The organism is Hymenobacter sp. UYP22 (assembly GCF_040547285.1).
Lineage (GTDB): Bacteria > Bacteroidota > Bacteroidia > Cytophagales > Hymenobacteraceae > Hymenobacter.
Genome location: NZ_JBEPPK010000009.1, coordinates 1 through 115,343, shown reverse-complemented (window position 1 = coordinate 115,343; position 115,343 = coordinate 1). Strand labels below are relative to the sequence as shown.

Here is a 115,343-nt window from a genome sequence, read left to right as displayed (position 1 = left end):
ACTGAGTCTATCAGACAAACAGCTAACTGCTCTGCGAGAGCTTCGGCCTGTTTCTGTATGGTTTGCCCATGAATGGGGCGCGCGCCGTAATATCAGTTCATCTGAATCGTTGCGCAATTTACTAGACTACCCACGGCCATGGCGTAATCGTTTGGATAATTACTTATATGCCTCACTCTTTGCTATTAAAAGTGGCGGCAGAAAAAAGCTTTACTCAGGTTGGGACACATACCTACTCATGGCGAGAGGGAATATCAGATTCTTATTTCAGCTACTTGTGGCTGCCCTTAGCAGGCAATTACAAGAAGATGGGTTGAATGGACCCATTCACCACTATCATCAAACCGACGCCGCCAGCGCAGTGGGTAAAAATAATCTATCCGAACTAGAAGGCGTCGACGTTAAAGGCCGCACAATAATGCGTTTGGTTACAGGCTTGGGAAGAGTATTCCAGATATTTGCTGAAGAACCCTTCAATAGTGGCCCGGAAGTAAATCAGTTCTTCGTGCCAGAGTTAAATGGCGACACTGTTGAGTCCGATGAAGAAGTACTCGAAGCAAAAGCTATATTGGAGATGTCATATAGCCATTTAGGCTTAATGCGTGAGGAGGGAAATAAGCTTGGGCGGGAAGAGGTTAGAGGCGACATATATTTTGTACATCCCATTTTTAGCGCCCATTTTAATTGCAGTTTCCGCAAGAAACGCAAAACAACCATCCATGCTACCGAAATTTTAGGGCTGCTTCATAGCCAAGAGAAAACAACAAGAGAAATTGTTGCCAGAAAAAACAAGAACAAAGACAGAGCGCTGAAGCATGATGGGTTATTTACTTCTAATCTTCCTTCCACCCATAGAAGACGGCGAGGTGGGCTTGATGATAAACCAAATATTACAGGGCAATTGCCTTTGTTATTCAATCCTGAGGAATAATTTTGATGGAACGTTTCGATCAATTTAGTCAACGAATTATTCCAACAGAATCCTTTTCTACATTGCAGGAATTCACCCCTGAGAGCGGAGGGCTATACCTATATGGAAGTAGCGACGAAAACAGGTCTGTTATTTTGCAATTGCATATGGAAAAAAGCAATTTATCCAATGCACTTTTGGAAGATGATGAAGCTGACATTGACAATTTTATTCTTACTTACAAAGGAAATCGTCGGACTTTAGGACTATATAATCAGTCCGAACAGGATGCGATATGGCAAGAATTTAACTCACCCGTAGTTTACATTGACATCACAGGTCTGTCTCATCATATCTGGGCTGTGCTATTGGCAAGTGCGCTACGCGTTTCTCAGCCCATAAGGATGCTGTATGTTGAGCCGGAGGAATACTCACGCTCGCAAACCACTGCTAATCTCTATGATTTAAGTAATGAGTACGAGCAGATGAGAGCGCTTCCAGGATTTGATATGTTTCAGCAGCCTGGTGAGCAATACTGTTACGTTCCTATTCTAGGTTTCGAAGGAATTCGTTTTAAGATTGCAACCATTGCAATGGGTCCACCAAGAAATAAGGTGTATCCAATAGTTGGCTTACCAGGTTTCAGGCCAGAATATCCCTTTGAGGCTTATGTTGCAAACCAGCAAACTCTTGATGATGCTAGTGATTTTGTTTATAACAAAATAAAGTTTGTAGATGCAGGCTGTCCTTTTAGTCTTTACTACATAATGCAGGACTTAGCCGAGGCTCATAACAACGACACACTCAAAATCGCTTTATTCGGCACCAAACCACATGCACTTGGTGCTGTGCTTTATGCAATTTTCAATGAAGACAGAGTCCAATTACTTTACGATTTCCCTAAAAGGAAACAGGGACGTACAGTTGGTATAGGCCGCATTTACGTGTATCATGTTACCTTTTTCGTTTCTTTGCTAACAGCATCTGTCGAATGACTTCCAAGGCCAAGACCTTTGATCAGTACTATACTCCAGACAAACTGGCTGAGAGAGTCATTGAGGCGTTTACTATCGTAAATCCCAAGCACATTGCTGATTTTGCAGTTGGGGATGGTCGATTACTGTGGACCGCGCAAAAGAAATGGCCGTCAATTCGATGCACAGCTATAGATATTGACGAGGATGCCATCATCACCCTGCAGGGCTGCTACCCAAAGTGGAAGGCCTTCATCTGTGATTTTACAAATACTGAGGCACGGAAACCAATCCTGACAATTCGCAACCGCACGCTACGCTTAGCAGCAATTGCTCTCAACCCCCCTTTTTCGATCCAGAGGGGTAAGGTGCGCTATCGTAAAGTGAACATTGCTGGCACCACCGTTCGGTGTAGCCCTTCGTTGGCATTCGTTGTGGACGCCTTGGCTTATTTGAGCCCAGGAGGTCAGTTAGTTGCCATCATTCCTCAAGGCCCTCTCTATAATGATTTAGACGTTGAAGCGCGCCAATTGTTGAAGCGCCATTACGGGTTTGAAATAGTCGAACTTATTCCGCAAGCTGGCTTCAAAGACTGTGAACCTCGGACTGCCATCGTGCGCTTTACCGAAGGAGTTAGTATCAAACCCGAGTTCATCGCTCTCGAAGCTCCTGTAAATGACATACTTGCACCTTGCAACTTGCAGGCCCGAGTGGTACGGGGGAGCATATCAAATTCACGCGTCGAATCATCTGATCATCCTCTGAGTTTTCCATTCATTCACACCACCGATCTTGCAACTGGCAAGCTGGATGTGACAAAAAAGCGCATCTTTAAATCAGATGTTGAATTTGCTACTGGTCCTGCGGTACTGATTCCGAGAGTGTGCAAACCAGATGTGAATAAAGTAGTGATTTTGCCTGTGGGTATCACGGCTGTTCTATCTGACTGCGTCATAGCCGTTGAGTGCCTTACATTGAGTGATGCAGAAAAACTGCGAAATTATCTAGTAAGTAATTGGTCATTAACGGAGCAGATTTATGTAGGCACCTGCGCACGGTATGTTTCTGTTAGTGGTTTTTCCACCTTTCTTGTGAGCATAGGCTGTGAGTTACTTGCTTGTCTTAAAGGATTGCGCAGAAGCATTAAAACTCAAGAGGTATTAGTCGAAGTGGAGGCAATTGGTTAAACCATTTTTGTAGCATTGGGTGCAATCTATAAACCCTTACCCATGAAAATTATCTGCTAGCTCCGCCTCGACTTCCTATCCGCTAACTGTACCTAGGAAATGCCCGAGATTATAACGCACACTGGATTTGTGCCAGTTGGCTGCCGTTTGATAGTCTAACGCACTTTGGCCTAGCTCAACATTATCTGCTACTTGGTGATGGACTGCGAGTATGCGCGCAAGACCCCAGCCTAGATTAATTAAGCCGAGGTAAAGCTTTGCTTAGATTAGCTACCTTAATTCTTCGACAGTTCCTTGATTCATAAACTTAGTACTGATAATTAAGGGTTATCGGTACTAACCAGAACTCTAGAAATATAACATGGAGAGTCTGAACGGCGAAAAAATTGTCGGCTCGCCTGCCTCGTTGAGCACCGTGCTGCTTTTCTTACCGAAGGGTGGGGTGGGCAGAATTACGTCGAAGCGCGTGCCTGGTCCAAGATCAATGGGGCGGATGACTCGAAGGTGATAAACCAGGCTAAGCATAAAACAAGCACGATGATTCGGCTCTATACTCGCCTAGACGATATGCGGTATCCAGCTGGCATTGACTACTAGTTTCTGCCTGCGTTTCACATCTAGTGGGTAAGTTGCTTCTTGGTACGGATGTGTACTCTGTCACTACTATGAATCACTATACAAATCGGCCCGAGGGATTCGGTGAAATCCGGCGTCAGTTGTTATTACGCGGCCTACCCCTGGGACTGCTTGCTTTGGGTGTGGGCTACGGGATGTCCTACGCCAATTCGGAAAGTACGCCCCAGCAGGAAGCTGAAGTGCTGCTCTTGCTGATTCCGCTGATGCTCGGCGCACTGGGCGTCGGTATCTACCGGAGCATTCAGCAGCAGAAACGGCTTTACCACAGCTATACTCTGACCATCTCCGACACAAGCATCACCCGCGAGATTAGTGACACCCCCTCCATTACCATCCCTCTTGCGCGTATCACCCGAATTACCCGACATCACAACGGCAGCTTAACCATTACAGGAGCGACGGCCCACGAGGTGATAGGAATTCATAAGCAGATTGAGGACTACGACGCACTGGAAGCGCAGTTGCGGGCGCTTCACCCAGTCACACCTCAGCTTCGTATGCCCATGCTCGAGCGACTGCGTATTCCTCTAGTAGTAGCGACATTGGGGCTAATGGTCATGGTTTACGTGGCCACTAACAAGATTCTGGTAGCCACTAGCGGAGCTGCCTTAAGCGGTCTGCTGTTGTGGTCATTTTTCTATATCCAACGCTCCCCCCAGCTGGATTATGCGACTAAAAGACGTAGCTGGTGGGTTCTGCTAGTAGTCTTCTCCATCCTGGCAACTACTGTTGTCAAGCTGTTGACGGAGTAGAGTTGCGCAGTGAGGTGGGCCAGCCAAGAATGAGGCGCGGTAAGGTGCCAAATTGCTTAGAGATTGAAAGTGACTTTAAATAGAGTATGTGAATTTGCAATTTTGTGCTCAGGTAACGATTAAGTTATACTCAGTACAACTCCTACAGCCATGATAAATGATACTTCAGCTTCGCCTGGAGTCATCAATCTAGGTGTTACACAATCCGATTGAAGAGATTCTGGCGACTATAGTGGTCGAAAGCCAGATGCATTTTCAATTCCACACAGTCCAATTGAAGGGTGCCGTTTTCCAGGCAACCAGGCTGAGCGCGCTATGGACTACTCACTCGGTTACCTGATCAGCCTGTTGATCACGCTGGTACCCATTGGGATTGTCTGTTGGGCGGTGTGGCGGGGCGCTTACTGGGTAAAACGCCTCGTTATTGTGTTGAGTCTATGTGAGTTCGCCAGACCTCTTTTTCACTTCTCAAAACTATCGGTGCCGGGGCTTACGCCGCAGTTTATAGTACTGACCGTAGCGCTTATTCCCTGGATTGCGGCCGTTGTACTCGACAGGTCCGCGCCGTGCTCTACCCCACAGCCTGGCGCTGGAAACCAGCGCCAGGCTGCCCCGGACGTGAGTGGTACGGCTCACGCCCGCTCGTCCACCAGCCGGTGTAATTCTTGGGCATTGGCAAACGCAGCACCCATCGTATTGTTGAAGTAGGCGTACACGTCTTTCCCCTCCTGCAGGTAGTCATATATCTGCTCGGCCTGGTCGTGCAGAAAGTCGTGCTCATAGGACTCGCGGTAGTTGCCCTGCGGGCCGTGGAAGCGCATATACACAAAGTCCGCCTCCTCGTTGAGCTGGGCGTTCCGGCCGGGACCTTTGTCGTGCAGCACCAGGCTGGCCCCGTGGTGATCCAGCATCTCAAACGCATCATCGGCATACCAGCTAGGGTGACGGAACTCCACTGCTTGGCGCCACTCGCGGGCGGTGTCGGCCGCCGCCAGCGCATATAAGAGGGTCCTGACCGCGGGTAGTTGACGAATAGTGGTGCTGGGCGGGAACTGCAGCAGCAGGCAGCCTTTCTTGGGACCCAGCTCCCGCGCCGCCTCCAGAAAACGGCTAAGGCCGGCGAGGTCCTGCGCCAGCGCCTGGCTGTGCGTAATCTCGCGCCACAGCTTGAGGGTAAAGTCGAACTGAGGGCCGGTTTCTGCGGCCCAAGCCGCAAACGTTTTGGGCTGGGGTACGCGGTAGAAGGTGCTGTTAATTTCTACCGAGTTAAACAGGGTGGCATAATAGGTAAGGCGACTCGTGGCCTGGTAGGCCGGAGGAAAGGTGGCCTTGGGGCCCGGCACGACGATACCGCTGGTGCCAGTGCGTAGAATGCCAAGGGTGCCAGGCATAGGAAGGAGGTATACGATACGGGAGTTTCGGGGTATAACGGGGCCCGCTGCCTCGACGTTTTACCCAGGGCGCATCTGCCCGGGCCCCAACGTATCATCTCTTCTTATCGCACGAATCATGTAGGTAGCGAAAGTAGGGTAGTTACATGATGATTGAACGGTACCCAGTGGATGAATCCTACTAGCAGAACTTACTGTTGAAGAGATCACTACGAAGATCGTCATCCGTAAAATAGTGCGGTCGCGGCTACTCAGGATGCGACGTGTGGTCTATAACGGGCGCTCCACTAGCAAGCGGCCTGCCCAAGTGTGACTCCCACACTGTATCCGCACGAAGTAGAGTCCCGGAGTCAAGCCATGCAGCTCCACTGTGCAGGATAAACCACTGGCCTGTTTGCTGAGTACCAACCGGCCTTGGGTGTCGCGCAGCGTCAGAGTGGCAGCCGTGCCGGAAGCAGCGAGGGGCCACCGGACGGTAGTAGAGCCAGACGCGGGGTTCGGGAAAACAACCAGGCCCTCAGGGGTTTTCAGCTCCGGCTCACTACTGGTCACCGTGGACGTGCAGGTGCTCGTATTGCGCAGAATGCTCACCGTGGCGCTTTCGTAGTTGGCCGCTACAATGTCGAGTTTGCCATCCCGGTCTACGTCGCTTAAGGCAATAGTCGGGGAGCTGGCGTTCAGGAAGGGGGCCTCGGTCCGGTAGGAGAGCGTGGAGGTGAAGGTGGCGTTACCCAGGTTGTAGAGTACGCCGACCGTGTTGTTGCCCGTGCCCACGGCAATATCCGGGCGCCCATCCCCGCTCAGGTCACCCACGGCCACGCTTGCCGGGCCCGTCGCGGTCGCAAAACGAACAGGAGCCGCCAGCGTGCCGTCCCGGCGGTTGAGCAGCAGGCCCACCGAGTTCGAGCCGGCGTGCGCCGTCACCACGTCGGGGTGACCATCGGCATTCATGTCCGCAACGGTTAAGTCAACGGGCCAGCTGCTAAGGCCGGTGGAGAAGGTCACTGGAGCCGCAATGCCACCCGGCCCATTGTAGAACACGCTGAGATAATCGTAGTAGTTGTGCCCGACCAGGATATCGGCATAGCCATCTTGGTTGAGGTCGGCTACCCGTACTTTGACCGGAAAGCTGTTGGTGCCGGTGCTGTGCACTACGGGGGCCGAAAATTGGCCGTTGCCCTTGTTGAGCAGGATGCTCACGTCTTTACTCAGATTGTTGGCCGTCACGATGTCCAGCAAGCCGTCATTGTTCACGTCACCTAACCCTACTGATTCAGGGTCGCTTTTAGCGCTCACCTCGTACGAGGCCCCCGCGTTGAACGTACCGTCCCGGCGGTTGAGAAATACGGCGACCCGGTCCTCAGAGGCGTGGGCCAGCACGAGGTCAGGCGAGCCGTCGTTATTGACGTCTTCTATTACTACCTCACGGCTGAATTCCCGAGCATTCGAGGCGTACGAAATGCCGGGGCCAAAGCGGCCATTGCCCTGGTTGAGCAACACCCCGGCCGTGGGCGTAGGACGGTTGCTGGTGACGATATCGGGGTAGCGATCGCCATTCAGATCCTGCACGGCCACCCCCGTTACCATGCCCGCCTGACTCCCGGCATACGGCACGAACGGGGCAAACTGCGCGTGGGGAATGGTGGCACAGATGTTAAACGTAGCGCTAAGCCCCCGGTAGGAGCTTAAAATGTTTTCGCAGGTTTGGACGCGCACGTAGTAGGTTTGCCCCGCAGTAAGCGTGCTCAGGGCTAACGAAACTGCCTGTTGGCCGACAGAAGTATAGGTGGTGGCCCTGCGGCTGTAGACGGTAATAATCCCGACGCTGACCGTAGAAGCGGTACTCTGCACGTCTGAAACCGTGAGGGTGACCGTGGAACAGGGGGCGACGAAGGAATAAAACACATCCGTTCTAGCTCCGCCGGTTTGCTGCTGGCCGTCGGCAGCGGGCGCTACGCTGGGCGTTGCATCGACGGTCGTCCCTGCCAAGTTGGTGCAGACCGTAGTGAGTGGTAGGACCACCGCCTTGTCCGGTTCGTCGTTGACTGGGGGATTAGCTTGGACGCGCCCAGCCAAAGCCAACAGAAGGAGTAAGCTCAGCCCAGTTCGTAGCCGCCAGTTAGGGGCAGGGGAGCCTGTTATTCGAGGGTAGAATAGATCCATGTAGAATGGGTTACGAAAGCACTAGGTTCAAGGCGCTGAGCTAGAAGGCCCCTTTTGTCAGCAAATTAACCCTTCCTGCAATCCTAAGCCTAGTCCGTAGCATAAAGACTGATATACTACATATGCGTGTGCAACCCATCCATTACAGACAGCATGACAAAAGACCCAAGTAAGAGGGACTTGATTATTTGCAGATAACTACGTGATACACCAGTCGGGTAGCTGTAGTATCACTATCTAGATACTTCCGTGCCATACCAGCGCAAGCTGGATCATAACTGCCAGGCAGTATGGGCGGACGGGCGTGCCCTGTGTCAGATTCCGGGGCCGGCGCTACACCGAGCCGGGCGTCATTCTGGCTAGAGAGGAGCCGGCTGGGAAGGGGCAACTGTGCCTGTTTAAAACCATCCCAGTTTCCGCCAAGCGGGACCACTTTACAGGCTGCTGTGCGTTCACGCCCCCTTATACTATAGTATCGCACTCCCTGTCGGCGTATGCACCTCTTGTGGGAGTAGGTACCATGTGGGTGGCTGAAATCGCCGCTAACCAGACGGTTCTCTATTTCCTTACTTCGGCCTAGGACCATCAGCGGACAACCGGCTAGGGGGATGATAAAACGGGTACAGGCAGCGCTGGTGGGGCTAAATCCTGCCTGGCCGGAGGAAAAAACGGGGCAACATGCCTGCAAGCTCGTGCGTACTGGGGGTGATTTCCCCCTTATGGACCTATCCTTACTCCCGCGCCTACAGCAGCTGCACACCGAGTTGCAGCAGGTGACTGAAACCACCAGCCGCACCGTACTCTATGCCATTCGGCGGGAACTGCTGCGCTACTACCAGCAGGTGCCGATCCCCGAGCAGCAGACCTGGCCCGCGCAGGCCCAGCGCGAGTTCCTGCACGAGCTGGCGCGGCTGGCGGCCGCCGTGCCGTTTCCGGCCCCGAGCCTGGAGCAGCAGGCGGCGGCCGTGCAGCAGTCGCTGCGCGTGCTGCGAGAAACCCTGCAGTACCTGCCCAACCCCCTCTACGCTGCCGCGCGCCAGGCACGCGCCGGCCGCCAGCCCACCGATCACTGACATGTACCAGCTGCAGATCATTGCCCGGCAACGCGGACTGGTAGAGCAGATCGGGCAGGGCACGCACCTGGAGCTACTACTGCTGGGAGTCTACCAGCGGGAGTGGCTGGTGCAGCTGCGGGAGGCCCAGCACCTGCCCCTCTCCCGCCACTACCGGCCGAAGGTGCAGCAGGCACTGGCCCGGCTGGAAACCCTGGGCCGGCAAGCGCACGCCCTTGGCTGGGAGCAGCAGCGAGAACAGCTGCTGGAGGCCGCGGACCTGCTGCGCTAGGCGGGCCTGGCGCTGCCCATGGGGCAAGGTCCACAATTCGTAGTATATTGAGGTGTACCGACTTATCCGCCGCACCTGTATGCACCTGACGCACTTAATTGAGCAGCTGCCTCGCTGGCAAGCCGTGGCGCAGGCCCCGGCCGTCGAGCAGCACGAGCTGCGCCTGCTGGAAAGCGGGCTGCAGCAGACCTTGCAGCACATTGCCTCGCACCGGCTGGTTTCGGCCACTCCCCAGCAGCTGCAGACCTATTTTTCTTTGCTCGAAGCCTACGCCCAGGACGTAAACCAGCAGCCCATCGCCACGCGCCAGGACCTGGCCCGGCAGGCCCTGCGCCTGTGCCGGGCCCTGGCACACCGGCCCGACAGGTAGGTGGAGGCGGGCGCGCAGTAGCAGGCAGCCTGGGGCCAGAACAGGGGCAATTCGCGACGGTAGTCAAGGCAGTCGATTTCCCGGCTGCCGGTCGGCAGCTACTAGCAGGAGCAGCACTTGCGCATGGGTGCGGCCCTGTTGCTGGGCAGCCCGTAGCGCCGGGGGCAGCATGCCGCTAACGCACACGATTAGATGCCCCTGCTAGTAGCTGCAGCCCACATTACTTCTCAGCTAGGGGCGCGGGCTCCAGGCGCAGGTGGGCGGTCACGGCCAAGTCCGGCAGGCAGTACTTCACCAGGGCCAGCAGGGCCTAGTGTTTTTGCTTTTCCGCCCGGGCATTGGGGAAAAAGAGTAGTTTTGGAACGCGTACATATGTTGTTGCTCGATGGTAGCCCCTGCCCTGCTTCTTGAACTCCAGACCCTGGGCCAGCGCCTGGTCGAGGCCACGGAGGCGGAGGAGGCCGGCGGCCAGGGACCGCTGGACGCGGCGCAGCGGTTTCTCTTTACCTACCTGCCCCAGGAGCCCGCGGTGCCGTACCGGGCCGATGAGCTGCTGGAACTGCTGGCTCCCTCGCCCCACGTGCACCACTCCTGGGGGGGACGGCGGCAACTGGTCCTGGAGGGACTGACGCTGCTGCACCAGGTGTGGCGGCGCTAAGCTAGGTGGCGCGGTAAACGCGAGCTTCAGCCAACGGGCCCCAGCTTTTGAGCAAACAGGCGACATCCGGCGCATCCCGCACGAGCAGACGGCCCGTGTCGGCCCCGTAGGCCCTTTGCTGCCTCATCACGCCAGCATTCTGGGCCCGGGCGGGTCTGATGCTGGTAGCGGACCAGCAACACTTGCTTGTTTGGAATGGTCCACCCCCCTGCACGCCCACCGAGCCATCGGGGAGAACGGCTGAACCGGCTGGCTGAACTAGCGGATCGTAGCGGAGCAGTACGGGGCAAGGTCTTCCATCGGGTTTGGGTAATTTGGCTGCCGGTTGCCGAACTTGGGCAGCGAGTACGCGCAATCGCACGTGCAAATGCATTAATAACTACTGCAGTTACAGTACTAAATTCTAACGATTGCCTTCATGCAAACTGAAGCGTCCATCAAGCAGCGACTTAAGGTTTTGATTGATTCTCTAGGTATGAATGCTACGAGTTTCAGCAATATGGTTGGCGTTCATGATGGCACGACCAGAACCTACCTTGATAGAGCCTCAGAGCCAAGCGCTGCATATATAGCCTCCATTATTGGCGCAGTTGAACGAATCAATCCTACCTGGCTCCTACTGGGTTGGGGTGCAATGTTTCTTGATGGAGCGGCCGAGGTGCAGCTCGTGGACGCCAAGCGGCCGGAGGCTGGGGAGCCGGTTGTCTTCGAGAAGGAAGCCCTGCGCAAGGAGGTAGAGATGCTCTGGACCCTGATAGGCAGCCGGGACGCGCTGATAGAATCAAAAGATGTTGTTATAGCAGCGAAGGATGACCTGATTGCAGCCAAAGAGGAAGTGCTGACGCTGCTGCGTGGAGGACACAACCGGCCGAATTGATATCACTGACCAGTAGCTGTACCTTCCTAAAAGAAACTATGCCAACCCATTTCCGTCTCCTTCTCTTATGCCTCTCACTGTTCACGGTTGCCTGTAAGAAAGACGACCCGAAGGTACAGCCCGCCCTAACAGGCCGCTGGGATTCCCAGCAATCCATCGATTATGAGTATTCTGCAACCGGGCAACTCGTTTCTCAGAAATCGACTCCCGACATGACCTACTACATGGTCATCACCCAAGATTCGCTGAATTTTTATGAACGCGGCACCAAAAGCTCTTGGGGAAGACACAGTTACGTTCGTGAGGGCAATGAGCTTCGGTATAGTCGGGGGCAAGTCACCTGCACCATCGCGGAGTTGAGTGAGCATACGCTTACGCTACGCTACAAGAACATCAACAAAAGCGCGCCCAATACCCCATACTACGATGTGGAGGACAAATACACCCGTTAAGCCAACACCCGTTGCTCCGCGGGGATACCACCGGCCGAATTGATGATACTCCCATTGTTACAGTTGTGCCCCATATGGTATTATTCCAACGTTTCAGGCTGGTCTCGGCCTTCACCGGCAGCCTCTTATTCACCACCAGCCTGCTGGCAAGGGCCCAAGAAGCTGCCGTCTCGGTAGGGGAGGAACTGCTGGACGCGGAAAATGGTGTGGAAGCGTATCAGTTTGGCAAAAGCATTACTGAGTTTCCACACCTGAAGGTCTTTCTCGATGATGGCGAAACGGTAACCTACGTGGAGCCGCAGAAGAACCTCCAGTTTCAGGGAGTGCCCTTGACCGAGGTTCTCTATACCTTCACCAATACACGACTGGACGGCATCAGCCTCAGTACCAACGGTCCTCGTAACAGCGCTCGACTCTACCGGGCACTCGTAGCGCGCTACGGTCCAGCCAAAAAGATTTCTGTTCCCCTACTCTGCTTTCAGTGGCAGGGTAGCAAGGTGTTACTGAGTTTTAGTCAGGCTTCGAAATACAACCCCGCTGCACAAGTATTACTCATGCGTCTTCCCGAATAGTGCTCCATATCCACCTCCTACTCACTCTTCTGCACCCTATTCTTTAACCAGCAACTGGCGCTGGTCTAAGAAGCAGGGCGCTTCCTGGCCGGCCGATGTGCGGTTGGATGATTTACATACGCATCACCTCTACCTGGCTGAATATGAAGCACCTGCTCTTCGCCGCCCTCTTTCTGCCGGCCTTCGCGCGGGCGCAGAACCGGCTCCCCCCTCGGGTCGTCGCCCTACCACCGCCCGTGGACGTTGCCCAGGCATTGAGTGGTAGTCTGAATCCGCGCGGCTTGCAGCTGGACAAGAGCACGGTGCTCTACCGCCAGCTGCGCGATACCGTAGCCGGCCGCCCCGCGCTGCACCTGCAACCCGGCGACGCGGTCATTATCCGGCGAGGGGAATACCCTGGCTGGCTGCGCGTCGGGCGGGGCAACCGCAAGCTGACCAACTTCTCCGCCGACACGGCCACCTACTACCTGCCGAAATCCGGTGCTGTTGGGGCGAAAACCTTTATTCTCCTCTAGGGCCGCCCGCGCCCTGCGGCGCCGGCCGGGGGCGGAAATGTTCCAGTACACAGAACTCCCTCCCCCTATATGAAGCGACCACTACTCTCTCTGCTACTGAGCCTGGCCCTGCTAACGGCTGCTTGTAAAAAAGAAAGCGAAGCGCCCGCTCCTTCCGTTGAAGGGCGCTGGACGATCAAGAGCCTCGTTTCGTACGAGTACGCGCCTGACGGTACCCTGATCCGGCAAGTCACGGATACCAGCGCCGCCGCCCGCCACTTCTACACCGTCATCTCCAAAGAGGCCATTCTCCACTACGCCGTGAAGGATGATCACCCGTTGGGTGGTAGTCCGATTACCTACCTCGACCCCACAACAGTACAATACAACCAGGGCAAGATCATCTTCCAAGACCTCACGGCCCACCGGCTCGTGCTCCATTACGTGCCCGAACGTGCCTTCGTGAACCAACCCTACTACGAATACGACGACGTGTACGCCCGCTAATGGCCGTTACCATCCCCGCCAATGAGCGCAGGGCCGTCTGGTGTATCGTCCTCAGCTGTGGCATTTTCCTGCTGGCCAGTGCCCTCTACCCGACTCCAACAATAGGATGCCGTTTTCTCGTGGTACCTTACTCGGCCTAGTTCTGCGGGGCACACCGGTGGACTTGGTGCTCTGGGTGGTCATCTGTCTAGCCCTCCGTTTAGTACTTCCCTAACTACTGAGAGAATTACGCCCCTTACTCTACTAGCTCAGTGCCCTCACGCCTGCTACTGCTCACCCTGCCACTGGTCGCTACCGCATAGCCGATCAAACGGGGTACTTTCTCGCGGCCATTCCCGGGGGGCGGTGGCCTTGCAGGACGCCAGTCGGAGAGCAGGCCGACAACTAAGTAACAACCAAGTACCTATTCTTGCCCTGGTGCACACCGTCAAAGTGCCGGCCGAAGTACGACAGGCCATTTCTCCCGGTAGCTACGCTAGGCACTGGGCACCGACGGTCCAGGTGCGGCGCTACGCGCCGGGTGCCTTTCTGCCGGCTGGCACCGTTTTTTCTGGTGGCCGCCGGAATACGTACTTTTACGGGCAGAGAGGAGGGCGTTTGCTTCTCACTATCCCTAACCGTATCCGCTATGCAGGAATCTGCTGACTACCGCGTAGGCTCGCTGGTGCACCTGCGCATTGGAGGCCCGGAGCTGATTATTACCGAACTGGACGGCGGCTACGCGCTGTGCCAGTACACCACGGCTTCCATTAGGGGGGGCTGGGTGCTGGCGCAGGTAGATGAGCTGGAACTGCGGCCGGCTACTGACCGCCCCCATCCGGCGACGGGAATCACGTGGCACTAAGCCGCCCCAGAGCAGCGGCAGCGTTCAGCAGGGACTGCGCGCTACTGAGCCTCGTTTCGAAGCGAGGGCCCATCTTTTGCCCTACACGCTACGTAGTACGCCTGCTAAGTTTCTCTTTTGCTTCTCTTCTGCCCTTCGCTTTGGCACTCCACACGCAGGCAGCGGCTCCCTTGGTACGTAATGGTGCATCTTGCCTCGTTTCCCTTCGTTACTTTCTACCTGCACGATATCGGCTGCACGGCCCTGGAAGCCGTCTGGGGCGACTACGTGAGTAGCGCGTTTTTTCGCGAGGCTGTCGTGCAGGCCATGACCTTCGTGCGCCAGCACCACATCTCGGCTTGGATAGCGGATGATCGGCGGCTGGGCCCGATGGAGCGCGAGGACCTGGCCTGGGTAGGGGAAGTGCTACCGGCCCTGGCGGCCGCCGGCCTGCGCCGCCTAGCCATGATAGAGTCGGAAGACTGGCTGAACCGCCGCCTGATTCAGGAGGAGTACACCTACCCCACCCAGGTCCTCTCTATTGAAGTACGACATTTCACCGATCTGCGCGCGGCCCGGACCTGGGCCTGCGAACTGCTCGACCACGACTAGCCTCTATTCCCGCATACCCAGCAAATCCTGCCAGCACGTGGTAAAGGCCGGGCGCTGACCCCGGCTGGCTGCTAATCAACGGGCACCACCGGGGCTTCCTGCTCCCAGTAGATGGTGAAGGTAGTGCCCTCCCCCACGGTACTGGCCACTTCCAGCCGGCCGCCGCGCCCGGCCACTATGCGCTGTACTAGGTACAGGCCCACGCCCGCGCCCCCAACGTGGGCGTGCTGGCGGGTAAAGGGCTGGAACACCGGGGTGGGCTGCTCAGCCAGCACCATGCCCAGCCCATTATCCTGCACGACGAGCATTGGCTCTCCCGCTGCCGATTCCAGGCTCTGCACCCGGATGTGGGGCGCGCGTTCGGGGTGGGCGAACTTGAGCGCGTTGCTGAGCAAATTATGCAGTACCGAGCGCAGATTAGCCCGGCCGTAGTGCAGCGGCGGGGCGGTGTCCACGTCCACCTCAATCGTGGCGTGGCTTTCCAGCACCTGCGCGCGCAGGCCCAGCAGCACTTCCTCCAGCACCAGGGCCACGTCCAACTCCTCCGTCGGGGCGCTCAGGCCCCGCTGCTCGCGCACGGTGGCGGCTAGCTCCTGCAGGGTGGTATCCAGCTGCAACAGGGCCCCGTCCAGCATCTGCAGCATGTAGGCTTCTTCCGGGTCATCAAACGTGGCCGCCCGGCGCAGCTCCTCAAACAGGCCGCGCAGGTTGTGCACGGGCTGCTTTAAGTCGTGGGAGGCCGTGTAGACAAACGTATCCAGGTCGCGGTTGGCCTGCGCCAGCTCATCGTACTGCGTTTGCAGCACCTGGCGCAGCCGGTTCTGGTCGTCCACATCGGTGCAGGTTCCAAACCAGCGCAGGGCCTGCCCGTCATCCAGCCGCCGGGCCCGGATCAGGTGCCAGCGGTAGGCCCCGTCGTGGCGGCGCAGGCGCCCGACCCCTTCGAAGGCTTCACCGCAGCTTATGCTCAGCACCCAGCGCCGGGCCGTGTCGGCCTGCTCCCCGGGGTGCAGCAGATTAATCCAGCCGGTGGGGCCCAGCTCCTGCTTGGTCAAGCCGGAGTAGTCGCTCATGAACTGGTTGTAGTAGGTAACCAGCCCCGGCTGCGAGGCAATCCAGATCAGCTCGGGAATGCTGTCCGCCAAAAAGCGCAGTTCGGCCTCGGCCTTGCGCAGCACTTCGGCCATCTCCCGCTGGTCGTGCACCTCCACCATGGCCCCATGCCAGTAGGCGGGTTTGCCAAAGCAATGGCTTTCGGGTACGGCCCGGTTCAGCATCCAGCGAAACTGTCCGTCGTAGCGCCGCAGCCGGCACTCGTAGCTCCACCCCGCACCCGCAGCCCGGGCCACATCCATTTGGTGCAGCACCCGCAACCGGTCGTCAGGGTGCAGCAGCAGCGGCCAGACGGCCGTAATGTCACAGGTTGTGGGCTGGCCCGTAAACGTGTGCCACTGCGGACTCACGTACTCGTACTCCCATTAGGCTCCATGGTAAAGCTAATGAGCGGAGCCGTTTCCGTGAGCACGCGCAGGCGCGCGTCCAGCCGCCGCGTTTCCATGGCCAGTACGTGGCTGCGCTGGCGGGCCCGCTCCTGCTCCGTCACCTCCACGGCAAACAGCAGCAGGCCCCGCACGGAGCCATCCTCGGCCGGGTCGGGCTCCAGGGTGATGTCAAAGTAGGCCGCCGCCGTTGGCCCCTGCTCATCCTCGCCCGCCAGCAGCGGGCAGGCGCGCACCACGTAGGCTTTGCCCGTTCTCTGTACTGCCTGCATGAAGCTGATCAGCTCCAGCGGCCACACCTGTAGCGTTTCGCTGGCCAGCCGTCCGGGCAAATCATCACGTCCGAGCAGGGCCCGCAGCGAGTCATTGACAAAATCAATGCGCAGTTCCTCGCCCGTACAGGCGGCAATGGCAGCGGGCAGGCGCGGCAGTAAGTGGCGAAGCGAGGAATCCGACATACAGGGACTAGCCGGGCTTCTGATGAGCCGCAACCAGACTGGGGGCAAGATGGGGTGGAAAGCTCAACACTGGACAGTACCCTCTACCAGTTCGGCCGGTCATTTGTTTTCCGGGAATGTGCCAGCGGTCTGCGGGGCCGCGGGACCGAGTACCGCCTGCTGCACGAGTTCAACCAGCGTTGCGTCGGCAATACTCAAGCTGGTGGGCAGGGGGGGCAGCCGATCAGGCAGCAAAAAGCCTTCTAGCGCCTCGAAGCCGGCGGGCTCGAGGGGGTGGAAGGCCATGGCCCACGACGGAAAACTACGCGCCGTAATCGGGCGGTCGACCAGTTTGTGCACATCCGAGTGGCGGCCGTCCCGGGCAATACGCTCGAACAAGGAGTCGGCCACCTCCGGCTCGCCCTCAAAGAGCTGGGCAATGTGTCCGTGGCTGTAGAAGAGAATACCGGTGATGCCATGGCGCGCATTATCGCGCCGGGACTGCGTGAGTAGTTCTTGCAGATCCTGATCGGAAAGAGGATGAACAGCTCGACTCAGGTACACAATGTGTTTCATGCTACAACGCGGAAAAGACTGGACGGTGCGCTAAGGTAGCGCGCGCGTAGCGTACCCCCTACTCGGCCAGCAGCCGCTGGCGCATCGTCTCCAGCAGCAGCGCGTCGGCCGCCGCCAGCGTGGGCCGCTGCACAACCACCGATTCCAGGTCCAGCAGCCCCTGCTCGGCCCCGTCCCCTTCCAGGCAGCGGAAGGCCATGGACCACTCCGCAAACCCGCGGGCCCGAATCGGCTTATCGGCAATCTTGATCAGGTTCGTGTGGCGGGCATCTCGCTGCAGGCATTGGTAGAGCGCCTGCACCTGGTCCTGTTCTCCCTCAATGAGCTGCATGAAGTGCTGCTCACTGTAAAAGAGCACGCCCGTCAGCTCGCGCCGCTCATTGTTGATGCGGCACTCTCGCAGCAAGGCGTGCAACTGCTGGAGCGAGAAAGGCCGCGCGGGGGTACTTAAGTAGATAAGGTGGTGTAGAGACATAAAAAAGAGCCAATCCGGCCCAGGAAAAGTACAGCAAAAGAAAATACACCAACGCCTGCTGTTTAGTTTCCTCTCTGCGCCTAAGCCGGCAGCAGACCCTCCTCATATACTACTCCGAATACTCCAGTCAGTCCTCCCAGCAGGTGATAGAGGCCGGGCGCTGAAACTAAGCTCTGCCCTACCCAGGGCAGCCCTTGCGTACCCGTCTGGGGCAGGGCTAAGCCAAAGCGCCGGGACCCGAAGCGCTAGCTGATCTTGTCCAGATCGGCCATAAGCCGGGCGCGGCGCCTACTTGTTGGGCTCCCGTAAGGGCAGTTGCGGCGGGCCGTTTCCAGGCCGTGCAGCACTACTCCGGCTTGCGGGTAGACGCATAACACCCAGCGGCACCCCCCTGCCCTGTTAGCCCAGGCGCCCAGAATAGCCGCCAGGCCCACCAGTCCCAGGAAGAAAAACGGGTGTATTCTGTACGAAAGCAGGGAAATACCGGGGCCGCACCTAGTGTATTTCGGGCGTCGGATCAGCGGGCGCTTCTCCTGGGCTCAACCCGAGCTTTCTGACCAGTGGCCCGATAGTGAGCCCCTGCACGACGATGCTGAAAATAACGACTACGTAAGTGACGCCCACCAGCAGGTCGCGCGGCATGGTCTCGGGCAGCGACAACGCCAAGGCCACGGAAATACCACCCCGCAGACCGCCCCAGCTTAGCACCCGCAGCGTGTGCCGGTTAAAGGGATACACGCGTTTGAGCAGCACCAGCGGCAGGCCCACCGACGCCCACCGGGCCACGAGCACTATCCCGATGGCCACTGCCCCCACAAGCACGGTAGTACGACTGATATCAAGGATCAGCATTTCCAGGCCAATGAGCACGAAGAGCACCGCGTTCAGAATCTCATCGAGCAATTCCCAGAACTTGTCCAAGTATTCCCGCGTCTTGTCCGACATGCCCAGCTTACGGCCCCGGTCACCCACGATCAGGCCGGCAACCACCATGGCCAGCGGGCCCGAGGTGTGCAGGGCCGTAGCCAGGGCCGTACCGCCCATGACCAGGGCCAGGGTGATCAGTACTTCTACCTGGTAGTTGTCAATGCTGCGTAGGGCCCGGTACGTGGCATACCCCGCTGCCGCGCCCAGTCCGAGGCCCCCCACGGCTTCCCGTAGAAAGAGCTCGCCTATCACGGCCGGGGTGGCTTGCCCGGTCCCGAACTGGGCAATCTGCAGCAAGCTCACGAACACGACCACGGCAATGCCATCGTTAAAGAGGGACTCGCCCACAATGCGGATTTCCAGGCGCGGGTCGATGCGCGCCTGTTTGAGGATGCCCAGCACGGCAATTGGGTCGGTAGGGGAAATCAACGAGCCAAACAACAGGCAGTGTATAAAGGCGGTGGGCAGGCCAAACAGGGGTAGCAGGTAGTAGAATGCCGTACCCACCAGCGCCGTGGATAGCAGCGTGCCTACCGTCGCCATAGCGCCTACGGCCAGGCCCTCCTTCCCTAGGGTCCGCACGTCCACGTGCAGGGAGCCGGCAAAGAGCAGAAAGCTTAGCATCACCTGCATGAGCGCGGCGTGGAAGTCAATCCCGCGTACCAGCCGGCTGGCAGTTAACACCCATTCCACGCCGAGCTTGCCCAGGCCAAGGGCCAGCAGCGACGAAACCAGCGCCAGTACCATCAACCCAATCGTGCCCGGCAGCCGCAGGAAACGATGGTTGACGTAACCAAACAGGGCGGCAAGCACAAGCAGCAGGGCCAAGGTGTTGTATAGTTCCATTAGTCAGATAAAAGGGATGCGTGGAAAGCTGCGTGGAGGGCGGGCAGCACATCTCCAACGGCCTGTAGGGTCTTTGTAATGGCGCACAACGATGCCGGAGACTGGTACCCCTACGCGAGCCTGTAGGGCGGTTGAAACGGCCGCCAGCCGGCTAGCAGAGCTCGGTAACCGGTACATCCAGTAGGTAGCCCCCCGGCCCAAAGGGATTACGGCACTGTGCACCTTGGCAGTGAACGTAGTACGGGCTGTTCGCCGGAGAAGGTTTGCTTGGCAGAAGGGGGCACCGTCCGCAGCAGCAGCACGCTGCCTGCCAGGCCCCGCCCCGGAGTAGCTCGGCCCGCGGGTCACCAAACCGCTCATTCCCGGGCCCGAAGACCTGGCGGTGGCGTCCGCGCCTGGTGCAGCCGCTTCAGCACAGGCAGCGAGTAGGCTTGCGGGTTGACTTCACCCTTATCCGGAAAGACGCGCTGGACCTGGCTGCCGAAGGCCGTACTGCGCGCAGTCAACAAACGGGAGATTCCCCGGAATTTCCTGGTAAGACGAACTCTAAACGGTAGTCCACTGTGGAAGCCACCGGGCACCAGCCAAAGTTTATTTAGAATAATTTTAAATATTATTTAGATATAATCTAAACAGCGTATAGCTTTGCGGCCTCATCAGTAGTGCCCGCATGCGGATTTTTACTTTTTGCCTTCTTCTACTATTCTTGTGTAGCCCCGCCTGGGCGCAGACCGGCCCCGGCAGCTGGCAGATTACCGGCACGGTGCGGGCCGCCGAAACCCGCCAGCCTTTACCGGGCGCGGTGCTGGAGCTGGTGGAACTGGGCGTACGCACCACGGCCGCCGACGCGGGCCAGTACCGTTTCCGCCTGCCGGCCAGTGGGGCCCGCCAGTTCACGCTGCGCGTCACCTACGTGGGCCGCCAGGATGTAGAAGTGCTGGTGAAACTGACGGCTACCCCCGAAATCCGTCGCGACCTGCAACTGCCGCTTCGCTCCCTGGAGCTGGCCGACGTGCAGGTTAACGCCACCCGTTCAGGGCAGCAGACCTCCAACTCGGCCGTGGTCATCGGCCGGGAGGCCATCGAGCAAACTCAGGCCTACAGTCTCGACGACGTGCTGCAACTGCTGCCGGGCAAGGTGCTACTCAACACCAACCTACAGGGGGCGCAGGCTATTACGCTGCGGCAGGCCCCGGTAACTACGCCCGGTTCCGACCAGACGGCGTTTAACCTGAACAACGCCTTTGGCACGGCTATTATCGTGGATGGGGCCGCCTGGAGCAACAACGGCAACCTGCAAACCGACGACCCCGGGCGGCGGGGCGGCATCGGCGGGGTGGCCGTGACCCGCGACAACTCGGGCAACGAGTATAGTACGGGCACTTACGCCGGGAGCTCGGTGGACCTGAAGCAGATTCCGGCTAACAACATTGAAAGCGTGGAGGTAATTCAGGGCGTGCCCTCGGCCCGCTACGGCGACCTGACCAGCGGGGCCGTCATCGTGAACCGGCAGGCCGGGCGCACGCCCTACCGCCTGAGTCTGCGCACCCAGAACGGCACTACCGAGTTATCGGGCTCCAGGGGGTTCGGGCTGACCAGCGGCAACGCCGTGAACGTGTCGGCGACGCTGCTCAACTCCAACCCCGAGCCGCAGTTTGAAACCAAACGCTTCAACCGGGCCACGCTCAGCACCATTTTCACCAGCCACTTCGGACCGCAGCGGCGCCACCGCAACTCGCTGGCCCTGGACGCGCACACCACCCTTGATGCGGCCAAGGCCGATGCCGACGACCCGGCCGCCAACCGCACTTTCTCCCGCGACCAGCGCGTGGCACTCTCCAACCGCGGCACGCTGAATGTGCTGCAGCCCTGGTCGGAATACATCAGCTACCAGTTTGGGGGCTCCTACGCGTATCAGCAGACCTTTAGCCGCACGGCCCTGAACGTGGGGGTCAAGCCCGTGGCCGACGGCCTGAGTACCGGCATCTACGACGGTACGTTCGCGCCGCCCGTGTACGATTCGGAGCGCACCATCAGCGGCCGGCCCGTCAACCTGTATGCCCGCGCCGATAATACGGTGCTGTTCCAGACCGGCGCCTTCAGCCACACGCTCACGGCGGGCGCCTCCCTCAGCTACGACCGCAACTACGGGGCCGGCCGGTTGTTTGACGCCCTGCGCCCGCGTTTCGCCCCCCTGGAAGGTAAGGCCGAGCGGCCGTTTGATTTCCGCACGCTGCCGGGCATGCTGCAGGTGGGCGGGTTCGTGGAAAACCAGCTGGTGCGAGAGTGGGGGGCCCGCCGTCTGGTGGCCAATCTGGGGCTGCGCTACGACCAGCAGAACGGGTTTGCTTCCCTGGCCCCGCGCCTGAATGCCAAGCTCTTCGTGCGGGAAGGCCTGCAGGTGAACGCCGCCTATGGGCTAGCCACCAAAGCCCCCGGCCTGGTGCACCGCTACCCCGGCATTCTCTACTTCGACGTGCCGCTGCTGGTAAGCTACAACGGGCGGGTGGATGAAAGCATCTACCGCCTGCATACCGAGGCCCTTGACCCGGCCAACCCGAACCTGCGCCCGGCCCGCGCCACCACCCTGGAAACGGGCCTGAACTGGCACACCCGCCGCGGCTACGGCCTCGCGCTGACGGTGTACCACAAGCAGGAGCGGGACGGCTTCAGCGTCACCGACGAGCTGCTGCAGCTGCAGCTACCGCACTACCGCATCGTGAGCAGCCCGGCCGGCCGCCCGCCCGTGGTGGAGCAGACCGGCCAGACGCGCAACTACAATTACGACTACGGGGTGTTCCGCAACACGCTGCGCACCGACAACTACGGCCTGGAGCTGCTGGCTCGCACCCCCAAAATCCGCTCCATTCAAACCTCGTTCGACCTGAGCGCCGCCTACACCCGCAGCCGCTACGGCTACGCCGGGCAACTGGTGTACGACCGAGTGAACCCTACGGCGGCGGGCTTCGAAAACATCGAGTTCGTAGTAAAAAACCGGCCCGACCGCCGGGCGTCATCGGTGCTGAGCACGCTGGCCGCTACCACCCACCTGCCCCGGCTCGGACTGCTGCTCACCTGGCGCGGGCAGGTGTTTCTGCAAAGTGAATCGCAGACGCTGGACGAGTACGTGGCAGCGTCAGGCTTCGTGCGGCCCAGCGGTGAGTACGTGCCCGTGACGGCCGAAGACTACGCCGCCGGCCGCTACCTCCACCTGCGCAACGCCCAGAATACCAACGTCAGCAGCCAGCCTTTCATCTACGGCAACCTGCATCTGCGCCTGGGCAAGGAGCTGGGCAAGCTGGCCCGGCTGTCGTTTTTTGCCAACAACGTGCTCAACCTGCGCACTGAGCGGGTGGAAGTATTTGCGGCGGGCAGCACGGTTACCCGCGGGGGGGCTACCTACACTTCACCCCATGGACCGCTCATCATTTCCACTTCCCTGAACCGCCAGACGCCCACCTTCGGCTCGGAGCTGGTATTCACCCTGGGCCGACAAGCGCTGTCTCAGTGATTACGCTCCTGTTTTTTCCTTCCTCTTTCGCTTCTATACATGAAACACCTGCGTACTTGCTTGCTGGCGCTGCTGGCCCCTCTCTGGTTAGGGAGCTGTGAGAAAAACGACCCCGAGACGCCCGCTGCTTCGGCGGCCGTTACCATCACCTTCGATGCCGCCTACGCCAACACGCCCGCCGAGCGGGTGGCAGTGAAAATCGAAAACATCAACACCCGCGAAAGCCTCACGGCCACTACCGACGCCCAGGGTACGGCCACCTTCGGCAGCATTCCGGCCGGGGCGTATAACGTGACGGCTCGCCGTGAAATGACGCCCGCCGAGTTCCTGGCCTTTGCCGGCACGCAGGTAAGCGCCCCGGTGCTATTTCAGGCCTCGGAGCTAAACAAAACCTTTGCGCCCGGCCAGCCCAATCCGGTGACGCTGACGCTGAAAGCCGGCACGAGCGGTGAGTTGCTCATCAAACAGATTTATTACGCGGGGTCTGACCGCGTGAACGGAGCGGTGTTCCGCGACCAGTTTATTGAGCTCTACAACAACACCGACGCCGTGCTGTACGCCGACGGGCTGTATTTGGCGCAGATTGACGGCAACCGCTCGGTGCCCACCAGCGCACTGCCCGCCTTCCTGCTGCCCAGCGGCCAGTATGACTGGAGCAAGTCCCTCGGGATGCCGTTGACGGTGCGCGCCAACGAGGATTTCGTGTACACCCGCACCTTGTTTCAGATTCCGGGTACCGGCCAGCAGTACCCGGTGCAACCCGGCCAGAGTATCGTAATCGCCCAGTCGGCCCAGAATCATAAGTCCCCCTTCACCGGCAACGGCGGCACCAGCATTACCGTGCGCGACCCCAGCCTGACGGTGGACCTGAGCAACGCTTCCTTCGAAGCCTTCTTTGGCCGGGGCCTGGATTCGGACCTGGACAACCCGGCCGTACCCAACCTGCGTCTAGTGCAGACGGTGGGCACCGACATGATTCTTGATAACCTGGGCCGTGACGGCTACGCTATTTTCCGCTCGATGACGGACGCAGCCACTTTCAAGAAGTACCCTCGTCCCAACACCACTACCATTACCAGCAGCACGCTCTACTACTACCAAGTGCCGAAGAGCATGATCCTGGATGCCGTTGAGTGCCAGGAAAGCCCCACGCAACTGCTGCCCAAGCGGTTCACGGCTGAGCTGGATGCGGGCTACACCTTCGGCCCGGCCGGCTCCTACACCTCGCAGTCGGTGATTCGGAAGGTGGCCCGCACGTTTGGTACGCGCCGCATCCTGCAGGACACCAACAATTCCACCACCGACTTCCAGGTCCTAAACCGTCCGGTGCCATTCGGTTTCTAATTCTCACTTCAGTTGCCTGGTTGGGTTGCCTGCCACGGGCAGCCGGGGCAAGTAGTTGTATTCCCGCGATGTTCAACTTTTCACTAGTCCCCTACGGGCGAGGCGAACGGCTGGTCCTGCTGGCGCTGCTGCTGGGCGGGGCCCGGCCGGGCCCCGCCCAGCAGCAGCCGGTCGATTCAGTGGTCAGCGCCGCCCGCCCGTCCCCGGATAGTCTGGCGCGGGCCCGGCCGCCGGCCGCCGGCTTCCGCCCCGACACGCTGCTGCCGGCAGCGGCTACTCACTTGGGCCAGGTGCTACTGCTGGAGTTTGCCCGCCAGCCAGTGCTGCTGGCGGGCCTGCCGCTAGCCCGCTATGCCGTGTCGGAAGCGGGCTACGGCCGGGAGCAGGGCGAATTCCGCCGTGCCCAGGACCCCACTCGCGCCCAGGTGGCGCGTCTGCATACCGAAGGGCTGCGCGACTGGAAAGGCTGGCGGCTGCTGGGCCGGTTTCAGTTTGAGCGGCAGTGGCACGACAGTATTCGCTGGAGCCTGGCACCCGGTGTGGCCCCGGCGCGGCCTTACTACGTGGCCGCCCCCCGTCCCGGCAACTGGGACAACTCCGTTTACCGGCTTGGGGCTGCTGGCGTGCGCGGCTGGCTTAAGGGCCGCCTGCTCACGGGTCTGCACCTCGATTTCGACGCGGGCAACTACGCCCGCACCAATGACCCCCGCCCCGAAGTGGTGGGCTATCAGCTGCGCACGGGAGCCTCGGTAGGCTACCAGCTGCGAGCGGACTGGCTGCTGGCCCTGGGTTATACCTATGGCCGCCACACGGAAGATGGCCGCACCCGCTTCGGTTCCGATGCCAACCAGCAGGGAGCGGACACGCCTTTCACGCAGTTCGACGTACTGGGCTACGGGTTTCTGCTGGAAAGCCGAAACGGCTTTTTTGGCGTGCGGGGCCAGCAGCACACCGGCTTGCTAAGCGTGCGCTACGCCGCCGGTCCAGGCACTTACCTGCTCACGGCGACCGGGGGGCACCAGCAGGAAAACTTCGTAAAGAGCGTTGCCAATAGCCTTACCGTTACAAACGGAGAACTGGCCGAGCTGATTGGTTCCTACTCGCTGACCACCGCGCAGCTTCACGCCGCCCGCTTCCACCAGATTGCGCCCGGCCGCCAGCGCTACCAGCGCCTGCATCTGGACTGGGCCCAGGGCCAAGACCGGAACAACACCTTCGGCCTGGGCAATAACTACCTCTACGCCCGTCAGCAGGCCCGCCTGGAAGCCGGCGCCCTGCGCCACCACCCGGCCGGTCACCTGACGGAACTGGGCGGCAGCCTCACCTACCGGGCCGAGCGCCGCGCCGATGGCACCGCCGCCCACCGCCGCCAAACCCGCCGCGCCGGCCTGAGCCTGAGTGCCCGCCACTACCAGCCCCTGCCGGGTGGCACCTGGCGCGGCATCCTGGGCGGGCAAGTGGGGGCGGAAGCAGATGCCGGCAGCAGCCTGGCAGTGCCCGCGCCGCAGCAGAACCGCTTCAGCCGCAACGTCGTGTTCCCGGATTACGCCTACGACCGGCAGCACACTGCCTGGGGCGGCCTCGCGCTGGGTTTGGAACGGCCCGTAACCTCCACCGGGCGGGTGCGCCTGCTGGCCGAGGGCCGCTACCTGGCTCCGTTGACCCAGCGAGCTGATGCGGGGTACCCGACCGGATCTGCCCCGCACGGCTCCCGCTGGGAGGCGCGCCTGAGCCTGCAGGTATTTCATTAGGCGCCCCGCCCGGCCGGGCACAAGTTGAACGCCCTGGTTTTCCCAGGTATTTTTGTGGCTTCTCTTTCCTTTCTTCCCGTTGCTTACTCCGCGTCTGTCTTCCAGTTTGTTGCTGCTGAGTGGGGCCCTGTTTGGCTTCACCGTGCTCCGGCCCCTCGCTGCCGACGACCCCGCCGCCCTGCGCGCCGCCTACAGCCGCCCTCCCACCGAGTGGCCCGCGCCCACCGTCGATTCGGCGGCGCGGCCGCACTTTCGGGAGCTCGGGGAACTGCCCCGCTCGCCCGTAGCCCACACCGATTCGCTTAAACCGCTCATTGAACTGGGAAAAACGCTGTTTTTCGACCCGCGTCTGTCGGGCTCGGGGCAGATTTCCTGCTCAAGCTGCCACGACCCCGAACGCAGCTTCACCGACAATCGCTCCACCTCCGTGGGTCACGGCCACCGCCTGGGCCGACGCAACGCCCCGTCGCTGCTGAACGTGTGGGCCGTGGAGCCCGCCCCCCTGTTCTGGGACGGCCGCGCCGCCACCCTCGAAGAGCAGGCGCTGATGCCCGTGGACGACACCCTGGAGATGCACCAAGTGGTCAGGCGCCTGCCCCGTAAGATCAAGGGTATCAAGGGCTACCATCCGCTGTTCAAGCAGGCCTATGGCACCGCCACCATCGACGGCCGGCGCATTGCCCACGCCCTGGCCACTTTTCAGCGCAGCCTGCAGGGCCGCCGCTCCCGTTTCGATAGATTCCTCAGCGGACACCCCGACGTGTTCACTGACCAAGAGGTGCTGGGCCTGCACCTGTTCCGCACGAAGGCCCGCTGCATCAACTGCCACAACGGCCCGCTGTTCACCGACAATCAGTTCCACAACGATGGTTTGACGTACTACGGCCGTCAACTCCAGGACCTGGGCCGCTACACGGTTACGAAGCGCCCTGGGGATGTGGGCAAATTCCGGACGCCCAGCCTGCGCGAGGTGATGCGCACTCGTCCCTGGATGCACAACGGCCTCTTTGACGAGATGGACGGCGTCCTGAACATGTATAACGTTGGCATGCCCCGCGTGAAGCGCAAAGCCAGCCAGGAAAACGACCCACTGTTTCCTGTTACCTCACCGCTGCTCAAGCCTCTGGGCTTGAGTGAGTCGGAGAAAGAAGCGCTGATTGCTTTTTTGAACAGCATTACCACGACAGCCTACCGCATCGAACGACCAACGCTGCCCCGGTAGGCAACTACCGCCGCTACTTATCCCCTACCAACTGGTTGGGGGATGTTCAATATCTCATTCACCTATAGCGGCCAACGCAGAGTAGCCTGCGGGCTAAATGCGCAACTCCACTTCTGCACAGATTATTTCATTATTTACTGTTGCCCAGCAGCGGCCAGGAGCTTAGAGCTTGGAGAATAGGCCGGCAAACTCGGTTTTGAGGTGGTTGATCGTGGCCCCCCCAATATTGTCGAATACCTTGGACTTGGTCTCGTAGTTGACCAGCAGCTGGTGGGTGGACTTGAGCAGCTTCGTGTAGCTGGCCTCGTCATCGCCCAAGTGCTCCAGCACCGTCCTGATCTGCGAATCGGTAACCTGCAATTTTTGCAGGCGGGCAATGATGCGCTGGTGCAGGGTCGGCATTTCCGCCAGGATGCCCAAGGGCAGCTGAGCCGACTGCTTGTGCTTGGGCCGGCCCTTGGGCGTGATATCCAGGATAGGCGGCTCAGCGGTGCTGCCGGCAATTACGTGCTTGGGAATGGTAAACAGGATCTTGGTTACCTTCCGGCCCACTTTCAGGGGTTCCCAGCTGACCATCCAGCCGATGTCGTGGAGTTCCTTGATGGCCGGCTCCAGCACGTAGCGCTTGAAATCGTAGAAGATGACGTAAGCCGTATCCTCCGTGCCCACGATTTGCTCCCGCAGGTTGTCGATCTCAACCTCCCAGCTGCCCACATCATCCCAGCTGGTAAGCACCCAGTACAGGCGGTGGGCGTGGGCGCTCTTCAGGGTGAGAATGGTTTCGATCTCCACGGTGGTGTACTCACTGGCGAGCTCGAGCAGGAAGGGCTTGATCTCCGGGGCGAAGTTGCCCGTCACGTAGCCCGTACCCTCGTCTATTTCCATGAAGCTGATGATACCGTAGTTTTTGATATTCATCTTACCCCGGGAATTTGTGCGGGCAATACTGACGACCTTGCTCATCAGCGTCTTGCAGGCCGCGTCAATCTGCTCGTAGATGGGCCCTGACTTGGCCTTGGGGATGATCCGCTTCATGGGAATTCGGATCTGGGGCAGCTCCAGGGACTTGGAGTGAATGCACCCCAGGGCCAGAGCAATGATGCGCGCCTCAATATGATTGAGCTTCAGGGGGGACCTGACGAGGATATTTGCTTGCCGGGCCTGGGGATACAGGGACGCTTCCATTGGGGGGCGGATAAAGGCTCCGCCTAATCTACGGAAAAAAACCCTCTTCTTCCGTAGCACCCCTCCACCTTTTTCCCTGAGCATCCGGACGGGTGTAGTTTCTTCCGTAATAGCGGCTGGGTGTAGTTTCTTCCGTAAGTAGTGTAGTTTCTTCCGTAGATGGTGTAGTTTCTTCCGTGATAGGTGTAATCCCTTCCGTAGTTCGGTGTAGTTTCTTCCGTAATTGGGTGTAATCCCTTCCGTAGCAAAGTGTAATTCCTTCCGTAGCACGGTGTATTTTCTTCCGTAGATAAACCGCTTAAATAATTGATTTACAATCGATTATGAGCCCTAGAAGAAAGAAGATAGAAAAGTAGAAAAATGGAAAAGGATTTCTGATTTTTTTGAGAGTTAGAACTCGCCTTTTTCCGCCCTGTCCAGCAGGCCGGCAGCTCCCAGACCAGGGGATACAAGCCTGAAAATTCTCCGGGCAACTACGGAAGAAATTACACCCACCTCTGCTCACCCCCACGAGAGGCAGGAATGCAGTTTCGGACTTGGCCACTGTTCCAGATGCGGGGCGCGAGCGGTATCGCGTAGAATGGGTAACCCAAATTCGCCGTGCGGTAGAGCACTTGCTATAGAGTGCTTACTATGGAACGGCGCTCCCGTTGCTTAGCGCCCAGGAAGGGCAACGGGCCTGCGTGGTGCGCCCGCCCGCCGCGTATGCGGGTTTGAGCCTGTAGCTAGGACGTGAGCAATGCCGATCCAACACTGCTCTAAAGACTGCAACTAACAGCCGGGCGAGGGCGTAGTCAGGTGATAGATAATTCCTACCTTGTGCGGCGTACTACCTAGTATTCTGATGCGTACTTTCCTTGTCTTAGGCGCGCTGTTCTTCTTTCTGCATAGTTCCTGGGCCCCTGCCTGGGGGCAACACGCAGCGAACTGGGGACTGCTGCTCGCCGCGCTTGGCTGGCTGGGTGGCCTGAGTACAAGATCGACAATTCGCCACCAGCGCAACCGCTACTACGATAACGACTACTTCGACCAGCAGCACCGCTAGCAGCACCGCTCAGGTGCTCACCTGCCGGCAACAACCAGCCCCCGGCGCTTCGGCTCGGGGGCTGGTTGTTGCCGGCAGGTCGTGCGGGCCTTTTTCCCCGCTGGTTCTGCTACTGCTCCTACGACCAGAATCGCAAGACCAGAGCCCTCAGAGACGCGGGCCTCGGCGGCGCGGCGGCGCGGGGTCAGGGGTAGGCGTGAGCACAGGCGGCGGGGGCACTTTAGCAACCGGGCTATTCAGCGCTACCAGCTGTATGGCTTGATTGGCCTGGTATAAGCCGGCTATCTCGCGGCCGTGCTGCTGCTCGGCCGGGGTGCCGCGCAGCAGCTGATTTACCGTTTCCTGAAAGATGGGCTTGACGGCCGCTTCAATGCCCTTATTATCGACTTGGCTTTGCTCTAACTTCAGCAGCCAGGCCAGGCGGTGCGTGCGCTCAATGCAGGGCATCACATCGGCCACCTCCAAGGCCCGGCTGGGCCCTTTCAGAATCGAATCCTTGGGTTCAGTCAGGAAGAACTGCGCCCCTACCCCATCGCCGTACTGCAGGTTGTTGCGGGTCAGGCCGTGGCCGAACTCAGCCGGTTGCGCCACCTGAATGTCCTCCGCTTTGATGGGCCGAATTAACCGGTATATCGCTACGTTGGAGCTGTAGAGATGCTCGCCTACTTCAGCCTGGCGGTAAGGCTTTACCTGCAGGGCCTCGGCCAGACTGCGCGCGTTTACTTCCAGGTCCGGGGTCAGGTGCTTGAGCAGCGTGGCAGCATCGGTGAAATAGGGCGAAATGGTCTGTTCGCCTCTCCGAATGTCGGCCTCGGGCCGAAAGTCGAATTGCACTACCAGCGTACCAGCGGGCAGGTCCTGCTGGGGGTGGTGCCACTGATCGACGCCGGGATAGAGAGTGGTGCCCTGGTCAAGAAACGCCTTCCGGGCGGGGGTATCAACGGGGGGTAAGGACGTGGCCACACTTACAGGTTAAAGGTCAGCGGGGCACTTGGCGGCAGGGCCTGGGTAAGGGCCACAAAATTACGGGTGTCCTGCACCGCGTTCTTGGTCAGCAGAATAGTCGGGGGAAAGGTAAACCGCTGACGCAGGGCCTCAATATCAAGGGGCTGGTAAAACGCGTATTCCCCGAAGCCATCCCGGTTGAAGGTGAACTCGTCGCTGCTGGCCGGAGCGTTGCCCAGCGCTTGTAGAAAGTCAATAACTGGCTGCAAATGGGCCGTGCGGGAATCCGGTAGCTTCTCGGCAATCGTCACTTTTTCAAGGGTCTGATCCATAGCGATAGTAGGTTGATATGCCGGCAAGATAGCAGAGTTCGCTAACTGGCGTTGCAGCTGCTGGGCCAAGGCGGGTGAGTGAGCTAGACCGGGGATAAGAGCGGGGGAGGTAACTGGCAGTAACTTATACTACTATCCAACACATGAGCCATACTAAAGTTGTATAAAATACAACTTTAGTATGGCTCATAAACTGACCTGCTAGTTTGCCAATGCACTTAAAGGCCCCGCTGTCAGTGGGCGGAGCTTTGCTGGTAGGTAGACGTATTCCCGTGGTATTTACTACCTGTTGCCCGCACTCTCGGGCAATGAGTGCCTTCGGGCTCGCGTGTCCGAATAAGGGTAGCGCTAGAGCTGGAACAGAAAACAACGCTAAGAGTACTTGCCGTACTATTGGCTGCGTGGAGATCGTTTAACGCCTAACAAATCCTCAATCACTAGCCGAAGACGTTGCGCACCTGCATCCTGAGGATAGACTGAACATTTTATTGCGGCAAGCGTCGTAGGAAATGTGAACAGTGTTCACTTACTTTACATCGCAAAGTAACTAATTTACCACTCGTGGGCATCGCTGAACGGAAAGAGCGCGAAAAGACTGAACGCCGTCAGGCCATTCTGGCCGCGGCGCAACGGCTGTTCAACGAGCAGGGCTTCGACAAGGTGAGCATGCGCAACATCGCCGAGGCCATCGAGTACAGCCCGGCCACCATCTACCTGTACTTCAAAGACAAGAACGAGTTGCTGTTTGCTTTGCAAAACCAGGCGTTCGGGCAACTGCGGCGGGCATTCGAGTCTCTAGAGTCAATCGAGCACCCGGGTGAGCGTCTGCAGGCCCTGTGTCGGCAATACGTGGAATTTGCCATTGAGCACCCGGAGCTGTTTGAGCTTATGTTCATCATGACCGGCCCCATGGAAGCCGTGGAGGCGCAGGGTGAGCGGGCACCGTGGGCCAGCGGGCGGGCCGCATTTGATCGAGTGGTCCAAGCCATTCAACACGGCATGGACACGGGGGTATTTCGCTGCCCAGATGCCGAGGTGGCAGCTCTGATGGCGTGGAGCCAGGTACACGGCTTAGCGGCGCTGTACCTGCGCAAACGGCTGGTCTTTTTTCCCGAAGAAGAACGCATGGCGTACATGAATAAGTCGTTGGCATTATTCAACCACATGCTGGAATACGGTCTGTAACTTTTTTTTACCCCAATAATGAACACTGTTCACTTAATGCCCACTGATAACAAGATCCGTTGGTGGGCCCTGGCCGCGGGGGTACTGGTAGGTGGGCTACTGCCTGACGCCGCTACTGCCCAGCTGGCCAACCGCACCCTGCAGGGCTACGTCGAGCAAGGGCTGGCCCAGAACGTCGGGTTTCGGCGCGAGGCCATTGCCGTAGCCAGCGCCGCTCAGCAGGTGCGGCAGGCGCAGGGCCTCTACCAGCCGCAGGTGCAGCTGGGCGCCACCTACACGCTGGCCAACGGCGGGCGCACCATCAACCTGCCGGTGGGGGATTTGGTGAACCCGGTGTATAGCACCTTGAACACGCTCACCGGCACGAGTCAGTTTCCGCAGATTGCCAACGTGTCGGAGCAGTTATTGCCCAACAACTTCCACGAGACCAAACTCCGCATTATCCAGCCGCTGTTTAACACGGACATTTATTTCAATTACAAGGCCCAGAAGGAGCTGCTCTCGGCCACGCAGGCGCGGCAGGCGGCCTACCGCAACGCCATGCGCCACCAGATTGAGGTGGCCTACTACCAATACCTGCAGGCCGGCGCGGCCGTGAGCGTGTACCAGGCTACGGGCCGGACGCTGGCCGAGCTGCTGCGCGTAAATGAGGCGCGGCTGACGGCGGGCGTCACCACCAACGACGCGGTGTACAACACCAAGGCCCAACTGGCGGCCAACCAGCGGGAGCTGGCCACGGCGGCAAACCGCCGCCAACTGGCCCGCACCAACTTCAACTACCTGCTGGGTCGGCCCCTGGACGACAGCATCGTGGTGGAAGAGCCCACCGGTACCACCCTGGCCGCTACGGCTGCGAACCCGCTGCCGGCCCTGCGCGCCGCCGCCGTGCAGCAGCGCCCCGAGCTGGAGCAGCTGGCCCGGGCCGAAGCCGCCAGCGCCCTGGGCCTGCGCCAGCGCCGCGCCGCCCGCCTCTACCCCCAGCTCAACTGGGTGACGGACTTGGGCTACCAGGGCTTCGGCTACCACTTCGGCGTGGCCCAACAGCGGTTTCAGCTTATGCAGTTTGCCCTGAGCTGGGACCTGTTCCGCGGCGGCATCAAGCGCGGGGAGGAGCAGCTGGCCCGCCTGGCCCTGGACGACGTGCAAGCCCAGCGCGCCGATCTGGTGCAGCGCCTGCAGCTGCAAACCACCCAGGCCTACGACAACCTGGCCTCGGCGCAGGCCGCCAGCACGGCCGCCGCCGCCGCCCAGCTCAACGCCGAGAAAACCCTGCTCTTGGTGCGCCGCCGCTACGGGGAGGGCCAAGCCATCGTGCTGGAGCTGCTCGACGCCACCACCCGCCAGACGGCCGCCCAACTCGCCCGCGTCATCGCCGGCTACGACGTGTACATCCGCGAGGCCGAGCTGCGCCAGGCGCTGGCCACGGAATAACCCTTTTCTCTTCAGACTTCTCGCTCATGCTCTTTTCGATGAACCATCTCGTTACCCTGCTCACCCCGCTGCTGGGGCTGGTGCTGGCGGGTGCCAGCAGCTGCCAGAAAGCCAAATCGGAGGCCGCCGCGGTACCCCCGGCTACCGAATCGCTCGACTACGTAACGCTGGCGCCGGTGCAGCACGCCGCGCTGACCCGCCCCGTGGAAGCGGCTGGCCAGCTCAGCAGCGAATCCGAGGCCCAGCTCTCGTTCAAGACCGGTGGGCTGGTGCGGCGCGTGCTGGTGAAAGAAGGCGACCTGGTGCGCCCAGGCCAGCTGCTGGCCACCCTCGACCTGACCGAAATCAACGCCCAAGTGGCGCAGGCCGAGCAGGGCCAGCAGAAGGCCCGGCGCGACCTGGAGCGCTTCAGCCGCCTGCTGGCCGACAGCGCGGCCCCGCTCGAAGCCGTGCAAAACCTGCGCACGGCCTACGGCGTGGCCCGCGAGCAGGCCCGCATCGCGCGCTTCAACCAGCAGTTCTCCGAAATCCACGCGCCCGTGGCGGGCCGGGTGGTGCGCAAAACCATTAACGAGGGCGAGCTGGCCTCGCCGGGCACCCCGGTGCTGTTTGTAGCCGCCACGGCCGATGGCTGGACCCTGAAAACCGGCGTGGCCGATAAGGACTGGGCACGCGTGCAGGTGGGCGACCCGGCCACCGTGCGCCTCGATGCCTACCCCGGCCGCACCTTCCGGGGCCGTGTGCGCCGCCGCGCCGCCGGGGCCGACCCGGCCACGGGCACCTGGCAGCTGGACGTGCAGGTGCTACTCCAGCCAGACGCGCCATTAGCCACCGGCTTGTTTGCCCAGGCCACCCTGCAGCCCCAGCAACGGGCCTCCTACCAGGTGATTCCGGCTGGCGCGGTGGTGGAGGGCAACGGGGATGACGCCTTTGTATTTGCCCCCGCCGCAGGAGGCCGCGTGCGCAAGCTGCCGGTGCGCATCGCCTTTATGGATGGCGAGCGGGTGTACGTGCGCAGTGGCCTGGAAACCATCCCGCAGGTCGTGGCCGAGGGCTCGGGCTTCCTGACGGAGTACTCGACCATTCAGGTGCGCTAATCCTTTTACTACTCAGCCGCATGCGTCGCTTTATCAGCTTTTTTGTTCACAACCGCTCGTTCACCGCCATCCTGTTCGTGGCGCTGCTGGCGGCCGGGGTAAATGCCCTGCTCACCATGCCCCGGGGCGAAGACCCGGAGGTGGATTTTCCCAACTTCACGGTGGTGGTGGTATACCCGGGCGCCTCGCCGGCCGAGGTGGAGGACCAGGTGTTGCAGCCGCTCGAAAAGCGCTTCAACGCCCTCGACAACGTGAAGAAAATCAACTCCACGGCCGACGACGGGCTGGCCATCATCCGGGTGGAGTACGACTTCAGCCAGGACCCCGACGAGAAGTACCAGGAGATGGTGCGCGAGATGGGCGCCGCCGCCCCCGAGCTGCCGGCGGGCGTGCTATCCACCGAAATCAAGCGCTTTCAGTCCTCGGACGTGAACGTGTACCAGTACGTGCTGCTGAGCCCCAACGCCTCGTATGCCAAGCTGGAAAAGTGGGCCGAAAAGCTCCAGGATAAGCTGGAGCAGCAGGTGCCGGGCTTCAAGGACGTGGACACCTGGGGCTACCCCCAGCGCGAGGTGCGCGTAGCGCTGGACCTGGAAAAGCTGGCCACCCGGCGCATTCCGGCCGCCGCCGTGCTCGTGGCATTACAAAGCGAGAACCTCAACCTGCCGGGCGGCGCGGTCATTGCCGGCCGGCGGCGCTTCAACCTCAAGACCAGCGGCGAGCTGCGCAGCCTCGCGGACATCCAGAACATTGTGGTGTACGCCCAGAACGGCAACAACCTGCGGCTGCGCGACGTGGCCGACGTGCGCTTTGCCTACGAGGAAGCCCGCCACATCACCCGCCTCGACGGGGTGCGGGGCGTGCTGGTGACGGCCAGCCAGAAAACGGGGCAGAACATCTTCAACGTGGCCGAGCAGGCCGAGCCGGTGATGGATGCCTTCGCCAAAACCCTGCCCCGCGACCTGCGGCTGGTGAAGACCTTCGACCAGCCCGCCAGTGTGCGGGTGCGGCTGGCGCGGCTGGGCAAGGACTTCGGGCTGGCCATTCTGCTGGTGAGCCTGACGCTGCTGCCCCTGGGTTGGCGCGCGGCGCTCGTAGTCATGATTTCCATTCCGCTCTCGCTGAGCCTGGGCTTGTTTGCGCTGGACTCACTGGGCTTTACCATTAACCAGCTCAGCATCGTGGGCCTGATTGTGGCCTTGGGAATTCTGGTAGATGACGCCATCGTGGTGGTCGAAAATATTGAGCGGGTGCTGCGCGGCGGGGGCTCGCGCCGGGAGGCCGTCATCGAAGCCACCAGCCAGCTGGGTTTGGCCGTGATTGGGGTCACACTCACGCTCGTCATTGCCTTCGTGCCGCTGCTGCTGCTGCCGGCGGGACCGGGCGCCTTTTTGCGCAGCCTGCCGCTGGCCGTTGTCACGGCCGTCAGCGCGTCGCTGCTGGTGTCGCTCACTATCGTGCCGTTCTTGTCGGTGCTGCTGCTGCGCGCCCACCACAACCCAGAGGGGAATTTCCTGCTGCGGGCCATTCACCGGGGCGTGGACGTAAGCTACGGCCGCCTGATGCACGCGGCCCTGCGCTGGCCCAAGCTCGCGCTGCTGGTGGCCTTTGGGCTGGTGGTCCTGGGGCTGGGGCTGACCGTGCCCCGCATGGGCTTCAGCTTGTTTCCGCAGGCCGAAAAGCCACAGTTTCTGGTGAACGTGGAGATGCCCACCACGGCCGGCCTGGCCGAAACCGACCGCATCACGCGCGCCGTGGAGCGGGTGCTGGCCCGCCAGCCGGAAGTGACGCACTTCACCACGAACGTGGGCAAGGGCCAGCCCGTGGTGTATTACAACGTGCCCCAGCGCAGCGAGCAGCCCAACTTCGCCCAAATCTTCGTGCAGTGCCACGCCGACACCTGGGACGAGAAAAACGTGCTGGTGCAGCGCCTGCGCCGCCTGCTGGCCGCCGTGTCCGGGGCCCGCGTGGAGGTCAAGGACTTCGAGCAGGGCCCGCCGCTGGAAGCGCCCGTGGCCGTGCGCATTTTTGGCGAAAACCTGGACACGCTGCGCCGCCTCTCCTTTCTGGTGGAGCGCGAGATGCGCGCCGTGCCGGGCACTACCTACTTCTACAATCCGGTCTCGACCCGCAGCACCGACCTGCGCGTGGTGATTAACCGCGAGAAAGCCGGCCTGCTGGGCATTGCCACCGCCGACATCGACCGCACCGTGCGCCTGGCCGTGGCCGGCATTCCGGCCGCCGAGCTCACGCCCGGCAACGACGAGGACAAACTGCCGGTGAACGTGACCCTGGCGCGGCCCGCTTACCAGCAGCTGGCCGTGCTCGACCGCCTGTACGTGCCCACCGCCACGGGCCGCGTGGTGCCCCTGCGCGAGGTGGCCGACGTGCGCTTCGAAACCGCCGTGCCCGCCATCCGCCACCTCGACCAGGCCCGCTACACCACCGTCAACGCCTACGCCCAGGACGGCTACCTCTACGGCACGCTGCAAAAAGCCACTGAGGAGCGGCTGAATAAGCTGAAGTTTCCAGCGGGCTACTCCTTCAAAATGGCGGGCGAGCAGGAAAACAAGAACGACGCGCTCGACGGCTTCGGTACCACCATTCTGCTTTCGGCCTTCGCCTTCGTGCTGGTGCTGGTGCTGGAGTTCGGCAGCCTCAAGAGTACGCTCATTGTGCTGTCGGTGATTCCGCTGGGGGCCGTGGGTGGGGTGGTGGCGTTGCACCTGGCGGGCTATCCGTTCTCGCTCACGGCCATCATCGGCTTCGTGGCGCTGGTAGGCATTGAAATCAAGAACTCCATCCTGCTGGTCGACTACACCAACTACCTGCGCACCCAGGGCCGGGAGCTGAACGCGGCCATCGAGGAAGCCGGCGAAACCCGCTTCATTCCCATTCTGCTCACCACGCTCACGGCCATCGGCGGCTTGATTCCGCTGCTGCTGGAGCCGGCCCCGCTCTACACGCCGCTGGCCTGGGTGCTGGTGGGCGGCCTGACGTCCTCGCTGCTGCTCTCGCGCATCGTCACGCCGGTGCTCTACCAGCTCTTCCCGCCCCAGGTAGCGGTGCTGGCTGACGAGGCCGCGCCCGCGCTGGAAGCCGCCGCCTGACCCACGCCGGGCGCCCGCCCGGCACGTGGCTAGGCCCTATTCTTCACCCTTCGCTATGCTTAACATCCCCAAGTTCGGACCGTACGCCCAAACCGTCGCCCAGCGCCAGGCCATTGTGGAACGCATGCTGGACTACTTCGCCCAACTACACCTCAAGCTGCCGGCTCACGCGGATGATTTGCACCACCGCTACGTAGCGGGCGAGCTAAGCTGGCTGGAAGTATGTGAGCTACGCAGCAACCCCGTGCAGGTGACGGTCATGCCAGCGCAACCCGCGTAGCCGGTCCGCGGCCACTTCTCCCCCTTTTGCCAAGATAGATGCTACATGACTACGTCGCGGACCAGCGGGGCGAGGCCGCCGCGTAAGCGGTACCTTACTAGCTCATCCGTTTTCTTACCCCCTACCGCCTATGACTTCCCGCACCCGCACGTTTTCGTGGCACGACCCACTGGTCGGTGCCCAGGCCGCCCGCAACCTGAGCGGGAGCGACTACCTGGCCGCCATGAGCCGGGGCGAGTACCCGCTGCCGCCCTTGATGCACACGCTCGGCTTCGATCACCTGCCGCCCACTGTGGAGCCCGGCAAGGTGACGTTTTACCTGGAGCCGCAGGAATACCACTACAACCCCATCGGCTCGGTGCACGGCGGCGTATTTGCGGCCCTGCTCGACTCGGCCATGGGCTGCGCCGTACACACCACACTACCGGCCGGTGTCGGCTACACCACGCTGGAGTTGAAAGTTAACTTCGTACGGCCCCTCACGGCGACTACGGGGCTCGTGAGTTGTGAGGGACTGGTGCTGTCGAGCGGGCGGCAGGTGGCCACGGCCGAGGGCCGCATCACCGATGCCGCCGGCAAGCTCTACGCCCACGCCACCACCACCTGCCTTCTGCTGCGGCCGTAGGGCGCAGGGCCCCTTGCACATTGGCATAAGCGCGCCAGTTAAGGCGTTACCATTCCCTGATATTATGCCCGTAGCGGCCGCAGCACCTCCTATCGTCTTCATCACGGGAGCCTTCGTAACCACCGCCTGCTGGGACGAGTGGAAGCAGTTTTTCGAGGCGCAGGGCTATACCTGCTACGCTCCCGCCTGGCCCCACAAAGCTGCCCCGGCGGCGGAGTTGCGTCGCCAGCACCCGCACTCGCCCATTGCCCAAAGCGGCCTGGCCGATGTGCTGCGGGTATACGCGGAGTTCATCCGCCAGCTGCCGGTAAGGCCCATCGTCATCGGGCATTCCTACGGCGGCCTACTGGTGCAGCTGCTGCTGCAGCAAGACCTGGTCGCGGCGGCTGTGGCCATTGAGTCGGCCCCGCCGCTGGGCGTGGTGGCGTGGAGCTGGCCGATGGTGCGGGCCGTGCTGCCCATGCTGGGACTGTTTTCCTCGGTGAGGACCACTTTCCTGCCCACCTTCGCGCAGTGGCAGCGCTACATCGCCAACGGCCTACCGCTGGCCGCCCAGCAGCATACCTACGAGCACCTGCTGGCCCCGGAATCCAAGCAAGTAATCCGCGACGTGCTCAGCCTGCAGGCCCACATCGATTTTAACCGTCCGCACGCGCCGTTGCTGTTTCTGGCGGGCGGTAATGACCGCCTGATGCCCGCCGTGCTCAACCGGGCCAACTACCGGCGCTACCGGCACGCTGGCTCCATCCGGGCGTATCAGGAGCTGCCCGGCCGTAACCACGCCCTGCTAGGCCAGCCTACGTGGCGGGAGGACGCGGCCCTGGTACTGGACTGGGTGGCCAGCCTGGAGCCGCCGCCGCTCAGCCGGTGCGTATAATGAAGGTGTATGCCCCAACCGTCCAAGGGGGGCTCATCGTCAACCCACTTGCCTCTGGGATCGGCCCAGGGGCTTCTCGAAGGAAGCGCTGCTGACCGCCGCGCGAGGCGAACGGCGTACGGATCTCAGCCACCCGGTGCACGCCCCCACCCGCGCCTCCGCGCCAGCGTTGGTGGCTGCCGGCGCAGGCCCGCAACCTGGGCCTGAAAACCGTCGCTCGGGCTGATGTGCCGGCCCTGACGCCGGCGTGCTTGCTGTGGGTGCAGTAGCACTACCTGCGGGCGGAAACCCTGACGGCGGCCAACATCCGGGAGGTGGAAGCACAGGCGCAAGTCTGGGGCGGCGGGGAGGTGGCGGCGGCCGACGGCCTGCGCTTTGTGGTGCCCGGGCGCACGGTGCACGCGGGCCGCGCCGTCGCCCGGGTGGTGTTTCATGGTAAGAAAAGCGAACTACGCCAGCGCTACCGCGATGGCATGGAAGACCAGCTCGGCGCGCTCGGGTTAGTAGGCAACGCGCTAGTATTGTGGAACACGCGCTACTTGCAGCGGGCCCTGGAGTACTCTGCGCCTGATGACGTAGGGGCTTATCAAGCACAGCCTGGTGGATGAAGCAAGGTTGGACTACTTACTGAAATCCGGGGCGGAGGCCCTAGTGCCAACCGAACAGCTAGCTGGCCTCGTTGTCGGTCTGGGAATCGGTAATGCTCACGCTCATTTCGTAGCGGTCTGCCTCGGCGGGAGCTCCGCTGGGGGGCGTAATGATGACTTCGTAGCGGTCCGTACCATACTCAGCGTAGATGCGGTTTTGAGCTGCACGAAGTGCTTCATCCATACTGCTGGCACCCGTTACGGTAATGCTGGTGGCGTGCGAGCCGGGACCGGGACTGTCAAAGAATACTTCCATGTAGGCTAGGCTAAGGATCAAAAGGGAAAACAAGAACGGCTTACGGCTTAGGCCTCCACCAGCCCGGGTTGCTGTCGTCGTTCCGTATGATTTTCCTGGTTTTTCAGGCTCTCGACGATGATTAATTTCGTAGCGGATGGGCATTATATACCGATAACAGGAGTAAGTGGCAGCACCGGCCACGGCCACCCAGGGTGCAACCAGTGCACGAAAACGGCAGCCGCTCCACTTACCACCAGTAAGATTGCAGTAAACCACTCGCTCAGTTTGCGGCGCTCATCTGTCATTGTAAAGATTGGGATAAGTAGCTTGTCACGATGCCCGCCACCATCTAGCAGCTCCTGCATACGGTGGGTGATAGGCGGCGGGTAGCGCAGTACATACGTGGGCCAGTCGAAAAAGTGGGCTATCAAACAGCTGGCTAAGTAGTAGCATAAGAAGTGGCCCCGTAACGGCAACTCAGTTAGTTGACCGAGCATCAGCCGACTGCCGGTAGGAGCTGCACCTAGGGTAGGATGCTCCTGGTGGCTAGGGCTGACGAGTTGGCCGACCTAACGTCGGTGGGGGGGGCGTAATCGGGTTTTTTATCTGGCGCTCCGCTAGCCTTGTTACCGTGAGCAGGTCGGTGTGCCCGTACGCGGCTACGCGTAGCAGTTCGGCTACCGTGAAGGTGGCCGGGTTCCGTAACCGGGTAGTCAGGGTACGGGGGTTGATGTCAAGGGCCTTGGCCGTTTTACCGCGCTCCCCCAGGGAATGAATAAACTCGGCTATGGTGTCGAAGGGCAATTTCTTGGGCATTCTTCAGTAGCACTAGCTGTCACGGGGTAGAGTAATCCCTGCAATTTCAGCAGCATTACGGCCTGCTCCTGGTGGAAGATTTACTTATTTGCCCCGGTGGCTAGGGAGCCTCCTGGCTCAACGGTAAGCTGGCCAGCACTAGCCAGCACTAGCAAGCAGAACCAGTAATCAGGCGCCAGGGCTGGTCGGCGGGGCATAGCCGCTGCAGCGGTTGTCACGGACTGGGCCGTTCAGGCAGATGTGGGTCTGGCGGTGCGAAAGGATAGAAATGGTAAGCCAGCCGGCCAGCTGCTACCCCTACAGCTATAAGCCAGGCCCGCGGTAGCCTGCAGTAGCTACGAGGAAAGGAATTACTAGGGTGTAAGCCCAGTGTGCAGCCCAAGGAGCTTGTTTGTGGGTAGTTGGCCCGTTCACCACCAGGTAGCGAAAGGATAGAAATGGTAAGCCACTAGCCCGCTAGTTAACCCGTTCTGCCTGGATGTAGGGCCGAAAAGCCGCTCTGGTGGCTGTAAACGCTTACCATTTCTATCCTTTCGCGCTTGCGGCTCCATTTTGGCTTACCATTTCTATCCTTTCGCGGCCGTCGGCCAGGAAAGTGCCTGCGCACGGTAGTATCTGATTATTCTACTAGACGGCTGTGGGGTGGTCGATTAGTCGGGGAGGATAACGCGGTAAGGCGTAAAACCAAGATAAGCAAGGTCTTTAGACTATTTATATACCAATTCAGGGGAGGTGTGTACCGGGACCCTTCAACCTATAGCATTAAATAGTACAAATAAATATTATAAAAGTGCAATCCCGTTTTGTGCTAAAACGTGCTTTTGAGGATTGTTGTTTCTTGTCCCGTTCCCTCGTTTTGTACCTTTTACCAGCTTTTCGGAAAGTGAACATCAACAAATTTGTGTGCTTTTTTTATTTGTCAAGTATTTACTCTATTTGCAGGGCTCATAACTGGCTGATTATTTGGGTATTGCACCTCACAAAGGATAGAAATGGTAAGCAAAAGGATAGAAATGGTAAGTGGAAAGGATAGCTTTTGTAAGCGAAAGGATAGAAATGGTAAGTGAAAGGATAGAGATCGTAAGTGGAAGGGATAGAGATTGTAAGCGAAAGGATAGAAAATTAAGAAAGCCTTACCTTCAGTTTATAGTTATTCGTACCTTGGGTTACTTGACCTCCCTGCTATCCCTGTCCCGCTATGTCCTCCCCTGCCCCGGCTGCCGACGCTACCTACTTGGAAATTCGGCAGCATAACGCCATTACGACTGCCCGCTACGAGATGAGCGCCTGCGAGATGGACATTGTCTTCTCCCTGCTTTCAGTACTGCGCAAGGAAGACAAACCCGGTACCATCTACCGCATCCGGGTGAAGGAGCTCGAGCAGCTCACGGGGCGGGCCTGGAATTATCAGCGCCTGCTGGAGGCGACTTCCAACCTGCGCAGCCGGGAGTATCACATTGAGGACAACAAGCACGTGCTGCAGGTGGGTCTGCTCGCCTCGGCCCTGTACATCAAGGGGGAGGGCATTATTGAGTTGGAGATCTCCGAGCGGATGCGGCGCTACCTGATTGATTTAAAGAACAACTTCACCTCCTACCGCCTGCAGTCCGTGTTCAGTCTGTCGAGCAAGTACGCCAAGCGTATTTACCAGATTGCCTCGCAGTGGAAGGACATCGGCGAAACCAAGACTTTTACCCTGGATGAGTTTAAGATCATGCTCTCCCTCAAGGACCCGAAGGGCCAGGAGTCGGAGCAGTACGAGAAGATTTCTGCCCTGCAGAAGTACGTCCTGGATGTGGCCACCACCCAAATCAACGAGCATACTGACCTACGCATTACCTATGAGCTCCTCAAAAAAGGGCGCTCCTTCCACAGTATTCGCTTCTTTGTTAACGCCCAGGTGCCCCAGCAACTACCGATTCCCTTCGAGGACGGGGCTGAGGAGGAAAAGCAGCGGCGGGCCTTGCAGAACCTGGAGGAGCTGGAAATCCGCGACCCCAAGCTCATTAGCCAGATTCTCGGGGACGCCAAGAAGCTGAATGCCCTGTTCTCGTTTACCTACAAGCACAAAACCGGCAAAGTAAAAGCGGACAAGAACCCGGGGGGGTTATTTTTGAAGATGGTAGGTCTGCGCTAAGCCCTTGCGGGTAGCGCTAGGCTGCAGGTAGGCGGTATGGCGAGCTGGCTTGCACCCTTGCCGCACCAGCGCACGTGAACTAACGCCGGATAAGCAGCTCTGCAGCGCCCCCAGATGATTGGCTCTTGTACCTTGGCTCTTGTACCACGATGCACCACCAAGAAATTGAGCCGCCAGCCGCGTTAGGGGAGCTCATCCAGTACTTTTGATATGGCTGCTCCGACTTCGGCCAGCAACTCACGCGTGTTGAAGTGCCCCGGATGGTTATGCGGAAATTATTTTTCATTTTGGCCGGGCTTGCCACCTGGCCCCACCCGTGGGCTGGCCAGCCCGGTTCTCCCCCTTGCTGACGGGACTGCTCCAGCAGCCGGCGCAGTTAAGCACGCAAGACCGGTTCGAAATCAGTACGTTGACAACCGTCAGCCCGCCGACGGAGTAACCGATAAAGGTCCGGTAGGTGGTTGTTGGATATGTGGCATTGCTGTAGGGAATCAGCTGCTTTTCAACGGAGAACGTACACTTTTCCGCCCGTGCCGACTGAGCCAGGGTATTCCTTGTCGACCCTCATAAACGGCTCCGAGTTCCTGCAGGTCTTATATCCGGGCTGGCCAACCCTGTCCGGGGCCGGGCCGTTGATTCAGCTTTTGCGATCTGGGCCGTTCGGTGGCCCTTCACGTTTCAGCTTGGCGGCCCGTATGGTGGCCGGGCGGCTTGTTCTCTTCTACTATGGCACTTCACTTTATCCGACGGGGTTCCGGCTCCCCCCTACTCCTGGTTCACGGCATTGGCGGCAGCTGCCGCTCCTGGAGCACGATTCTCGATGCCCTGGCGGCCGAACATGAGGTTATTGCCGTGGACTTGCCCGGGCACGGGGCGTCGCCGCCGCTGGCGGGGCCCCACACCATCGGCACGCTGGCTGATGCGCTGACGGCCTTTCTGGCCGAGCAGGGCCTGCTGGGCATCGACGCGGTGGGTAGCTCCATGGGGGCCCGGCTGGTGCTGGAACTGGCCCGGCGCGGCGGGGTGCTGGGCGCCGTGGTGTCGCTGGACCCGGGCGGGTTCTGGCAAGGCTGGGAAGTGCCGTTCTTCTACCATTCCGTGGCCCTGTCGCAAAAGCTGGTGACGGCCCTGCAGCCGGTGATGCCCGCGCTCATGCACTCGGCGGCGGGGCGCACGGCGCTGCTGCCCCAGTTTTCGGCCCGGCCCTGGGCCGTGGATGCGCAGCTGGCGCAGGAAGAAATGCACACCCTGGCCCACACGCCCGTCTTTGCGGAACTACTGGATGCGCTGGCGCACGGCCAGGTACAGCAGGGCGCCGCAAAGGGCAGTCTGCCGGCCCCCCTGGTCATTGGCTGGGGGCGGCACGACCGGGTGTGCCTGCCCGGCCAGGCGCCGCGGGCCCTAGCCTTATTTCCCGATGCCCGCCTGCACTGGTTTGCCGGCAGTGGGCACTTTCCCCAGTGGGACCAGCCGGCCGAAACCGTGCGCCTGATTCTGGCAGCCGTGTCCCGGCAGCCGTTCCGCGACGAGGACATTGCCGGGGCCGACCAGCGGCCGGCGAAGACCCCCGCAATGCTGGGAGCGGCTGTTGCCGCGGGGCTACTGGCCGTCGCCGGCGCGCTCTGGCTGCTGCGCGGCCGTCGGCGCTGACCGACTGGAAAGGTCGAATACGCCCATTGGGAAGAGCTGCCGCCGCCTACGTAAACAGACTAGCTTATGCACTTTATCCTGTGCCTTTTTGATCTTCTTTCACTGTCGAAAGAGCCCGGCCCCACCGTTGCTTTCACCGAACCGCTCACTACCCCGCCCCGGATTCACCGCGCTCCTACGCTGGCCGGGCTGCTATGAGTGGCTGGCACTCGCAAGCGCATTGTGGCAGCCTGGGGCGGGTCGGCCCGCAGCTGTACACTTCCCCAAATCGAGCGTCAGTAATGAGTAGAGAAAGGCGTAACTTTCACTACCTGACGACTGAGAAAAGGGACGATTCAGCGAGGCTCAGATTGTAGCCATTCTCCAACAGCCAGCCAGCGGGCAGACGGTCGCTCAGATTGTGCGCGAAGATTGTGCGCGAACATGGCTTGAGCAAGGCCACATTTTACGCCTGGAAAAGCAAGTATGCCGGGGCCAGCGTGGCCGAGCTCATCCGGCTCAAACCCTTGGAAGAAGAGAATCGCAAGCTCAAGCAAATGTTTGCCGACCTGAGCGTAGAAAACCAGGCTATCAAGGAGATCCTGCAAAAAAAGTAGCCAGCCCTGCGGCGCGGCACCAGGCAGCGCCGCAGGGCTTAGTGAGTAAGGGCTGGAGTCAGCGCCGGGCGCGGGCCCTGGTGGGGCTGGCGCCCGGTAGCTATACATCCTGTGGCGCAGGGGCGAAACGATGAGCCCGTGCAGCAGGCCCTTCGGGCATTAAGTGGGCGGCACCCGGGCTGGGACTTTTGGAAGCTGCACCATCGGTTGCGCAAAAACGGGCGGCTCATCAATCACAAACGCACGCTGCCCATCTATCGAGCCCTGGGGCTAAACCGGCCTCAGCGCTTAAAAAAGCTCCTGCCTGCCCGCGTCAAACAGCCCTTAGCGGGGCCCGAGGCCGCCAACGGGTGCTGGTCGCTCGACTTTACGAGCGACGTATTGACCGCTGGCCGCCGGTTTCGCCCGCTCATCGTACTCGACGATTGCAACCGCGAACTGCTGGGCGTAGAAATTGACTTCTCCTTGCCAGCCAGTCGCGTCGGGCAAGTGCTCACGCGCTTAGCTGAGTGCCATGGCCGCCCCCTGCAGCTGCGCACCGACAACGGGCCTGAATATATCAGCGCCAAACTCAGTGAGTGGTGTGAGCAGCAGGGTATCGTCCTGCACTGGATTCAACCCGACAAGCCGACGCAGATTGCCCACATCGAGCGCTTCAACGCTCGTTTCGCCGCGAACTGCTCGACGCCCACCTGTTTCGCTCGCTGGCTCATGTGCGCCAGTTGGTGAACGAGTGGCGGCTGGACCTATCCTAAGAAGCAAGAGGCGCTGTGACGCAATACCCACGCCTTTCTCGGGCAGGTACTCTCCCCACCGATTTCACCTTTGAGGTACAACTGCTCGATGAGTTCAAAGGCCACGTGCCGCCTCCTCGCCTTCACGGGCGGATCTCGCAGAGCAATTGCCAGATCCGCCCGTGAAGGTGAGGAGGCGGCTGGATCTTCTCTACAACCATGAAGGCGGTAGCTACCATGCCCGAACTGGAGTATCGTTCGTTCTCCGGCAACCTAACTGAGCCCTATTTGCTGGTAATGCCACTGGAACTTGCCGTGATACGGGACTCACTGGCCCGCGAGCACTACCCTCAGGAAAAAAGACGGAATTACGGCCGTTGTTTCTGCACCAATGGCTTATCCAGTATCCACTGATGGTAGCCTATTGTCACCAGTATGCGCTGCCCCCCTTCCATAGCAGCCAGTACTTGGCTTTCTGTGCTGACGCTGGGAGTAGCGTTGCTAGCCCTAGTGACCGCTCGCTGGAAGAGAAGCAGAGAAGACTCCATTAGGAGAAACCTACTACAACGTTTGCCTATACAACCGTCTAACTGCACCCAACCGAAGCTGGCCCTGGTTACTAATTCAACTAAATAAAAAAAAGTTGGTAACCTTTCCCGTTGTGGTCAGTTTCCACGCTCGCATTCTATCCCTGTAGTTATTCAATCCTGCCCGATGGCCTGTTTCACCCGACCGTTTACCACCATGCTGCACCACCTGCTCGTGGTCTGCACGCTGCTTGTCAGCAGCACCGGCGCCAGCGCGCAGGCCCCGGCCCGCCAACCCAAGCGGCTACACAAAAGTGAGAAGATCGACAGCTTTATGACGGCGCTCTACAACCGGGGACAGTTTACCGGCGCTATCCTGGTGGCCGAACACGGCCGCGTCATTTACAAAAAGGCATTCGGGCAGGCCAACCGCGAGCTAGGTAAGCCCTTTACCCCCGGCACCCAGGGGCACATTGCCTCGATTACCAAGCCCTTCACGGCCATGGGAATTATGGTTCTCAAGGAGCAGGGCAAGCTCAGCTACGACCAGCCCATCCGGCAGTTTTTCCCCGGGCTGCCCGCCTGCATGCAGCCCGTTACGCTGCGGCACCTGCTGCAGCATACCTCCGGCGTCACGGGCTACGCGGACTTCCCGGACATGACCCAGCAGGACGTATTCAAACTGCTACAGCAGCAAGGAGCCCTGCACTTTCAGCCCGGACAGCGTTTTGAGTACAGCAACGGGGGCTATATGCTCCTGGGCATGGTCATCGAAAAAGTATCGGGCCAGTCGCTGAATGGCTTTCTGACCCAAACCATTTTCCGGCCCTTGGGCATGAAGCACACCCAGGTGGACGAGCTACCCAACCGCAACGTGGTACGGGCTATCGGCTACGATATGTACGGGAAGCGCAACAACTACGACGTGTTTACGGGCGGCGACGGCTCCATGATTTCCACCGTCGAAGACCTCTACAAGTGGGACCAAGCCCTGTACCATCCCCGCTTCATCAAAGCCGAGACGCTGGCGGAAGCGTTTACCCCTTCGGCGCTCAGCACCAAAGACGACCCCTTTGGCGAAAAGAGCTACGGCTTTGGGTGGTGGATAACCGAGCGTAACGGCGCCAAGCACATCGCGCACAACGGCGCTTTCGGGGGCTACCGCGCGGACATCGAGCGGTTCCTGGGCCCGCGCAACACCATCATTCACCTGAGCAATTTGCGCCACTCGATCATGTTCGAGCTGCGCGATGGTATCACCAACATCCTCGAAGGCAAGCCCTACGCGCTGCCGAAGGTATCCGTCAGCACGTGGCTCTACCAACGGGCCGAGCAGCAGGGAATGCCCGCGGCGCGCCAGGCATACTGGCGCCTGAAGCAGTCGGCCGACAGCACCAACTACAATTTCAGCGAGGGCGAATTGAACTCGCTCGGCTATTACCTTAAAGGCCAGAACCGACTCGCCGACGCCACCGAAGTCTTCCTGTTGAACACCGAAGCCTACCCCCACTCCGCCAATGCCTTCGACAGCCTGGGCGAAGCCTACCTGGCGGGGGGCGACAAAAAACGGGCTTTGTCCACCTACCAGAAGTCGCTGAATTTCAACCCGGCGAATACAAATGCACTAGCTGTAGTCCGGCAGCTGCAAGCGGAGAAGCAGTAAGCTCGGCCGCGGCCCGAGCAGGCCTACGCACGGGTGCGAACCCAACCCTAGGGCGTACGGACAATTATCATTACGTGCCTGGGTCTGACCGGAGATGAATTGAGTGATGGGGCGTGGGTGAAGCTGGCGCCGCACCTGGCCGGCTCGTGAGCAAACACCAGTTGAGCGCCAGAGCCGGAAGTAGAAGCGTGTTTCGACGAGGCACGAGGCATCACCAACAACAGGATGGTACGGAAGCATGAGCTGGTGAAGGCAACAGTCGGACTTAGTTTCTGGATAAGGACCGATAAATGTCGTGGGGGCTTATCAGGCCTTATAATTGGCTCATTAAGGTATTCCCTTTTAATACCCCCGATGCCTGTTATGCCGACTGCCCAGCCCAAGTGCGTGGCCCTCAACGCCCGCGTCTCCACCCTTGACAAAGGTCAGGGCCCGGAAACGCAACTGCGGCCGCTGCGCGAATACGCTCAGCACCGGGGCTTCGTCGTGGTCGAAGAATATGTCGACTAGGCCTCGGGCGGCATTCAGCGCCGGTATCAAGGGACGGGGTGACCATCCAGAAAGTACGCCGGTCGCCGTTCGATAGCTTCCCGGACATTGGCCGGGGAAATAAGGTCTACCGCTTTGATTCGACCCAGGGCTCCTTTGACACGGTCATCCGTCCTGCTAATTGGTTGTACTTACACCGGGGCACCGAGCCTTAGTTTCCCACTTCGGGCTGGGTGAAATGCTTGCGTAGCACCTAGTTGATTTTGTCGCCAGTGAGGGCCTTGGTTAGGTAGCCGGTTTGGGCAAGCCCAGCATCTGCGCTACGTCGTGGGGGTTGAGGAAAGTGGGAGCATGATGATGACTACCGGGAGGCATGGGCGGGCCGCCGGGCATAGACCTGCCGGAGCGCGAAGCCGTTCTTGAGGCGGAATTTTTATGTCAAGCAGCTTCAGGGATGAGCAGGTGGGCGTAGTGGGCGTGCACCAGCTCGAGGGCCTGCTGACCGTTGCCGGTCTTAAGCACCATGTCGCTGACGGCCATGCGCCAAAGCAGGGCTTGGTTAAGGTAGTTGGTCGTCGACGGGCAGGGTGCAGGCAATCGCGGCCATGAAAGTTAGGCGGGGATCACCTGCCCGGACGGGCTGGCGGTATGGGGCAGGAAGACGAAAAAGGTGGTACCGGCCCCAAGCTGGGAGTGCACCTCAATGCGCCCCCCGGCATTCTCCACCATGCGCTTGACCATGTAGAGCCCGATGCCGCTGCCCTCAACGTGGTCGTGGAAGCGCTGGAACATGGTGAAGAGGCGCGGCAGGTAGGCCGGGTCAAGCCCCAGGCCATTGTCGTGCACTTCCAGCACGGTATGGCCCGGGCGCACGTGCGCCCGCATATCCACGTGCGGGGTGCGGTCGGGGTGGCGGTATTTGACGGCGTTGCTGAGCAGGTTATAGACGATGCTGCGCAGATTCTTGGCGGAAAACTGCACCGGCGGCTGCGCCGATATGTCGACGAAGAGCTTGGCGCCGGCGGCCTGCAGCAGGTGCTGTAGGTCCTGGCGCACATCGTCCACCACGGCCGCCAGGTTGACCAGGGTAGTGGTGGGCGTGTGTTCCTTTTGCAGCTTTGCTACCTCCGTGAGGTGGTCGATGGTGCGCTTGAAGCGTTCCACCGCGTCGAGCATGCGGCTAAGCGTGGAGCCGACTTCCGCATCCTGGGCTACTTCAGCGGGCAGTTCTTCCTGCAGCAGGGAGAGCAGGCCCTCGATGTTGGAAATGGGCGCTTTGAGGTCGTGACTAGCGGTGTAGATAAAGTTGTCCAGGTCCACGTTCGTGCGCAGCAGCTGCTGGTTGGACTCCTCCAGCTTCTGGACCAGGGCCCGGGCCTGCTGTCCGCCCTCCTCCACCACGTGCCGCGCCTGGACCTGGTCGGTGACTTCGTGGCCAAACATGAGCACGCCATCGATGTGCCCCTGCGCGTTCCGGCGGGCCTGAATGGTAAAGGTGAAATACAGCTCTTGCAAGGGTTCGCCTTCGTGCCGGGCCATTTGCAGGGGCATTTCCCGGGCCACAAAGGCTTCGCCCGTGCTATATACAGTCCGCAGCGGCTCCTGCAGCGCAGTGCCGCGCAACTCGGGCAGGGCATCGAGCACGGGCTTGCCGAGCAGGGCGCGGCCGGGAAAGGCCCGCTGGTAGGCGGGGTTGACGAGCTGAAATACCAGGTCGGGCCCGGCCAGGATGACGATGGGAGCCGGGGCCTCCATGAAGAGGCGGTGCAATTGCTGACGCTCCGCCTCGCCCTGCGCGCGGGCCTGCACCTGCTCGGTGACGTCAAAGGCGAAGATGGAGATGCCAGCAATCTGGCCGTTTTCACGGTAGGCCTGGTAGGTGAAGGTGTAGTACACCTGCTGGGCGGGGCGGTCGTCTTCGGGCTGGACGCGCATGGGCAGCTCCACCCCAAAGAAAGTTTCACCGGTGCGGTACACGCGGTCAAGCTCGGCCAGAAAGCCCGCCTCCTCGGTTTCGGGCAGGGCTTCGGCCACCGGCTTGCCGGTGAGCTGGCGCTCGGGAAAGAGCTGCTGGTAGGCCGTGTTGACGTACTCAAACCGGTACTCGGGTCCGCGCAGCAAGGCCACCGCGGCGGGCGTGTCGGCCAGGATGTGGAACAGGGCTTCGCGCTGCTGCCCTTGCCGCTGGGCCGCGGCGAGCACCTGGGCCTGCAGGGCTTCGCGCTGCTGCCGGGCCCGCACCCGCTCGGTTACGTTCAGGGCAAAGCTCATCACGCCCTCGATGCGCCCACTCGCGTCGTAGGTGGGCTGAAGGGAGATGTCGAAAAACTCCTCGTGCCCTACCCCATCGCCGAGAAGGTCGAGGCGGTGGGGCTGTTCCAGGGCGTGCACACCCTGGCCCGTGCGGTACACGCGCTCAAACAGCGCGTGCTGGTCGTCCGGGAACTCGGCCAAGGCCTGGCGGCGGGGTAGGCCGAGAAGCTGGCGGTGGGGTAGCATACGCTGGGTGTCGGGGTGCACCAGGGTCCACACCAAGTCGGGACCGGTGAACAGGTTGATATGAGCCGGCGCTTGGCCGAAAAGCCGCAGCAGCCGGCCCTGCTGCTCTTCGGCTTCGGCGCGGGCAGCCTCCGCCTCGTGCGTGCGCTCCCGCACCCGGGCTTCCAGTTCCCGGTTCAACTGCTCAGCCTGCTGACGGGCGCGCACCTGCTCGGTCACGTCGGTGCCAATGGTAAAAATGCCGGTGACGCGGCCGTCGGGTCCGCGCTGGGGCTCAAATACCGTGTTCCAGTACACCTGCTCCGGCTGGCCCCGGCGGTGGATGGTGGTGGGCTGCTCGTAGGCCGTCTGGGCGATGCCGGTGGTGAACACGCGCTCGAACAAGGCCACCACGTCGGGCGTGGCGGCCTCGGGCAGGGCCTCGAACACCGGCCGGTGGAGCACGTCGGCAAGGGTGCGGTCCCAGATGGCCAGCGTGGTAGCGTTAGCCACTTCCACGCGGTGCTGGGGCCCGTGGTAGACGGCCACGGCCACCGGGGCCGCTTCCAGAAAGTGCCGGAGGTCGAGGCGGTGCTGCTGGGCCTCGGCGCGGGCGGCCAGCTCGCTGGCCTGACTTTCGCGCAGCAGGCGCGCCGCCACGCGGCTGGCAGTGATGTCCTGCACGGACTGGATGATGTAGCGCACCTGCCCGGCCGCATCGAGCACGGGCGTGTGACGCGGTAGCCAGTGGCGCTCCACGAAGTGGCCGGGCCGGGCGCGGTCAGGCACGTCGTAGTGCTGCGGGGCCATGTCGTGCGGCTGGCGAGTGACCATGACCTGGGTGAGCGAGGCGCGCACGTTGGTTACGGCGTTGGCCTGGGGGGTGAACGGGTTGTCGGGAAAGGCCTCAAAGATGTGCTGCCCGATAATGGCCTCCCGCTGGGTCATGGTCGCGGCCAGGTAGTCGTCGCTGGCGCCCACAATCACCCACTCCGGCGAGAGCAGCAGGGTGGCGCCGGGCTGGGCGTTAAACACGGGCAGAAGGTCGGGCGGGGGCAGGGTGGTGGGCATCAAGGAGAAGATAAATTCCAACCAGCCCTTCCGGAAATCTTAGTAGCGCCGTAGCAAAAGGGCAGCTGGTGGGCTAGTGAAATCAGAATAGGTCACAGTGGTTGCGGCGGCTCGCTCACAGTGTTTACGCACAAGGTAAGCAAATGACTAGCGTACGAATGTGCTTCGGCACGCGGAAGTGGTAATAGCTGCGCAACGGGCCGAATCAGCCCGATCATGCTTACTTCCCGGCGCCTGATCAGAAGTTATTGCCCTTGGTCGCCGAAACGGTAGAAGCTATTATATAAGCATGGATTAGCCCCAAGCCGGACACCCAGTGACAGTATACATGGGGGAAAATGCGCGTAAAATACGCGGAGACTGCCTTTCTGGAGTTCCGTTGTTTTCGGATATCCGTCAACTAAACAGCGGAATTATTTTGGTAGGGCAAACGAGTTTAAAAAATCTCAGTGCATCTTTGCGCAGATTTAACCAGCTAGTTAAACCATCCTGCCAGTGGACACGCAGAAACGCTCAACCGAGGAACTAATTTTGGAAGCGGCGCAAGCCGTGTTTTTGGAAAAGGGCTTGGCCGGGGCGCGCATGCAGGAAATTGCCGACCGCGCCGGCATCAACAAAGCCCTGCTGCACTACTACTTCCGCAGCAAGGAGAAGCTCTCAGCGCTCATTATTGAGCGGGCCATCAGCGTGATTCTGCCGCGCGTGATGGCGGTGCTGGACACCGACCTGGAGTTGTTTGACAAAATCAGGCTCGTGGTAGATACCTATCTCACCTTCGTGAGCCGCAACAGCTTCCTGCCCCTGTTTATCGTGAACGAAGTAAACCGCAACCCGCAGTTTTTCTTCCGGACGGTGGTGGACAATAAACGCACCCACCTCGACAAGTTCCGCCGCCAAGTGGAAGAAGCCGTGGCGCAAGGACGCATTCACCCCATCAGTCCCGCCCAGCTGTTCATGAACGTCATGTCACTGGTTATCTTTCCTTTCCTAGGCAAGCCCATCATCCAGGTTGGATTAGGGCTGAGCGAGGAGGAATTTAAGCGGGAGATGGAGCACCGCCACACCGAAGTAGCCGAATTTGTTATCCGGGCCATTCGAGCCTGATATTTTTTTGCTCGTCCATTAACCAAATAGTTAAATCGCATGGATAAGATACAAAAGGGGCCGTTTTGCTTCTTTGGATGGGCATTCGACGCTGGGCCAGCCCGTTACCCTTTTCCCGCCGCTGGCCAGGCACAACAAGCAGCCGCCCTGCATGTTACGGCAGATCCAATCCGCTTATTTCTTGACCCAGGTCACCCCAGTGGGGGACACTAACCACTCTTCATCCTATGGAATTTATCATTGTCCTGTTGACCCCCATCCTCTTCATGCCCATGGTGACAGGCTATATGGCGTACGAAAATGGCCGCTCCTTTTGGCGCTGGTTTGGCATCGGCTTCGCGCTGCCTTATTTCTCGCTTTTACTCATCACGTACCTTGTTCACCGCGACAAACGGAAGTCCCGGACTGCTTAATCCACTGCCTCTAATCCCCATTTGCCGGGAACGCCTTTCCGGCCTATACGTGAGCGTACAGGGGGGGGGACGAGCCATCGGCTTTCAAGTCAATTGTCAGGCCACTTTACCTTACCGTCAGAGGCGATGAATCGCGAGTGGAGGCAAATCGATTCTGCTACTGCCAGCCGGCGGGCACGGGTGGAGTCGTTGTAGCTGCTGAGCTACCCCCCCCCCCGATTCTACCACCCCGATTCTACCGCCCCGATTCTACCGCCCCGTCCAGCCGCCCCCACTTACTGCTAGAGGTTTCGGCACCCGCCCAGTGTAGCTGACCGTGCCAGTACGCCTGCCGCAACAGCTCGGGGCCACGAGCCGGCACCTGTTAGGAAGGGTATTTATCTCCGGCGGTGCTGGTGTAGGGTTCCCGAGCCCAGTCTACCCCGTGATAGGCTACAGGATCGGCGGCCCTGGGTCCAAACAGGCGCATAAGTTGGCCTAATACGGCCGCCTGTCGTTCGGCAGCTGTGGCGGCCCGCATTGCATGATGGGCAAACCAGAATCCAAATAGGGCACCAGGCAACCCGCATTCGCGTCAATGCGGTGTCCCCGGCGGTCGTGGTCACTCCTAATTATGGCTCCTTTGTTGAGCCCGACAAAAGTGAAGAATCCCTGCAGGGCTTTAACGGCTTTCACTCAAGCGGCCGGGTGGGCACGGCAAGCGACGTGGCGCAGACGATTGCTTTCCTGCTCTCAGATGCCGCCCGTTGGGTAACGGGTGCGGTGTGGGAGGTAGACGGAATGGGTGCAGGTACGGGCGGCTTACCCCACAGAAGCGGGGGGCGAATTCGACGTCAGTGGAGACGACCTTACGGCATGGAATGGTAAGGAGCCAGCGGCGGCAGTAGCGATAGACTGCACAGGTGCTTTTCAAAGGATGGGGAAGTACGATGTAAAGGCACCGGGTAGCCACCAGTCAGGGCACCACGGCGCAGGTTGTATACCCAAGTGGCGCCCAACCCGTAGCTTTAACCTTCGGCCAGCGGCAGGGCCAGATGGGCCGTGGTGCCCTGGCCGGGGATGCTGGTTAGCCAGAAACGGCCCTGTTGGCACTCGGCCAGCCGACGCACCAGCGGCAAACCCAGACCAGTGCCACGCTGGCCCGGCAGACGCGGGGCCAGCCCAGTGGCGGCGTCCTGCGTACCGAGGGTAGCCAGTTGGGCGGTGGTCAGGCCGGGGCCGGCATCGGCTACGCTCAGCTCCAGCCCGTGGTCAGCCGGGCGGGCGGCCAGCGTGATAATGGAGCCTGAAGGGGCCGCCTGAAGGGCGTTCCCGAGTAGATTGCGTAGTTGCGTGAGTACCATGTTGCGGTCGGCCCAGAGCGGAAGCAAGCCGGCGGAAACGCTCACCTGCAGCGTTACCTCACGGGCCCGGGTAGCGGGAGTGTAGAGGGCCGCCACCTCGGCCAGCAGCTCGGCGGCAGCCAGCGGTTCGGGCTGGTAGGTCAGCTCTCCGCTTTGCTGGGCGGCCCAGTGCAGCAGGTTGTTGAGCAGGCCGGTAAGTTGACGGGTGGTCTGACGCACCTCGGCCGTGACCTCCGTCCACTCGGCGGGGCCCGGCGGTCCGGTCCGGCCGTAGTAGTCGAGCAGGGTCGCCAGCCCCTCGAACGCGGCAAGCGGGGCGCGCAGATCATGGCCAATAATGGAGTAGAGACGATTCTGAGTGGTTTGGGCGGCGCGCAGGCGCGCCGCCAGCCGGCGGGTAGTGCGCAAAGCCAGGGCCACGCCCCCCAGCGCCAGGGCCAACCCGGCGGCTCCCACCCCGGCCCAGCGCGCGACTTGGCGCTGCTGCCCACCAGCGCGCGTCAGTTCGTGGATCCGGAGCTCTTGGAGGCTGGTACGGTAGCGGGCTTCGGCGTCCGCCACCGCCAAGCGCTGCTGGCGGCCACTGAGCGTATCGCCCAGGGCCATGGCTTGGCCTTGGACTTGATAGGCGCTATCGTAGCGGCCCTGACGGGCGTAAGCAGCCGCCAGCAGGTGCAGGACTTGGCTCAGGGCCTGAGGCTCCAGAACACGGGGCTGGCGCCGGCTGAGGGGATGCAGCAGGGCGGCAGCGGCCAGGTAGTCGCCCTGACGCATCCACTCGCGGGCCAGCACCATGCCCAGCCGGTCGCGCCGCCCAGGTTCGGGTACCGAGTCATGGGTGGCGTGAACGCGAGGGGCGTACCCGGCCGCGGGTACGCCATCAGCCCGGGCCCAGCCGGCTTGCAGCTGGGTAAACCGGGCAAGCAACTCGTAGTAGCCCAGCTCCACCCGGAATTCGGGGCCCGCGGCCGCCCGTAGCCGGGGCAATAAGGCAGCGGCGAGGGCCAGGGCGGGGCCAGTGGCGCGGTCACGGGTGACCAGACAGGCCTGTGCTTCCAGTACGGTCAGGGCGCTGGCGTGAGCCAGTAGGTCGCGGTCAGTGGGGCGGGCTCCCAGACGGCGGCGTAACTCGGGCTGCGGCTCGGTGGCCAGGTCGCGCAAGTAAGCGGGGCGGGTGGACAGCAGGTAGGGGGCGTAGCCTTGAAGGGTAGTGGCCCATTCTTGGGCCGCATCCTCCCAGTTGTAGCGGCGCTGCGTGCGCAGGACCGCTAGGGCCTGTTCATAGTGATTAATGACCAGGGCGAGCTCGCCCTGCTCGTGGAGGGTTTCGGCCAGCAGCGTATGTACCCAGGCGAGGCCACCCAGTTTCTGCGGGGCGCTGTCGGGGGGGCACTGGTAGGCGCGGCGCGCCAAGTCGTAGCAGCGCAGGGCGGCGGGCAACCGGCCCTCAGCCCGCCAGGCCTGGCCCGCGTTGGCGTAGTGACCGGCCAGGTAGATGCCCACGGCTCCGCGGTGACCATCCAGTACCCGGAACGTAGCCCGAGCGGCGCTGTCAGGAAAAGCCGTGGCTAGTACCTGCGCCGCGTGCAGAAACGTGAGACGAGCGCTGTCGTAGTGCTGTCGACGCCAGTGTAGCTCGGCTAGCCGACCCAACACGGAGGCCTGCTCAAGCGGTAGCTGCTGGGAGAGCGTCTCGCCTAGTTGGGCAGCAGCCCGCAGGGGGGCCACGCCGGAGTCCGGGGTAGCCGCGTAGCTCTGGTAGATGCCGAAGCGGCGCAACTGGCGGAAGCGTAGCTCAGTCGGGGCCGGGGCGGCCAGGGCGGCCAGGGCGGCCCGTAAGCGCCGTAGGTCAGCGTCGCGCCCAGCGCCAGGGTCAAGTAGGCGCGCGGTCAGCCAGGGCGCGGGTGGCGGGGTCGGCTGGCAGGCGAGGCCTACTACCGCCAGCAGCCCGGCCAGCACCCAGGATACCCAACCTCTCCACCGGCTGGTCCGGAATCGTCTCATGCTGCGTCGGCTGATCGTTCGGGTAATTTTCTGCACAGCTAACCTCTAGCTATAAGCTGAGTCTAAGAGGTTGGGGGCATGCGTATGTAAAAATAAATAGCCTACTGTACTGGGTCCGTACCTATACGAGCAATGATTTTGGCATGAAGCGCGAAGCGGCAGTGCCCACCCACAAGGGTAGAAGAATCTTGAATATAGTATATGAGTTGCGTAAAGATTCGAGTACTGTGCTAGAAGTAATGACAAACCCCGGGAAAGATAATCCGCTTGCTTCGTGCAGCAACACGACTGATGAGGCAACTACACAAGCATTGTCTAAGAATAGGTGGGTGCGTTTAAAAAAATGATACACAATCAGCTTTGGTCAAGATATCGCGTTGTGCTCCAAACTTCTGGTCGCGGGTCTAGATGCGGGCGTAGCCAATATTTCTAGCACAAGTACAGGGTACTCATCAAGAAGATACGCAGTCGTGTACTTGGCTCTCTGTACCAGTTTACTGAACTGATTAGGGGCCGTTTAAGCGCTTTCTTCCTTGTATCTGCGGGAGGTAAAGTTGTACGGAGAAAGGAGCTTCTTGTATAGATCCAACACTGGTAATCCTTACCCACTAGCAGCTTCAGCACAGATTACGCGTAGCAAGAAATCCAACATATACTGAGCGTCGGGGTGGTGTCTGAGCACCTAACCGAAGGTGGCGAACCACTTGTTCATTACGTCTTGCAGTTAGTGCAACTAATGCGAAAACCCGCTTTTGCGTTTGGGCGCTGGTCCCGGTTGTTCTGTATATAGGGCTAAGCCTGCGCTAGAGTAACTCCAAACGGACGGGCGGCCACCAGTGCCGCGGTCAACCCTTTCATCTTTGGTAAGTAAAGTCGCAGGTCTGGTTACTAGGCTCATGCCGGCTGACAGGCGGTATGGAAATGATTAATAAAGCAGTACGTTACCACGGTCTGTTCCCCGGTGGCCCACTGCAGCCTGGGTTTTATAGAATTTTTTTCCTCCCTCCTCCGCGAAGGCCTAATTGCAAAGCACTACGCCACGGTCCCGCCGCAGCTCGAGCCCGCACCGGCCGTGCAGCCGTAGCAGTGCTGGTTGAGCACGATGGGACGCTGGGCCAAGGCTGTAGCGTCGAAATTGCGGATGTGCTGGCTGGTGCTGGCCACGTGCAGGTCAAGCATCTGGTTGAAGTCGCAGTCGTAGAGGCCACCGTCCCAGCCCACCGAAATAGTGTCGCGGCACATCACGCCGGCGGCGGCAGAGGGATTAAAGGCTGTCACGAGCTTCTCCATGTAGCCCGCATAGTTGCCCGACTCAACCAGGTAGTCGAGAAAGCGGCTCACCGGCAGGTTGGTAATGGCAAACAGGCCGTTGAACACAATGCCGTGGTCTCTGAGCAGCGCTTGCTTGAACTGCCGCTCCAGCGCCGCCTGAGGGCCGGGCATAAACGCGCCAGCCGGATTGTAGACCAGGTTCAGAACCAGCCCAGAGTCAGGCTGACCGTAGCCCACGGCGTTCAGCATTTTCAGGGCCCGGATGGAATCGTCGAACACGCCGTCGCCGCGCTGGCGGTCGGTTTTGTCGGCCGAGTAAAAGGGCAGCGAACTGACGACTTCCACGCCGTGCTTTTTGAAAAACTCGGGCAGGTCGTAGTACTTCTTGTTGGCGACAATGATAGTGAGGTTGCAGCGCACCAATACCTTGCGGCCCAGCGCCGTAATCTGCTCCACAAACCACCGGAAGTCGGGGTTCATCTCGGGGGCGCCGCCGGTGAGGTCCACCGTCGGAATATCAGTGGCGGCCAGCGCGTTGAGGCAGAGCTGCATCGTTTCGCGGGTCATGATTTCCTTCCGGTCGGGGCCGGCATCCACGTGGCAGTGCTTGCACACCTGGTTGCACATCTTGCCCACGTTGATCTGCAGCACCGCCGGGGCCACCGGCCGCAACGGAAACAGGCCCACTTCCTGCATCTTGACGTGGAAGGGCGGCAGATGCAGCACGTCCACTACTTCCTGGCGCAGCACGGTGAGCTGAAAAGCCGGGTCGGCGAGCTGGTTGCCCGTGGCTTTGAGTGATTTTATCATAGCAAAGAGGTGGCGCGTACGCGGCAGGTGCGCGCGTAGGCCGGGTGGAAATCAGTTAACGCGCGGTGCCGCAGCAGCCACGCTACGTCGCTACATGGATAGCTCTTTCACCTTGTTCATCATCTGCACGCCGTGCACCAGGGTGGCGCCGCCGCGGATGGCCGCGGCCACGTGCACGGCTTCCATCATTTCGGGTTCGGTGCAGCCCTTCTCGAGGGTGTCCGCCGAGTAGGCGTCGATGCAGTAGGGGCACTGTACGGCGTGCGCTACGGCCAAGGCAATGAGCGACTTTTCGCGGGCAGTAAGGGCCCCTTCGGCAAATACGGCCCCGTAGTAAGCAAAGAATTTATCGGCAAACTCCTTCTGAAACTCACCAATGTTGCCAAATTTTTTGAGGTCGGCAGGGTTGTAGTACGATTCCATGCGTGGATTTAAGTTGAGATACGAAAAAAAACTAAAAACTAGATTGCCGGCAGGCTACTCGTAAAAATTGCGCAGCCGACGCTGGGAAGTTAGCACCACCCAGTCGCCGAGGCGGGGCAACAGCGCGTGCACTACCAGAATAAGGCGGCCCAGGCCCGAAATAACCGTTCGCCGTTGCCGCCGCCGTACGTGGCGCAGGATGATGGCGGCCACCTGCGCTTGCGACTTTTGCCAGCGCGGCGGGCGGTGCGCAATGGGCACGGGCTGGCCGGCCGCGTTGAGTACGCGCTTGTCGGGGTCATTTTGGGTGAAGCCGATGTGCACTACCCCAAAATGCAGGCCGGTGGCCGCTAGTTCCAGACGCAGCGTGTGCGCCAGGTTGGCCAGCGCGGCCTTGCCGGCGCAGTAGGCCGAGCCGCTGGGCATTCCATTCAGGGCCGAGATGGAGGAAATGAACGTGACGCTGCCCCGGGCCTGGATGAGGTAGGGCAGCGCCGCCTTGAGCGGATACACTGAGCCGTACACGTTGCTGTCGAGCACCTGCCGGAATACGGCTGGCTGCATATCGGCGAAGTAGGCCCGCTGCGAAATACTGGCGTTGGTAATCAGGATGTCGAGCCGGCCGAATGCCGCAATGGCCGTGGCCACGAGACGCTCGCAGGCGGCGTAGTCGGTGACGTCAGCCACGCAGGCGGCTACCTGGAAGCCCTCGGCGGCCAGCGCCTGGCGGGTGGATTCGAGGCGCTCGGCCTGGCGACCGTTGAGCACTACGGCGGCTCCTTGGCGGCAAAAGGCGCGGGCCGTTTCGCGGCCAATGCCCGATTCGGACCCCGTAATCAGGGCGACCTGGCCGGCCAGGGAAGTAGATTTTTTATTGAACATACCCGTGGGTGAGAAACCAATCGAAAGCCTCGGCCACGGTTTGGTTGATGGGAGTTTGGGGCAGGCCTAGCTCGGTGCGGGCTTTTTGGGCAGTGAAGTAGTGGCCGTCATTGGCGACGGCCGCCATGGCCGCATTTACCGGGGCCGGGCGGCCGGTGAGCGTGGCCCGCCAGTCGCTGAGCCGCCCGTAGAGGTTGGCTAGCGGCGGCAGCACTGGCCAGCGAGGAGGCGCTACCCCGAGCACGCCGGCGATCAGCCCGAACGCCTCTTGGTAGCTCAGGTTTTCGTTACCCAGAATGTACGACTCGCCCACCCGCCCCTGGGTAAGGGCGCTAACGGTAGCCACGGCCACGTCCTGCACGTGCACGTAGTTTTTGCCGCCCAGCGGGTAGCCGGGCAGCTGGCCGGCGTGCAGCGCCAGTAGTAGCGCGCCCGAGGTGGGCCGGGCATCGCCGGGGCCCAGCATAAACGTGGGATGCACCAGCACGGCCGGCAGTTGCTCGCCGGCGACGGCTGCCAGCACGAGATCAGTGGCGGCGCGCTTGCTGTCCATGTAGTCGAGGCCGTAGCGGCGGCCGGCGTAGGGCCGGGTTTCATCGCCGGGTTGGGCCTTGCTGCCAAAGCCGTGCACGTTGGCGGTGCCCACGTACACGAAGCGGTCTACGCGGGCTTTAAGTGCCAGCCGTAGTAAGCGTTCAGTGCCGCCCAGGTTGGCCGCCCACACGGCCCGATTCCGGGCAGGGTTCACCTGGGCCAGGGCCGCGGCGTGAATGATAGCGCCGCAGCCGGCAAGCAGGGCACCGGAATCGGCCTCCTTATCAGGTTGAGCGATATCAAACTCCACTACTTCAATGGGCAGCGACGACAAAGGGGGCAGCGCCGAACTGGCCGCGCCGCCCGGCCGCACTAGGGCCCGCACAGGGTAGCCGCGCCGCAATAGCTCGGACACTAGGTGGCGACCTAAAAAGCCGTTGGCACCCGTTACGAGCACACGAGGAAGCGGGGAGGGCAGCGGCATTAGCGGTAATTGAGCAGCGCCTTGTAGGTGCGGGCAATGCGGGGTGGCGGCAGCTTAAGGAAGTACATGGCAAAGGCCGTGAGGTTGGCCAGCTGCACGCGCAGCCAGCTGTTGGTTTCGTACTTGCGGGCCGATACCACCACGTCAAGCGGCACGATGTGGAAGCTGGCTAGCCGCCCAATGCGCTGGATAATCTCAAAGTCTTCCATGATGACAAACCGCTCATTGAACCCGCCCAGCTGCTCAAACAGCGCCCGCGTGACAAACAGCGTCTGGTCACCACCCCGGCTCATAATACCCTTGAAGCGAGTGCCATAGCTGTTAATGCGCAACAGTGGGTGCGGCGAATCGAACCGGAAGCGGTAGCAGCCCGCTGCGTGGCCCTGCGCTACGGCCGCCGCAATGGTCGCCACGTAGCCGGGGTGAATGCCCACATCGGCGTGCACGAAGTAGAAGACATCACCGCGCGCCTGGCTGGCGCCGTAGTTGAGCTGGGCAGCGCGGCCGGGCTTGGGCGCGGGCAGCACGGTGGCCCCGGCGGCGCGGGCCACCTCCGCCGTGCCATCGGGGCTGCCCGCATCCACCACCAGGATCTCAACGGTGCCGGGCGGGGCGTGGCGGCGCAGGTCGGCCACCAGCCGGCCGATGTTGGCCGCTTCGTTGTACGTGGGAATAATGACGCTAAGCATAGAACTGAACTGGCTAGGAAGCCGCAACTTCTGAATTAAGTAGTAAAAAAGGGGTAACCCGCTTAAAATGCCTCGCCCACGGTCAGATAAAAGCCGCTCGACTGCCGCCCCAGGCCGTAATCGAGCCGCACGTTGAGGTGGTCGCGGCGGTTGGCTGTAAAGCGGAGGCCCGCCCCGTACGCGCCTTTCGGCTGGCCGAGGCGCAGCAGCGTCTCGGCATCACCCAAAGTGCCCACGCCACCGAATACCACCGCGCCCAGGCGCTTATACACGTCGAATCGCACCTCCGCCTGCGCCAGGGCCGCGTTCTGGTCGCGGTAGCGGCCCTCGTAGTAGCCCCGCAGCCGCCGCGAGCCGCCCAGCAGCGACAGGGCATTAAACGGGGCTGTGCCCGCGATAAAGCTGCCGTAGGCGTTGGCGGCCAGTACCGCGTGCGTCCCCAGGGCCCGGTAGCTAGATACGTCGGCCACGTAGCGGTTAAAGCGGGTGGTGGCGCCCGCCATGCCGGCACCCGCGGCCCGGTTGCGGATAAAGGCGCTGAGGTCGGCTACTACACCTTTGGTGGGGAAAAACACGTTGTCGCGCGAGTCGTAAAACAGGCCTAGGCCGCCCCCGGTGAGGCGGCTGCCGAGGCCACCGGGTACGGTGCCGCTGGCCAGCAGCCCGCCGGCTTCCACGCTGCTGACGCGGTAGTCTTCATACTGGTAGCGTAGGCCCGCGTAGAGCTTGCCCGCACCCATCCCCGCCCCTACGCGCCGGAAAACATTGACCCGTACTCTGGGGAAATTGACGCCGAACAGCTCGCGCGGCACCTCCCGCTGGCCCACACCGTAGAAATAGTAGTTGTAGCGGTAGTAGCCGGCCTCGCCGTACGCGTAGTACCGGTTGTGGTCGTAAAAAACCTGGAAGGGCACGTACAGCAGCAGCTGCCGGTTTTGGGTGTAGGCCAGGGCCAGGGTGAACTGCGACGGCCGGGCCGCGGCAAAATCGTCGTCGCGCCGGAAACGCACGGTGGCCGTGGCCGCTACACCGTAAGCCAGCCGGGTTTCGGGTGTGTAGTACACCAGCGGTACGGGCAGCAGGCTTAAGCGCTTGGGGCGCAGCGTATCGGCCGGGGCGAGCCCGGCCAGGGCCAGCAAAGTGGTGGATAAAAGCACAGAGGCAAAACTACTTTCCAAAGCCTACGAAATTGCGGGGCCCGGAAGATTGCCGCCCGGCAAACTTTACGGCCCGGCTTTGTCGTATGTAGCTTCTAATGAACAAACTCATGAAAACCTCGACCCTGGCCGCTCTGCTGCTGGTTGCTGGCACGCTTACCACCGCGGCCGTGGTAGTGCCCGGCCTCAACCCCGTGCCGACGCCCGCCTACGTCGAGGCAGTCACCGGTGCCCTGGTCGACCACAGCGCCTACGACAAGCTGCTCAAAAAGCATGTAAACGCCCAGGGCCTAGTTAATTATAAGGGTTTTAGGGCCGATGAAGCGGTTTTCAACCAATACCTGGCGCAGCTAAGCAAAAACCCGCCGGCCGCCAACTGGTCCAAGGCCGATCAGATGGCTTACTGGATCAACGCCTACAACGCGTACACCATCCGCCTGATCCTGGACCATTACCCGGTGCAGAGCATCAAGGATATTGGCTCGAAAATCAAGATTCCGTTCGTGACCACGCCCTGGGCAGCCAAGTTTTTCAGCATTGGCGGCGAGAAAATGAGCCTTGACAATATCGAGCACGGCATCTTGCGCAAGAAGTACAACGACCCGCGGATTCACTTCGCGCTGGTGTGCGCGTCCATTTCGTGCCCGCGCCTGCGCAACGAGGCCTACACCGCCGCCCAGCTGGAAAAGCAGCTCGACGAGCAAGGTCGCGACTTCCTGAACAACCCGGCCAAGAACAAGATCAGCAAGTCGGAAGCCCGGCTCTCGAAGTATTTTGACTGGTACAAGGGCGACTGGCAGAACAACGGTCAGTCGGTGGTAAAGTGGGTCAACCGCTACTCCACTACCAAAATCGACGCCAGCACCAAGGTTACGTACCTGGACTATAACTGGAACCTGAACAAGCAGTAGCCCCAGCGGCACGCTTCCGCAAACTTCTGCTTACTAGCCCGCAGCGGCTACCTGAAATCCAGTGCCGGCGTGGCCTAACCAGCTCGCCGGCCGGGCTATGGGCAAGGGGCAACGGCTTGCCCTACTGCCCCTTGCTCATAGCCACCGTCGCTCTGTCCGTGGCTGGTACATGCCCGAACGTAACCACGCGGAACCACAACGTTTTTTTCACATTGACCCTGGCCGGCCACTCCCATACTGGTAGCTGCTGATTTTTCATTTAACGGGCAAAAGGGAACGTCACGCTGGCCTTCTTCTTGCCTTACAACTTAAATACATGAAGGCGCTGGCCTTGATTTTTCTCTCATTTCTGCCTCTGGCGGCCGTGGCGCAAGCCCCCAAAGCTACCACCACGACCGAAGTGCGGCGCTACGGCATCGAGGTAGCCGGCCTGCGGGTAGGAACGATGACGGCCACCCGCCAGGTCCCGGTGGGGGCCGACGTGACGTATTCGCTGGTGAGCGACGTGCAGGTAAATTTTTTATTCTACCACCTCAAGATTTACTACCAGGTAGTGAACCGCTTCCGCAACGGCCAGCTGCTGCTCTCAACGGTAGAGGCGCACACTAACCAGGGCGATTTTGCTTCGCGCACCGAGTGGAAGGGCGACCATTATGACATCGTGGCCGATCAGTACAAGCATCACTACAAGGCCACTGAAACGACTCCCATTCGCTACGCCGTCACGAACATGTTCTTCGGCGAGCCCCCGGCCGGCCAGGCGCGGGCGTTTGCCGAATATTTCGGCGACTACTTTCACCTGAGCCGACCCAAAGCCGGCAACTGGCGGGCCGTACGCGCCGGACGCGAGGATGAATACCAGTACGCCAACGGCCAACTGGTGACCATTATCAAAAAGAACCCGCTCAAGAACTTTGTCATCCGCTTGCTGCCCAAATAAGCGCGTAGCCACCTACGTGGCCTGGTAAGTCACCCGCGCCCGCCGCCCTAGTACACCGGCTGCCCCTGCCGGAGCCAGACGCCCCAGGTGCGCGAGTAAGCGTGCACGCGGCGGGTGGGTTCATCTGCGGCCTGCACGACCGGCTGGCCCTCGTTGACCCACTCAAAAATGCCGCCGTAGAGGTTGCGTACGTTGGTAAAACCCGCTTGCCGAAGCTGCACGCCGATTTTTTCGCTGCGCGCGCCCACCGAGCAGTACACCACGATGGACGCGTTTTTGGGCACATCGCGCACCGCCGCCAGCGAAAAGGTATCGTAGCCCACCAGCCGCGCCCCGCGCAGGTGACTGACGGCAAACTCCGGGGCTTCGCGGGTATCCAGCAGCACGGGATTGGGTAGCTGCCGTAGTTGCGCCACGCTCACGAAGGGTACCGACTCGCGCAGCAATCCACGGAGCATGGCCGAGTACAGGGGATTAGTGGTTGCGGGCGTCGCGGGCCGGCGATGGTACCAGGCTACCAGTACGCCCGTCAGGAGCAGACCGGTCCCCAGCCACCGCCCAAAAGAAGAGAAAGTCATACCGCAACTACGTAGCTAGCCCACTGGTAGCTGCCCTAGCCCGCCGCTCGTGCCAGGCGTAGCCAGTAAGTGTGCCGAAGCCCGCCACCAGCAGCACATGAAATGGCAGCAGGCCATAGCTGTGGTAATAAAAATCAGCCACTAGCCCCACCAGAAAATACAGCGTTAGCCCGCTCTGCCCCAGGGGCCGTGGGGCGGCCAGTCCTGCGCGATAGGCCGCCCCGTGGCCGGAATCACCAGTCCCCAGCTTGGGCGTGCGGACGAAGGGCGAAGCCCGGCGCAGCCAGCCCTGTACTACGGCGCGAGCATTATGCAAGGCTAAGCCCATCGATAAGGCCAGAAACAGCAGCAGCGTTGGCCCAAACCAGTGGCCTCGCTGCGGCCCAGCCCGCCGCCAGGCGACGTAGTAATAGCCAGTTAGCGGCACCAAAGTGAGCACAAAACCAGTAGCGAGCTGAAAAACCAACTGAAACCCAGGCTGGTTAGCCCGCACGATAACGAGCGGCACGCTCAGCAGCCCCATGAGCAGAATGACGGCAAATACCGAGCTGTTGAGCAGGTGGAACGTGGCGTGCAGGCGCGTAGCCGGGGCGAAGTCCGGCGTGCGCCACACCCGGCCAAGATGCTTGCGGGCGGTTTCGGCAGCTCCCTTATTCCAGCGGTGCTGCTGGGCTTGCAGGGCACCCAGATGGGCTGGCAGCTCGGCGGGGGCCACCACCTGGGGCAGGTATCGGAAGCGCCAGCCGCGAAGTTGGGCGCGGTAGCTCAGATCAAGGTCTTCGGTGAGGGTGTCGGCGTGCCAGCCGCCGGCATCTTCGATGCAGGCGCGCCGCCACACGCCCCCCGTGCCGTTAAAATTAAAGAAGTGTCCGCCCGCCTGCCGGCCCACCTGCTCCACCAGAAAATGCGCGTTCAGCCCGAAGGCTTGTAGGCGCGTGAGCAGCGAGGCGTGCTCGTTGAGGTGACCCCAGCGGGTTTGCACCATCCCGATATTGGGACTGGTGAAGTAGGGAATGACGCGTTGCAGAAAATCCGGCGCGGGCAGGAAGTCGGCGTCGAAAATGGCCACGAACTCCGCCCCGGTTTCGGTCAGGCCGTGGGCCAGCGCGCCCGCTTTGTAGCCCTGGCGGGTGGGCCGGCGCACCTGCCGGATGTTTACCCCCTGGGCTTGGTAATGGGCCACGCGGGCGGCGGCCAGCGCCACGGTTGCATCGGTCGAGTCATCGAGCACCTGGATAAGCAAGCGGTCGGCTGGGTAATCGAGGGCGGCGGCGGCATCAAGCAGGCGCTCCACCACGTTTTGCTCGTTGTAAAGGGGTAGCTGCACCGCCACCAGGGGCCAGGCAGCGGGCGTGGGTGGGGCGGGCAGCAGCCGCGCCCGGCTCGCCAGCCACGCCAGTTGCCCCTGGGTGAGACTGAACCCGAGCATAAAGACCAGGCATAGGGCGTACACAACGACCAGGCCGGCTTCTAAAAAGAACATGTACCAGGATTACAGTGAAGGAATTACCGACGGTAATTGACCCTATAAAATTCGGAGCAAATCGGCGTGAATGAATGCGGAGCCGGCCAGCCGCCCTTCGCGAGGGCCATTTTCGAGGTTGAGCACGCCCCGGGGGCAGGCGGTAGCGCAGAGGCCGCAGCCCACGCAGGCCGCCCGCACAATGGGCTGGCCGCGCTGGGCGTACTGCTTCACGTCAATGCCCATTTCGCAGGCGTTGGAGCAGTTGCCGCACGAGATGCACTGCCCGCCATTGGTACTGATGCGGAAACGCGAGAAGTGCTTTTGCAACAACCCCAGGTAGGCGGCCATCGGGCAGCCGAAGCGGCACCACACCCGTGAGCCCATAAGCGGGTAAAAGCCCACCCCGATTACGCCCGAAAACACGCTGCCAATCACAAAGCCGTAAAACTGGCCCAGCGGCCCCGTAATCACGCCCAGTGCGGGCACTTTGCCTGAGGCCCCCACCCAAAGCAGTGCCGTGAGCAGCGTTATCAGCCCCAGAATGGGATAGATGAGGCGGACTTCCCAGCGCCAGGCCTGCCGGCTTTTGTCGGAGAGGTGACGGTAGGTATCACCGGCGGTTTCGGCCAGGCCGCCGCAGCCGCATACCCAGGCACAGTACCAGCGCTTGCCGAAAAAATACGTGAGTATAGGCGTAGCCACGAAAGCCATCACCACGCCCCAGAACACCATGAATACGCCCAGTCCGCCGCTTTGTAGCAGCTGGTCCACGGTGTTAGGAAACAGATAATCATACTTCAGCGGCCAGAAATAGGTGAAGTAGTATTCAGGCTGCTGCAAGGCCAGCAGCAGCCCCGGCAGCAGGAAGGCAAAGCCCAGCTGGAAGAACATCACCGACACCGTACGTGCTAGGTGGTAGCGCGAAAAACGATATTTCCACAGCGCCCGGCCGCCCAGCACCAGCACCGCCAGCGTGTAGAAGGCACCGTAAAGAAACCACTGGTCCGCCGCCCGGTGCCGCAGCGCCTGGCTTAGCGCGTCCAGCGCCCGGATCAGGTTTTCGAGCAGCCCCGGAAACCAGTACAGCACCACGTAGAAGCCCGTGAGGGCCACACCAGTAGCCCAGGCTACGGCCCCGCGGCTGGTGCTGGCTTGCCGCCACAGGTCGTGCGGGTGCCAACCGGCCTCAGTGCGCCCAAAGGCTAGCCAGGCCCAGCCCAGCGTGCCGCCGCTCAGCAGGGCCAGCGCCAGGTATAAACTCATCCGCGCCCGGCCGGGGTCGGTATCGGCTGCGGCAGCTAGCAGCGCCAGCAAGCCCAGAGCCACGGCCGCTAGGGCCGGCTTTTCTCCGGGGGGCGTAGCGGCCGGTGGGGGTTGTGCCAGGGCCAGCGAAGGGGACGGAACGTCGTGCATCTTACAGATTCAATAAAAAAAGCTATCCTAGCTGCAAGCCTAAAAGCCCCCGGCGGCGCGGCTTTCCCACCGCAATAGTGGGAAACTGCCGGGTAAATTCGCGCCGGATGGCGGGCTCGTGCTGCCGCGCAAACTCGGGGTCAAAGTTGGCCGCCGCCAGTTGGGCAAGCACGTTGCCAATGGGGGTTTTCTCGCGCAGCCAGCCCTCCCACACGTCCTGGCGCTGGCGCAAACCCAGGGCGTTGACGCCCGTCACGGCCTGGTCGGACTCCTCGAAGTTGAGGCGCAGCAGATGCTTGCCGTTGGGATGCTGCCAGCAGAAGCTGGCAATGCCGGCCACCGGCTGGGCGGGCACGCGGCCGTAGGTCTGGTATTCGAGGTTGAAGAACTTGGCCGAATTAAACCACTGGCCGCGCCGGTAGACAGTAGGGTGGCCGCAGAGCGTGTGGGCCACGGTTTCGCCCTGCATGCGGCCGGTATACCAGAGCTGCTCCACGGCGACCTCGCCGGGAGGGGGCTGGCGGTGCTGGGCGCAGTCCCCAGCCGCGTACACGCCGGGGGCGCTGGTTTCGAGCAGCGCATCAACCAGGATGCCACGGTCGGTGGCGAGCCCGGCGGCGCGGGCCAGCGTGAGATTGGGCTGCACGCCGGTGGCCACCCCTACCCATTCGGCGGGCAGTTCCTGACCGGTGGTGGTGCGCACGGCCCGCACGCGGCCCCGGGCATCACCCAGCACCTCACCTAGCTCCGTGTTTTCCTGAAAATCAATGCCGTGCCGGCGGATGTGCGCCGCCAGCAGCGCCGATTCGGCGGGGGGCAACACCGACTGCCAGTAGCGGGCTTCGCGCACCAGCCACGTGACGTGGATGCCGCGCGAGTGCAGCATTTCGGCCAGCTCCACGCCGATGAGGCCCCCGCCCACCACCACGGCGCGGCCGATGCGCTGAGTGTCGCGGCTCATGCGCTCCAGGTCGGGCAGGCCGATAAAGCCCTGCACGCCGGCCAGCTGCGGGCCGGGCCAGGTGGGCTGGCGCATCACCGAGCCGGTGGCCAGCAGCAGCTTATCGTAGGCCAGGGCCGGGCCGGTGGCCAGCTGCACGGTGCGGGCGGCGGTATCCACCCCGGTGGCTTCGGCGTGGACCAGCTCCAGCCGATTTTCCGCCCAAAACCAGTCTTCGTAAGGCTTCACGTCGGCGTAGCGCAGGTGACCCAGGTACAAGTACATGAGAGCCGGGCGCGAGTAGTGGTGCGCACTTTCTGCCGATACCAGCGTGATACGGGCGGCGGGTGCCAGCCGCCGCGCGGTAATGGCGGCCGTAACGCCCGTGATGCCGTTGCCAATGATAACGAGGTGCATAAGCCGCAAATAAACGCCAAAACGCGGTGGTAGTCAGTTCCGCCGGTGCCCTTACGTACGTAGGTAACCCCGCTGACCGATTGCGTGCCGCGATTACTATCCTGCAACAAAGGTGGTTTTTGAACAATCAGGGGAAAACCTCCAACCAGTTAGCCAATTGGCTTGCGTGATTGTGATAAGGTGCAACAGCGACGACGGGTACGCTTCTGGTTCATAAATGGGCTAAGCCAGCCCGCCTAAACTGTCTAATTTTTGGCGAGTACTACACGTGTTGAATTAGCAGACGCCAGGGAGTGGAAACGGGGTATTGTATCGGATGGCTATCTTGGCGCATGGTCATGTTCATGCGTGTGTTATTGGTCCTGTTTCTTATCATTGGGCTGCTGGCAGGCCTATCCTATTTTGTATCTGAGGCCTTCGGATGGCACTTGCCACTAGTTTTTTTCTTCTGGTTTGGGTGGATGATCTGGTTGCCTGTTGTGCTCTTGCTGATCGTAACATGCCTGTGGAATCTAGGGGTATGGTTGACGAGACAATTCCAGCAGTAGCGTCTCCCTCTATTCTTACTGGGCCAATCGTGCCTTATCAATAGCCTCTAAGTTATTCGACTGCCGAGGCATAGGTTTTCTCCTATGTATCCAACAACACCCCATAAAACTGTTCAACGGCTCCGCTTACTCAGCCATTTCCGCAACAGGGAGCTGATTAGAGCAAATCCGGCAGCTTCGGGTAATTCGGGCAGCGCAATGGCCGTAGGCCGGCTACGGCGGTAAGTGGTCAGGCAGGAAACGATGGGTTATCGAATGATATCTTTGGGCAGAGCTTTCACTGAAGGATGAAAAAGTGAGCGTCACACCTCAAACTTCAGGCTTCTTCGCACGTCTCCCGGCTTTTCTAAACCGCTTCCCCCCTAATCTGCCTTGTCGTCCTTTCCGGCCACCCTTCCGCGTATTGGCGTGCTCATCCCAGCCCACAATGAGGAGCGCTCCATTGGGCTGGTGCTAAGCGAAATACCGGCCGGCCTGGTGCAGGAAGTGGTGGTGGTCGACAATGCCTCGACCGACGAAACGGCCCGCGCCGCCCGCGCCGCCGGGGCCACCGTGGTGGCCGAGCCGCGGCCCGGCTACGGCCAGGCCTGCCTGGCCGGGCTAGCCTACTACGCCGCCCAACCCGCAACTATCACCCCGGAAATCATCGTGTTTTTGGATGGGGACCACTCTGATTTTCCGGCCGATATGCCCGCCCTGCTGGCCCCCCTGCTGGGCAGCGCGGCCGAAATGGTCATCGGCTCACGGGCGCTGGGCCGGCGCGAGCGAGGCGCCTTGCTGCCGCAGCAGCGCTTTGGCAACTGGCTGGCAGCTAAATTGCTGCGCTTGCGCTACGGCGGCACCACCACCGACCTGGGGCCGTTTCGGGCCATTCGGGCCGAGGCGCTGGCCCGATTGGACATGACCGATACCAACTACGGCTGGACGGTGGAAATGCAAGTAAAAGCCGCCCGACTCGGCTTGCGCGTGGTAGAGGTGCCCGTGCGCTACCGCCGCCGCATCGGGGTGAGCAAGGTGTCGGGCACGGTGCGCGGCACCTTGGGGGCGGGCTACAAAATTCTGTGGACCATCTTTAAATACTGGTAATTCACCCGCCCCCTTGCCAACTTTATTTCCCCCCTTTTCATGGCGGCAGGCCGGGCAGCTCGTAGCCCTCCTGCTGATGGGAGCCGCTTACTGGGGGCTGGCCTACGCTACGCCGCGCCCGCAATTTGGGCAGTTGCTGGGGCTGTTCGCGGTGGCCGGCGCGGCCTACGCCTGGTTGCTGCACACCCGGTTGCCGTTACGCTGGGGCCTGGGAGCCGCCCTGGCATTCCGGCTGCTGTGGCTACCGGCTACGCCCGCGCTGAGCGACGACTTCTACCGCTTCCGCTGGGATGGGCTGCTGGTGAGCCACGGTCACAACCCCTTTGCCGAAACGCCCCGGCAGCTGCTGGCCACCCCGCCCGTGGACGCGGCTACTCTGCCGCTGCCTACTTTGCGCCGCCTGCTACCGCAGCTCAATTCACCGGCGTATTTCTCCGTGTATCCTCCCGTGTGCCAGGCACTATATGGCGCGGCGGCAGGAGCTTATCCTACCTCCCAAACCGGCTTTTTAGTGGTAGTGCGCCTTGCTTTGCTACTGGCCGATGCGGGCGCGGCGGCGTTGCTGCTCTGGCTGCTGCCGCTGGCGGGCTGGCCGGCTCGCCGGGCCCTGGCCTACCTGCTTCACCCGCTGGTTATTGTGGAGACCATCGGCAACGTGCACATGGAAGGCGTGGTGGTGTGTTTTTTGTTACTGACGGGCGCGCTGCTGGTACGCCGCCGCACCCGGCTGGCTGCCGGGGCGCTGGCGTTAGCCGTGGCCACCAAGCTGCTGCCGCTGCTGGCGCTGCCCCTACTGGCCCGGCACCTGGGCTGGCAGCGCTTGTGGTGGTTTTTGGGCGTGCTGGCCGCTGGGCTGGGGGCGCTGTTTCTGCCTTTCCTGTCGTGGGATTTGCTGCTGCATATTGGCTTAAGTCTGGACCTGTACTTTCAGCGCTTCGAGTTTAATGCCAGCGTATTTTACCTGCTGCGCGCGGCCGGCCAGTGGCTGGTGGGCTACGACCTCGTGGGCACACTGGGTCCTTTGCTGGGGCTGGGCGCGGCCGGCGGCACGCTGTGGCTGGCGCGGCGAGCAGGAAGGCCGGCCCTGGCGGCACTGCCGCACTGGCTGCTGCTCACGCTCAGCGGCTACTTTGCGCTGGCCACGGTGGTGCATCCCTGGTACCTGGTGCCGCTGGTGGCGCTGAGCTGCTTTTCGCCGCTGCGCTACGCGCGGGTGTGGGCGGGTCTGGCCGTGCTTTCGTACGCGGCCTACCGCACTACGGCGTACGCCGAAAGTGGGCCGCTGCTGGTCCTCGAATATGGGGTGGTGCTGATTTGGGCCGCTGCCGAGTACTATCTTGGCCGCGGGCCGGGGCTACGCCCTAGTGCCCGCCGCCAGGTCCGGAATGCCCGCGCCAAGTAGCCAGGTCCTGGGCCGAGTCCACGTCGTGCAGGGTAGGCAGATGGGCCACGCGCAGGCCCAGGCGGGCGGCGTCGGCCAGGGTATCCGGCAAAACGCTGGCCGTGCTCCAGGCTTTATTGGCGAATAGGTCGGGATGCAAGGCATTCATGCCCAGCAAGTAATACCCGCCGTCATCGGCCGGACCCACCACCACATCATGGTGTAGTAGCTGGTCAAATGCTCGCCGCAGCAAGTCAGCGCTGAGGCCGGGGCAGTCGGTGCCCATGATTACGACCCGACCCGCGCCCGCCGCCAGTGCCTCGCGGAAGGCCTGGCTCATCCGTTCGCCCAGCGTACCGGCAGCCGGCTGCTCGCGCCAGGGGAAGCCCGGCCACTCCGGCCGCGGTTGGGTTGGGTCGGCCCCGGCCGGGGCCTCCGCCAGCCAGATCGTGGCGGGAACCTGCGCCGCCGTTACGGCCGCCGCCGAAAGGGCCAGCAGCTCGCGGTACACGGCCAGGGCCGCCTCGGCACCGATACCCGCGGCCAGGCGGGTTTTAACGCGCCCCAACTCCGGCTCGCGGGCAAAAACTATCAGGTGAGGGGGCAGGGCGGTGGACATACGTAAATCAATTATCAGGCGAAGCAGGGCAGCAAGATACGGCCATCCCCCTTGAAACCCGTGGCTACAGCTTGCCTTGCCGGATGTGCCGGCGATACAGCTGCACCAGACGGCGCTGCGGCACGCCCAGCTTGTAGAGCACCACCAGGAGGGTGAAAATTCCCTGCAGCCGGAAAACACCGTTTACCTGGTACTTGCGCGCCGAGGTGGTCACTGCGCGGGGCAGCAGCCGAAACGGAGCCTGCGCCCGCAGGCGGGCTACCAGATCCTGGTCTTCCATTACCACTAACTCTTCGCGGTAGCCCCCGAGGCGGGCAAATAAGTCGCGGCGCACAAACAGGCTTTGGTCGCCGAAACGCACGGCCGTGAACGGCAGCCGGGTGCACCAGGCGCTAAACCGCAAAAACCAGTGCGGATAATCAAAGGCCAGCCGGTAGCAGCCTGCCCCGTAGCCCTGGGCCACGGCCTGCCGCACATCGGCCGCAAAGCCGAGCGGCGGGTAAGAGTCGGCGTGCAGAAAATACAGCACCTCGCCCCGGGCCTGCCGGGCACCGTGGTTGAGCTGGGCGGCGCGGCCTTTGCGGGGGCTGACCAGCACCGTGGCCCCAGCCTGCCGGGCCAGGGGCGCGGTATCGTCGGTACTACCCCCATCCACCACCAGAATTTCCAGGTCGTGGTCGGGGGCCGTAGCCTGGCGCAGGTAGCCGAGCAGGGCGGTGATGGCTTCGGCCTCGTTATACGTCGGGATGATGATGCTGATCATCAGGCTGGGAGTTGGCCGCTGACGAGGCCTGGCGGGGCTGCCGGTCAGTGTCAAAAGGAAAAAACATACGTATACCGGCCCGGCAACGCGCCCCAAGTTACGCCGCGGCCAGGGACGCGTTGCCGGGCAGGCTGCTTAATTACCGCGTTTACCCTGTTTTCTTTTACCGCTTTACGCCGTTTTTATGCCCGTTTTTCCGGTTTCGCATCCGTTCCTCAGGCGCTTCGACCGCTGGGCCACGCCGGCCCTGGCCCTGGTGGGCCTGGGGCTGCTGCTGCTCGAAACCCGCCACCCGCTGCGGCGGCGCACCCGCCCGCGCCCCGAGCGCTGGCTCCGTAATGCCGTGCTGGCGGCCCCGTCGCTACCCACCGCCCGCCTCACGCTGCTACCTGCCATGGTGGGTTTGGCGCAGCTTGCCGCCCCGCACTACCCGGCCCGGCAGCTCGCCCGCCTGCCAGCTCCTGTGCGCCTCGGCCTCGAAGTGCTGGTGCTCGATTATCTGGCCTATAGCTGGCACCGGCTGCTACATGCGCCGCTGCTGTGGCGCCTGCATCGCGTGCACCATAACGACCTCGACATGGACCTTACCACAGCCTGGCGCTTTCACTTCGGGGAGATGCTGGCCAGCATTCCGTACCGGGCGGGGCTGCCGGCACTGCTGGGCATTCGGCCGGCTACGGTGCTGGCCTATGAGGCCGTGTTTGAAGCCTGCGCCGCCTTCCACCACAGCAACTGGCGGCTGCCGCTGGCTGTGGAGCGCCGGCTGGTGCGGGTGCTGGTAACGCCCCGGGCGCACGGCATCCACCACTCGGTGGTGCACCGCGAGTCGCAAAGCAACTTCGGGGTTGTGCTCACACTCTGGGACTCTCTGCACCGCACCCTGCGCCTCAACGTGCCGCAGCAAGCCCTCACCATCGGCGTGCCCGCCTATCCTGACTACGCCCACCAGACCGTGGCTCAGCTTCTGGCCCTGCCGCTTGCCCCGTCCGAGCCCTGGGTTCGCCCCGACGGTACGGTGCCCGCACGGTCCGCTCCGGCCGGGCCGCTGGAAGCGTTAATCTACTAACGCTGAGCCCGCCACACTAAGTGGCTTATGTGGTTGTCTAGCAGGGCTGATTGCCTCGCTCGAGCCGTGCTCTCGCGCAATCTGAGTTATCTTCTGCCCGCTTGATGAGTTGGCTCACTTTCTAGTGCAGCGTAATGGCTCGGCCCTGCAAAGCCTTCTCGGCCTCCGGCAAAATCTCACAGTTATCCCAGATACCTGTCAGGAGCGTTTGCGCGTAGGAGTCAGGGAGCCCATTGGCCCGCATCAGCTGATGGGCCTTCCCGTTGTCGTAGGTAAAGGCGTGGAAGGAGTAGCTGAACAAGCCATCGGTATCGTCAAGCAACAGATACCACACGCGCGGGGTACCATCGTTGGCGGGCATTCCAATCACGCCCGCGTTAAGCCAGTAGTCCCCTGCACGCTCATCCACGAAGGGCAGGCCGGCGTGGCCGGCCAGTATTACCGTAGCTCCGGTAGCGGCGAAGCTAGCTTCCTTCACCGGCCAGGGGGTGGAAGTAAACACAAAATCGGCAATGCCAGTGGCCGCCCCGTGCAGCACGGCTACCGTCTGGCCGGCATACCGGAAAGTGAGGTGGAGCGGCAGAGTGCCTAGCCAGGCCACCGAACTGGCTGCCAGGCTCCGCACCGCGTACGGAAACCAGGCCCGGGACAATACATCGCACCGGCTGCCTTCGGCGAAATTGCAGCCGCAGTCGTCTTCGCCCCGGATGATGTTCTGCTCCACGTTGCCCTGAATGGCGTGCACGCCCCAGGCTTTCACAAATTGCACCGCGGCTTCGGGTTGGGCGCAATAGCCCACAATGTCGCCGGTGCAGATGATATTACCCGCCGGAATTTGCAGCTGGTCGGCAATGTCCCGGAGCGTTTCCAGGGCCTGCAAGTTTGAGTAAGGCCCCCCAAAGACGAGCAGCCGGCCATTGCGCGGACCGAGGTCGGTGGGCATAGGGTTATCCATGAGCAGGCTTTTTGGGGAGAAGTGCACAAAGTCCGAATACGCCGAAACAGAAACCCGACGTGAGCAGGTTCGTGCTAAGCAGCGCCCCGTACTTGCCGTCGCCCAGGTGCAGGGTACCGGGCAGCGGGAATATAGTCAGCAAGCCGCCCACCACCAGCCCCCCGATGACTGACAAGTGAAAGGCCCAGCGCGGCACGGGTACGTGCCAGAACAAAAATACGGGGGCCAGCCCCAGCACCAGCGTACCGCTGATAGTGGTGGCCGACAGAATAGCGGGGTTAAAAAACACCGGAACCGTGCCCAGCACCGTCAGCACCACCATGGCCCACCGACCCCGTGATACGCTGGGCTCGGCCGCTTTGCTTAGATCAATGCTGATGAGTTTGGAGAAGGAAGCCATGGCCGAATCCAGGGTCGAGGAGGCCGACGTCACCATGATCAGGTTCATGAGCAGCAGCATGGGCACCCCAAAGTACCGCGCTACGGCCACCGGGGCCTCACCCGTGAGGGTGTGGAGCTTGGCGAAGATGCCCACGAAGCTGAAAAAAATGATGCAGCTCGCGCCGATAGCCCCCGCCCAGAGGTACGAGCGGAGTGTGGTGCGCGTATCGGTAATAAATCCCCGGTCGGTGAGCACCGGGTCGTGAAAGGGGTAGCTGAAGCACTGTACCAATGCCACCAGCAGCAAATCAACGCCCTGCCCCAAGGTCCATTCCCCGCTGCCCAGGAAGGGCACCAGACTCCCCCCGTACTCCGGCAAAATAAACCCCAGAATAACCGTGAGCAGCACCACAAAGAGCGAGAGCTGAATCACGTCGGTCATAATTGAGCTGCTCATGCCGCCCTTCAGCGTGTAGGCCAGCGTGAGCAGGGTAAACACTACGATGGCTACGTAGTAAGCCGTTGTGCCCGGCCCGCCGAAATACGAGCCGATGACGATCGTGTTAGACCAGATTTCGTTGTACAGGCGAATGATAATCAGGCCGGTAAACACAACCACTGCCCCCGCTCCGTACTTTGATTCCAGAAACTCATGGATGCTGCGGTAGCCGCCTTTATTGCGCATAGCCACGATGACAAAGCCGGCCACCAGAAACGACAGGTAGTACCCAGCGTAGGCCACCCCCCCCACCAGCCCGAAGCTTTGGCCCAGATTGGCGGCATTGGTAATCGACTTGGCAAACAGCCAGGAAATGACTAGACTACTCGTCAGAAAAACGGTATTGGGCGTGCGGGCCTTGCGGGTACCGCGGAAAAACTCAGGCGCGGTGCGGGCCAGCGGCGACACCAGAAATAGCGTGATGCTGGAAGCCAGCACCAACGCCCACTGCCACAGGGTTGTACTCATAATAGGAGGAATCAGCGGGCCCACCACACGGGGGCGTTGATGCTGTTGCTTTGAGTTTTGGCGGCCGCTAGTTGGTAGTGCGCCGCGTTCAGCGCACTTTCCGTGGCGGGGTAAGGCATACGCACGGGAATCAGCCCGTTATTGAGGCTGGCCGAAATAGTTTTCAGGCGCGGGAAGCCCGTCCGGCGATACTCCGTCCAGCCTTCGTAGCCATTATTGAGGTTATGCAGCCATTTCTGCGTCAGGATCTGCTCCAGCGGATTATGGCCGTTCTGCCCGTAGGCCACCCGGCTGCTGCTAAGGTAGCTGGCGGGCAGCGCCGTGCCCCAGTAGGCAAACGACTGGGTAATGCCCTGCTCGTACCAGGTGCGCGCCGAGGCAGCCATCAGCCCGCGCTGGGCGGCTTCGGCCAGCAGAAAACTGGTTTCGGCCGCCGTCATAAAGTTGGCATTCAAGCGGTCCGAGTTTTCCCGGAAGATGGTGCCCGTGAGCGAATAATCGGCCAACGTGATGGATAGCCTGGAGGCATCAGGCCCGTTCAACAGCCCCTTGTAGGTACCCGGATTGGCTGCTGTGGGTCGAAAATACGTGGCTATCCGGGGGTCGCTCAGTCCCGCCAGCAGGTCCTCGCTGGTTTTGGACATGATAAACAGGTTGTAATCCCCAATTCGAGCTGTCGACATGCGGAAATTATTAGGCTGCGCCAGTGAGAACCGAAATGCCGCATTGTCCGCATTGCTGGTAATGTACTTGCCCTCGGCCACGACCCTTTGCAGGGCAGGCTGCACGTTTACCTTGCCGGATATACGCATCAGGTACTTAATTTTCAACGAGTTGGCAAACAGCACCCATTTGCTGCGGTTGCCCCCGTAGAGGACGTCACCCTCCAGCGGCGTAATACCCTGGTAGTTATTGATGGAGGTGATACCCTTGTCCAGATTGTCGAGGATGCCGCCGGGGGCCGTGTAAATGGCTTCCTGGCTGTCGTAGGCCGGGGTAATGATGCCCGCTTTGCCCTGCAGCGCCTCGCTGTAGGGCACGTCGCCGTACAGGTCCGTCAGCGTGGCGGCCAGGTAGGCTTTCAGGATCAGGGCCGGGCCTTCGTACACCCCGAAAGCCGGATTTGCTCGCGCTTTCTGCAGCAGTATCTCGTTGTCGCGCAGGTTGCTGTACAAAAAGGGCCAGGGGTTACCGCCGTACTGCGGCTCGCTCAGGCTGTGCCGGTCAAACAGGTTGAAGTCGATGGCCGTGAAGTACTGCCCCAGCAGGTTGCCCGCCACGAAGGCTTCGTACGACATCTGCTCGCCGTAGTCGAAGATGATTTTGCGCAGCAGCAGCGCCGGCTGCACGTCCACCGGCGCGTTGGGGTTGGTATTGATTTCCTCGAACTGGTCCGTGCAGGCGGGCAGGGCGCCGGTCAGGACGGTCAGCAGCAGCAGGCTGTATAATTTCCGTTTCATATGCTGGTGACAGGGCTTAGAAATTGGCGCTGAGCTTCAGGCCCACGTTGCGGGTGGTGGGGTAGCTCATATCCTCAACGCCCGTCTGCAGCTGGTTTTGCTGGAACGAGGTCTGCTCGGGGTCGAAGTGCGGCATGTGCGAGAAAGCCAGCAGGTTCCGGCCGATCAGGGCAATGGTCAGCTGCTGCGTGCGCAGCTTTTTGGCCACCCAGGCCGATTGCGGCACACTGTAGCCGATGGTCAGTTCCCGCAGCTTGACGTAGGAAGCATCGTAGGTATTATTCTCCTCGTGGTTCCGGTCATAGTACATTCGGTAATAGGTTTCGGCCGGAATGGCGCGGGTATTGGGCTGGTACACCGGGTTTTCGGCGGTGCCGGTATTCACCACGCCCTTGGCCACGATGCCGGCCTCGGGCCGGTCGGCCGTTTCCTTGAGTTGGCCAGCCACGCCCGCCAAGGCCAGGGTGCGCGACACCAGGATGCCGCCCTGTCGCCAGTCAAGCAGAAAGCCGAGGTTCCAATTGCCTGCGCTGAACTGGTTCGAGAGGCCCGCCATGAAGTCGGGGTTGTAGTTGCCCAGCTTCTTGAGGGTGTTGTTGGCAATGTACTGCCCGTTGCTGCCCACCAGAAAGTCGCCCTGCGCGGTGCGCTGGTAGCCGGTTCCCCACATATCGCCCACCCGGTCGCCCTGTCGCACCTGGTACCAGACGGTCTGGTTCACGTTGTCGTAGATGCGGTTGTAGCCCAGCGTCAGGGTGCCGGCTTCTTCGGGCAACGATACCACGGTGGTCCGGTTCCGGCTGAAGTTCAGGCTCACGTTCCACCGGAAGCGGCTGGTCTGCACGGGCGTGGCGTTTACCACCGCCTCCAGGCCCCGCGACCGTACTTCCCCGCCGTTGATGACCCGCTCACTGTAGCCCGTCGGAATGGCAATGGGCAGCGACAGAATCTGATTGCGGGTGCGCGAATCGTAATACGTCAGGTCGAAACCCAGCCGGTCGGTGAAGAAGCGCACATCCGCCCCGGCTTCCAGCGAGGTAATGGACTCCGGTTTCAGGTTGGTATTGGCAATGGTGCTCTGGTCGCTGAACGCCGGCTGCGAAAATACCGGGTTCCGGGCCGTGAAGGTGCCCGCCGTCTGGTAGGGGCTGGTGTCGTTGCCGACGCTGGCCACGCTGGCCCGCACCTTGGCAAAGGAAACGACCGCGGGCAGCTGGAACTGGTTCGACAGCACCCAACTGGCCGCTACCGACGGGTAGAAGAAGGACGTATTGGCCGTCGAGGTGGGCGTAGCTAGGGCGCTGGACCAGTCATTGCGCCCGGTGACATCCACAAACAACAGGTCTTTGAATCCCAGCTTGGCCAGGGCATACACACTGTTGATGCGCTTGCGGCCGCTCTGCTGGTACACCTCCACCGGCGAGGCGGCGTTGTTGAGCTTAAACACGCCCGGCTGCGCCAGCGTCAGGGCTTGGTACTGATCAAACGAGGTCTGCTGGTCCAGGCGGTTGCCCCCCGCCGAAACATCAAGCGAAAACGATCCCAGGCTGCGGGTGTAGTTGAGCAGGAAGTCGGTATTGATTTCCCGGAAAAAAACGGCGTTTTCGGCGTAGGCCCCGTTTTTGAAGCGGTTGCTGCTAAAGGCCCGGCGAAACTTGCGGTTCTCGCTGGAGTAGTCCATGCCGCTGCGCACCAGCAGCGTCAGGTTGTCGGCCACCTCGGCCGTGGCGGCCAAGTTGCCGATGAGCCGGTCACGGGTGAACGAGTTGCGGTTTTCGTGGAGCGTAAAATACGGGTTGTCGAAGAAGGTGTAGTTGTAGGAAAATTGCTGCACGCCTTCCAGCCCCGGCTGCCAGTACTGCTTCATGGGGTTGATGTCGGTCTGGCGGCCCAGCCAGGCGCTCAGGGCGTAGTTGGTGTTTTCCGAACCGTACTTGGTGGCGGGGCGGTTGTCGCTGCCGCTGTTGATGTAGTTGATCGAGGAGCTGATTTTTAGCCGCTGGGTCGGGTCAAACTGCAGCCGGGCGGCCAGAGTTTTGCGCTTCAGGTCCACCCCCGGAATAATCGACTGACTGTTGAGGTCGGTGAAGGAAAGCCGGTAGCTGCCCTTGTCGAAGTCACCCGTCACGGCCAGGTTGTTGATGGCCGTGCGGCCGGTCTGGTAAAAATCTTTCAGGTTGTCGGGGTGCGCCACGAACGGCGTCGGGGTGATGGGCAGGCCGCTGTAGAGCCGCGTATCGGCGCCGCGCACCACCCGGCCGTCGGGCAGCGTAACGGGGCTGTCGTACTGCGGAATGAGCAGGCGCGCGTCCAGCCGCGGGCCGTAGCTGTAGGAGATGTTGTCGTTGACACCCCCGCCCAGGCCGTCGCCGTACCGAAACGCCCCGCTGTTGCCCTGCCCGTAGGTGTTCTGAAAGCGGGGCAGCTGAAACGGCCGCTCGGCATAGAAGGTGCTGTTGAAGCTGACGCCCAGCCCTTTACCTGCCCCCGCCCCATCTTTGGTCGTTATCAGGATAACCCCATTCGAGGCCCGGGTGCCGTAGAGCGCCGCCGCCCCCGGTCCTTTCAGTACCGACACTGAGGCCACGTCGTCGGGGTTGATTTCCATGGCCCCGTTGCCGAAATCAATTTCCTGAAACCCGTTGGCATCGTCGTTGACGCGGTTGACCACCGTCGCGTTATTAAGCAGGATACCATCCACCACGAAGAGAGGGTTGTTGTTGGTGAAGGACGACTCGCCCCGAATGGTAATGCGCGAGGACGACCCTACCCCCGTTGAGCCAGCCGTAACCATGACGCCCGCTGCCTTGCCCGCTAGGTTATCAAGAAAGTTAGCCGCTTTCACCTCACTGACCTGCCGACTATCTAGTTTCTGCACCGCGTAGCCCAGGCTTTGGGCGTTACGCTCCAGCCCCAGGGCTGTCACCACAACTTCGTTGAGAATAAGGCTCGAAGCTAGTTTAACCGTCAGGTTGGTTTGGCCCGTATACTGAATCTGCTGCGGTTTGAAGCCTAGGGAGGTAACGACCAGTACATCGGCGGGCTGCAAGTTGGTGAGCGTGAACGCGCCCGTAGCACTGGTGAGCGTACCCGCCTGCGTACGTTTTACCTGCACGGTGGCCCCCACAATCGGTTGTAATGAGGTGCTGTCTACCACCTGCCCGGTGAGTTTCTGGGCAAATGCGGATGCGGATACCACGGAAAGAAAGGCAACGGGTAATAATGTTCGCATCTAGGGAAAGTATTGGGGAAATGAAATTCTGGCAATTTACACCAGGGGGGTAGGGCTAACGGGCCGAAGTAGGCCGCACAGCTATTCCGTTTTGGCAGCCACAACCGCCGAGGCGTTGCCCGACAAACGACATAGATGCGGCAGCGGATTTAAGTACGGATCGCTACGCCCTCAAAAGTAGCCCATTTGTTGAGGTGGTCTGGCTAAGCTGAAGCTAGCATCAACCTCAATCTCACCATTTTCACAACGCCGAAGATGCGGGTAGAGGAAATAGCAGTAGGATATCGGGACTTCTACCGGATCAATGTTTTTTACCTCTTGGTTGATTTATCGACGTATCATGTGGGAGCAGCAAAGAGCCAGCGTAAGCATACAAGCAGATTTAACAACGTATGGCAGGTTGGTTGCCGCATGGCCTTGCTGCTGGTGTGTCTTGCTTGTGTATATTCTTACTTCTCTAAACGCGAGAAGATGAAGCGCTACGCCGTTACACAAGGCAAGATAGTGTGGGCAGGAAAGCCTCCAGGGTTGAGAACAGGCCCTGCAGAGGTGGAATGCCGCTATCATGTAGCTGGTATTCGATATGGAGGGACCTTCGAAAAGAAAGGCTTGCATCTCGGTGACTGTGTGGAAGTTGAGTGCAGTCTAGCGGACCCTCATATTTCCCAACTCAATTACGAAAGGCTTCCCGTTATACGTGACGGTTCAGTTAAACAGGAGCATTGATTTCATGGCTATTTGCAAGGATGCTTGGCTATGTAAGTCGATTTACGCTAGCTAACCCGCTTATCATAAGCGGACTTATACCCCCACCCTTGGAATACGTGCGGGTTTTGAGGTAATTGGCAGCTGGTCTTGCGGTAGTATTTTACGAAGAATACCCTGTTTGCTTTTAGGCTGCTTTATACATTAGTGACTAGTGAGAAGTTCTCTGGTATCCCGCCTATCCCCTAGGCCTTGCTTCCGTCTTAGTAAAGGGCTCTTGCTCCTGTTGCTTACTGGCTGCGACACGCGTTCTCCCACCGAAATAGAGAACCAGTATCACCAGGCGCTGGCTATGACACGCCGGCAGCCAGCGACCGCTCCAGTAGGCGCCGGGTTGCGGTTGGGCATGGACTCCCTCCACGTCACGCATCACCTTGATTCCCTCCGTGTACGAGGCGAATTAGTGTGGTCAATGAACCACGAACGCCTCGCCATGCAGGTCTATCCATCCTATTCGGCCGGTAAGCTAGTTCGGCTGGTGCTGAAGCTGGACGCAGATGGCCAGCCGTGGAGTAGCATAGGTAATCGACTAGAAGCTACGCTGAATAACGCATACGGCACCTCTTACCCATTTGGAACGAGCAGCTACCACGTGGTAAGATGGCTCTACCAAGGAATGGCGGTTGAACTAGATGCGGTGGTAGCTACAGGCTATACTATTACGTACACCGACTTAGAACGGGCGAAACTCGACAGCCTACACTAAGGTATTCTGTACTGACTCTTCAACTGAGCAACTGAAACAGGATAGCTAACAGCTTTTTACATCTAGTAAACGGTCGGGGCGGTTGCAGAACTCGCCCGCGCACTTAACGAGGCGAACGTTTAGGGCAGAAGCGGCCGACAACTCTGATTATATTAAGAAAGGATTCCGTGAACCCGCGCTCTGGCTTACCCATTCCTCACTGCTCCCAAAATGCTATTTACCATAGGCCATTTAATGACTTCCACCTCCCGCTGAGTATGAGCAGGGAAATGCTGTTCGCACTATCTCTCAACGCAACCGATAGAGATGCACCACATCGGTAGCGGCCAGCTTCTCGGAGGTCTGTATCAGCGCCAAGCGTCGCGAATCGGCGGCCCATTGCACCGTTTGTACCTCCACATCGCCAGTGGACAGCGGAGTCTGCTGAAACGTATCGGTGTTGAGCACAAAGGCTTGCCCCTCCTGCGTCTGGTAAAACAGGTACTGGCCGTCGGGGCTGAGCACGGCCTTCGAAAACGCGCTCGGTAAGGCCCGTTCCCGCTGCCCCCTCCCCTTGCGCCAATAGCTCAGGTAATATCTTGTGTCGGCCGTGTCCTGGCCCTGGCCTATAAGCACTGCTTTCCCGCCAGGACGCAAACCGATCAGGTCCTCAACATACGCCTCGCTGCTGAGGCCGAAGCTTTGCGCTAGGCCCCGCCTAGTATACAGTTGGTGCTCGTAAGCATTGGCCATCCAGAGGGAATGATCCTGGGGCACCGCGACGGAATAGTACAGCTCTCCCGCTCCCGGCCACACGCCGCCCAGCAAATGGTAGTGCCCGTGGCTGCGCTGGACTGCGTACAGCGTATCGGTGCGCTGCGTGCGCAGGTTTAGTTGCAGCAGACCCACGCCGCCAGCGTAGCTGCCGTTTACCGTGTCGCCGATTTGATACACCAATTCCTGCGGGCCCGTAAAGCGCGGCTCGAACAGAAACGTCCGTGCTGGGCGAGCCACGGTGGTCACGTGCCGTGTCGAGCGGTCGTAGATCCGGATGGGGTTGCCGGCAAAGGTGGAGGCCAGCGCGCGCAGGTTGGGCATAGGCTGCTGCTGGTGGCTATAGGCTAATAGCAGCCCATCGGGCGAAAAGGCCGGCGTCCAGCCATAGTCAACTCGGGTAAGCTGCCGGGTATCGGTGCGGAGCAGGCTGATGGCGGGATCCTCGCTCCGGTCGTTGGCCGGCAACGGCGGCGGAGGCGGCCCGTCATGGCTGACCGGCTGACGCTGGTACTGCAGCACCAGGGCTAGTTCCGAGGTGCGGGGTGAAAAATCCACATCCAGAATATACTGGCCGGCCTGGTGCCAGGAGAAGTACGCCTCGACGATCGGGGTAGCCGCCACTGACGTGCCGGCCGTTGCGGGCTGTGGGGGAAGGGCTGACTCTACTGCGGACGGAGCCTTTTCGCGCTGTTCCTGGCAGGCAAGGCAGCTACTCACTAAGCCGCCATACAGCAGCCATCGGTGTGGTGTCATACAAGGATAAGTGGGATAAAGCCGGAAGATCAAGCGCCGGTGCAAAAGTCACTTGGCTAATAGTCGTTTTTGCATTATTTACACGACCGAAACCGTGCAAGGAAAGTTAAATACCAGAAGTAGTAAATCTGTCCGAGAAGTCAGCTTGTGATAAGCCGCTAGTTAACGTAAATGGACTTACTGGACTTGACCCGGTACACTGGTTAAAAGCCATGCAGCCTGCTGGAAGCAGCCCAGATCGACCTGAAAGGGCTCTTCCTGAACGCCGACACCGCCTTCGACACCACGATTTTACGCCGCACGTGGGCTCAACGCGTCATCCCCCCTACTCTGGCGCGCAACCCGCGCAGCAACGGGGCCGCAGACGAACACTACGTCTATTTTGACGAAAAACTCTACCGCTGCCGCACCATGGCCGAACCCGCCAACGCTTGGCTCGACAGCTTCAAGACCTTGCTGGTGCGCTACGAAACCAGCGTCGAAAACTGGCTAGCCTTACGTTGGATTGTCTTTGTCGTGTTCTTGCTGAAACGAAGCACACGAATTGCTTCTTTTTAAACAGCTTTATTACCTAGGCTAATCCATACTGCTCGATACTGCTGATGATCTTAACCCTGCTGCTATCAGAATCTACCCCCCTATCGCTCGCTGGCTTTTTGCTGTTAGCCCCCCTGATACTTGTTCTAAGCTATCCTCTTTTTTGGCTGGCTCGATCGAAAGCATCAACGGCGGCTAAGACCACTGCCCTCGTGTTGGCCTCGCTTCTGATTTGGCTAGGCAGCGAGTTAAGTGCTGACCTCGGCGCAGGGGTCACACTCTTTTCCTGTATTCCGTTTGGATTAGTCGTATTCAATTTATCGCGCGGCACAGCCGAAGAAAAGTAGTCACTGTATTAAAGCGACTCTTTTGCCAGCTTTACCCTTCTGTCTCGCCCATCCACCTAGCAACTCATTTGTTGGTGGCACACGCTACCGCTTCGGGTAGGGCGCTCGGGCAGAGAGGAGTTTTCCGAGCGTGAAGAGCAGGTAAGTGGACTAATGCGGTAGCGCTTCCACTACAGCGGCTGGCTGCCGCGCACAAACTGCTCTACCTGCCGGCCAATTTCCGCTACCAGTTTGGCATCCTGGTGATTGCACAGAATGACGAAGCCCACCTGCCGCTGGGGGTCAAACCACACCAGGGAGGAGTTGCCGAAAGTGTCGCCATCCTTCTGGTAGACCCGATGGCCCTCGCGTTTCTGGATTTCCCACCCCATGCCCATGGTAATAGTGCTATCCTGGTACGCGGGCTGGTGGGTGCGAACAATGGCGCGCCCCAGAGTGCCGGCGGGAGGGTTGAGCTGGGCCTGTACGTAGCGCACCAGGTCTACAGCATTGGACTTCAGCCCCCCGGCGGGTGCCACGGCGTTAATGACAATGGCCGGCTTGGCTTCCCCTTTGGTGGTATAGCGGCCCGCGATGCGGGCCGTGTGGTAAGTAAGGCCGGTCGTGCGCAGCCCCAGGGGCTGGATGATGCGCTGCTGCACCAGATGGCCGTACGTTAGGCCTGCGCGTTGCGCCAGCAGCGTGCCCAGCAGCGAAAAGGCGAAATTATTGTAGTGGTAGGTGCCGGGAGCCTGCAGCGAGTCCGTTTCCTGCAGTATGCGGTAGAGGTACTGCTGCGTTACCAGGTGAAAGGGTTGCACCGGGTCCTGATCGAACAGGGCCTGGATGTAGCGGTCGTTACTCAGGTTGGGCAGCCCGGAGGAATGCGTGGCCAAGGCCGACAGCTTTACTTGGCCCCGTAAACCCGGCCGCAGCCGGATGGTGGAAGGCAGGGCCGCTTCCAGGTTGGCCTGCGCGGCCAATGTCCCTTTTTCCTGTTCCCAGGCCAGCAGCAGGGCCGTGAATGTTTTGGTGATGGAGCCGATTTCAAACAGTGTGGTGCTGTCGATCGGCGCGCCTGTGCTACGCTCGGTAGTACCCAGGGCATAGTAGGCCACGGCCTTGCCGCGCACGACTCCCACGCTCAAGCCCAGATTTGGGTAGCGCGCCTGCAGCCCCTGCGGGCCATGCAGGAGAGAATCCAGACCCGAAGTCAAGGTTTGAGCCGGGCTTGGCGCCGGCATAACCAGGCAACTAAAAAGTAAGCAGAAGCAGAACAGGGTAGCTTTCATGACAGTAAGGAAGCGAGATGCGCTAAGAAATAAAGGATAGCAGGGTACGTAACTTAATACCCCGTTTGGAAAGCAGATGCCATTCTTCCAGTAACAGTTGCCCGGGAGGATAACCCAACGCTTATGAAATAGGTAGGCAGAATGAGCTGCACCAAATAAGCAGTCGTACATCTACCTAATTCCCGGTATGTACAAAAGCGACTTCCAAGAGGGCACCCTTTAGTAGATCTGGTAACCCAAGCGCACTAGTTATGCAGTGACCCAGTGCGCGCAGGAGCTGTTGTGCCAGCCTATCAAATGGCTTACTGCAGATGACTGTTGCTAAACGAAGAAGAGAATTACGGATAAGGCCGCGTAGCAAGCTACATACACGTTGGCTGATTTGTGATTCTTTAGGGGTACACGATTTTCTCCCTCATTCCGAAGAATTATCGTATTACATAGCAGGATGAATACGCTAGCCACTACCAATACGCCTCGCCGGGTAAAGTCATTGCACGCTTGACAATGTCTGGCGTCCGTATATATCACATGCTTTAGTAAAAATTTCACGTTCAGTATCTGCAAGAGTGACAGATAAAGAAGGGCATCTATAGCTTTGGAAACCCCAATTATATTCCCGGGTATAAGCTTTACGCGCAGATTCTTAATTGTGTAATAAACAGTAAAGTACAATTTGGATATCATTTCTATCATACTTAAACTAAGTGGCAAGGGTTCCTCCCAAAGGTTATAGACAATACTCGTCAAAAGTAGGGTGGCGAGAGCGTAGCCCCGGTCCTGACTTCTCCGGCACGGGGCAGCAGGAAGTGTAGCAAACTAACTACCCCTATGCAATCCAGGGCAGGCCGGCATTTAAATTCAGCGTCATACTACCCGCAACAGCTTGTGCTTAATCATCCAACTGCTTTTGCCAGGCGCAGTCGGGTAAATCCTTGATCAGCCACAGCTGGTCGTCCTGCCGTTCGAAGCTGGCAATGGTGGACCGGCTCAGCCCACACCGGGAGCGGGGCTCCTGCCAATAGCGCAGTACCAGGTAGTCGTGGCCCTGCCGGGTTTCCAACTCCCAGCTTCCCGAGTGATCAAACACCGCGGCACCCCGCCGGTACTGGTAGTGAAACTGATGGTTGCCGGTCACGCGTAATAATTCCGCTACGCCCGGTTCCTGAACTAATGGCACGTACTCGCCTTGTATCTCACCCTCATTCTGACAGCCGGTGAGCAGACCGATGCCGAGTACCAGAACCCGGGGCTTAGGCAACGCGAAGAGAGCCAGCATATTCGATTGGTTATAAAGAAGTAAATGGGGCGGCCGTAGCGGGTTGATTCGGCTAAGGAAGAAGACCATGCTATGCCCCAGCCGACTATTTAACTGATATATGTGCCCTTCTAATTCCTGGGTTTATTCTGCCTTGACAAGTGAAGACGTAAGGCCAGATGTGATATCAGCTCGCTTAGGTATTGAGCTAACCTCTATTGGGCAGAAAGGAGACAAAGGCCACTATAATGCACCGTTGAAATTTTCTCGCTAGCAGTTAGAAACAGAAGCGGGTAAGCCCTCCTTTGGATTGATCAGTTAGTATGTGAGGTAATTGCCAAGCCCGAGGGTAGGGGCGAAACCATCCCTCAGTTGAAACAGGAGTTTGGGCTTGCGCCCTTTTAGAATTGTGCCGGACGGCGATGTGAATGAATGAGGAGTCAACCCCAGCTTTAAGGCATGACTTACAAACTATCAGCTTCTTTTACCGCACTCAGCCCCCCCGATGTCGATATCTACCGCTACGATTCTCGTGGTGATGAGTAGCTCTATTATATTTAAAATACCGCAAGATGAGGGCAGAGGCAGTGGCGGCAAAAACCGCCTCCTTTCCCAAGGTGGGGGGAGAACTTTCATTACACAAGGGGATGGAAGCGAGAGAGACGTCTCCTGTTTGTGGGTTCCCACTGTTGCTAAAACCCTGTTTACTCACTATGTTATTTTACTCTTGAACTCACGCCGCAGAAGAAGCCTCTTCGTCAAATTCCTATGAGCTAACTTTCCATATGTGGACACCAACTTTCTGTGCAGTGCCTACTAGGCTATTGGTAAGCCAACCAAATTCGGTTGAAAAATAGACAGTAAACCATGATATGGTATCCATGCTGGACTTGACCACATTCTCAGCGAATAAGTGGCCAACGATCTAATCCAGTACAAGTAAACAAGTGCATATATGCTCGCAATGCTTCTTCAACTCCTGCTCTCCTCCGATATCAAGTCGTTGGAGGATTGGTTAGCAGCCATTGTCGTGTGGGTTCCTCAAGTAATAGGAATAGTCCTGGCCGCCGCGTTGCTCGGCGCGATAATGCACGGCTTGCGTCGCTATTGGATTCGCTGGGTGCTCATGTGGGTACCTTATCTGCTGATTGGGTGGGCGCTGGATGATGCCGTGGATATGGAGCGGGGAAACTATGAGTTTAATAATCTTCTCAGTCTACTTGACCATGATTCGAATTTCAGAATTCTATGGCTGCCTCTTCTGCTGGCAGTACCTTTTTTACTGGTGCTGCACGTCATCCTGTTCATAAAGCAGGCGCAGTGTAAGGGAAGGCCCCCTAACCAATGTATTTCTAGGTAGAACGACTAGGCAAATCGTTGTCTAATAAGTCGGCTTTGCCTAATCTAACCGCTTGTCATAAAGTGGCTTACAAGTACGTGTAACTGGATAGTAATTCGTTTGCCGCCAGTATTTGCAAGCACCTAGTTAGCTGATCACAGTACGGTGATGTGCTCCTCGCGCTGGAGTTGTTGCTGGAAGTGGGAGCTTGCTAGGCGCGGCCGAGTAGGTACTTGATGCGCGAAGACGCCCGGTACTCCGGGGAACTGCCACTGCCACGCAACTCCTGCCCGCTGAGCCAGCCCCTGGAGTTTATCCTGTGCAAGTTGATTCTCAGGTGCGACGTTTTGGTGTACAGTAGCTGGCAAAGTCTTGCCAAGGGCCTGAGCCGGTGGCACTAATCAGCTGCTTGCATCACCCCAAAAGTTAGGCATATTCGTTTGTACTCCCCACATACTGCTACGGGCAGTACCAGGCCAAGTCATAAGTTGTAGCCTATCGTTACGCCAATAGAAAGCTTCTTCAACTATCCACTTATCCTATGCTTTCTTGGCTACTGCGCCCCTATACTTTCGCTAGCGCACTGCTGGCCCTCCTGCCAACAGTCACCCTTGCCCAGCAGCTTCCCACTTGGGAATGGGTCTCGGCCGTTAAGACCAGTCGGGATATTCGGTCTAAAGCCGTGAAGGTCGATGCCACGGGCAATACGTACGTGCTCGGAGAATTCAGCGCGCAGGCCCGGTTTGGCAGCACGGAGCTAACGAGCAAGGGCTGGTACGATATGTTTGTGGCCAAGTACGACCCGAGCGGCCGGCTCTTGTGGGTGCGCCAAGCCGGAACCGTGGTGGAGAATCCCCGGCCGGATAACTCCTGGACCGACGCGGACGGCCTTGCGCTGGACACGCAAGGCAACGTCTACGTGACGGGTACCTGTAAGGGACGCACGCAATTCGATGCCGCCGCAACCAGCAGTCCCAGTACGGGCGCGGTGTACGTGGCCAAATACGCGAGCACGGGAACGTTGCGCTGGGTGCGTACCTACGGCCGGGGTGGTGGGATGGGCATCGCCACCGATGGAACGAATGCCTATGTTGTGGCTTTAACGCAGACCACTGCCTCATCCTCCGATTTTGGCCCGACCCTGACAAAGCTCGATCCAGAGGGCAATCCACTGTGGATTACCACAGTGCGTAGCGCGGCGGGCAACAGGATCATGTTTGCCGAACGGCTACAGGTCGAAGTAGGGGCTAACCGGGCGGTGTACTTTTCCGGCCACTTCGACGGGCCGGCGGTATTGGCGGCCGAGGCGGGTCGGGTAACGCGCCTTGCTTCCGTCGGGACTACGACCCTGTTTCTGGCCTGCTACTCCCTTGACGGAAGCCTGCAGTGGGCGCGGACCGGGGGCGCTCCCGGCAGCCACAATATAAACACTGGCTTAGCGGTGGACGCAGCCGGCAATGCCATTGTAACCGGGGTCGCCCAGGGGGCAGGAGCAACCTTCGGCGACGTAACGCTGACTGCCCGGGGCGAGTGGGATACCTACCTGGTGAAGTACGATGCGCACGGGCGCGTGCGCTGGGCGCAGCAGGAAGGCGGGCCGCAAATGGATGCGGGTACGGCCGTGGACGTGGATCAGGCGGGCAACATCTATCTGGCCGGGTACTTCTACGCCGGTCAGGCCCGCTACGGCGCGACCTTGCTGACGGGTACAGCCACCTACGGAAACCTGGCCCTGGTTCGCTACGATCCGCAGGGTCGGGCGCAATGGGGCGTGACGCAACAGGGTGGCGGCAATCTGTTCCCCGCCGCCGTGGCGGTTAGCCCGGCGGGCGACGTATACATGGCGGGAGATTACGCCAATACGGTGCAGCTCGGCCCCACGCTGCTCGAGCATGAGCCCCGAGGAGTTGATCAGCTGGCCACGCTGGTGGCCAAGTTGACAAACAACGAGCCGGCCCTGCCCCCAGATTCGGTGACGCCGCTGCTGGTTCCGAATATCATCACGCCCAACGAGGATGCGCGAAATGATGCCTTCCGGATTGCGGGCCTACCGGCGGGCACCTGGAGCCTGTCGGTGTTTAACCGGTGGGGAAACCAAGTATTCCACACCCGCACCTACCGCCAGGATTGGCAGGCCCAGGGTCTGGGCGAGGGCAGCTACTACTATATTCTGGAGGAGAAATCCCGCAACCAAATCCTGAAAGGGTGGCTGCAGGTCGTCCGGTAGAAGGAGGCCATGAGTACGCGGCTAGCAGAGGTGAATATGTGAATGGCCCCGTGGTTTTCGGTAACGGCATCCCCTAGAAATAGCCGTTCCCCAGTCAACAGCGTCGGGCTGTTGGCTGGGGAACGGTACCTGTTGCCGACGCGGCTAGTCAATTATCAAGCGCAGAGTCTGGCTGCCGATGCGTACCACGTAAACGCCCCGGGCCAAGCCGGCGGGCCAGGAAAGCACTGCCTGCCCCGTGGCATCTGTCGAACCAGAGCTCACCTGGCGGCCCACCGCATCGAGCAGGTGTACCGGGGTCCGGGCAGGTGCATCCGTCAGCCGGACGGTGGTGTGAGCCGGGTTAGGATACAGGGTCGCAACCAGCCGGGCTGGGCTGGCCCGGGTCGCTAAGGGAACGGTGCCCCCATTCAGGCGCACACTAACCGTATTGCCTACGCTGTTGCCTGCCACCAGATCCAGGTCGCCATCCCCGTCTACGTCAGCCAGGGCCAGACTACGGGGCTGTTCACCCACGGCAACGGTCGATCCGTTGCTGAATACGCCCGTGTTGCTACCCGTAGCGTCCCCGCCGTTCAGGCGCACGCTGACCGTGTTACCTCCCGGGCCGAAGTCGTCATTGGCCGTGAGCAGATCCAGGTCGCCGTCCGCGTCCACGTCGGCCAGGGCGATATCGTAGGGCGAGGGGCCCACGGCCACATCCCGGGGGTTGGTAAAGCTGCCGCTGCCGTTGTTGACGCATACGCTTACCGAGGAGGTTCCGAAGTTGGCGGTTAGCACGTCCAGGTCGCCATCCCCGTCCACGTCGCCCACGGCCATATTCGTGGGGCTGTCGCGCACGGTTACAAAGCCGGTGCCGCTGAATACGCCCGTGTTGCTACCCGTAGCGTCGCCACCGTTCAGGCGAACCGCCACCAGGTTGCTTACTAGGCTGGCGGCCAGCAGATCCAGGTCGCCGTCGTTATCCACGTCGGCCAAGGCCACGGCACCCGACTCGGTGCTGGCCGAAATGGTCTGCCCGCCGCCAAATATCCCCGTATTGGAGCCCGAGCTGTCGCTGCCGTTGAGGCGCACCACGACCAGGTTGCTGACCCCGTTCCCCACGGCCAGGTCCAGGTCCCCGTCCCCATCCACGTCCCCCAGCGCCAGGCCTCGGGGACCGTTGCCGGCCGCAACTTCCTGGGTGCCGCCAAAGCTGCCGGTTCCGTTGTTCAGCCGCACACTGACCGTACCGGCGGAATAGCTGGCCGCCAGTAAATCCAGGTCGCCATCCCCGTCCACGTCGCCCAGCAGAACGCGCACCGGGCCGGCGCCCACGGTTACTGCGGCGGCGGCCGTGAACGCGCCTGCGCCGGAATTGAGCAGGACGCTCACGGAGTTGTCTGTCGTATTAGCCGTCAGCACGTCCAGGTCGCCGTCCCCGTCCACGTCGCCCATGGCCACGTCCTCAGGACCGGCACCCACAACCGGATCCGGGCCGGGCAGAAATGCCCCCCGACCCAGGCCTGCCACGGCGGCTGTGAATTGAAACACCTTCCGGGCCGCCACAATGCCCCCACTACTGCGCACCGGAGTCGGCAAGCTCACCTGAACCACCTCTCCGGGACGGAAGCTGGTAAACGAGCGGCCCGGGGTTGCGCTAAACTGGGCCACACTGCCACCCGCAGTCACTGTTCCCAGCTTGCGGCCACCGGCCTGAGCCGAGTACACGGCCAGGGTAGGGCTACCCGTTACGGGCTCACTGTAGTGCACAGTAACCAAGGAATTGGCCACCGCCCCCCGAGTTGAATTAGCCGCTGGGTCGCTGCTGGAGCGCAGGTCGATGGTCAGGGCCGCGCTGTTGCTGGTCCCGCTGGTCGTAGTAACAGTGGTGTTTCCGGTCGCGGTAGCACCAGCGGGTACCAGGAAGGTGAAACTTGTATTGGTGCTGGCTGTAATACTCGTTAGCGGTACGGCTACTCCATTCACCCGGAGGCCAGTAATACTGCTCAGGTTCGTGCCCGTTACCCGCACGCTCATGCCCGCCGCCGCTCGGGTGGGGCTAAGGCTGCTAATAGCGGGGGCACCGGTATTGGTGACCGTGAATTCGGCCGGGCTCGTGGCCGTGCCCACCGGGGTTGTCACGCGGATAGGGCCGGTTTGCGCCCCCGCCGGTACGGTCACGTTGGTAATTTGCGTGCCAGCGGCATTCACAGCAAATCCGGTAGTAACCGTATTGGCTACGGTGCCCGTGAACGTAATGACGCTCGTGCGGCCCAGGTCGGTCCCGTTGATGGTGATGCGCGTACCCACCGGGCCGGTGACCGGCGTGAATGTTAGAACCACGGGGGGAACCGGAACCGTCACCAGGAAAGGCAGCGGGGCCGACGTCCCCCCGCCGGGCGTGGGGTTCGTTACCGTCACCGAATAGGTGCCCGGGGCCGCCAGGGCACTGGCCGGCACCTGAGCCGTCAACTCCGAGCTTGATACCCGGGTGGTGGGCAGGGTTACCCCGTTAAACTGAATAAACGCGCGCGCTGCGAAGTTCACCCCGTTTACCGTGAGTACCAGCGGGCCACTGCCCCCGGGCGCTGTGGCCGGACTGAGCGCCGTCATAGTGGGCACCGGGTTCGGTACGGCGGGCGTAACTGTGAATACGTCCGTTGAGGTAGCCGTCCCCCCCGCCGTGGTGACGCGGATGGGACCGGTTTGGGCACCGGCCGGCACGTAAATGTCCGTAATTTGCGTACCCGCGGCGTTGACGACGAAGTCGGTGCTGACCGTATTGTTGCTGCTCCCGGCAAATGTTATCAGGGTGGTGCCCGCCAGGTTCGTGCCGTTGAGCGTCACATTTGTGCCCTCATAGCCGCTGGTGGGAGTAAAGCTCGTGATGACGGGCAGGGGCTCATCCACCCGGCCCAAAAAATTGATGAGGGTATTGGCCGGGTTTATCAGGGTGAAGGAGCCGAAGGTGGCCGCAGGCGTCACGTAGCCCGCCGCGTAGATGCGCGGGCCGCTCACGGCCAAGGCCAGACCCGCGTCGGTACCGCTGCCGCCGCCGCTGCTGGCCCAGCCGTTACTCACGGAGCTGCCGTTGTCCCCGTACTTGGCTACGAACAGGTTTTGGTTGCCAGCATTGGCCGTCAGCGCCTGCCCGGCCAGGGTCACGTTGCCGGTAAAGCCCCCGGTCAGGTATACGTTATTGCCCACTGCCGCAATGGCGTAGCCTTTGTCATCGCTCGGGCCGCCACCGCGGAGGGCCCAGCCATTGGCAAAGCTGGGGCCGTTATCCACGTACTTGGCGACAAATAAATCATTGGCCCCGGCACTGCTGAAGGTTTGCCCCGCAAAAGTGGCGCTACCTAGGAAGGAACCCGTGGCGTACACGCTGCTGCCACTCAGGGCAATACTCAGCCCCGCGTCGGTCGAAGCGCCCCCACCCTGCGCGGCCCAGCCGTTTGCGACACTCGCGCCCGCGTCGGTGTATTTGGCTACGAACACGTCCGTAAGGCCCGCTGCTGTCAGGGGCTGCCCCGATAGAGTAGCCGTTGCCGTAAACGCCCCTGTTACGTATACATTCGCCCCACTGACGGCAATGCCGCGCCCAACATCCTCGTTGGGTCCGCCCCCGCTGACGGCCCAGCCATTACTGACGCCCAGGCCGTTATCCACATACTTGGCCACCACTATATCAGTGGCGCCCGCCGAAGTCAGCGCTTGACCGGCGAATGCAGCCGAGCCCGAATAAAACCCGGTGATATAGATGCTAGTACCGCTGGCCGCGATACTACTGGCGAAATCCTGGCTGTCGCCACCGGCACTGATAGCCCAGCCATTGGCAACACTGTTACCATTGTCAATAAACTTGGCCACGAATACGTCCTGGCTGTTGGCGGCGCTGGTTAACGTCTGCCCGGCTATCGTAACCGGTCCTTGCGTGCTGTTGGCGATGCCATTATAGGTGCCGGTGATGTACACGTTGCTGCCGCTGACGGCAATACCGTTACTGGTTTCAATGTTGCGGCCCCCACCGCTCACGGCCCAGTCCCAGGAACTGGCGGCCGTGTTCCACTTGGCCACAAATACATCGTAGCTGCCCGCGCTAAGCAGCTGAGTTTTACCAAAGCTGACCTGGCCCGCAAACGAGCCGGTCACAAAGACGTTGCCCGCCGCATCGGTGGCGGCGGCATTGACCTGCGATTCGGTTCCTTGCAATGGCGCTTCCAGGCGCAGCCAGGTACCCGTAGCGGGCTGTAACTGTCCCAGCACGGCGGCATCCAGGGGCGCAGATAAGGCAGGTGCCCCGCCAAAACTAGCTACCGGCAGACTGAGCATGTCGCCGCCGGTACCTGCGGCCAGAAAAACGCCTCCGGTGGTCACGGTCACGCCGTATCCGCTGTCGTTATTTCCGCCCCCACCCGTTGCCACCCAGCCGTTGCTGAAACTCGTGCCGTTGTCATTGAACTGGGCCACGTAGGCATCCCGCCCGCCCCGCCCCGTCAGGGCTTGGCCCGCCACCACCGGGCGGCCTAGACTATGGAAGGACCCCGATAGGAATACGGTGCTGCCACTCACGGTCAGGCCATAGCCGTAATCGGCGCTGCTGCCTCCCCCGCCCGTCGCCCACCCGTTGCTGAACCCGGCACCCGTATCGGTGTACTTGGCCAGAAACAAGTCGGCATCACCCGCCCCGGACAGGGTTTGCCCCGCAAACACGGGTTGCGTACTGGCAGAGTAGCCCGTGGCGTACACGCTGGTGCCGTTCACGGCCAGGGCGTAGCCCGTGTCAGCTCCCAGTCCGCCGTCATCGATAACCCAGCCATTGGTAAAATCAGCGCCGTTATCGGTGTACTTGGCCACAAACATGTCGTCGCCGCCCGCCCCCGCCAGCGCCTGACCGGCAATGATTGCGCCGCGGGCACTGGCAAAGGAGCCCGTGATATACACCTCGCTGCCGCGGACCACTACGCCGTTGGCCACATCGGCGCCGGTGCCCCCGCCCGCTGCTACCCAGCCGTTCACTACCCTACTGCCCGCGTCCGTAAACTTGGCCAGGTACACGTCATTGCCGCCCCCGCCGGGTAGTGCCTGGCCAGCTAGTACGGCTCCCGTGTTGCTGACAAAAGAGCCTGTTACGTACACGCTGGGGCCGCTCACGGCCACCCCATAACTGTAGTCAAAGCCTGTACCGCCCCCGCTGACGGCCCAGCCGTTGGTTACGCTGGAGCCATTGTCGGTAAACTTGGCAACATACGCGTCGGTACCACCTGCTCCCGGCAGGTCCTGCCCGCTGATGCGGACGTTGCGGTCACTGGTGAATGCGCCGCTCACGTATACGCTGGAGCCGCTCACGGCCAGTCCATAGCCAAAATCGGCCCCAGTGCCACCTCCACTGGCTGCCCACGTCCACGCCCCGGCGGCCGTGTTCCATTTAGCCACAAACAAGTCGCTGGAGCCGGCACTTGACAGCCGGATGGAGCCAAAGGTTACCTGCCCGTTGAAGTGTCCGGCTACCAGCACGTCGCCGCTGGCATCCGTAACCGTAGCGCGGGCGACGGAAGTGCCCAGGATGGGTTGGTTGTTGTTGCCGCTCATGGCCAGCTGCCAGGCTGGAGCCTGAGCAAACGCCCGGTAAAACGAAGCCGGACCCAGGGTTAGCAATAGCAGCAGCAGAAGGCAGCGCGTACTACGGGAAGGGCATACGTTGCCGGTCCGGGCGTAGAAATTGGGCATAATTGAAGGAATAGCAGGCGTAAAGCCGTGGAGTAAATAAGCAGGTGTCTGACCCAAGCGGAAAGCGATAAACACCTTATGATGTACAGTACCCGCTAAAGGTACAAAGCCCCCTGTTTTCCTGCTAACCCGTTGCGCGGTCTTCGGGCATTCCATCTGCCCCGGTACTGCGTCAGTGCCGAGCACTGGCGCTTCCGGAGTGGCAAGTGACGAGTGGAGGAAGCGTCGGCTGTTGTCAGCCAGCAGCTGCATGAGTACCTTCGAAGCACACCCACCTACTTATTTGCCGTATCCAGCGCTTTCACATCCTAATAAGGTAGGCCGGCGCAGTATCGTTTATGCCCTCTTTCCGACGTACCCTGCGGCCCGCCCTGCTCAGCGGCATAGTGGGGTCATCTCAGCAAACGGGGTACATAGTACGTTAAGGAAGTTGACCAACAGATAGGCACAAAACTCAATTATGGGTGCAGAGGAGGCAGAGATAGGAGAATGGCTCCCTGGTCTTAGCAAAAAAGCATAAAACGACTTATCGGAGCGGTCTTGGGAAAGTGGTGGGTTGGGTTGCCCGGAATTGGGTGTGGCCAGCGTCGTACTTTAGATAAACAACATGCACTTTTTGCTGCTCTGCTAATTAGGGCCGGCTGCCATGCCAGCAACGGCAAACAGAAAATGATACCCCAACACAACTAGCCCGTCAATTCCCACTAGCAGAGCCAACCCGACCAACCGGCCCCACCGCCGCTGCCACAGCCGCCATCCCAAGAGCCCTACTACCCAGGCGAGCAGCAGTAGGGTCAGTAATTCCCACGTCCAGAACAAGATAATTGGCAAATTTCCGCCCCTTCCTTGATACACCAAGAATATAAACACTCCTGATAGAAAGAAAGCTATCAACAGGTGGGCGGCCAAAAGCAAACGGTCAAGGAGCAGGTTGGGCATAAGCACGTTGTTTTTGACATTGATAAGATGGCTACCTACTTATCCTATCGCTTCGGCTGTGCTGCTGGCTAGCTTGACGTACGCGCTGCTGGGCCACCTGGTGCTGCGCCTCCTACTCCAGCAGCGGGTTGATTGTTGTGTCCGTGCAGTAATCGACCGGATTTGGAACATTCGCCCCACCTCACTAGAAGGCCCCGAAAGCCTGCGTTTTCGGGGCCGTTTTTTGGACACTGGGAAGTGTTCAACGCGGATTTGTTTTTTGCACGTGCATGAACGGGAACAAGGCATGTGCTGTCAGGCTACACTGTACGCCAGGTGATGCCTCGCACAAGCAGGGAAATAGCGGGCCGGCTAACCCCGTACTGCGTGGCTAGCTGTTGGTTGGAGTGCCCCTGCGAGGCCAGGTGCCGAATCTCCCGCACCAGCTCGGGCGTCAACTTGCTGTGCGCATTACGCACGCCGCAAGCATGAAATCGTTGCAGCACGACCAAGTCGTCCATCTCCCCCCGGTCGGCCCATTGCAGGTTGTCGGCGCGCACATTGAGGTGATTTCCGTCTTTGGGCAGTAGGTGGCGCAGGCGCCCCTCGGCGGGCGCCGGGAGGAAATGCTGCGCCACCAGTTGGTTTAAGCCCGTTTGCACGAGGGTGCCGTTCGCATGCAAATTTACCGAGGGATAGCGTCCAGACCCACAAATCCGCAGGAGCCGTTGCCGGCCGGTTTGCCGGTAGGATAAGCTCACGACTCGGCCGTGGGAGGAAACGACGTAACGGTCAAGGAAACCCTGCACGGGTAGCCATTCCTCGTTTGTGTGAACGAGCTCTACTGCGCTGAGCGGTAGCAGCAGACCATTATCAAGTTCAGCTATTGTATTCCTGATTTCAACAATGGCCGCTGTCGCCAAGAACGAGAGAATAGGACTAGGAAAATACGTGACGGTTCGTCCCGCCGCCAATACGGCACTATTCGACATATAACTCATATAACCCGTACTGAAGAGAAGAAATAAGACGTGTAGGTGTACTACCTGGAGAAGAAGAAATAGTTTACCAGCTTGGCAAGCTAGGATAGGCTGCTAAGAAAAGCGCACGGCACTCCCAATACCTGGTTGTTCCCTTCTAGCCCTGGCAGCCGCCATCGACGCCCGCGTGAGCACCCCGGGCCAAGGCCCGCCTACCGAGAGCCCGTTGCGGGAACTGTGAGCCTTTGCTGAGCGCACGGGAGCTACCATCGGTCCAGAGTACACCGACCAGCAGTCAAGCGGCAAAGCAGACTGCCCGCAGTTTCAACAGGTGCTGCTGGCTGCACCCCAGCGCCGCTGCCGGAAACCCAACCAGCAGTGCCCGTAAAGTGGCAGTTACTGAATCATTTTCAGTACTCATTTTACTCCTTTGTTTATGAACACTATGTTACGATGGCTACTCAAAAGTTTAATAATATTATCAGGAGTGATACTATGTGGAATATTTGCTCTGTACTTCGTTTTCTTTTCTGGTTCTGATGTAGAGCAAGCCACGCGCAACTCAAGCAATTCTCAACGAATAGAAATTGGAATGGACCGTCATCAGGTTTTGAGTATTATGGGTCCTCCTATACGAATAGAACCTCGTCCACAACAACCAGGTATTGTCTACGTGTATGCAACCTCTGCCCTTGCTTCTCACGAAATCGCAGTTGCATTGGGGCCAGATAGTTTAGTTGCAGCCGTTTATCATGGTTATTAGGGCGATAAATATTTAAGCACTCTAAAGCTGCTATTGGCCTTTGATGAGCCCCCTATCGCCGGCCACCTGCACTAGTCGGGGGTGTGGGTCTTGGGGGTGCGCGGACGAGTGGGGCGGGCCACGGGTTCCGGAGTAGCCGACGACGTGAGGGCCGCCTGCAGGAGTTCCACGATGGCTTGCTCTTCAGCCGTTGGCGGGGCCTCAGGCAGCGGCCCTGGAATAGGGGTCAGAGCTTGGGCAAGCGTTTTCAGCCACGGCAGCGGCTCGCTAACGGGCAGAGTGCCCTCCAAGGCGTGGCTGAGGGAGTAGACCTGTTACTGCAGTTGCGCATTTTGGGTGAGCACGTGTTGCACAAGCTCCGTTAACACGCGCTGGTGCTGGCTGTGCTCTTGCCCATGGGCGCTGACGATTTACAACTACTAGGGCGTGGAAGTATACTATGCCCGCGAGTACCACAACGCTGGGGAGCGGGCGTGCCCCCTGGCCAGTATTTCTATCTGTTGCAGCCTGCCCGACAGGGAGCGGTCTACTAAGGCTGGATACAGGCGGTGCAGTGGCCGTGCGGTCAAGTACCGTTTTGCTGCCCATACAAGAGCAGCGCTGAACTACTGTGCCTGTACCAGTTTACTGAACTGATGGTGCCTGTTTCAACAGCTCTCTTCTTCCCTACTGCCCGCTATCCGAGTTGTACAGAGAAAGGCGCGGTTAGTAAACTACGCCAAAACGGTTGCGCTGATAGTCCAATACGAGGATACTGGTGCTAAAAAACCCGTTGCCCGTCAAGGCGGCAATTTGTTCTTCAGCATTAAAGGCCAATAGGCGCTTGTTGCGGTTAAACCAGGCTTGGCCCCTGGGTAACTTAGTAGCACCCAGGTACACGTCTGATTGTATTGGCGCACCGTAAAAGGCTACCTGCTCGCCCCAGGAGGAAACCCGCATGGAGTCGGTGGGAGGGCCAGTTGCCACCAGCGTTTTCCACGTGTGCTCATCCGTGCTTAACGGAAACAGACTCGCTCCTGTATCGAATAAGGCCCAATAGGTATGCTGATTGATGGTCAGGGGAATATGTAGGCGGCCTTTACGCATTCGACTGGCCACAAAGGTGGTGCGGGCGCGCCAGTAGGTATCAACCGAGTCCAGTACACACATGCGCTGGCGTGGGTAGTCGATGATCAGTACTTTACCTTTCGGAAAGTTAGCGCCTATAGTGCCAATCATCTTCGGCGTAGTACTGTGCAACGAGTCTTTCGACACCAGTTCTCCCGCGCCGCGTGCTAGTACCGGGTGGGCAATAATCGTGGGGCCAACGTGTAGTGGCAATCCCGCTGTCACGTAGCTAACTTGCCCGCCATCCGAGACCAGCCGCTGAGTGGTGTCCACGGTGGCGTAGAGTTGAGCACGGCTGGCGAAATAGTTGCGCAGGGCATTTTCGTAGAGGCTGGTACCATCGCTGCCTAAATCAAACTGGGCAACGAAGTTACCCCGTAGGCCCAGTAGCTGCACGGGCACGAGCATGGCGGCCTTATCGAACGTGCGGCCGGCCACCTGCGCTTTGTACCAAGTGAAGTTAAACCAAGGGTACACCGGCTCAGCCGGTATCTTGGCCCGTTGGGTGGTGCAGGCGCAGAGCGCAGCGGTAAGTAATACGGCAGCAAGGAGAAGACGCATAAGGTTATCGAGCGGGGAAGAGCGACAGCAGAGCGGTAGATGTTCGGTGTCACCAGTGTACTGGCCAGAATGGCATGTAAACCTATCACTTGTCTGGTGCTGGCAAAAGGATATTACACCAATGACCTGTTTCGCGGTATCAACGCTGACTCACGCTGTATAGGCTGGAGGCGGAATTATGGCCTGGGCGAATCAGGGGCTTGCGCCGCGCCGGGCAGCTGCAGGCCAGCTTCAAGGCACACTGGTAGTTCCCGGCTTAACAGATCCTCAACTAGCTGCCACTGGCAATGAAATCGTATTGTTGAAATGAGACGGCTTGTATGTGGCACCGTGCAGGTAAGGCGTCCACGGCCAGATCATACCAGAGCCCTCACGATCGGATTTGCTATACTACCTAGCGTTGGTACCGCGAAACAGGTCGTTGGTGTAATAATATTTGCGACCCGCTGCCGCAGAGATAGGTTTGAATTAGCAAACAAGGTGAGGCCAATCAGTCATGGCGGCTGATTTCTCACCTGCTATTCTTCCTTCTTTTCTGCTGTTGCATGCGTTATCATTACCTTAGTTTTTCCTTTCCAGTAGCTGTCATTGTAAGACCCATAGTCTTACAGGCACAAGCCATCAGAGGAGCATCCCCGGCAATAATAGAAGCCTCATCTCTGCCTAATTTCCAATCATCCACTCTCGTAAAGCTTGGCACTGGCCTTACCCGCGGCCTACACATTGGCGGTCACCTGGACTTTTCATTACCGGTAGCGGTCGGTGTGGAGCGGCAGTTCCTACCAGAGTGGGCTGCATATGCCAACGTGTCCAGCGGCTGGCGGATCGAGAACCGAGCCAAGGCCCGGTCGGCCCGGGACCAGCCCAGTGCCCTCGTCAGTTAGTTGGGCCTGGATCTAGGCTTGCGTTACTACTATCACCAAGCCCAGCGGCGCGCTGCCGGGAGGACCGCTGGCCCCTTCGCCGGAAATTACGTGGCGTTGCAGGCCAGTGATAGCTTTATTCAGGTCTACAGTCCCAGTTCGCGCCTGTACCGCGACTATTACGGCGGGACGCGCTTGTGGGGCGTCCCGCGACGGATTGGCGCGCATGGCTCGCTGGATGCCCACATTGGCGGCGGGCCGCACCTTCGCCTGCAAGGCCTCACGCGCAATGATTGGCGGCTGCAACCGGCTTTAAAGGTAGGGGTAAAGTTGAGCTTGGCACATCCGCTGCCAAGGGAACAGGAAGCTTCTGCTGTCCGGTGAGGGGTCTCTTTATTACGAGAAAATTTTATGAGCACTTTTGCACTATCCTCCGCCTATTCTCTCCCATCCGCTTTTACCGTGCCGCGCATTAAAATTATTCTTTTTCACGTCAGCTTGTGGGCTATATTTTATCTGTACGAGGTGCTGTGCCTATGGGCGTTGAGTGCCCCGGTTCCGAACCCAATTGAATCCGTACCCAACTATGCTGTTTCAGCTTTACTTCTCTATGGCCACGCGCTGTGGATATTCCCTCGCTACTACAATACTAAGCGCTACGGGCAGTATGCGTTGGGTCTAATCGGGCTATTGGCGGGCTACTGCGCTTTCCGTTTTCTACTGGCCGTGTACCTAGTGCCCGCTACGGGTATTACGATGACGTTAACGTATCAAAATGCCCGCGTATTCTGGTCCTCAGCAATTTGGCGCGGCGTGCAGTTTTTGGGCTATAGCTTCACGTATGCCTACGCCGCGTATGCCATCAGCATGCAAAAACAACTGCGTCTGCACGAGCAGCAATTACGCACTCAGGAGCAGCAACTTCATCAGCAGGAGCGCGGCTTGCTGGAAGCCGATATTGCCTTCCTGAAAAGCCAGATCAACCCGCATTTCCTGTTCAACGCCCTCAATTTCCTCTACGCCCAGGTGTACCCGCTTTCCGAGCCTACGGCCAAGAGCGTGCTGCTGCTCTCCGACATCATGCGCTACGCCCTCAACGAGGGTGGCGAGCAGGGTAAGGTGATGCTAGACAAGGAAATTCAGCACCTGCGCAACTACGTGGCCCTGAATCAGCTGCGCTTCGGTCATTCGCTGCAGGTGCAGCTGCAGGTCGAGGGCAGCACGCAATTTCTGCTGATCCTGCCGCTGGTGCTCATCACCTTCGTGGAAAACTGCTTTAAGCACGGGGAGCTTTTTGACGCTGACCACCCGGTACTGGTACACTTACGGGTACAAGAAAATCAGTTGATCTTCTTTGCTAGTAACCGCAAGCACAGCGGGCCGGTGGAGCACAGTACGGGCATTGGCATCGAGAATACCCGCCGCCGGCTGGCGGCTATTTATCCTGACCGCCACAAGCTAACTATTCACGATATGCCCGATTCGTACGCCACTCACCTGACCTTAGCCCTATAGTGATACGCTGTCTGATTGTGGACGATGAGCAGGGCGCCATCGATATCCTGCGCCAGTTCGTGGAGAAAACGCCTTTCCTGGAGTTGGTGGCCAGCACCACCCACCCCGTGGAGGCCCTGCGCCTGGTAGCCACCCAGCCCGTGGACCTGGTGTTTCTCGACATTCACATGCCCCAGCTCTCGGGTCTGGAGGTCATGCCCCTGCTCACGGGCAAATGCCAGGTGATTCTGACCACGGCCTACAGCGAGTTTGCCCTGAAGGGCTTCGAACTGGAGGCCCTAGACTACTTGCTCAAGCCCATTGCCTTCGAACGGTTTCTCAAGGCGGCCCAGAAAGCCCTCAAGGCTCAGGCCCCGCCCGCGCTGCCCATCGCCCCGCCCAGCGAAGACTACATCTTCGTCAAGACTGAAAGCAAGGGCCGCATGCGCAAGGTGAGCTTCGGGGAGGTCGTCTATGTGGAGGGCCTGAAAAACTACGTCTCTATTTATACCGAGCAGGAGCGCATTATCACCCTGCTCAACATCAAGGATTTGCAGGAGCGGCTGCCGGCTGCCCAATTTATGCGGGTGCACAAGTCCTACATTGTGTCCTTGCCTAAAATCAAGGCCCTGGATGGTAACCTAATTCTGTTTCAGGACGGCAAGGCCAGCGCCCCGCTGGGTGACACCTACCGGCGCGGCTTTTTCGAGGCTTTGCAGCGCCATGTGGTCGGTAGCAAAGGCCTAGAATAAGCCCTGAATCATCCCGCTGTTTTCTCTGCTGCCTGCAACTCCGTTCTCCCCGTCATCCATTTCGTGCGTTGCTCGGTCTGCCTTACTACCCGGCATTTCCCAGGACTATTCTCCCCTTGTCTTATGTTTCGAATGTGGATTTGTTGGCTGCTCATCACGTTGTGCTCCGTTTCACTTCGCGCGCACCCACGTACGCTTTTGTCAGCCAACGAGTCGGCGGCCCAACGCAGTAGTACTAATGCGCCCCTGACGCCGCGCCAAGTGGAAGGGGTGGCCGCCTTGGGCCAGCTTTGGGGGTTCTTGAAGTACTACCACCCGGCGGTCGCGGGAGGACAGCGGGATTGGGACGCTGAGTTGTTGCGCCAGTTGCCCAAGATGTTGGCCTGCCGCTCAGCTACTGTGCAGCAGCACCTACTTAGTAGTTGGGTCACCAGTCTGGGTCCCGTACCCGTGTGTGCTGGCTGCGCTGGGCCACCCTCTCAGCCGGTGCACTCCGTCCCGGACCTACGCTGGATTCGGGGCTCCCGGCTGTTTACCCCAGCTCTGCGCCGGCAGCTGGCTTTTATCCAAGCAAACCGCTATCAGGATGAGCCCTACTACGTTGGAAAGGCACCGGCGGGCAACGCAGTGTTTCCGCACGAGGAAGCGTATGCCGATCAGCGCTGTCCTGACACCGCGTTGCGCATCCTGGCTCTGTGCCGCTTCTGGAACATGGTAGAGTATTTCTCGCCCTATAAGGACCTAACGAAGCCGGACTGGACTCGCGTACTGTCCGACTTGCTCCCCCTGTTCGTGGCGGCCGACACTCCCCTGCGCTACCGCCATGCCGTGCTGGTGCTAGCGGGCCGCCTGCAGGACGGCCACGCCACGCTGGCTCCGGACCCGCTGCTGGAGCAAGAAATGGGCACCTACCTGGTGCCGGCGGCCGTGCAGTTTATCGGGCAGCAGGTGGTGGTGCAGCGGGTGCGGCCGGACGCGCCCAGCCCGTTGAAGCCGGGAGATATTATTACCCACGTCAAGGGCCAGCCGGTGGCGGAGCTGGTGCGCCAGCGCCTGCCCGAAACCCCGGGGTCCAACCGCGCCGCCCGCCTGCGCCAAATTGCCCGGGAAATGCTGTTCAGCCCGGCCCCGGAGTTGGCGTTGGCCATCATCAGGGACGGGCAGCCACTACGCGTTGTTGCGCCAAGCCGCTTGATTGCCACCCTGCCACCCGTGCCCCGGGCCATAGCCGATAGCATGTACCGGTTGCTGACTCCCACCATCGGCTACATCGATATGGCTCAGATACGCAAGCAGAAGCTACCCCGCATGATGCAGGCGCTTCGGCAGACGCAAGGCATTGTGGTTGATTTGCGCAACTATCCCGGTGACTTCGTGCCCCACGAGCTGGCGAGCTACTTTCTTGCTCAGCCCACCTTATTTGCCCAGTACTCGCAGTTTGATAGCCGCTTTCCGGGGCGCTTTCTGACTTCCGAACCCGACACGCTTTTACCCCGGCCGGGGGCGGAGCGCCCATATACCGGCCAGTTGGTGGTGTTGGTCAATGCCACGACGCTTAGCCTGGGCGAGTTTACGGCCATGGCCCTGCGCGCTACGCCGCACTGCACCATCTTGGGCAGCCAGACTGCCGGAGCTGATGGCAACCGGACGCGGATAGTGCTGCCGGGTGGACTCGTGACGGGCATGTCGGGTCTGGGAGTATTCTATCCGAATGGGCGCCCGACCCAGGGAGTAGGCATTGTGCCCGACGTCGTACTGTCTCCTACCCCCGCTGGGTTCCGTGACGGCCGCGACGAGCTGCGGGAGCGGGCGGTGGAACTGCTTGCCAACCGCCGCCCTACGCCCTGACTCTGCTAAGTGGAGCAGAGCATATTGTGCCCTGTCGTCCTACTATACCATCATTATCCCTCAGTATGTTAAAACCGCTTATTCTCTGCGCATTCCTGGCAGTAAATAGCCTTGGTTCGCCCCTACCGTACGTGCCGGTACAACTGCCGCCGCTGGAAGGTTGCTCGTTACCCCTGACCAAGGCTGAGGCCCACTCGCTGCCGGCCGCCGTGGACACGCTCGTACGGGTGGGCGGGCACCAGCTTCATTTTACCGTGTGGCCCGGCCAGCAGCCCATTCTGCTGCTGGAAGCGGGTGGAGGAGATACCGGGGCCGTGTGGCAGCAGACCGTCAAAGCCCTCTACCGGGCTACCGGTGCTACCATCGTGACCTACGACCGGGCTGGGTTTGGCCGCAGCAGTTTAAATCCTAAGCGCATGAGTTTGGTCCAGCAAGTAAAGGATTTAAAGGCGGGCCTAGATAAGCTCCGGTTAGGGGGCGACTACCAGCTGGTGGGCCACTCTTTCGGGGGCTATTTTTCCACCCTGTTCGCCGCCCGCTACCCCCGCCAGGTCCGGGCCGCTGTGCTGCTGGACGCCAGCCACGTGGCCTTTTACACGGATGCGCGGGTGGCCGCGTTCCAGCGCGAGTACGGCGGGCAGAAGGAGCAGTTCCGCCACACGGAGCCCGGCAAGTACTGGATGCTGGCCAACGCCGAGCAAGACGTACAGGAAATGCGCCGGCATCCCTTCCCCACTACCGTGCCGGTCGTGGACATTCTGGCCGACCGCTCCTATGGAAATTCGGCCGCGGAGCGAGCTGAATGGGCACAAGCCCACCAGGCTTTCGTGGCTGGCGCGGCCAACCGGACCTTGGTGTTGGCGCCGGGCAGCGGCCACTACGTGATGCAGGACAGTCCCCAACTGGTGGTGGAAACAGTTGCTCGGGTATACCAAGAATGTAAAGCCCAACGGCACCTCTAAGCTCAGCACGAGCATCCCTAATTAGCGCTATCCCCACAACCCTGCAAGCCAAGTCATAACGGGTTGCTGAATTAGTTAGGCGCGTGTCCTTGACTGGCGGGCCTCAACGGCCGTTTACAGATGCTGCCGGGTCTGGGTGGTTTGCTGGGGCGCTTGGACGACCTGCCGGCCCTGACGCAAGGTATCACCCGCATCCAGGAGTTGGGCGTGGCCTACAAGCCCTTTGTTAATACCAGCCGGTTGGTTGAGTTGCTCCGGCAAATTGAGCAGCAACAGGCTACGCGGCCCGCCCGGCAGCAGGTTGCGGCCCTGGTCCAGCAAGCAGTCAGCACGATTGAGGCTGCGAAGTAAGGTCCACCTTATCCCTTAAAGTAGCCCCAGGCGCCAACCCGTTGCGCTTCACGAGCATAGACTTGCTCCATATTATCTCTTAATCAGGTTTTATATGCGCCTATTCTGGTTTATGTTGCTTATATGCTGTTTGCGCGGCGAAGTCTTGTCTGCGCAGGTCTTGCGGCTGGAAGGCACGGTCCTGGACCGCACTACGCATGCTCCCGTTCCTTTCGCAACCTTAGGGATTGTCCACCAGCCATTGGGCTCAGTAGCCAACGAGCGGGGGATGTTCAAATTTTCGCTGCCGGCAGCCGCCGCAGCGGCGCAGGTGCTGGTATCCTGCGTGGGCTACGCGCCCGTGCAACTTTCGGTAGAAGAGTTCCGGCGGGGAGCGCAAACCATTTACCTCCCGCCGGTGGCCGTGCCGCTCGGGGAGGTAACCGTGCGGGCCCGCCCGCCCCAAACTACAACCTTCGGCCGTACGGGCAGCGCTACATTTATGGGGGCGAACTTGTACACGGAGCCCAGCTTGGTGAGCGACGAGCTGGGGCGGGAACAAGGAACGGTGGTGTCCGTGGACCCGAAGTGTCAAGTGCGGTCGGTAAGCTTTTTTGTGGCCTTTAACCGGTTTAAGTCGGTCATATTTCGACTCCAGTTCTACCGTGTTGACCGGGGGCTGCCTGGCGCAGCGCTACCGCACAAAGATGTGGTATTCACGGTCACGCAGCCCCGTGGCTGGGTGAAAATTGACCTGCGGCCCTACCAGGTAAGCTTGCAAGGAGAGCGGAAAGTAGCCGTAACGCTGCAGTGGCTCCGCAGCGAGTCCCTGCCCGGGCAAACAAAAGCGTTCGGGCTGGCGGCCGTACCCACGCCGGGTCACACAATACTGTTTCGGGAGAAAAGCCAGGCCCAGTGGCAGGCTGTAAAGCCGGGCCACCTGAGCCTCTACCTTACGGCGGATTCCTACGGCCCAGCCAGGAGAACGGACCTGCCTACCCAGCAGGCAGCCTTGTCGGACAGCCTGCGCTACGGGCCTCTGCTGGGTGGGCTAGCCCGTCCGGCCTCCTCCCGGCACTACGGCGACAGCGCCGCCGTGGGCCGCTCGGTAGCCGTGACCGGGGGCAGGCTTTACTATGAGGAGTACGGATGGGGCGAGCCCCTGTTACTGCTACACGGCAACAGTCAGTCCATCGAAGCCTTCGCCGCGCAGATCGGCGAGCTTAGCCGGCACTTTCGGGTGATTGCCGTGGACACGCGCGCTCAGGGCCGCAGCCAGGACGCGACGACTACCCCGCTCTCGTACGAATTGTTTGCGGCCGATATGCGGCAACTGCTGGACTCGCTGCAGCTGCGGCAAGTGAACGTGCTGGGGTGGAGCGATGGCGGCAACACGGCCCTGACGATGGCGTTGCGTTACCCATCTTACGTGCGGCGCTTGGCGGTGATGGGGGCCAACCTGTTCCCCGGCACCGAGGCTTTAAACCCCGACTTTTGGCGGGTGCTGCAGCAACGAGCCGCCCACCCGGAAGCCGCCTCCCCCACCCAGACCCGCCTGTTGCAACTACTGCTGCGGGAGCCCCAACTCACGTTCGAGAACCTAACCCGAATCCAGGCTCCTACTCTGGTTATGGCGGGCGAGCATGACCTTATTCTGCCGTTGCATACCCGAAGCATCGCCGCTCATCTGCCCCAGGCCACGCTGGTGATTTTTCCAGGCGCTACTCACTTCGCCCCGCAGGAAATCCCGCAAGCGTTTAACGAGCAGGTAACCCGTTTCTTCCGAACGGCCAACGCTCCCTAAGCGGTAAGGGGCATGTGTAAAGGCCATTGGTGCCGCCTGCTTGGCCTTGCCATCCTGTTTCGCGCGGCCGCAGCCGACCCGCGCAGCCAAGCCCGATAATTGCCTCCTGCCGCGGATACGGTAGCGTAATCTCCTTCCTGACTAACTACCCTCTATTTTCAACTACATGCTTTCACTTGGTTATTGGTTTGTACTGCTAGCCGCTCAATTTGCTCCAGGCCCTTCCCGACCTCACCCCACCCGGTCGCCGGTGGTGGTATTACGGGGCCATCTTGACCACGCCCCAGCCGGGGATACGGTGCGGCTGTGGGTTGGCACCCAGCAGGTCAAAACGGCTTTGAGCCCGGCCGGTAATTTTACCCTAATCGTAACCGGGCTAAGTGAAGCGTCACCAGCCTCTTTATCGTACGCCCGCCAGCGTACGCCCCTCTACCTGAGTCCAGGCGACCACCTGCAGCTGACACTGGAATTTCCGCGTTTCGACGAGACAGTACGCTACCGCGGCCGGGGCGCGGCTGCCAACAACTACTTGGCGCAGGCCCTGTGGCGCTTTCAGGGGGCTCCCACGGCGGCGCATCCCGAGCGGCAGCGCACCCCCACCACCACGCCTGAGCGTATGCGGCAGCTAGCCGATGCGTTCCGCCAGCAGCAGCAATTCTTTCTCGCTGGCTACGCGGCCGCGCACCCGCTGCCGCCTGCCTTTCAGCACCAAGCTACTTTGGATATTGACCTGGAGTGGGCCCGAATCCTGCTGGACTATCCCGGTTACCGGCGCTCGGCGAGCCAGCAGGCCGTGGTGCTACCGGCGAGCTACTACGATTTTTTGCAGCAACTGCCCCGACCCCAGCTCGACAAACAGGTTATGCGGGAGCCGGTACTGCGCCTGCTCACGGCGTATGGGGGACGCTTACTGCCGGCAGGGCCTTTGCGTGCGGACCCTGCCGAAGCAGCACGACTGTACGCACAGGCCACGGCGGACTTCGGGCCTAATCGTGCCCGAGACTGGGCACTATATCAATTGCTTTCATTTCAATTGCCCGATAACCGGGCGGCGGTGGTGGCTGCCTACCCCACGTTTCAGGCCTTGAATCGCGACACAATACTCACCCGTAATTTGCGCCAGCTGCTTGCTGAAGGACAGCACCTGCAACCGGGCCAGCCGGCACCTGCATTCACCTTGCTGGACCAGAAAGGGCAACCCGTATCCCTAACCGACTTTCGGGGCAAAGTGGTGTACCTCGATTTCTGGGGTACGTGGTGTGCCCCCTGCCGCCAAGAGCTACCAGCTGCGGCCCGGCTTGCCCGTCACTTCGCCGGCCGCGATGTAGTGTTCGTATCCATCGCTGTGAATGACCCGGAAAAGAAATGGCAGCAGGTTGTGGCTGCGGAGCAGCTCACTGGTTTGAAGCAGGTGCAGTTGCGTAGTCCTGATGCCACCGTGCCTACCGCCTACCATGTTTGGGAGTACCCAACCTATCTAATACTCGGGCGCGACGGTCACATCCGCTTGACCAATGCCCCGCGTCCCTCGGCGGGAGCCGTCACCGTGCTGGCTCTGGAGCAAGCCCTGCAGCCTTAAATAAGGGGCGGACCTTTGCTCATGATAGTAAATCAAGTAATTCATTGGTAAACAGCGTCTAGCCCGCTACAAGTGAACGTTCACGGGAGTGGCCAGCGGTATGCCCGCGTATATAGATTCAGACTGCGCTCACGGGCGGCGTAGTGCCGCCCGTGTTGCCTGACGCCTTTGTGCTTACACAGCTCAATACTTTGCTCATTGCCGCACTAAGATGACCGGCATGGCGAAGACGACATAGCTTTTTCCTTTTGTTTTATCCGCCCTCAACTCCTCTTACCTGTGTTAACTCGCTTCGTATTGCTTTGCGGTCTGCTCTTATCTACTCGTGCGTTGTGGGCACAAACCGACCGACCAATCCCTTTTCCGCGGTGGTACGTGGGTTTGCAGTATGGTCGGCAAGACTATCAACTGGCTTTTTCAGCCCCCGCTGGTCTAGCCAGCGGGGGGGCAGGCCGTACAAATGCCTATCGCACCCAATTAACGTTAGGCTATCAGATAACATCTAGTTTAGCCATACAAGCAGGAATTGCGCCATTAAAGCAGTCCTTCGCCTATGGGGGTAGCGGTACCAACAACGCCGGGCAACCAGTGATCGAGAGGGGACTATCAACTACCCGGAGTCTAGCCGTACCTATTCTGACACGCTATACTGTTGCAGATAAGCTTTGGAAGAACCTACAGTTCGATGTGTTGGTTGGGCCGGTGCTGTTCTGGTCCCAGGGTAAGAGTGAGTTTACCCGCATGGAGAATGGTGTGCTTACCACACGTTCGCTCTCAACCACACAGGTTCGAAATGCATTTCTGGCGGCTGGTCCGAGTGCTCGCTATGTGGTCGGATCCCATCTGGCTGGGTTCATAGATTGGATGTTCTATAAGAACCTGCAATCCACCAACTCCTCGTATCCTGGAAGCAATTTGGGCAACAAGACCGGGATTACCACTGCCGTTAACCTCGGTATTCAGTATCGCTTCATCTATCGGTAAGGCAACTTTTACGCAATAGAAGAATAGCAACAACATGATGAAGTCAGTGAGATTACTCCAACTACAAAACGGTCTTACCAGTGAGCGACTGCCGATAGTTACCCCCTAGCTATCTCCTCCATCAGGTCAGAGAAGAGTGCCCAAAAAGCAATCACGAGAAAAGCCCCGAATGTATGCGTTTTTAGGCCCTTTGAGCCAAGTGCCAGAAGCGTCTACAATTCGGTCATTTTTTGACCGAATCGCGTGTTGGCAACTCAAGATTCTATTCCCTTTTTAAACGAGCGTTTGTAAAATGCCAAACGCATGAAATGACTTGGTCTCTGAGAGGAGCGTAATAGTAACCCCCTCTGTGTTGACTTTTAACAGAGGACCGTTTGGAAATCGTTATGCGATTCCAAAGACGAGACCCATCCACAAACTGGTGCAGGAACTCAACCCGCAGCTGGAGAAGGAGGTCCAGCGCCAAGTGGCCCAGTAGCGCCTCCACTAGGTCGGGCAGCAGCACAGCCGAGAAGGTGGAATAGGCGAGAAGGTGGAATAGGCAAGTAGAGGCGCCATACCGTGTGTTAAAATCACCATTTATACTGAGTACTTCGCGAGGACCTCTGTCAGCTTCAAAAACGCTAGTTTCAGGACTCATTTCTGAGAACTTTCGTGTAGCCCGTTGATGAACGCCAAAACAATTCTTTGGGCCTTACTTGGCTTGCTGGGGTGGTCATGTAATCCGCCCCAGCCTGTAGACCAAGTACAGGTGCCCGCTCCGACAGGCTCTCAGCCCCCGCTGAGTCCGTCACTCACTCGCGTGGTCGCTGCCCTGGTGGCTGACAGCTTAGTTACAGGAAAGTACGTAGGCGCAGCTGGCGAGTTATCGGCTCAATGGACTCGTTATGAACGCTTGCAGCAGGAAGCTACCGATGCCGAACTTGTAGCCTTGACTCACCATACCAACGGGGTCATTCGGTGCTACGCTTTTCGGGCCCTGGCCACCGCGCAGCCGGCTAATGCCTTCTCCCTGTTGCTAGCGCATTTACACGACACGGCGCAGGTGAAAATCCTCTCCGGTTGCATTGGAGGGCGCGAGTACGTAGGTGATTACTTTGTCGGGGCGCTTAAACTGAGATACTCGGATACAGACGGTGATCCGTTCCGCGCGCGTCAGCAGCAGATCTTAGATAGCGTCTTAGTCCATGATCCTTCCATCGTGCTGAGCGCCCGTTACGGCGCTATCACACGTCTGCCACCTACAGCAGTTAATTACCAAACGATCCGGAATCTAGTCGTTCAGGAGCGTAGCGAACCAGCGCTGGAGCTGCTGGCCCGCTATCGCCGGCCAGCAGATAAGCAGCTAATCGCTTCATTTTTTGCTGCAGAAGCCACCCAATATGCGGCCTTGCAAGCGGTACATCACTACCCAGACCTCTACTTTTATCCGTTTGTTAAAGCTGTGTTTGCACAGGAATGGGCGGACGACCATTACGATTACCAAAAATGGAAGTATTGCTACCAAGCTTTGGCACACTACCCCAACCCGACGGTGCTTGGTCTTTTCGAGCAAACAGTACGCTGCCCTGATGCCTATCGCCGCGAATACCTGAGCCCTTTGTTATGGTTAGCTATAGCACGCACACCGGCCCCCTTGTGGACCACTGTGCGTGCTCACATCCAACTCAGCCCAGACGAGTTGGCTAAGGCGCAAGCAGAGTTGCAAGCAAGTAACTGATCCATCAGGCTGCGTAGGCAAACAGTGTACTCCAGTGAGTAAGGAATCTTTTCAATAGGGGCCAGCAACTAACGTTTATGAAACGTGCCGAGGAGATGAGTCTTACAAACACCCGAAACAGTGTTGTCCTCGGCAAAGTACCACGCCAGTACCGTCCCGCACAGCAGAGGCAAAACCACCACTATTCCGAGGTCGGGGGTAGAACTTACATTATGTCAATCAACTTTTCCAAGAACATCAGCTTACCAAGCTTTTTACAAAGCCTTCAAGTAGTACAACACAGTGCTTTCTTAATTACTCAA

93 protein-coding genes and 2 pseudogenes (1 of these 95 running past the window's edge) are annotated in these 115,343 nt (G+C 60.2%); 56 read left to right on the top strand and 39 right to left on the bottom strand.

Annotated features, from left to right (window positions below; all coding sequences use genetic code 11):
• The 4 genes from ABIB60_RS14915 to ABIB60_RS14900 all read left to right on the top strand — a co-directional run.
• Nucleotides 1–931: the end of an ORC-CDC6 family AAA ATPase gene (locus ABIB60_RS14915; protein ID WP_354580984.1), read on the top strand. Its footprint begins 1,070 nt before the window's first position; 931 of the gene's 2,001 nt are visible here — the last part of the coding sequence; its start codon lies off the left edge, out of view; the stop codon is at nt 929–931.
• Between the two features lie 5 nt (nt 932–936).
• Nucleotides 937–1,905, top strand: a complete 969-nt coding sequence (locus tag ABIB60_RS14910) for a hypothetical protein (RefSeq protein ID WP_354580983.1) — start codon at nt 937–939, stop codon at nt 1,903–1,905.
• On the top strand, nt 1,902–3,071 hold the full coding sequence (locus ABIB60_RS14905; protein ID WP_354580981.1) for a DNA methyltransferase family protein: 1,170 nt from the start codon (nt 1,902–1,904) through the stop codon (nt 3,069–3,071). The genes ABIB60_RS14910 and ABIB60_RS14905 overlap by 4 nt, the downstream gene beginning before the upstream one ends.
• A gap of 665 nt (nt 3,072–3,736) precedes the next feature.
• Nucleotides 3,737–4,459 carry a hypothetical protein gene (locus ABIB60_RS14900; RefSeq protein WP_354580979.1) on the top strand — a complete coding sequence of 241 codons (723 nt, stop codon included), beginning with the start codon at nt 3,737–3,739 and terminating at the stop codon, nt 4,457–4,459.
• 632 nt (nt 4,460–5,091) lie between these two features.
• On the opposite strand, the gene ABIB60_RS14895 is transcribed toward ABIB60_RS14900, so the two are convergent.
• Together ABIB60_RS14895 and ABIB60_RS14890 are read right to left on the bottom strand one after the other, a co-directional pair.
• A complete protein-coding gene (locus ABIB60_RS14895; RefSeq protein WP_354580978.1) occupies nt 5,092–5,850 on the bottom strand; it encodes a DUF72 domain-containing protein in 759 nt (252 codons plus the stop codon).
• 270 nt (nt 5,851–6,120) lie between these two features.
• Entirely contained in the window at nt 6,121–7,839 is a 1,719-nt protein-coding gene (locus ABIB60_RS14890; protein WP_354580977.1) for a T9SS type A sorting domain-containing protein, read from the bottom strand.
• An 893-nt stretch (nt 7,840–8,732) separates the two neighbouring features.
• Here ABIB60_RS14890 and ABIB60_RS14885 point away from each other — a divergent pair.
• The 11 genes from ABIB60_RS14885 (at nt 8,733) to ABIB60_RS14835 (ending at nt 14,722) form a co-directional block, all read left to right on the top strand.
• Nucleotides 8,733–9,086, top strand: coding sequence for a hypothetical protein (locus tag ABIB60_RS14885; RefSeq protein WP_354580976.1), 354 nt, complete (start codon nt 8,733–8,735; stop codon nt 9,084–9,086).
• Nucleotide 9,087: 1 nt separating this feature from the next.
• Nucleotides 9,088–9,357, top strand: coding sequence for a hypothetical protein (locus tag ABIB60_RS14880; protein ID WP_354580975.1), 270 nt, complete (start codon nt 9,088–9,090; stop codon nt 9,355–9,357).
• A 79-nt stretch (nt 9,358–9,436) separates the two neighbouring features.
• A complete protein-coding gene (locus ABIB60_RS14875) occupies nt 9,437–9,727 on the top strand; it encodes a hypothetical protein (protein ID WP_354580974.1) in 291 nt (96 codons plus the stop codon).
• Between the two features lie 385 nt (nt 9,728–10,112).
• Nucleotides 10,113–10,385: a hypothetical protein gene (locus ABIB60_RS14870; protein ID WP_354580973.1), complete on the top strand. Its 273-nt coding sequence runs from the start codon at nt 10,113–10,115 to the stop codon at nt 10,383–10,385.
• Nucleotides 10,386–10,803: 418 nt separating this feature from the next.
• Complete coding sequence (locus tag ABIB60_RS14865; protein WP_354580972.1) at nt 10,804–11,262, top strand: hypothetical protein; 459 nt, start codon at nt 10,804–10,806, stop codon at nt 11,260–11,262.
• Nucleotides 11,263–11,300: 38 nt separating this feature from the next.
• Complete coding sequence (locus tag ABIB60_RS14860) at nt 11,301–11,714, top strand: hypothetical protein (RefSeq protein ID WP_354580970.1); 414 nt, start codon at nt 11,301–11,303, stop codon at nt 11,712–11,714.
• A 74-nt stretch (nt 11,715–11,788) separates the two neighbouring features.
• Complete coding sequence (locus ABIB60_RS14855; RefSeq protein WP_354580969.1) at nt 11,789–12,286, top strand: hypothetical protein; 498 nt, start codon at nt 11,789–11,791, stop codon at nt 12,284–12,286.
• Between the two features lie 107 nt (nt 12,287–12,393).
• Nucleotides 12,394–12,801: a hypothetical protein gene (locus ABIB60_RS14850; protein ID WP_354580967.1), complete on the top strand. Its 408-nt coding sequence runs from the start codon at nt 12,394–12,396 to the stop codon at nt 12,799–12,801.
• Nucleotides 12,802–12,870: 69 nt separating this feature from the next.
• Nucleotides 12,871–13,287 carry a hypothetical protein gene (locus ABIB60_RS14845; RefSeq protein ID WP_354580966.1) on the top strand — a complete coding sequence of 139 codons (417 nt, stop codon included), beginning with the start codon at nt 12,871–12,873 and terminating at the stop codon, nt 13,285–13,287.
• A 628-nt stretch (nt 13,288–13,915) separates the two neighbouring features.
• A complete protein-coding gene (locus ABIB60_RS14840) occupies nt 13,916–14,131 on the top strand; it encodes a hypothetical protein (protein ID WP_354580964.1) in 216 nt (71 codons plus the stop codon).
• Between the two features lie 180 nt (nt 14,132–14,311).
• Nucleotides 14,312–14,722, top strand: coding sequence for a hypothetical protein (locus ABIB60_RS14835; protein WP_354580962.1), 411 nt, complete (start codon nt 14,312–14,314; stop codon nt 14,720–14,722).
• A gap of 71 nt (nt 14,723–14,793) precedes the next feature.
• On the opposite strand, the gene ABIB60_RS14830 is transcribed toward ABIB60_RS14835, so the two are convergent.
• The 5 genes from ABIB60_RS14830 to ABIB60_RS14810 form a co-directional block, all read right to left on the bottom strand.
• Nucleotides 14,794–16,185, bottom strand: coding sequence for a sensor histidine kinase (locus tag ABIB60_RS14830; RefSeq protein WP_354580961.1), 1,392 nt, complete (start codon nt 16,183–16,185; stop codon nt 14,794–14,796).
• Nucleotides 16,182–16,679 (bottom strand): PAS domain-containing protein, encoded by a 498-nt coding sequence (locus ABIB60_RS14825; RefSeq protein WP_354580959.1) that lies wholly within the window; start codon nt 16,677–16,679, stop codon nt 16,182–16,184. The genes ABIB60_RS14830 and ABIB60_RS14825 overlap by 4 nt, the downstream gene beginning before the upstream one ends.
• Nucleotides 16,680–16,778: 99 nt before the next feature.
• Nucleotides 16,779–17,234, bottom strand: coding sequence for a BLUF domain-containing protein (locus ABIB60_RS14820; RefSeq protein ID WP_354580957.1), 456 nt, complete (start codon nt 17,232–17,234; stop codon nt 16,779–16,781).
• 58 nt (nt 17,235–17,292) lie between these two features.
• Complete coding sequence (locus ABIB60_RS14815; RefSeq protein ID WP_354580955.1) at nt 17,293–17,709, bottom strand: BLUF domain-containing protein; 417 nt, start codon at nt 17,707–17,709, stop codon at nt 17,293–17,295.
• Between the two features lie 495 nt (nt 17,710–18,204).
• Nucleotides 18,205–19,482: a cation:proton antiporter gene (locus tag ABIB60_RS14810; protein WP_354580954.1), complete on the bottom strand. Its 1,278-nt coding sequence runs from the start codon at nt 19,480–19,482 to the stop codon at nt 18,205–18,207.
• 706 nt (nt 19,483–20,188) lie between these two features.
• Between ABIB60_RS14810 and ABIB60_RS14805 the strand changes: the two genes are divergently transcribed.
• From ABIB60_RS14805 to ABIB60_RS14790, 4 genes are all read left to right on the top strand, one after another.
• On the top strand, nt 20,189–22,993 hold the full coding sequence (locus ABIB60_RS14805; RefSeq protein ID WP_354580953.1) for a TonB-dependent receptor: 2,805 nt from the start codon (nt 20,189–20,191) through the stop codon (nt 22,991–22,993).
• Between the two features lie 39 nt (nt 22,994–23,032).
• On the top strand, nt 23,033–24,337 hold the full coding sequence (locus ABIB60_RS14800; protein WP_354580952.1) for a DUF4876 domain-containing protein: 1,305 nt from the start codon (nt 23,033–23,035) through the stop codon (nt 24,335–24,337).
• A 68-nt stretch (nt 24,338–24,405) separates the two neighbouring features.
• Nucleotides 24,406–26,088, top strand: coding sequence for a DUF6850 family outer membrane beta-barrel protein (locus tag ABIB60_RS14795; protein ID WP_354580951.1), 1,683 nt, complete (start codon nt 24,406–24,408; stop codon nt 26,086–26,088).
• A gap of 79 nt (nt 26,089–26,167) precedes the next feature.
• Nucleotides 26,168–27,310 carry a cytochrome-c peroxidase gene (locus ABIB60_RS14790; RefSeq protein WP_354580949.1) on the top strand — a complete coding sequence of 381 codons (1,143 nt, stop codon included), beginning with the start codon at nt 26,168–26,170 and terminating at the stop codon, nt 27,308–27,310.
• Between the two features lie 162 nt (nt 27,311–27,472).
• Here ABIB60_RS14790 and ABIB60_RS14785 read toward each other — a convergent pair whose 3' ends face one another.
• Entirely contained in the window at nt 27,473–28,495 is a 1,023-nt protein-coding gene (locus ABIB60_RS14785) for a replication initiation protein (RefSeq protein ID WP_354580948.1), read from the bottom strand.
• A gap of 844 nt (nt 28,496–29,339) precedes the next feature.
• Here ABIB60_RS14785 and ABIB60_RS14780 point away from each other — a divergent pair.
• The gene (locus ABIB60_RS14780; RefSeq protein ID WP_354580946.1) at nt 29,340–29,540 is read left to right on the top strand and encodes a hypothetical protein; all 201 of its coding nucleotides are present in this window, start codon (nt 29,340–29,342) and stop codon (nt 29,538–29,540) included.
• Nucleotides 29,541–29,687: 147 nt separating this feature from the next.
• Here ABIB60_RS14780 and ABIB60_RS14775 read toward each other — a convergent pair whose 3' ends face one another.
• Both ABIB60_RS14775 and ABIB60_RS14770 read right to left on the bottom strand, forming a co-directional pair.
• Nucleotides 29,688–30,503: a hypothetical protein gene (locus ABIB60_RS14775; protein WP_354580944.1), complete on the bottom strand. Its 816-nt coding sequence runs from the start codon at nt 30,501–30,503 to the stop codon at nt 29,688–29,690.
• Between the two features lie 2 nt (nt 30,504–30,505).
• Nucleotides 30,506–30,817 carry a hypothetical protein gene (locus ABIB60_RS14770; protein WP_354580942.1) on the bottom strand — a complete coding sequence of 104 codons (312 nt, stop codon included), beginning with the start codon at nt 30,815–30,817 and terminating at the stop codon, nt 30,506–30,508.
• 561 nt (nt 30,818–31,378) lie between these two features.
• Here ABIB60_RS14770 and ABIB60_RS14765 point away from each other — a divergent pair.
• The 8 genes and pseudogenes from ABIB60_RS14765 to ABIB60_RS14725 form a co-directional block, all read left to right on the top strand.
• Nucleotides 31,379–32,002: a TetR/AcrR family transcriptional regulator gene (locus ABIB60_RS14765; protein WP_354580940.1), complete on the top strand. Its 624-nt coding sequence runs from the start codon at nt 31,379–31,381 to the stop codon at nt 32,000–32,002.
• Nucleotides 32,003–32,020: 18 nt separating this feature from the next.
• Entirely contained in the window at nt 32,021–33,433 is a 1,413-nt protein-coding gene (locus tag ABIB60_RS14760) for a TolC family protein (protein ID WP_354580938.1), read from the top strand.
• A gap of 38 nt (nt 33,434–33,471) precedes the next feature.
• Entirely contained in the window at nt 33,472–34,530 is a 1,059-nt protein-coding gene (locus ABIB60_RS14755) for an efflux RND transporter periplasmic adaptor subunit (RefSeq protein ID WP_354580937.1), read from the top strand.
• Between the two features lie 20 nt (nt 34,531–34,550).
• Nucleotides 34,551–37,640, top strand: coding sequence for an efflux RND transporter permease subunit (locus ABIB60_RS14750; RefSeq protein ID WP_354580936.1), 3,090 nt, complete (start codon nt 34,551–34,553; stop codon nt 37,638–37,640).
• Between the two features lie 55 nt (nt 37,641–37,695).
• Nucleotides 37,696–37,920, top strand: a complete 225-nt coding sequence (locus ABIB60_RS14745; RefSeq protein ID WP_354580934.1) for a hypothetical protein — start codon at nt 37,696–37,698, stop codon at nt 37,918–37,920.
• A 130-nt stretch (nt 37,921–38,050) separates the two neighbouring features.
• Nucleotides 38,051–38,545: a PaaI family thioesterase gene (locus ABIB60_RS14740; RefSeq protein WP_354580932.1), complete on the top strand. Its 495-nt coding sequence runs from the start codon at nt 38,051–38,053 to the stop codon at nt 38,543–38,545.
• Nucleotides 38,546–38,609: 64 nt separating this feature from the next.
• Nucleotides 38,610–39,422 carry an alpha/beta hydrolase gene (locus ABIB60_RS14735; protein WP_354580931.1) on the top strand — a complete coding sequence of 271 codons (813 nt, stop codon included), beginning with the start codon at nt 38,610–38,612 and terminating at the stop codon, nt 39,420–39,422.
• 410 nt (nt 39,423–39,832) lie between these two features.
• Nucleotides 39,833–39,976, top strand: a pseudogene (locus ABIB60_RS14725) (Tn3 family transposase); the annotation flags it as partial.
• Between the two features lie 112 nt (nt 39,977–40,088).
• Here ABIB60_RS14725 and ABIB60_RS14720 read toward each other — a convergent pair.
• A complete protein-coding gene (locus ABIB60_RS14720) occupies nt 40,089–40,325 on the bottom strand; it encodes a hypothetical protein (protein WP_354580930.1) in 237 nt (78 codons plus the stop codon).
• Between the two features lie 528 nt (nt 40,326–40,853).
• Nucleotides 40,854–41,123, bottom strand: coding sequence for a hypothetical protein (locus ABIB60_RS14715; protein ID WP_354580928.1), 270 nt, complete (start codon nt 41,121–41,123; stop codon nt 40,854–40,856).
• A 1,198-nt stretch (nt 41,124–42,321) separates the two neighbouring features.
• Between ABIB60_RS14715 and ABIB60_RS14710 the strand changes: the two genes are divergently transcribed.
• The 6 genes from ABIB60_RS14710 (at nt 42,322) to ABIB60_RS14685 (ending at nt 48,940) form a co-directional block, all read left to right on the top strand.
• On the top strand, nt 42,322–43,260 hold the full coding sequence (locus tag ABIB60_RS14710) for a replication initiation protein (protein ID WP_354580926.1): 939 nt from the start codon (nt 42,322–42,324) through the stop codon (nt 43,258–43,260).
• A gap of 726 nt (nt 43,261–43,986) precedes the next feature.
• A complete protein-coding gene (locus ABIB60_RS14705) occupies nt 43,987–44,910 on the top strand; it encodes an alpha/beta fold hydrolase (protein WP_354580925.1) in 924 nt (307 codons plus the stop codon).
• Nucleotides 44,911–45,323: 413 nt separating this feature from the next.
• On the top strand, nt 45,324–45,506 hold the full coding sequence (locus ABIB60_RS14700; protein WP_354580923.1) for a transposase: 183 nt from the start codon (nt 45,324–45,326) through the stop codon (nt 45,504–45,506).
• A gap of 111 nt (nt 45,507–45,617) precedes the next feature.
• Nucleotides 45,618–46,235, top strand: coding sequence for a DDE-type integrase/transposase/recombinase (locus ABIB60_RS14695; RefSeq protein ID WP_354580922.1), 618 nt, complete (start codon nt 45,618–45,620; stop codon nt 46,233–46,235).
• A gap of 749 nt (nt 46,236–46,984) precedes the next feature.
• A complete protein-coding gene (locus tag ABIB60_RS14690; RefSeq protein WP_354580920.1) occupies nt 46,985–48,430 on the top strand; it encodes a serine hydrolase domain-containing protein in 1,446 nt (481 codons plus the stop codon).
• Nucleotides 48,431–48,784: 354 nt separating this feature from the next.
• Complete coding sequence (locus ABIB60_RS14685) at nt 48,785–48,940, top strand: recombinase family protein (RefSeq protein ID WP_354580919.1); 156 nt, start codon at nt 48,785–48,787, stop codon at nt 48,938–48,940.
• Between the two features lie 417 nt (nt 48,941–49,357).
• On the opposite strand, the gene ABIB60_RS14680 is transcribed toward ABIB60_RS14685, so the two are convergent.
• Complete coding sequence (locus ABIB60_RS14680; RefSeq protein ID WP_354580917.1) at nt 49,358–49,516, bottom strand: hypothetical protein; 159 nt, start codon at nt 49,514–49,516, stop codon at nt 49,358–49,360.
• Nucleotides 49,517–49,531: 15 nt separating this feature from the next.
• The gene (locus tag ABIB60_RS14675; protein ID WP_354580915.1) at nt 49,532–52,468 is read right to left on the bottom strand and encodes a PAS domain-containing sensor histidine kinase; all 2,937 of its coding nucleotides are present in this window, start codon (nt 52,466–52,468) and stop codon (nt 49,532–49,534) included.
• Between the two features lie 495 nt (nt 52,469–52,963).
• Here ABIB60_RS14675 and ABIB60_RS14670 point away from each other — a divergent pair, with 495 nt between their 5' ends.
• The 3 genes from ABIB60_RS14670 to ABIB60_RS14660 all read left to right on the top strand — a co-directional run bounded on the left by ABIB60_RS14670 (nt 52,964) and on the right by ABIB60_RS14660 (nt 54,852).
• Nucleotides 52,964–53,572: a TetR/AcrR family transcriptional regulator gene (locus ABIB60_RS14670; protein WP_354580913.1), complete on the top strand. Its 609-nt coding sequence runs from the start codon at nt 52,964–52,966 to the stop codon at nt 53,570–53,572.
• Nucleotides 53,573–53,799: 227 nt separating this feature from the next.
• Nucleotides 53,800–53,985: a hypothetical protein gene (locus ABIB60_RS14665; RefSeq protein WP_354580911.1), complete on the top strand. Its 186-nt coding sequence runs from the start codon at nt 53,800–53,802 to the stop codon at nt 53,983–53,985.
• A gap of 519 nt (nt 53,986–54,504) precedes the next feature.
• Nucleotides 54,505–54,852 carry an SDR family oxidoreductase gene (locus tag ABIB60_RS14660; RefSeq protein WP_354580909.1) on the top strand — a complete coding sequence of 116 codons (348 nt, stop codon included), beginning with the start codon at nt 54,505–54,507 and terminating at the stop codon, nt 54,850–54,852.
• A 140-nt stretch (nt 54,853–54,992) separates the two neighbouring features.
• On the opposite strand, the gene ABIB60_RS14655 is transcribed toward ABIB60_RS14660, so the two are convergent.
• From ABIB60_RS14655 to ABIB60_RS14625, 7 genes are all read right to left on the bottom strand, one after another.
• Nucleotides 54,993–57,332, bottom strand: a complete 2,340-nt coding sequence (locus ABIB60_RS14655; protein WP_354580907.1) for an ATP-binding protein — start codon at nt 57,330–57,332, stop codon at nt 54,993–54,995.
• Between the two features lie 1,032 nt (nt 57,333–58,364).
• Nucleotides 58,365–59,411, bottom strand: a complete 1,047-nt coding sequence (gene arsS / locus ABIB60_RS14650; protein ID WP_354581060.1) for an arsenosugar biosynthesis radical SAM (seleno)protein ArsS — start codon at nt 59,409–59,411, stop codon at nt 58,365–58,367.
• 93 nt (nt 59,412–59,504) lie between these two features.
• Complete coding sequence (locus ABIB60_RS14645; protein WP_354580906.1) at nt 59,505–59,837, bottom strand: arsenosugar biosynthesis-associated peroxidase-like protein; 333 nt, start codon at nt 59,835–59,837, stop codon at nt 59,505–59,507.
• Nucleotides 59,838–59,891: 54 nt separating this feature from the next.
• The gene (locus tag ABIB60_RS14640) at nt 59,892–60,719 is read right to left on the bottom strand and encodes an SDR family oxidoreductase (protein ID WP_354580904.1); all 828 of its coding nucleotides are present in this window, start codon (nt 60,717–60,719) and stop codon (nt 59,892–59,894) included.
• A complete protein-coding gene (locus ABIB60_RS14635; protein WP_354580902.1) occupies nt 60,709–61,737 on the bottom strand; it encodes an NAD-dependent epimerase/dehydratase family protein in 1,029 nt (342 codons plus the stop codon). The genes ABIB60_RS14640 and ABIB60_RS14635 overlap by 11 nt, the downstream gene beginning before the upstream one ends.
• Nucleotides 61,737–62,426: a TIGR04283 family arsenosugar biosynthesis glycosyltransferase gene (locus ABIB60_RS14630; RefSeq protein ID WP_354580900.1), complete on the bottom strand. Its 690-nt coding sequence runs from the start codon at nt 62,424–62,426 to the stop codon at nt 61,737–61,739. Before ABIB60_RS14630 ends, ABIB60_RS14635 begins: the two co-directional genes overlap by 1 nt.
• 62 nt (nt 62,427–62,488) lie before the next feature.
• Complete coding sequence (locus ABIB60_RS14625) at nt 62,489–63,583, bottom strand: BamA/TamA family outer membrane protein (protein ID WP_354580898.1); 1,095 nt, start codon at nt 63,581–63,583, stop codon at nt 62,489–62,491.
• A gap of 110 nt (nt 63,584–63,693) precedes the next feature.
• Here ABIB60_RS14625 and ABIB60_RS14620 point away from each other — a divergent pair, with 110 nt between their 5' ends.
• Both ABIB60_RS14620 and ABIB60_RS14615 read left to right on the top strand, forming a co-directional pair.
• Nucleotides 63,694–64,494 (top strand): DUF547 domain-containing protein, encoded by an 801-nt coding sequence (locus tag ABIB60_RS14620; protein ID WP_354580897.1) that lies wholly within the window; start codon nt 63,694–63,696, stop codon nt 64,492–64,494.
• Nucleotides 64,495–64,810: 316 nt separating this feature from the next.
• The gene (locus tag ABIB60_RS14615) at nt 64,811–65,434 is read left to right on the top strand and encodes a DUF6134 family protein (protein WP_354580895.1); all 624 of its coding nucleotides are present in this window, start codon (nt 64,811–64,813) and stop codon (nt 65,432–65,434) included.
• 47 nt (nt 65,435–65,481) lie between these two features.
• On the opposite strand, the gene ABIB60_RS14610 is transcribed toward ABIB60_RS14615, so the two are convergent.
• The 4 genes from ABIB60_RS14610 to ABIB60_RS14595 are packed head-to-tail and all read right to left on the bottom strand — an operon-like array spanning nt 65,482 to nt 70,247.
• Nucleotides 65,482–66,012 carry a rhodanese-like domain-containing protein gene (locus ABIB60_RS14610; protein ID WP_354580894.1) on the bottom strand — a complete coding sequence of 177 codons (531 nt, stop codon included), beginning with the start codon at nt 66,010–66,012 and terminating at the stop codon, nt 65,482–65,484.
• A 7-nt stretch (nt 66,013–66,019) separates the two neighbouring features.
• Nucleotides 66,020–67,495, bottom strand: coding sequence for a cellulose synthase family protein (locus tag ABIB60_RS14605; protein ID WP_354580893.1), 1,476 nt, complete (start codon nt 67,493–67,495; stop codon nt 66,020–66,022).
• Nucleotides 67,496–67,537: 42 nt separating this feature from the next.
• The gene (locus tag ABIB60_RS14600) at nt 67,538–68,890 is read right to left on the bottom strand and encodes a 4Fe-4S binding protein (protein WP_354580891.1); all 1,353 of its coding nucleotides are present in this window, start codon (nt 68,888–68,890) and stop codon (nt 67,538–67,540) included.
• Between the two features lie 22 nt (nt 68,891–68,912).
• Nucleotides 68,913–70,247 carry an NAD(P)/FAD-dependent oxidoreductase gene (locus tag ABIB60_RS14595; protein WP_354580889.1) on the bottom strand — a complete coding sequence of 445 codons (1,335 nt, stop codon included), beginning with the start codon at nt 70,245–70,247 and terminating at the stop codon, nt 68,913–68,915.
• 920 nt (nt 70,248–71,167) lie between these two features.
• On the opposite strand from ABIB60_RS14595, the gene ABIB60_RS14590 reads away from it, so the two are divergent.
• Nucleotides 71,168–71,881: a glycosyltransferase family 2 protein gene (locus tag ABIB60_RS14590; protein WP_354580888.1), complete on the top strand. Its 714-nt coding sequence runs from the start codon at nt 71,168–71,170 to the stop codon at nt 71,879–71,881.
• A 13-nt stretch (nt 71,882–71,894) separates the two neighbouring features.
• Complete coding sequence (locus tag ABIB60_RS14585; RefSeq protein ID WP_354580887.1) at nt 71,895–73,283, top strand: MptA/MptB family glycosyltransferase; 1,389 nt, start codon at nt 71,895–71,897, stop codon at nt 73,281–73,283.
• Here ABIB60_RS14585 and ABIB60_RS14580 read toward each other — a convergent pair.
• Entirely contained in the window at nt 73,243–73,881 is a 639-nt protein-coding gene (locus tag ABIB60_RS14580) for a TIGR04282 family arsenosugar biosynthesis glycosyltransferase (RefSeq protein WP_354580886.1), read from the bottom strand. The genes ABIB60_RS14585 and ABIB60_RS14580 overlap by 41 nt on opposite strands.
• Before the next feature lie 64 nt (nt 73,882–73,945).
• The gene (locus ABIB60_RS14575; RefSeq protein ID WP_354580885.1) at nt 73,946–74,644 is read right to left on the bottom strand and encodes a TIGR04283 family arsenosugar biosynthesis glycosyltransferase; all 699 of its coding nucleotides are present in this window, start codon (nt 74,642–74,644) and stop codon (nt 73,946–73,948) included.
• A gap of 184 nt (nt 74,645–74,828) precedes the next feature.
• Here ABIB60_RS14575 and ABIB60_RS14570 point away from each other — a divergent pair, with 184 nt between their 5' ends.
• On the top strand, nt 74,829–75,710 hold the full coding sequence (locus ABIB60_RS14570) for a sterol desaturase family protein (RefSeq protein WP_354580884.1): 882 nt from the start codon (nt 74,829–74,831) through the stop codon (nt 75,708–75,710).
• A gap of 121 nt (nt 75,711–75,831) precedes the next feature.
• Here ABIB60_RS14570 and ABIB60_RS14565 read toward each other — a convergent pair whose 3' ends face one another.
• The 5 genes from ABIB60_RS14565 to ABIB60_RS14545 form a co-directional block, all read right to left on the bottom strand.
• Nucleotides 75,832–76,665 carry a metallophosphoesterase family protein gene (locus ABIB60_RS14565; protein ID WP_354580883.1) on the bottom strand — a complete coding sequence of 278 codons (834 nt, stop codon included), beginning with the start codon at nt 76,663–76,665 and terminating at the stop codon, nt 75,832–75,834.
• Entirely contained in the window at nt 76,658–78,013 is a 1,356-nt protein-coding gene (locus ABIB60_RS14560; RefSeq protein ID WP_354580882.1) for a sodium:solute symporter family transporter, read from the bottom strand. The genes ABIB60_RS14565 and ABIB60_RS14560 overlap by 8 nt, the downstream gene beginning before the upstream one ends.
• An 11-nt stretch (nt 78,014–78,024) precedes the next feature.
• The gene (locus ABIB60_RS14555) at nt 78,025–79,473 is read right to left on the bottom strand and encodes a SusD/RagB family nutrient-binding outer membrane lipoprotein (RefSeq protein WP_354580880.1); all 1,449 of its coding nucleotides are present in this window, start codon (nt 79,471–79,473) and stop codon (nt 78,025–78,027) included.
• 16 nt (nt 79,474–79,489) lie between these two features.
• Complete coding sequence (locus ABIB60_RS14550; RefSeq protein WP_354580879.1) at nt 79,490–82,705, bottom strand: SusC/RagA family TonB-linked outer membrane protein; 3,216 nt, start codon at nt 82,703–82,705, stop codon at nt 79,490–79,492.
• Between the two features lie 1,759 nt (nt 82,706–84,464).
• Nucleotides 84,465–85,685 carry a TolB-like translocation protein gene (locus tag ABIB60_RS14545; protein WP_354580877.1) on the bottom strand — a complete coding sequence of 407 codons (1,221 nt, stop codon included), beginning with the start codon at nt 85,683–85,685 and terminating at the stop codon, nt 84,465–84,467.
• 411 nt (nt 85,686–86,096) lie between these two features.
• Between ABIB60_RS14545 and ABIB60_RS14540 the strand changes: the two genes are divergently transcribed.
• A complete protein-coding gene (locus ABIB60_RS14540; protein ID WP_354580876.1) occupies nt 86,097–86,243 on the top strand; it encodes a hypothetical protein in 147 nt (48 codons plus the stop codon).
• A 496-nt stretch (nt 86,244–86,739) separates the two neighbouring features.
• Here the strand turns inward: ABIB60_RS14540 and ABIB60_RS14535 are convergent, their stop codons facing one another.
• Both ABIB60_RS14535 and ABIB60_RS14530 read right to left on the bottom strand, forming a co-directional pair.
• Entirely contained in the window at nt 86,740–87,792 is a 1,053-nt protein-coding gene (locus ABIB60_RS14535) for a serine hydrolase domain-containing protein (protein ID WP_354580875.1), read from the bottom strand.
• A gap of 940 nt (nt 87,793–88,732) precedes the next feature.
• Nucleotides 88,733–89,119 carry a hypothetical protein gene (locus ABIB60_RS14530; protein WP_354580874.1) on the bottom strand — a complete coding sequence of 129 codons (387 nt, stop codon included), beginning with the start codon at nt 89,117–89,119 and terminating at the stop codon, nt 88,733–88,735.
• 934 nt (nt 89,120–90,053) lie between these two features.
• Here ABIB60_RS14530 and ABIB60_RS14525 point away from each other — a divergent pair.
• Both ABIB60_RS14525 and ABIB60_RS14520 read left to right on the top strand, forming a co-directional pair.
• Nucleotides 90,054–90,458 (top strand): hypothetical protein, encoded by a 405-nt coding sequence (locus tag ABIB60_RS14525; RefSeq protein ID WP_354580872.1) that lies wholly within the window; start codon nt 90,054–90,056, stop codon nt 90,456–90,458.
• A 520-nt stretch (nt 90,459–90,978) separates the two neighbouring features.
• Entirely contained in the window at nt 90,979–92,664 is a 1,686-nt protein-coding gene (locus ABIB60_RS14520; protein WP_354580870.1) for a T9SS type B sorting domain-containing protein, read from the top strand.
• 144 nt (nt 92,665–92,808) lie between these two features.
• Here ABIB60_RS14520 and ABIB60_RS14515 read toward each other — a convergent pair whose 3' ends face one another.
• The 3 genes and pseudogenes from ABIB60_RS14515 to ABIB60_RS14505 all read right to left on the bottom strand — a co-directional run.
• Nucleotides 92,809–98,376 carry an FG-GAP-like repeat-containing protein gene (locus ABIB60_RS14515; RefSeq protein WP_354580868.1) on the bottom strand — a complete coding sequence of 1,856 codons (5,568 nt, stop codon included), beginning with the start codon at nt 98,374–98,376 and terminating at the stop codon, nt 92,809–92,811.
• A gap of 1,238 nt (nt 98,377–99,614) precedes the next feature.
• Complete coding sequence (locus tag ABIB60_RS14510) at nt 99,615–99,956, bottom strand: hypothetical protein (protein WP_354581063.1); 342 nt, start codon at nt 99,954–99,956, stop codon at nt 99,615–99,617.
• A gap of 27 nt (nt 99,957–99,983) precedes the next feature.
• Nucleotides 99,984–100,286: pseudogene (locus tag ABIB60_RS14505) on the bottom strand (NUMOD4 domain-containing protein); the annotation flags it as partial.
• 424 nt (nt 100,287–100,710) lie between these two features.
• On the opposite strand from ABIB60_RS14505, the gene ABIB60_RS14500 reads away from it, so the two are divergent.
• Entirely contained in the window at nt 100,711–101,037 is a 327-nt protein-coding gene (locus tag ABIB60_RS14500) for a hypothetical protein (RefSeq protein ID WP_354580867.1), read from the top strand.
• Nucleotides 101,038–101,108: 71 nt separating this feature from the next.
• Here ABIB60_RS14500 and ABIB60_RS14495 read toward each other — a convergent pair whose 3' ends face one another.
• Nucleotides 101,109–101,327 carry a hypothetical protein gene (locus ABIB60_RS14495; protein ID WP_354580865.1) on the bottom strand — a complete coding sequence of 73 codons (219 nt, stop codon included), beginning with the start codon at nt 101,325–101,327 and terminating at the stop codon, nt 101,109–101,111.
• Nucleotides 101,328–101,742: 415 nt separating this feature from the next.
• On the bottom strand, nt 101,743–102,705 hold the full coding sequence (locus tag ABIB60_RS14490) for a hypothetical protein (protein WP_354580863.1): 963 nt from the start codon (nt 102,703–102,705) through the stop codon (nt 101,743–101,745).
• Nucleotides 102,706–104,030: 1,325 nt separating this feature from the next.
• On the opposite strand from ABIB60_RS14490, the gene ABIB60_RS14485 reads away from it, so the two are divergent.
• The 10 genes from ABIB60_RS14485 to ABIB60_RS14440 all read left to right on the top strand — a co-directional run.
• Complete coding sequence (locus ABIB60_RS14485) at nt 104,031–105,083, top strand: sensor histidine kinase (protein WP_354580861.1); 1,053 nt, start codon at nt 104,031–104,033, stop codon at nt 105,081–105,083.
• Entirely contained in the window at nt 105,083–105,814 is a 732-nt protein-coding gene (locus ABIB60_RS14480) for a LytR/AlgR family response regulator transcription factor (protein ID WP_354580859.1), read from the top strand. The genes ABIB60_RS14485 and ABIB60_RS14480 overlap by 1 nt, the downstream gene beginning before the upstream one ends.
• 486 nt (nt 105,815–106,300) lie before the next feature.
• Nucleotides 106,301–107,662, top strand: coding sequence for a S41 family peptidase (locus ABIB60_RS14475; protein ID WP_354580858.1), 1,362 nt, complete (start codon nt 106,301–106,303; stop codon nt 107,660–107,662).
• Between the two features lie 65 nt (nt 107,663–107,727).
• Entirely contained in the window at nt 107,728–108,624 is an 897-nt protein-coding gene (locus ABIB60_RS14470) for an alpha/beta fold hydrolase (RefSeq protein ID WP_354580857.1), read from the top strand.
• 120 nt (nt 108,625–108,744) lie between these two features.
• Complete coding sequence (locus tag ABIB60_RS14465; protein ID WP_354580855.1) at nt 108,745–108,975, top strand: hypothetical protein; 231 nt, start codon at nt 108,745–108,747, stop codon at nt 108,973–108,975.
• 94 nt (nt 108,976–109,069) lie between these two features.
• A complete protein-coding gene (locus ABIB60_RS14460) occupies nt 109,070–110,758 on the top strand; it encodes an alpha/beta fold hydrolase (protein ID WP_354580854.1) in 1,689 nt (562 codons plus the stop codon).
• A gap of 166 nt (nt 110,759–110,924) precedes the next feature.
• Nucleotides 110,925–112,337, top strand: coding sequence for a TlpA family protein disulfide reductase (locus tag ABIB60_RS14455; protein ID WP_354580853.1), 1,413 nt, complete (start codon nt 110,925–110,927; stop codon nt 112,335–112,337).
• Between the two features lie 375 nt (nt 112,338–112,712).
• Nucleotides 112,713–113,321, top strand: a complete 609-nt coding sequence (locus ABIB60_RS14450) for a hypothetical protein (protein WP_502915129.1) — start codon at nt 112,713–112,715, stop codon at nt 113,319–113,321.
• A gap of 802 nt (nt 113,322–114,123) precedes the next feature.
• Nucleotides 114,124–115,041: a hypothetical protein gene (locus tag ABIB60_RS14445; RefSeq protein ID WP_354580850.1), complete on the top strand. Its 918-nt coding sequence runs from the start codon at nt 114,124–114,126 to the stop codon at nt 115,039–115,041.
• A gap of 77 nt (nt 115,042–115,118) precedes the next feature.
• The coding region (locus ABIB60_RS14440) for a hypothetical protein (RefSeq protein WP_354580848.1) at nt 115,119–115,343 on the top strand (225 nt) is incomplete at its 3' end.

What these genes read in the sequence shown, in the direction of transcription:
- ABIB60_RS14910 (WP_354580983.1), top strand. Translation starts at nt 937, where the DNA reads ATGGAACGTTTCGATCAATTTAGTCAACGAATTATTCCAACAGAATCC.
- ABIB60_RS14905 (WP_354580981.1), top strand. Translation starts at nt 1,902, where the DNA reads ATGACTTCCAAGGCCAAGACCTTTGATCAGTACTATACTCCAGACAAA.
- ABIB60_RS14900 (WP_354580979.1), top strand. Translation starts at nt 3,737, where the DNA reads ATGAATCACTATACAAATCGGCCCGAGGGATTCGGTGAAATCCGGCGT.
- ABIB60_RS14895 (WP_354580978.1), bottom strand. Translation starts at nt 5,850, where the DNA reads ATGCCTGGCACCCTTGGCATTCTACGCACTGGCACCAGCGGTATCGTC.
- ABIB60_RS14885 (WP_354580976.1), top strand. Translation starts at nt 8,733, where the DNA reads ATGGACCTATCCTTACTCCCGCGCCTACAGCAGCTGCACACCGAGTTG.
- ABIB60_RS14880 (WP_354580975.1), top strand. Translation starts at nt 9,088, where the DNA reads ATGTACCAGCTGCAGATCATTGCCCGGCAACGCGGACTGGTAGAGCAG.
- ABIB60_RS14875 (WP_354580974.1), top strand. Translation starts at nt 9,437, where the DNA reads ATGCACCTGACGCACTTAATTGAGCAGCTGCCTCGCTGGCAAGCCGTG.
- ABIB60_RS14870 (WP_354580973.1), top strand. Translation starts at nt 10,113, where the DNA reads ATGGTAGCCCCTGCCCTGCTTCTTGAACTCCAGACCCTGGGCCAGCGC.
- ABIB60_RS14865 (WP_354580972.1), top strand. Translation starts at nt 10,804, where the DNA reads ATGCAAACTGAAGCGTCCATCAAGCAGCGACTTAAGGTTTTGATTGAT.
- ABIB60_RS14860 (WP_354580970.1), top strand. Translation starts at nt 11,301, where the DNA reads ATGCCAACCCATTTCCGTCTCCTTCTCTTATGCCTCTCACTGTTCACG.
- ABIB60_RS14855 (WP_354580969.1), top strand. Translation starts at nt 11,789, where the DNA reads ATGGTATTATTCCAACGTTTCAGGCTGGTCTCGGCCTTCACCGGCAGC.
- ABIB60_RS14850 (WP_354580967.1), top strand. Translation starts at nt 12,394, where the DNA reads ATGATTTACATACGCATCACCTCTACCTGGCTGAATATGAAGCACCTG.
- ABIB60_RS14845 (WP_354580966.1), top strand. Translation starts at nt 12,871, where the DNA reads ATGAAGCGACCACTACTCTCTCTGCTACTGAGCCTGGCCCTGCTAACG.
- ABIB60_RS14840 (WP_354580964.1), top strand. Translation starts at nt 13,916, where the DNA reads ATGCAGGAATCTGCTGACTACCGCGTAGGCTCGCTGGTGCACCTGCGC.
- ABIB60_RS14835 (WP_354580962.1), top strand. Translation starts at nt 14,312, where the DNA reads ATGGTGCATCTTGCCTCGTTTCCCTTCGTTACTTTCTACCTGCACGAT.
- ABIB60_RS14825 (WP_354580959.1), bottom strand. Translation starts at nt 16,679, where the DNA reads ATGTCGGATTCCTCGCTTCGCCACTTACTGCCGCGCCTGCCCGCTGCC.
- ABIB60_RS14820 (WP_354580957.1), bottom strand. Translation starts at nt 17,234, where the DNA reads ATGAAACACATTGTGTACCTGAGTCGAGCTGTTCATCCTCTTTCCGAT.
- ABIB60_RS14815 (WP_354580955.1), bottom strand. Translation starts at nt 17,709, where the DNA reads ATGTCTCTACACCACCTTATCTACTTAAGTACCCCCGCGCGGCCTTTC.
- ABIB60_RS14810 (WP_354580954.1), bottom strand. Translation starts at nt 19,482, where the DNA reads ATGGAACTATACAACACCTTGGCCCTGCTGCTTGTGCTTGCCGCCCTG.
- ABIB60_RS14800 (WP_354580952.1), top strand. Translation starts at nt 23,033, where the DNA reads ATGAAACACCTGCGTACTTGCTTGCTGGCGCTGCTGGCCCCTCTCTGG.
- ABIB60_RS14795 (WP_354580951.1), top strand. Translation starts at nt 24,406, where the DNA reads ATGTTCAACTTTTCACTAGTCCCCTACGGGCGAGGCGAACGGCTGGTC.
- ABIB60_RS14785 (WP_354580948.1), bottom strand. Translation starts at nt 28,495, where the DNA reads ATGGAAGCGTCCCTGTATCCCCAGGCCCGGCAAGCAAATATCCTCGTC.
- ABIB60_RS14780 (WP_354580946.1), top strand. Translation starts at nt 29,340, where the DNA reads ATGCGTACTTTCCTTGTCTTAGGCGCGCTGTTCTTCTTTCTGCATAGT.
- ABIB60_RS14770 (WP_354580942.1), bottom strand. Translation starts at nt 30,817, where the DNA reads ATGGATCAGACCCTTGAAAAAGTGACGATTGCCGAGAAGCTACCGGAT.
- ABIB60_RS14760 (WP_354580938.1), top strand. Translation starts at nt 32,021, where the DNA reads ATGAACACTGTTCACTTAATGCCCACTGATAACAAGATCCGTTGGTGG.
- ABIB60_RS14755 (WP_354580937.1), top strand. Translation starts at nt 33,472, where the DNA reads ATGAACCATCTCGTTACCCTGCTCACCCCGCTGCTGGGGCTGGTGCTG.
- ABIB60_RS14750 (WP_354580936.1), top strand. Translation starts at nt 34,551, where the DNA reads ATGCGTCGCTTTATCAGCTTTTTTGTTCACAACCGCTCGTTCACCGCC.
- ABIB60_RS14745 (WP_354580934.1), top strand. Translation starts at nt 37,696, where the DNA reads ATGCTTAACATCCCCAAGTTCGGACCGTACGCCCAAACCGTCGCCCAG.
- ABIB60_RS14740 (WP_354580932.1), top strand. Translation starts at nt 38,051, where the DNA reads ATGACTTCCCGCACCCGCACGTTTTCGTGGCACGACCCACTGGTCGGT.
- ABIB60_RS14735 (WP_354580931.1), top strand. Translation starts at nt 38,610, where the DNA reads ATGCCCGTAGCGGCCGCAGCACCTCCTATCGTCTTCATCACGGGAGCC.
- ABIB60_RS14720 (WP_354580930.1), bottom strand. Translation starts at nt 40,325, where the DNA reads ATGGAAGTATTCTTTGACAGTCCCGGTCCCGGCTCGCACGCCACCAGC.
- ABIB60_RS14715 (WP_354580928.1), bottom strand. Translation starts at nt 41,123, where the DNA reads ATGCCCAAGAAATTGCCCTTCGACACCATAGCCGAGTTTATTCATTCC.
- ABIB60_RS14710 (WP_354580926.1), top strand. Translation starts at nt 42,322, where the DNA reads ATGTCCTCCCCTGCCCCGGCTGCCGACGCTACCTACTTGGAAATTCGG.
- ABIB60_RS14705 (WP_354580925.1), top strand. Translation starts at nt 43,987, where the DNA reads ATGGCACTTCACTTTATCCGACGGGGTTCCGGCTCCCCCCTACTCCTG.
- ABIB60_RS14690 (WP_354580920.1), top strand. Translation starts at nt 46,985, where the DNA reads ATGCTGCACCACCTGCTCGTGGTCTGCACGCTGCTTGTCAGCAGCACC.
- ABIB60_RS14685 (WP_354580919.1), top strand. Translation starts at nt 48,785, where the DNA reads ATGCCTGTTATGCCGACTGCCCAGCCCAAGTGCGTGGCCCTCAACGCC.
- ABIB60_RS14675 (WP_354580915.1), bottom strand. Translation starts at nt 52,468, where the DNA reads ATGCCCACCACCCTGCCCCCGCCCGACCTTCTGCCCGTGTTTAACGCC.
- ABIB60_RS14665 (WP_354580911.1), top strand. Translation starts at nt 53,800, where the DNA reads ATGGAATTTATCATTGTCCTGTTGACCCCCATCCTCTTCATGCCCATG.
- ABIB60_RS14655 (WP_354580907.1), bottom strand. Translation starts at nt 57,332, where the DNA reads ATGAGACGATTCCGGACCAGCCGGTGGAGAGGTTGGGTATCCTGGGTG.
- ABIB60_RS14645 (WP_354580906.1), bottom strand. Translation starts at nt 59,837, where the DNA reads ATGGAATCGTACTACAACCCTGCCGACCTCAAAAAATTTGGCAACATT.
- ABIB60_RS14640 (WP_354580904.1), bottom strand. Translation starts at nt 60,719, where the DNA reads ATGTTCAATAAAAAATCTACTTCCCTGGCCGGCCAGGTCGCCCTGATT.
- ABIB60_RS14635 (WP_354580902.1), bottom strand. Translation starts at nt 61,737, where the DNA reads ATGCCGCTGCCCTCCCCGCTTCCTCGTGTGCTCGTAACGGGTGCCAAC.
- ABIB60_RS14630 (WP_354580900.1), bottom strand. Translation starts at nt 62,426, where the DNA reads ATGCTTAGCGTCATTATTCCCACGTACAACGAAGCGGCCAACATCGGC.
- ABIB60_RS14620 (WP_354580897.1), top strand. Translation starts at nt 63,694, where the DNA reads ATGAAAACCTCGACCCTGGCCGCTCTGCTGCTGGTTGCTGGCACGCTT.
- ABIB60_RS14615 (WP_354580895.1), top strand. Translation starts at nt 64,811, where the DNA reads ATGAAGGCGCTGGCCTTGATTTTTCTCTCATTTCTGCCTCTGGCGGCC.
- ABIB60_RS14610 (WP_354580894.1), bottom strand. Translation starts at nt 66,012, where the DNA reads ATGACTTTCTCTTCTTTTGGGCGGTGGCTGGGGACCGGTCTGCTCCTG.
- ABIB60_RS14605 (WP_354580893.1), bottom strand. Translation starts at nt 67,495, where the DNA reads ATGTTCTTTTTAGAAGCCGGCCTGGTCGTTGTGTACGCCCTATGCCTG.
- ABIB60_RS14600 (WP_354580891.1), bottom strand. Translation starts at nt 68,890, where the DNA reads ATGCACGACGTTCCGTCCCCTTCGCTGGCCCTGGCACAACCCCCACCG.
- ABIB60_RS14595 (WP_354580889.1), bottom strand. Translation starts at nt 70,247, where the DNA reads ATGCACCTCGTTATCATTGGCAACGGCATCACGGGCGTTACGGCCGCC.
- ABIB60_RS14580 (WP_354580886.1), bottom strand. Translation starts at nt 73,881, where the DNA reads ATGTCCACCGCCCTGCCCCCTCACCTGATAGTTTTTGCCCGCGAGCCG.
- ABIB60_RS14575 (WP_354580885.1), bottom strand. Translation starts at nt 74,644, where the DNA reads ATGATCAGCATCATCATCCCGACGTATAACGAGGCCGAAGCCATCACC.
- ABIB60_RS14570 (WP_354580884.1), top strand. Translation starts at nt 74,829, where the DNA reads ATGCCCGTTTTTCCGGTTTCGCATCCGTTCCTCAGGCGCTTCGACCGC.
- ABIB60_RS14565 (WP_354580883.1), bottom strand. Translation starts at nt 76,665, where the DNA reads ATGGATAACCCTATGCCCACCGACCTCGGTCCGCGCAATGGCCGGCTG.
- ABIB60_RS14560 (WP_354580882.1), bottom strand. Translation starts at nt 78,013, where the DNA reads ATGAGTACAACCCTGTGGCAGTGGGCGTTGGTGCTGGCTTCCAGCATC.
- ABIB60_RS14555 (WP_354580880.1), bottom strand. Translation starts at nt 79,473, where the DNA reads ATGAAACGGAAATTATACAGCCTGCTGCTGCTGACCGTCCTGACCGGC.
- ABIB60_RS14550 (WP_354580879.1), bottom strand. Translation starts at nt 82,705, where the DNA reads ATGCGAACATTATTACCCGTTGCCTTTCTTTCCGTGGTATCCGCATCC.
- ABIB60_RS14545 (WP_354580877.1), bottom strand. Translation starts at nt 85,685, where the DNA reads ATGACACCACACCGATGGCTGCTGTATGGCGGCTTAGTGAGTAGCTGC.
- ABIB60_RS14540 (WP_354580876.1), top strand. Translation starts at nt 86,097, where the DNA reads ATGGCCGAACCCGCCAACGCTTGGCTCGACAGCTTCAAGACCTTGCTG.
- ABIB60_RS14535 (WP_354580875.1), bottom strand. Translation starts at nt 87,792, where the DNA reads ATGCCGGCGCCAAGCCCGGCTCAAACCTTGACTTCGGGTCTGGATTCT.
- ABIB60_RS14530 (WP_354580874.1), bottom strand. Translation starts at nt 89,119, where the DNA reads ATGCTGGCTCTCTTCGCGTTGCCTAAGCCCCGGGTTCTGGTACTCGGC.
- ABIB60_RS14525 (WP_354580872.1), top strand. Translation starts at nt 90,054, where the DNA reads ATGCTCGCAATGCTTCTTCAACTCCTGCTCTCCTCCGATATCAAGTCG.
- ABIB60_RS14520 (WP_354580870.1), top strand. Translation starts at nt 90,979, where the DNA reads ATGCTTTCTTGGCTACTGCGCCCCTATACTTTCGCTAGCGCACTGCTG.
- ABIB60_RS14515 (WP_354580868.1), bottom strand. Translation starts at nt 98,376, where the DNA reads ATGCCCAATTTCTACGCCCGGACCGGCAACGTATGCCCTTCCCGTAGT.
- ABIB60_RS14500 (WP_354580867.1), top strand. Translation starts at nt 100,711, where the DNA reads ATGAACACTATGTTACGATGGCTACTCAAAAGTTTAATAATATTATCA.
- ABIB60_RS14490 (WP_354580863.1), bottom strand. Translation starts at nt 102,705, where the DNA reads ATGCGTCTTCTCCTTGCTGCCGTATTACTTACCGCTGCGCTCTGCGCC.
- ABIB60_RS14470 (WP_354580857.1), top strand. Translation starts at nt 107,728, where the DNA reads ATGTTAAAACCGCTTATTCTCTGCGCATTCCTGGCAGTAAATAGCCTT.
- ABIB60_RS14465 (WP_354580855.1), top strand. Translation starts at nt 108,745, where the DNA reads ATGCTGCCGGGTCTGGGTGGTTTGCTGGGGCGCTTGGACGACCTGCCG.
- ABIB60_RS14460 (WP_354580854.1), top strand. Translation starts at nt 109,070, where the DNA reads ATGCGCCTATTCTGGTTTATGTTGCTTATATGCTGTTTGCGCGGCGAA.
- ABIB60_RS14455 (WP_354580853.1), top strand. Translation starts at nt 110,925, where the DNA reads ATGCTTTCACTTGGTTATTGGTTTGTACTGCTAGCCGCTCAATTTGCT.